The sequence below is a fragment of the Peribacillus sp. NPDC101480 genome (assembly GCF_050277335.1).
Classification (GTDB): Bacteria; Bacillota; Bacilli; order Bacillales; family DSM-1321; genus Peribacillus.
On sequence record NZ_JBNNSB010000001.1, the window covers coordinates 818380 to 933722 of the forward strand.

At 39.6% G+C, this 115343-nt stretch carries 108 protein-coding genes and 1 riboswitch (1 of these 109 running past the window's edge); of the genes, 94 read left to right on the forward strand and 14 right to left on the reverse strand.

Annotation, left to right across the window (positions count from 1 at the left end; translation table 11 throughout):
* Positions 1-331 precede the first annotated feature (331 nt).
* The 14 genes from ACQKMF_RS04105 (at position 332) to ACQKMF_RS04170 (ending at position 16432) form a co-directional block, all read left to right on the forward strand.
* Entirely contained in the window at positions 332-1348 is a 1017-nt protein-coding gene (locus tag ACQKMF_RS04105; RefSeq protein ID WP_427571868.1) for an NERD domain-containing protein, read from the forward strand.
* 343 nt (positions 1349-1691) lie between these two features.
* Entirely contained in the window at positions 1692-2798 is a 1107-nt protein-coding gene (locus ACQKMF_RS04110) for a M20 family metallopeptidase (RefSeq protein WP_427571870.1), read from the forward strand.
* Positions 2799-2909: 111 nt separating this feature from the next.
* Entirely contained in the window at positions 2910-3671 is a 762-nt protein-coding gene (locus ACQKMF_RS04115; RefSeq protein WP_101222756.1) for a tRNA threonylcarbamoyladenosine dehydratase, read from the forward strand.
* A gap of 190 nt (positions 3672-3861) precedes the next feature.
* Complete coding sequence (locus ACQKMF_RS04120) at positions 3862-5052, forward strand: ABC transporter substrate-binding protein (RefSeq protein WP_427571872.1); 1191 nt, start codon at positions 3862-3864, stop codon at positions 5050-5052.
* Positions 5053-5128: 76 nt separating this feature from the next.
* The gene (locus ACQKMF_RS04125; protein WP_101222754.1) at positions 5129-6007 is read left to right on the forward strand and encodes a branched-chain amino acid ABC transporter permease; all 879 of its coding nucleotides are present in this window, start codon (positions 5129-5131) and stop codon (positions 6005-6007) included.
* Between the two features lie 13 nt (positions 6008-6020).
* On the forward strand, positions 6021-6992 hold the full coding sequence (locus tag ACQKMF_RS04130; protein WP_260358219.1) for a branched-chain amino acid ABC transporter permease: 972 nt from the start codon (positions 6021-6023) through the stop codon (positions 6990-6992).
* A complete protein-coding gene (locus ACQKMF_RS04135) occupies positions 6967-7746 on the forward strand; it encodes an ABC transporter ATP-binding protein (protein WP_230176815.1) in 780 nt (259 codons plus the stop codon). The genes ACQKMF_RS04130 and ACQKMF_RS04135 overlap by 26 nt, the downstream gene beginning before the upstream one ends.
* Entirely contained in the window at positions 7746-8453 is a 708-nt protein-coding gene (locus tag ACQKMF_RS04140; protein WP_101222751.1) for an ABC transporter ATP-binding protein, read from the forward strand. Before ACQKMF_RS04135 ends, ACQKMF_RS04140 begins: the two co-directional genes overlap by 1 nt.
* Positions 8454-9177: 724 nt before the next feature.
* A complete protein-coding gene (locus ACQKMF_RS04145; RefSeq protein ID WP_260358216.1) occupies positions 9178-10356 on the forward strand; it encodes an ABC transporter substrate-binding protein in 1179 nt (392 codons plus the stop codon).
* A gap of 163 nt (positions 10357-10519) precedes the next feature.
* A complete protein-coding gene (locus ACQKMF_RS04150) occupies positions 10520-11398 on the forward strand; it encodes a branched-chain amino acid ABC transporter permease (protein ID WP_427571876.1) in 879 nt (292 codons plus the stop codon).
* Positions 11399-11411: 13 nt separating this feature from the next.
* Positions 11412-12377: a branched-chain amino acid ABC transporter permease gene (locus ACQKMF_RS04155; protein WP_101222748.1), complete on the forward strand. Its 966-nt coding sequence runs from the start codon at positions 11412-11414 to the stop codon at positions 12375-12377.
* Positions 12349-13131 (forward strand): ABC transporter ATP-binding protein, encoded by a 783-nt coding sequence (locus tag ACQKMF_RS04160; RefSeq protein WP_101222747.1) that lies wholly within the window; start codon positions 12349-12351, stop codon positions 13129-13131. The genes ACQKMF_RS04155 and ACQKMF_RS04160 overlap by 29 nt, the downstream gene beginning before the upstream one ends.
* Positions 13131-13838, forward strand: a complete 708-nt coding sequence (locus tag ACQKMF_RS04165; protein ID WP_101222746.1) for an ABC transporter ATP-binding protein — start codon at positions 13131-13133, stop codon at positions 13836-13838. The genes ACQKMF_RS04160 and ACQKMF_RS04165 overlap by 1 nt, the downstream gene beginning before the upstream one ends.
* Positions 13839-14548: 710 nt before the next feature.
* Positions 14549-16432, forward strand: coding sequence for a S8 family serine peptidase (locus ACQKMF_RS04170; protein WP_427571879.1), 1884 nt, complete (start codon positions 14549-14551; stop codon positions 16430-16432).
* A gap of 49 nt (positions 16433-16481) precedes the next feature.
* On the opposite strand, the gene ACQKMF_RS04175 is transcribed toward ACQKMF_RS04170, so the two are convergent.
* Both ACQKMF_RS04175 and ACQKMF_RS04180 read right to left on the reverse strand, forming a co-directional pair.
* Positions 16482-16952, reverse strand: coding sequence for a VOC family protein (locus ACQKMF_RS04175; protein WP_427571881.1), 471 nt, complete (start codon positions 16950-16952; stop codon positions 16482-16484).
* A gap of 127 nt (positions 16953-17079) precedes the next feature.
* A complete protein-coding gene (locus tag ACQKMF_RS04180) occupies positions 17080-17271 on the reverse strand; it encodes a hypothetical protein (RefSeq protein WP_048681418.1) in 192 nt (63 codons plus the stop codon).
* An 859-nt stretch (positions 17272-18130) separates the two neighbouring features.
* On the opposite strand from ACQKMF_RS04180, the gene ACQKMF_RS04185 reads away from it, so the two are divergent.
* On the forward strand, positions 18131-18970 hold the full coding sequence (locus ACQKMF_RS04185) for an SGNH/GDSL hydrolase family protein (RefSeq protein WP_427571883.1): 840 nt from the start codon (positions 18131-18133) through the stop codon (positions 18968-18970).
* A 105-nt stretch (positions 18971-19075) separates the two neighbouring features.
* Here ACQKMF_RS04185 and ACQKMF_RS04190 read toward each other — a convergent pair whose 3' ends face one another.
* Positions 19076-19375, reverse strand: coding sequence for a helix-turn-helix domain-containing protein (locus ACQKMF_RS04190; RefSeq protein WP_427571885.1), 300 nt, complete (start codon positions 19373-19375; stop codon positions 19076-19078).
* Between the two features lie 475 nt (positions 19376-19850).
* Between ACQKMF_RS04190 and ACQKMF_RS04195 the strand changes: the two genes are divergently transcribed.
* The 27 genes from ACQKMF_RS04195 to ACQKMF_RS04325 all read left to right on the forward strand — a co-directional run bounded on the left by ACQKMF_RS04195 (position 19851) and on the right by ACQKMF_RS04325 (position 52173).
* Positions 19851-20540 (forward strand): YveK family protein, encoded by a 690-nt coding sequence (locus ACQKMF_RS04195; protein WP_427571887.1) that lies wholly within the window; start codon positions 19851-19853, stop codon positions 20538-20540.
* A gap of 36 nt (positions 20541-20576) precedes the next feature.
* Positions 20577-21257, forward strand: a complete 681-nt coding sequence (locus tag ACQKMF_RS04200) for a CpsD/CapB family tyrosine-protein kinase (RefSeq protein ID WP_427571889.1) — start codon at positions 20577-20579, stop codon at positions 21255-21257.
* 129 nt (positions 21258-21386) lie between these two features.
* The gene (locus ACQKMF_RS04205) at positions 21387-22151 is read left to right on the forward strand and encodes a tyrosine-protein phosphatase (protein WP_427571891.1); all 765 of its coding nucleotides are present in this window, start codon (positions 21387-21389) and stop codon (positions 22149-22151) included.
* A 118-nt stretch (positions 22152-22269) separates the two neighbouring features.
* Positions 22270-23154, forward strand: coding sequence for a UTP--glucose-1-phosphate uridylyltransferase GalU (gene galU / locus ACQKMF_RS04210; protein ID WP_427571893.1), 885 nt, complete (start codon positions 22270-22272; stop codon positions 23152-23154).
* A 27-nt stretch (positions 23155-23181) separates the two neighbouring features.
* Positions 23182-23832, forward strand: a complete 651-nt coding sequence (locus ACQKMF_RS04215; protein ID WP_427571895.1) for a sugar transferase — start codon at positions 23182-23184, stop codon at positions 23830-23832.
* Positions 23833-24379: 547 nt separating this feature from the next.
* Positions 24380-25153: a glycosyltransferase family 2 protein gene (locus ACQKMF_RS04220; RefSeq protein WP_427571897.1), complete on the forward strand. Its 774-nt coding sequence runs from the start codon at positions 24380-24382 to the stop codon at positions 25151-25153.
* Positions 25154-25430: 277 nt separating this feature from the next.
* Positions 25431-26216 (forward strand): glycosyltransferase, encoded by a 786-nt coding sequence (locus ACQKMF_RS04225; protein WP_427571899.1) that lies wholly within the window; start codon positions 25431-25433, stop codon positions 26214-26216.
* 192 nt (positions 26217-26408) lie between these two features.
* A complete protein-coding gene (locus ACQKMF_RS04230; protein WP_427571901.1) occupies positions 26409-27596 on the forward strand; it encodes a glycosyltransferase in 1188 nt (395 codons plus the stop codon).
* A gap of 2 nt (positions 27597-27598) precedes the next feature.
* Entirely contained in the window at positions 27599-28948 is a 1350-nt protein-coding gene (locus tag ACQKMF_RS04235) for a hypothetical protein (protein WP_427571903.1), read from the forward strand.
* A 107-nt stretch (positions 28949-29055) separates the two neighbouring features.
* The gene (locus ACQKMF_RS04240; RefSeq protein WP_427571905.1) at positions 29056-30147 is read left to right on the forward strand and encodes a glycosyltransferase; all 1092 of its coding nucleotides are present in this window, start codon (positions 29056-29058) and stop codon (positions 30145-30147) included.
* A 299-nt stretch (positions 30148-30446) separates the two neighbouring features.
* Entirely contained in the window at positions 30447-31505 is a 1059-nt protein-coding gene (locus tag ACQKMF_RS04245; RefSeq protein WP_427571907.1) for a glycosyltransferase family 2 protein, read from the forward strand.
* 24 nt (positions 31506-31529) lie between these two features.
* A complete protein-coding gene (locus tag ACQKMF_RS04250) occupies positions 31530-33047 on the forward strand; it encodes a lipopolysaccharide biosynthesis protein (protein WP_427571909.1) in 1518 nt (505 codons plus the stop codon).
* Positions 33048-33282: 235 nt separating this feature from the next.
* Entirely contained in the window at positions 33283-34356 is a 1074-nt protein-coding gene (locus ACQKMF_RS04255) for a polysaccharide pyruvyl transferase family protein (RefSeq protein WP_427571911.1), read from the forward strand.
* 1173 nt (positions 34357-35529) lie between these two features.
* Positions 35530-37155 carry a glycosyl hydrolase family 28-related protein gene (locus tag ACQKMF_RS04260; protein ID WP_427571913.1) on the forward strand — a complete coding sequence of 542 codons (1626 nt, stop codon included), beginning with the start codon at positions 35530-35532 and terminating at the stop codon, positions 37153-37155.
* A 763-nt stretch (positions 37156-37918) separates the two neighbouring features.
* Positions 37919-39742, forward strand: a complete 1824-nt coding sequence (locus tag ACQKMF_RS04265) for a hypothetical protein (RefSeq protein WP_427571915.1) — start codon at positions 37919-37921, stop codon at positions 39740-39742.
* Between the two features lie 1059 nt (positions 39743-40801).
* Positions 40802-41995 (forward strand): nucleotidyltransferase domain-containing protein, encoded by a 1194-nt coding sequence (locus ACQKMF_RS04270; RefSeq protein ID WP_427571917.1) that lies wholly within the window; start codon positions 40802-40804, stop codon positions 41993-41995.
* Positions 41996-42659: 664 nt separating this feature from the next.
* A complete protein-coding gene (locus tag ACQKMF_RS04275; RefSeq protein ID WP_427571919.1) occupies positions 42660-44600 on the forward strand; it encodes a lasso peptide isopeptide bond-forming cyclase in 1941 nt (646 codons plus the stop codon).
* Between the two features lie 15 nt (positions 44601-44615).
* Positions 44616-44747, forward strand: a complete 132-nt coding sequence (locus ACQKMF_RS04280; RefSeq protein WP_141489635.1) for a paeninodin family lasso peptide — start codon at positions 44616-44618, stop codon at positions 44745-44747.
* 141 nt (positions 44748-44888) lie between these two features.
* Positions 44889-45830: an HPr kinase/phosphorylase gene (locus ACQKMF_RS04285; RefSeq protein ID WP_427571921.1), complete on the forward strand. Its 942-nt coding sequence runs from the start codon at positions 44889-44891 to the stop codon at positions 45828-45830.
* Entirely contained in the window at positions 45820-46104 is a 285-nt protein-coding gene (locus ACQKMF_RS04290; protein ID WP_427571923.1) for a lasso peptide biosynthesis PqqD family chaperone, read from the forward strand. Before ACQKMF_RS04285 ends, ACQKMF_RS04290 begins: the two co-directional genes overlap by 11 nt.
* 32 nt (positions 46105-46136) lie before the next feature.
* Positions 46137-46619, forward strand: a complete 483-nt coding sequence (locus ACQKMF_RS04295) for a lasso peptide biosynthesis B2 protein (RefSeq protein ID WP_427571925.1) — start codon at positions 46137-46139, stop codon at positions 46617-46619.
* A gap of 205 nt (positions 46620-46824) precedes the next feature.
* On the forward strand, positions 46825-48624 hold the full coding sequence (locus ACQKMF_RS04300; protein ID WP_427571927.1) for an ABC transporter ATP-binding protein: 1800 nt from the start codon (positions 46825-46827) through the stop codon (positions 48622-48624).
* Positions 48625-49058: 434 nt separating this feature from the next.
* Positions 49059-49142: riboswitch (cyclic di-GMP riboswitch) on the forward strand.
* Between the two features lie 18 nt (positions 49143-49160).
* Complete coding sequence (locus tag ACQKMF_RS04305) at positions 49161-49271, forward strand: anti-repressor SinI family protein (protein WP_427571929.1); 111 nt, start codon at positions 49161-49163, stop codon at positions 49269-49271.
* A 297-nt stretch (positions 49272-49568) separates the two neighbouring features.
* On the forward strand, positions 49569-50600 hold the full coding sequence (gene galE / locus ACQKMF_RS04310) for a UDP-glucose 4-epimerase GalE (RefSeq protein ID WP_427571931.1): 1032 nt from the start codon (positions 49569-49571) through the stop codon (positions 50598-50600).
* A gap of 208 nt (positions 50601-50808) precedes the next feature.
* Positions 50809-50940, forward strand: a complete 132-nt coding sequence (locus tag ACQKMF_RS04315) for a VOC family protein (RefSeq protein ID WP_427571933.1) — start codon at positions 50809-50811, stop codon at positions 50938-50940.
* A 690-nt stretch (positions 50941-51630) separates the two neighbouring features.
* A complete protein-coding gene (locus ACQKMF_RS04320; protein ID WP_170974034.1) occupies positions 51631-51768 on the forward strand; it encodes a hypothetical protein in 138 nt (45 codons plus the stop codon).
* 273 nt (positions 51769-52041) lie between these two features.
* Entirely contained in the window at positions 52042-52173 is a 132-nt protein-coding gene (locus ACQKMF_RS04325) for a hypothetical protein (RefSeq protein WP_264895178.1), read from the forward strand.
* Between the two features lie 1133 nt (positions 52174-53306).
* On the opposite strand, the gene ACQKMF_RS04330 is transcribed toward ACQKMF_RS04325, so the two are convergent.
* Positions 53307-54236: a LytR family transcriptional regulator gene (locus ACQKMF_RS04330; protein WP_230177061.1), complete on the reverse strand. Its 930-nt coding sequence runs from the start codon at positions 54234-54236 to the stop codon at positions 53307-53309.
* A gap of 1832 nt (positions 54237-56068) precedes the next feature.
* Between ACQKMF_RS04330 and ACQKMF_RS04335 the strand changes: the two genes are divergently transcribed.
* From ACQKMF_RS04335 to ACQKMF_RS04345, 3 genes are all read left to right on the forward strand, one after another.
* Positions 56069-56629, forward strand: coding sequence for a serine O-acetyltransferase (locus tag ACQKMF_RS04335; RefSeq protein WP_427571936.1), 561 nt, complete (start codon positions 56069-56071; stop codon positions 56627-56629).
* A 1412-nt stretch (positions 56630-58041) separates the two neighbouring features.
* On the forward strand, positions 58042-59022 hold the full coding sequence (locus ACQKMF_RS04340; protein ID WP_427571938.1) for a hypothetical protein: 981 nt from the start codon (positions 58042-58044) through the stop codon (positions 59020-59022).
* Between the two features lie 211 nt (positions 59023-59233).
* Positions 59234-59881, forward strand: coding sequence for a DUF2642 domain-containing protein (locus ACQKMF_RS04345; protein ID WP_101222705.1), 648 nt, complete (start codon positions 59234-59236; stop codon positions 59879-59881).
* A 29-nt stretch (positions 59882-59910) separates the two neighbouring features.
* Here ACQKMF_RS04345 and ACQKMF_RS04350 read toward each other — a convergent pair whose 3' ends face one another.
* Both ACQKMF_RS04350 and ACQKMF_RS04355 read right to left on the reverse strand, forming a co-directional pair.
* Complete coding sequence (locus ACQKMF_RS04350) at positions 59911-61182, reverse strand: replication-associated recombination protein A (RefSeq protein WP_260358142.1); 1272 nt, start codon at positions 61180-61182, stop codon at positions 59911-59913.
* A 795-nt stretch (positions 61183-61977) separates the two neighbouring features.
* The gene (locus ACQKMF_RS04355) at positions 61978-62667 is read right to left on the reverse strand and encodes a nuclease-related domain-containing protein (protein ID WP_427571941.1); all 690 of its coding nucleotides are present in this window, start codon (positions 62665-62667) and stop codon (positions 61978-61980) included.
* Positions 62668-63168: 501 nt separating this feature from the next.
* Between ACQKMF_RS04355 and cymR the strand changes: the two genes are divergently transcribed.
* The 14 genes from cymR (at position 63169) to ACQKMF_RS04425 (ending at position 76716) form a co-directional block, all read left to right on the forward strand.
* A complete protein-coding gene (cymR, locus tag ACQKMF_RS04360) occupies positions 63169-63588 on the forward strand; it encodes a cysteine metabolism transcriptional regulator CymR (protein WP_034308657.1) in 420 nt (139 codons plus the stop codon).
* 60 nt (positions 63589-63648) lie between these two features.
* Positions 63649-64794, forward strand: coding sequence for a cysteine desulfurase family protein (locus tag ACQKMF_RS04365; protein ID WP_427571943.1), 1146 nt, complete (start codon positions 63649-63651; stop codon positions 64792-64794).
* Between the two features lie 29 nt (positions 64795-64823).
* Positions 64824-65939: a tRNA 2-thiouridine(34) synthase MnmA gene (mnmA, locus tag ACQKMF_RS04370; RefSeq protein WP_101222649.1), complete on the forward strand. Its 1116-nt coding sequence runs from the start codon at positions 64824-64826 to the stop codon at positions 65937-65939.
* Between the two features lie 122 nt (positions 65940-66061).
* Positions 66062-66727 (forward strand): tetratricopeptide repeat protein, encoded by a 666-nt coding sequence (locus ACQKMF_RS04375; protein ID WP_214745126.1) that lies wholly within the window; start codon positions 66062-66064, stop codon positions 66725-66727.
* A gap of 36 nt (positions 66728-66763) precedes the next feature.
* The gene (gene recD2, locus ACQKMF_RS04380) at positions 66764-69169 is read left to right on the forward strand and encodes an SF1B family DNA helicase RecD2 (protein ID WP_101222648.1); all 2406 of its coding nucleotides are present in this window, start codon (positions 66764-66766) and stop codon (positions 69167-69169) included.
* 80 nt (positions 69170-69249) lie between these two features.
* On the forward strand, positions 69250-69819 hold the full coding sequence (locus ACQKMF_RS04385) for a LemA family protein (protein WP_397315188.1): 570 nt from the start codon (positions 69250-69252) through the stop codon (positions 69817-69819).
* Positions 69819-70592, forward strand: coding sequence for a TPM domain-containing protein (locus tag ACQKMF_RS04390; protein WP_402938547.1), 774 nt, complete (start codon positions 69819-69821; stop codon positions 70590-70592). Before ACQKMF_RS04385 ends, ACQKMF_RS04390 begins: the two co-directional genes overlap by 1 nt.
* 147 nt (positions 70593-70739) lie before the next feature.
* Positions 70740-71198 (forward strand): PRC-barrel domain-containing protein, encoded by a 459-nt coding sequence (locus ACQKMF_RS04395; RefSeq protein ID WP_427571947.1) that lies wholly within the window; start codon positions 70740-70742, stop codon positions 71196-71198.
* On the forward strand, positions 71188-71403 hold the full coding sequence (locus tag ACQKMF_RS04400; protein ID WP_034311361.1) for a hypothetical protein: 216 nt from the start codon (positions 71188-71190) through the stop codon (positions 71401-71403). The genes ACQKMF_RS04395 and ACQKMF_RS04400 overlap by 11 nt, the downstream gene beginning before the upstream one ends.
* A gap of 226 nt (positions 71404-71629) precedes the next feature.
* On the forward strand, positions 71630-72706 hold the full coding sequence (locus ACQKMF_RS04405) for an AI-2E family transporter (RefSeq protein ID WP_101222644.1): 1077 nt from the start codon (positions 71630-71632) through the stop codon (positions 72704-72706).
* A 310-nt stretch (positions 72707-73016) separates the two neighbouring features.
* Positions 73017-75653, forward strand: a complete 2637-nt coding sequence (alaS, locus tag ACQKMF_RS04410; protein ID WP_427571950.1) for an alanine--tRNA ligase — start codon at positions 73017-73019, stop codon at positions 75651-75653.
* Between the two features lie 66 nt (positions 75654-75719).
* A complete protein-coding gene (locus ACQKMF_RS04415; RefSeq protein ID WP_034311358.1) occupies positions 75720-75989 on the forward strand; it encodes an IreB family regulatory phosphoprotein in 270 nt (89 codons plus the stop codon).
* Complete coding sequence (ruvX, locus tag ACQKMF_RS04420) at positions 75989-76414, forward strand: Holliday junction resolvase RuvX (protein ID WP_034308633.1); 426 nt, start codon at positions 75989-75991, stop codon at positions 76412-76414. The genes ACQKMF_RS04415 and ruvX overlap by 1 nt, the downstream gene beginning before the upstream one ends.
* A gap of 11 nt (positions 76415-76425) precedes the next feature.
* Complete coding sequence (locus ACQKMF_RS04425; RefSeq protein WP_063232962.1) at positions 76426-76716, forward strand: DUF1292 domain-containing protein; 291 nt, start codon at positions 76426-76428, stop codon at positions 76714-76716.
* A gap of 350 nt (positions 76717-77066) precedes the next feature.
* Here ACQKMF_RS04425 and ACQKMF_RS04430 read toward each other — a convergent pair whose 3' ends face one another.
* On the reverse strand, positions 77067-77249 hold the full coding sequence (locus ACQKMF_RS04430) for a hypothetical protein (RefSeq protein ID WP_230177103.1): 183 nt from the start codon (positions 77247-77249) through the stop codon (positions 77067-77069).
* 452 nt (positions 77250-77701) lie between these two features.
* On the opposite strand from ACQKMF_RS04430, the gene mltG reads away from it, so the two are divergent.
* From mltG to ACQKMF_RS04470, 8 genes are all read left to right on the forward strand, one after another.
* On the forward strand, positions 77702-78844 hold the full coding sequence (mltG, locus tag ACQKMF_RS04435) for an endolytic transglycosylase MltG (protein WP_427571952.1): 1143 nt from the start codon (positions 77702-77704) through the stop codon (positions 78842-78844).
* Positions 78845-79104: 260 nt separating this feature from the next.
* Complete coding sequence (locus ACQKMF_RS04440; protein WP_101222641.1) at positions 79105-79770, forward strand: O-methyltransferase; 666 nt, start codon at positions 79105-79107, stop codon at positions 79768-79770.
* A complete protein-coding gene (locus ACQKMF_RS04445) occupies positions 79757-80686 on the forward strand; it encodes a peptidase U32 family protein (protein WP_101222640.1) in 930 nt (309 codons plus the stop codon). The genes ACQKMF_RS04440 and ACQKMF_RS04445 overlap by 14 nt, the downstream gene beginning before the upstream one ends.
* A gap of 32 nt (positions 80687-80718) precedes the next feature.
* The gene (locus ACQKMF_RS04450) at positions 80719-81990 is read left to right on the forward strand and encodes a peptidase U32 family protein (protein WP_427571954.1); all 1272 of its coding nucleotides are present in this window, start codon (positions 80719-80721) and stop codon (positions 81988-81990) included.
* A gap of 1 nt (position 81991) precedes the next feature.
* Positions 81992-82630, forward strand: a complete 639-nt coding sequence (gene udk / locus ACQKMF_RS04455) for a uridine kinase (protein ID WP_034308619.1) — start codon at positions 81992-81994, stop codon at positions 82628-82630.
* A gap of 304 nt (positions 82631-82934) precedes the next feature.
* A complete protein-coding gene (gene greA, locus ACQKMF_RS04460; protein ID WP_101222638.1) occupies positions 82935-83411 on the forward strand; it encodes a transcription elongation factor GreA in 477 nt (158 codons plus the stop codon).
* 119 nt (positions 83412-83530) lie between these two features.
* On the forward strand, positions 83531-85282 hold the full coding sequence (locus ACQKMF_RS04465) for a peptidoglycan D,D-transpeptidase FtsI family protein (RefSeq protein WP_427571957.1): 1752 nt from the start codon (positions 83531-83533) through the stop codon (positions 85280-85282).
* A gap of 87 nt (positions 85283-85369) precedes the next feature.
* On the forward strand, positions 85370-86077 hold the full coding sequence (locus ACQKMF_RS04470) for a YrrS family protein (RefSeq protein ID WP_427571959.1): 708 nt from the start codon (positions 85370-85372) through the stop codon (positions 86075-86077).
* A gap of 63 nt (positions 86078-86140) precedes the next feature.
* Here ACQKMF_RS04470 and ACQKMF_RS04475 read toward each other — a convergent pair whose 3' ends face one another.
* On the reverse strand, positions 86141-86353 hold the full coding sequence (locus ACQKMF_RS04475; RefSeq protein ID WP_048682770.1) for a DUF2536 family protein: 213 nt from the start codon (positions 86351-86353) through the stop codon (positions 86141-86143).
* A 159-nt stretch (positions 86354-86512) separates the two neighbouring features.
* Between ACQKMF_RS04475 and ACQKMF_RS04480 the strand changes: the two genes are divergently transcribed.
* From ACQKMF_RS04480 to sigK, 7 genes are all read left to right on the forward strand, one after another.
* Positions 86513-87151: a class I SAM-dependent DNA methyltransferase gene (locus ACQKMF_RS04480; RefSeq protein WP_427571961.1), complete on the forward strand. Its 639-nt coding sequence runs from the start codon at positions 86513-86515 to the stop codon at positions 87149-87151.
* Between the two features lie 16 nt (positions 87152-87167).
* Positions 87168-87863: a 5'-methylthioadenosine/S-adenosylhomocysteine nucleosidase gene (mtnN, locus tag ACQKMF_RS04485; protein WP_427571963.1), complete on the forward strand. Its 696-nt coding sequence runs from the start codon at positions 87168-87170 to the stop codon at positions 87861-87863.
* 94 nt (positions 87864-87957) lie between these two features.
* Positions 87958-88881 carry a PLP-dependent cysteine synthase family protein gene (locus ACQKMF_RS04490; protein WP_427571965.1) on the forward strand — a complete coding sequence of 308 codons (924 nt, stop codon included), beginning with the start codon at positions 87958-87960 and terminating at the stop codon, positions 88879-88881.
* A 1-nt stretch (position 88882) separates the two neighbouring features.
* Complete coding sequence (locus ACQKMF_RS04495; RefSeq protein WP_402938521.1) at positions 88883-90019, forward strand: bifunctional cystathionine gamma-lyase/homocysteine desulfhydrase; 1137 nt, start codon at positions 88883-88885, stop codon at positions 90017-90019.
* A 113-nt stretch (positions 90020-90132) separates the two neighbouring features.
* Entirely contained in the window at positions 90133-90399 is a 267-nt protein-coding gene (locus ACQKMF_RS04500) for a YrhC family protein (RefSeq protein WP_230177044.1), read from the forward strand.
* A gap of 643 nt (positions 90400-91042) precedes the next feature.
* Positions 91043-91183, forward strand: a complete 141-nt coding sequence (locus tag ACQKMF_RS04505) for a YrzI family small protein (protein WP_072273247.1) — start codon at positions 91043-91045, stop codon at positions 91181-91183.
* Positions 91184-91764: 581 nt separating this feature from the next.
* On the forward strand, positions 91765-92487 hold the full coding sequence (sigK, locus tag ACQKMF_RS04510) for an RNA polymerase sporulation sigma factor SigK (protein ID WP_034308596.1): 723 nt from the start codon (positions 91765-91767) through the stop codon (positions 92485-92487).
* Positions 92488-92681: 194 nt separating this feature from the next.
* Here the strand turns inward: sigK and ACQKMF_RS04515 are convergent, their stop codons facing one another.
* Positions 92682-92984, reverse strand: a complete 303-nt coding sequence (locus ACQKMF_RS04515) for a hypothetical protein (RefSeq protein ID WP_101222631.1) — start codon at positions 92982-92984, stop codon at positions 92682-92684.
* Positions 92985-93146: 162 nt separating this feature from the next.
* Here ACQKMF_RS04515 and ACQKMF_RS04520 point away from each other — a divergent pair, with 162 nt between their 5' ends.
* Complete coding sequence (locus ACQKMF_RS04520) at positions 93147-94937, forward strand: M3 family oligoendopeptidase (RefSeq protein ID WP_427571968.1); 1791 nt, start codon at positions 93147-93149, stop codon at positions 94935-94937.
* Between the two features lie 67 nt (positions 94938-95004).
* On the opposite strand, the gene pssA is transcribed toward ACQKMF_RS04520, so the two are convergent.
* Positions 95005-95544: a CDP-diacylglycerol--serine O-phosphatidyltransferase gene (gene pssA / locus ACQKMF_RS04525; protein ID WP_101222629.1), complete on the reverse strand. Its 540-nt coding sequence runs from the start codon at positions 95542-95544 to the stop codon at positions 95005-95007.
* A gap of 136 nt (positions 95545-95680) precedes the next feature.
* Between pssA and ACQKMF_RS04530 the strand changes: the two genes are divergently transcribed.
* Positions 95681-96466: a phosphatidylserine decarboxylase gene (locus ACQKMF_RS04530; RefSeq protein ID WP_101222628.1), complete on the forward strand. Its 786-nt coding sequence runs from the start codon at positions 95681-95683 to the stop codon at positions 96464-96466.
* Positions 96467-96518: 52 nt separating this feature from the next.
* Here the strand turns inward: ACQKMF_RS04530 and ACQKMF_RS04535 are convergent, their stop codons facing one another.
* Positions 96519-96659, reverse strand: coding sequence for a sporulation histidine kinase inhibitor Sda (locus ACQKMF_RS04535; RefSeq protein WP_034311351.1), 141 nt, complete (start codon positions 96657-96659; stop codon positions 96519-96521).
* Positions 96660-97124: 465 nt separating this feature from the next.
* Here ACQKMF_RS04535 and ACQKMF_RS04540 point away from each other — a divergent pair, with 465 nt between their 5' ends.
* From ACQKMF_RS04540 to ACQKMF_RS04575, 8 genes are read left to right on the forward strand one after another with little or no spacing between them, the layout of a single operon-like run.
* Positions 97125-97646, forward strand: a complete 522-nt coding sequence (locus ACQKMF_RS04540; protein WP_260358122.1) for a YqeG family HAD IIIA-type phosphatase — start codon at positions 97125-97127, stop codon at positions 97644-97646.
* Entirely contained in the window at positions 97643-98752 is a 1110-nt protein-coding gene (gene yqeH / locus ACQKMF_RS04545; RefSeq protein ID WP_397315176.1) for a ribosome biogenesis GTPase YqeH, read from the forward strand. The genes ACQKMF_RS04540 and yqeH overlap by 4 nt, the downstream gene beginning before the upstream one ends.
* 20 nt (positions 98753-98772) lie before the next feature.
* On the forward strand, positions 98773-99615 hold the full coding sequence (aroE, locus tag ACQKMF_RS04550; protein WP_101222625.1) for a shikimate dehydrogenase: 843 nt from the start codon (positions 98773-98775) through the stop codon (positions 99613-99615).
* The gene (yhbY, locus tag ACQKMF_RS04555; protein ID WP_230177040.1) at positions 99609-99899 is read left to right on the forward strand and encodes a ribosome assembly RNA-binding protein YhbY; all 291 of its coding nucleotides are present in this window, start codon (positions 99609-99611) and stop codon (positions 99897-99899) included. Before aroE ends, yhbY begins: the two co-directional genes overlap by 7 nt.
* Positions 99900-99910: 11 nt before the next feature.
* On the forward strand, positions 99911-100480 hold the full coding sequence (locus ACQKMF_RS04560) for a nicotinate-nucleotide adenylyltransferase (protein ID WP_427571975.1): 570 nt from the start codon (positions 99911-99913) through the stop codon (positions 100478-100480).
* Entirely contained in the window at positions 100470-101042 is a 573-nt protein-coding gene (gene yqeK, locus ACQKMF_RS04565) for a bis(5'-nucleosyl)-tetraphosphatase (symmetrical) YqeK (RefSeq protein WP_101222623.1), read from the forward strand. The genes ACQKMF_RS04560 and yqeK overlap by 11 nt, the downstream gene beginning before the upstream one ends.
* Positions 101042-101398 (forward strand): ribosome silencing factor, encoded by a 357-nt coding sequence (gene rsfS / locus ACQKMF_RS04570; RefSeq protein ID WP_101222622.1) that lies wholly within the window; start codon positions 101042-101044, stop codon positions 101396-101398. The genes yqeK and rsfS overlap by 1 nt, the downstream gene beginning before the upstream one ends.
* Complete coding sequence (locus ACQKMF_RS04575; protein ID WP_427571978.1) at positions 101395-102138, forward strand: class I SAM-dependent DNA methyltransferase; 744 nt, start codon at positions 101395-101397, stop codon at positions 102136-102138. Before rsfS ends, ACQKMF_RS04575 begins: the two co-directional genes overlap by 4 nt.
* A 103-nt stretch (positions 102139-102241) precedes the next feature.
* On the opposite strand, the gene comER is transcribed toward ACQKMF_RS04575, so the two are convergent.
* Positions 102242-103072, reverse strand: a complete 831-nt coding sequence (gene comER / locus ACQKMF_RS04580; protein WP_427571980.1) for a late competence protein ComER — start codon at positions 103070-103072, stop codon at positions 102242-102244.
* 111 nt (positions 103073-103183) lie between these two features.
* Between comER and ACQKMF_RS04585 the strand changes: the two genes are divergently transcribed.
* The 3 genes from ACQKMF_RS04585 (at position 103184) to ACQKMF_RS04595 (ending at position 106783) form a co-directional block, all read left to right on the forward strand.
* On the forward strand, positions 103184-103819 hold the full coding sequence (locus ACQKMF_RS04585) for a helix-hairpin-helix domain-containing protein (RefSeq protein ID WP_427571982.1): 636 nt from the start codon (positions 103184-103186) through the stop codon (positions 103817-103819).
* 78 nt (positions 103820-103897) lie between these two features.
* Positions 103898-104458 (forward strand): ComE operon protein 2, encoded by a 561-nt coding sequence (locus tag ACQKMF_RS04590; RefSeq protein WP_101223472.1) that lies wholly within the window; start codon positions 103898-103900, stop codon positions 104456-104458.
* Positions 104459-104476: 18 nt separating this feature from the next.
* Entirely contained in the window at positions 104477-106783 is a 2307-nt protein-coding gene (locus ACQKMF_RS04595) for a DNA internalization-related competence protein ComEC/Rec2 (RefSeq protein WP_427571984.1), read from the forward strand.
* Between the two features lie 76 nt (positions 106784-106859).
* Here the strand turns inward: ACQKMF_RS04595 and ACQKMF_RS04600 are convergent, their stop codons facing one another.
* Positions 106860-106994, reverse strand: coding sequence for a YqzM family protein (locus tag ACQKMF_RS04600; protein WP_081108861.1), 135 nt, complete (start codon positions 106992-106994; stop codon positions 106860-106862).
* Positions 106995-107337: 343 nt separating this feature from the next.
* Between ACQKMF_RS04600 and holA the strand changes: the two genes are divergently transcribed.
* Positions 107338-108351 carry a DNA polymerase III subunit delta gene (holA, locus tag ACQKMF_RS04605; RefSeq protein WP_230177035.1) on the forward strand — a complete coding sequence of 338 codons (1014 nt, stop codon included), beginning with the start codon at positions 107338-107340 and terminating at the stop codon, positions 108349-108351.
* An 88-nt stretch (positions 108352-108439) separates the two neighbouring features.
* On the opposite strand, the gene rpsT is transcribed toward holA, so the two are convergent.
* The gene (gene rpsT, locus ACQKMF_RS04610; protein WP_034308554.1) at positions 108440-108706 is read right to left on the reverse strand and encodes a 30S ribosomal protein S20; all 267 of its coding nucleotides are present in this window, start codon (positions 108704-108706) and stop codon (positions 108440-108442) included.
* 274 nt (positions 108707-108980) lie between these two features.
* Between rpsT and gpr the strand changes: the two genes are divergently transcribed.
* The 6 genes from gpr to hrcA form a co-directional block, all read left to right on the forward strand.
* Positions 108981-110099: a GPR endopeptidase gene (gpr, locus tag ACQKMF_RS04615; RefSeq protein ID WP_230177034.1), complete on the forward strand. Its 1119-nt coding sequence runs from the start codon at positions 108981-108983 to the stop codon at positions 110097-110099.
* Between the two features lie 86 nt (positions 110100-110185).
* Positions 110186-111385: a stage II sporulation protein P gene (gene spoIIP / locus ACQKMF_RS04620; RefSeq protein WP_101222616.1), complete on the forward strand. Its 1200-nt coding sequence runs from the start codon at positions 110186-110188 to the stop codon at positions 111383-111385.
* Between the two features lie 21 nt (positions 111386-111406).
* Positions 111407-111730, forward strand: a complete 324-nt coding sequence (locus ACQKMF_RS04625; RefSeq protein ID WP_053535740.1) for a YqxA family protein — start codon at positions 111407-111409, stop codon at positions 111728-111730.
* 176 nt (positions 111731-111906) lie between these two features.
* A complete protein-coding gene (gene lepA / locus ACQKMF_RS04630; RefSeq protein ID WP_095389815.1) occupies positions 111907-113742 on the forward strand; it encodes a translation elongation factor 4 in 1836 nt (611 codons plus the stop codon).
* An 89-nt stretch (positions 113743-113831) separates the two neighbouring features.
* Positions 113832-114983, forward strand: coding sequence for a radical SAM family heme chaperone HemW (gene hemW / locus ACQKMF_RS04635; RefSeq protein ID WP_101222615.1), 1152 nt, complete (start codon positions 113832-113834; stop codon positions 114981-114983).
* Between the two features lie 124 nt (positions 114984-115107).
* Positions 115108-115343, forward strand: the 5' end (the start) of a protein-coding gene (gene hrcA / locus ACQKMF_RS04640; RefSeq protein WP_402938488.1) for a heat-inducible transcriptional repressor HrcA. 793 nt of this gene lie beyond the right edge of the window; the window shows 236 of its 1029 coding nt (coding positions 1-236); its start codon is at positions 115108-115110; the stop codon falls past the right edge of the window.

The following is a 115343-nucleotide window of genomic DNA, read 5'->3' on the forward strand; positions in this document are numbered from 1 at the left end:
TTCACGAGTAAAACGTATATTTACGAGTAAATGGAGGGAACTCACAAGTAAATGGCGTAAATTCACGAGTAAATAGTGCGAACTCACAAGTAAATGACGTAAACTCACGAGTAAAAGGCGTGAATTCACGAGTAAAACGTATATTTACGAGTAAATGGAGGGAACTCACAAGTAAATGGCGTAAATTCACGAGTAAATAGTGCGAACTCACAAGTAAATGGCGTAAACTCACGCGTAAATGACGATAACGTCCGACTGAGCTATAAATCTCAAGAAATAAACCGAGCAAACTCACGGTAAAACGCCTGATTTCAGTATTTTGGCAGGAATAATGGGCATTAACAAAGAAGCTAAAGGAGAAGGAGTTGATATATGGATGCTAAAACCGTGTGAAAGGCCTATGAAAATGCTCAAACTGGAGGCATTAAGCAGGAGGCTATCAGCAAATCATCCAAAACAGGAAAGAATAAGGAACGATCTCCGGAAAATCCGTACAGGATTTAACGGGGAGTGGAGTATCGGAAAAGAACTGAAGAATCTTCCGAAAGAATATCGAGTATTTCATGATTTGAGGTTAGGCTACGACGGGAGCCGTTATTTTCAAATGGATTTCCTAATAATCACCTGGAATTACGGCATCATCATTGAAGTGAAAAACTTTGCTGGAACGCTCTATTTTGACCGCACCTATCCCCAATTGATTCGGACAAAAGATGGACAGGAACAAGCTTATCTAGATCCGCTGATACAGGTTGAAGTGCAAAAATCCCGATTTAATGATTGGCTTACTTTTCACAAATTCCCCTCGCTGCCGATTGAAACGCTCATTGCCAATGCAAACTCGAATACCATCATCAGGACTACCCCAGGTTTTACCCCCATTCTCAAAAAAATCACGGGAAAAGAAACCCTGATCTCCAAAATTCATACTCTCGATGAAAAGTATTCTTCTAAGCCATTAACCCAAAGACAGAGCAATAGACTTTCGAACACGATTCTGCAAAAAAACACTCCGCATAATCCTGATATACTCGATTTGTATCAGATCGATGAGCAAGATCTGCTAAAAAGCGTTCAATGTCCTGAATGCTCTGCTCTCCATATGCAATATCACTGGGGCAAATGGTCTTGCAGTCACTGTTCTTACGCCTCCAAAGATGCCCACATTAAAACTCTTCGTGATTTTGCTCTCCTCATAAAACCCAATATTACGAATAAACAAGCTCGGCTCTTTTTACAAATAGATTCAATTGATATCATGCAGCGGATGCTGTCTGCACTGGAATTGCCTTATTCGGGTCAATTTAAAAATAGAGCTTATAGACTTGATGGATTAATTCACGAGTAAATGGCGCAAACTCACGAGTAAACGAGCCAAATTCACGAGTAAATGGCGCAAACTCACGAGTAAACGAGCCAAATTCACAAGTAAATGGCGCAAACTCACGAGTAAATGGCGCAAACTCACGAGTAAACGAGCCAAATTCACAAGTAAATGGCCCAATCTCACGAGTAAACACCCCAATCTAACGAATAAAACCCAAATACCCTCGAATATACTTCAAATCTTCCCATTTAAGTAACATTCGGCAATATAGATTCGTAAATTATAGTAAGGTTGAGCAATATTCAGCCAAGGATAGAAAGTAGTGAGGGCTTTGAAAGATTTATTATATGCAAAGAGGAAGGAAATGCTTCAATTAGTGGAGCGGCTAGTGAATATAGATAGTGGTTCTCATACGAAAAAAGGTATTGATGAAATTGGTTCGATTTTAAAAACGAAATTTGAAAGTCTGGATTTTATTGTGGATACCGTTGAGCAACAGAATTATGGCAATCAGCTGGTCATCCAGCATCGGGAGGCGAATCAACCGCATATTTTGATCGTTGCCCATATGGATACGGTGTTTCCGGAGGGGACAGCGCAAAAACGTCCTTTTAAGGTGAAAGGAAATCGGGCATACGGTCCTGGTGTGGCGGATATGAAGTCTAGCTTGGTTGAGTTATTTTATGCGATCCATTGCTTGAAACAGACGGGGCAGACAGGCTATAAGCATATCCAAATCATTCTTAATAGTGATGAGGAGATCGGGTCTCCGTCGTCCGCTTCACTCATCTCGGAAAAGGCGGCAGGTAAGAAGTTTGCGTTAATTCTTGAACCGGCAAGGACGGACGGTTCGCTTGTCACGGCAAGAAGGGGCTGCGGTCAGTTTAAAGTCGATATTATGGGAGTTGCTGCCCATTCGGGGATCGAACCGGAAAAGGGACGAAGTGCAATTGAAGAATTGGCCCATAAGATCATCGCCTTACACCTATTGAATGATCAAAAGAAAGGAATCAGCGTTAATGTCGGCAAAATTGAAGGAGGCTCCGCTGTCAATATGATCGCTTCCCATGCGGCTGCCTTCGTCGATGTGCGGATTTCGGAAAAAAAGCAGGAAGGCACCGTTCTCAAGCAGCTGAAAAAAATCTGTGCAGAAACCTATATTCCCGGAACGAAAACGACATTAAGCGGAAAAATGGACCGGTCTCCCATGGAAAAGAATGAGAAATCGAACTTGCTTTTAGAGACGATCCGTCAGGCTGGGAAGGAAATCGGCATCGAAATCACGGATACGGCCACGGGTGGAGGCTCGGATGCTTCCATCACTTCTGAATTGGGAATCGCTACAGTGGATGGACTCGGGCCCATTGGAGGAAATGCACATAGTGAAGAGGAGTATTTGGAAATTCCGAGCCTGACGGAAAGGACGCTCCTTTTGGCTACCGTCCTTCAAAAATTATCAAAAATGACCTAGTGCACTAATTCCGATTAGACTGCTCATATTTCACTTGTCATAAATGATGTTTATGATATATTGTTTATTGGGAAGCTAAATAAGAACAGAATTTATTGGAGTTGAATATATATGCTGCATCAGTTTTCACGAAATGAATTGGCAATTGGCAAGGAAGGAATCGATATTCTGAAAAACACGACCGTTGCTGTCCTGGGTGTAGGAGGCGTTGGTTCCTTTTCAGCCGAAGCTTTGGCACGTACGGGGGTAGGCCGTATTATTCTTGTGGATAAAGACGATGTCGACATCACGAATGTAAACAGGCAGATCCATGCTCTATTATCAACAGTCGGTCAGCCGAAAGCGGAATTGATGAAAAACCGCATTCAAGACATCAATCCCGACTGCGAAGTGATCGCTCTTAAAATGTTCTATACAGAAGAAACGTTTGAGGAATTCTTCAGTTATGGCCTGGACTATGTCATTGATGCATCCGATACGGTCATTTATAAAATTCATGTGATGAAGGAATGCCTGAAACGGAATATCAAGGTGATTTCAAGCATGGGTGCCGCTAATAAGATGGACCCGACGCGTTTTCAAATTGCCGATATCTCCAAAACGCATACCGATCCGCTTGCCAAGGTCATTCGCACTAGATTGCGTAAAGAGGGCATAACAAAGGGAATCCCGGTTGTCTTTTCCGACGAGAGCCCTATTGTCATTCGTGAGGATGTCCGAAAAGAAGTCGGCAATGATGAGGCAAAAATCCGGAAAGCGCAAATGCCGCCATCTTCGAATGCTTTCGTACCATCCGTAGCGGGCTTGATTGCAGCTAGCTGGGTGATCAATGATATTTTAAAAGACATTGAAGTTCGCCGGGTAAACGATTGATAAGAAAGTTAACTGACTCTATAAAGGGTCAGTTTTTTTGTGTCGAATAGTAGATATTCCCTTTTAATAACTTTTTTATCCATATCATATAGACGGGGTCGAAAGAATGAGATAAACTTGTTTTCAGAATATTATTTTTATTCAGATATTCTATTTGTTTAAAAGAACATACAAAACAAGGGGGTTTCAAATGAAGAAGAAAAAGCTAGCAGGAGTGTTTCTATCACTTTCATTGGTTGCAGGGGCGCTGGCAGGTTGTAGTGGCGGCGACTCGAAAACTAGCAGTTCAGGCGGGGGTTCATCAAACTCGGGTGACACGATCAAAATTGGGGCCAACCTTGAATTGTCCGGAGGCACGGCATCATTCGGCCAATCGGCTGCCGATGGTTTGCAACTGGCCATCGATGAGATTAATAAAGAGGGCATCGACGGTAAAAAACTGGAAATCGTTAAGGTTGATAATAAATCAGATGCTGCAGAAGCTACAAGCGGTTCGATCAAGCTGGTCAGCCAGGACAAGGTTGTGGCTGTAGTCGGATCTGCGACAAGCACTAATACATTGGCACAGGTTCAGGTCGCACAAGATAATCAAGTTCCTCTACTCACACCAACTGCAACAAATCCCGACATCACCAACAAAGCTGGAAAATTAAATGATTATGTGTTCAGGACGTGCTTTATCGATCCATTCCAAGGTACGGTGGCAGCCAATTTCGCAACTGACGAAATAGGGGCAAAGACGGCTGCGATCTATGTGGATAGTGCAAGTGATTATTCCAAGGGATTGGCCGCAGCTTTTAAAGAAGCGTTCACTGCCAAGGGCGGTAAAATCGTGGCGGAAGAAGCTTATGTAACTAAAGATACTGATTTCCGCTCTACATTGACACGTATCAAATCCGCAAAACCGGAGTTCGTTTTCCTTCCTGGTTATTATGAGGAAGTCGGATTGATCTTAAAACAGGCTCGTGAAGACGGCATAGACCTTCCATTCATGGGCGGGGACGGCTGGGATTCCCCGAAGGTCGTTGAAATTGCCGGAGCTGAGGCTTTGAAAAATACCTTTATCACGAATCACTATTCTCCGGAAGATGAAGATGCAAAAATCCAGGATTTCGTTGCAGCCTTCAAAAAGGAATACAATAAAACACCGGATGCCTTTGCCGCACTTGGCTATGACACTGGCTACTACCTGGCTGATGCCATCAAGAGATCTGGTGATGCTTCTCCCGAAAAAATCAGACAAGCGTTGGAAGATGTCAAAGATCTTCAATTAGTTTCTGGAACGTTGAACCTCGATGAAAACCATGATCCGATCAAATCGGCGACCATCTTGGAATATGTAGATGGCAAACAAACATTCAAAACAAAAATCAATCCATAATACCTTACGTGGATAGGGGGCAAGTCCCCCCTATTCTATATTCACTTAAAAAACACCTTAACGGGGAGAGTGCAATATGGAACTGATTCAGCAATTGGTAAATGGCATTTCACTCGGAAGCATTTATGCTTTGATCGCGCTTGGTTATACGATGGTATATGGAATCGTCAAGCTTATAAACTTCGCCCATGGAGACGTATTCATGGTCGGTTCATTTGTAGGTTTTTACGCCATTACCGTAATGGACTTATCCTTCATCCCAGCTTTATTGATTTCGATGGTCTCATGTGCCATCTTTGGCGTTTTAATTGAACGCATTGCTTATAAACCCCTTCGTAATGCAACACGGATCGCGGCCTTGATAACGGCCATCGGTGTTTCCCTTCTGATAGAAAACGGGCTGATTTACATCCGGGGCGCCCAGCCGGAAGCCTATCCAAATAACGTCCTTCCGATGGATAAACTCGATATATTGGGAGTTTCCATCAGCAGTCAATCGATATTGATCTTATCTGTTTCCATCATATTAATGATCATCCTACAATTCGTTGTCCATAAAACCAAAATCGGCAAAGCGATGCGTGCCGTTTCATTCGATTCCGAAGCGGCTAAGCTGATGGGAATCAATGTGAATAATACGATTTCAGCTACATTCGCCATAGGTTCGGCCCTTGCAGGGGCGGCTGGTGTCATTTTTGGAATCTACTATATTAAAATCGAGCCGTTGATGGGTGTCCTTCCTGGCCTTAAAGCATTTGTTGCAGCAGTCTTGGGCGGCATCGGCATCATTCCTGGCGCGATGGTCGGCGGTCTGCTGCTTGGAGTTATCGAGGCTTTGGTCAGTGCTGCCGGTTATTCATTATGGCGCGATGGTGTGGCTTTCGTTGTACTTATCTTGATTTTGATTTTCTTGCCGCAGGGTCTGTTCGGTAAAAATAAAAGAGAAAAAGTATAGGGGAGACATGGCGATGACTACTTTAAAGAATTCAAAGGGTTTTTGGCTCTCGATTGTGCTCGCACTTATTTTTTTCGGAATCATGCAGTACACCATTTCAAGCGGTATGCTCAACCCATTTTATATCAACACACTCATGTTCATCGGCATCAATATCATGCTGGCGACGAGCCTGCATTTAATCATTGGAATAACCGGACAGTTCTCGATCGGGCATGCAGGTTTTTTAGCGGTAGGGGCCTATGCTTCGGCAGTCATGACAATGAAGCTGGAACTTCCATTCATCATAGCTGTATTGGCTGGCGGCGTAATAGCAGCTGTTGCGGGCATGGTGATCGGGGTACCGAGCTTGCGCCTGAAGGGGGATTACCTGGCGATAGCTACGCTTGGATTTGGGGAAATCGTCCGGATCGTCCTTTTGAATATTGATTATGTAGGCGGGGCAAGCGGGATGCAGGTATCCCACCTGACTACTTGGCCATGGGTTTTTGCCTGTGTGATGATCACCGTCTTAGTCATCCGGAATTTCACCAATTCGACTCACGGAAGGGCATGCATATCCGTAAGGGAAGATGAAACGGCCGCTGATGCGATGGGAATCAATACGACCTATTATAAAGTGGCGGCTTTCGTCATCGGAGCCTTTTTTGCCGGAATCGCCGGATCGCTTTATGCCCATAATTTCTATATTATCCAGCCATCGAATTTCGGTTTCCTAAAATCCTTCGATATTCTGATTTTCGTCGTACTTGGCGGTCTTGGAAGTCTTTCAGGTTCGGTTTTGGCCGCAATTTTACTGACGATCGTGACGACATTCCTTCAGGATTATCCGGAAACGAGAATGATCATCTACAGCCTTGTCCTGATCCTGATGATGATTTTCCGCCCGCAGGGTTTAATGGGAACAAGAGAAATCACGGCATTGTTCACAAATAAAAAAACGAAAGGGGGCCCAAAGGATGGAAGCCACAATACCGTTGCTTAAAGTAGATTCGGTGGGTATCCGTTTTGGCGGTTTGAAAGCTGTGTCCGATGTGAATGTGGAATTATTTCCAGGGGAACTTGTAGGCCTGATCGGGCCGAATGGAGCTGGGAAAACGACCTTCTTCAATTTATTGACGGGTGTGTATGTTCCAACAGAAGGAACGATTGCCTTGAACGGGGAAAATCTAAATAAGCAGCCGCCTTATAAAATTACCCGAAAAGGGATCTCGAGGACCTTTCAAAACATTCGCCTTTTCAGTGAGTTATCCGTGATCGATAACGTGAAGGTTGCTTACCACTCGCTTGCCAAGCATGGAATTCCAAGCTCCATATTCCGGCTGACGGGACATTTTTCCGGGGAAAAGGAAATGGATGAAAAGGCGCTGGAATTCCTGAGGATTTTCAATCTTGACCATTTTAAGGATGAAAAAGCGAAGAATCTTCCATACGGACAGCAAAGGCGGCTGGAAATCGCGCGTGCCCTTGCCGCCAATCCGAAACTTCTTTTACTGGACGAACCCGCAGCCGGGATGAACCCGCACGAAACGAAAGAATTAATGAATCTCATTGCTTTTATCCGGAAGGAATTCAACCTTACCGTGTTGCTCATCGAGCATGATATGTCACTTGTCATGGGGGTATGCGAACGGATTTACGTTCTTGATCATGGACAGCTTATCGCTCACGGAAAGCCGGAACAAATCCGCAACGATCCAAAGGTCATCGAGGCATATCTAGGGGAGGAGGTTTCCTGATGCTGAAAATAGAGGACATCAATGTTTATTATGGCAATATCCAAGCGTTAAAAGGGGTTTCCATGGAGATAAACGAGGGAGAGATCGTGACCTTGATCGGGGCGAACGGAGCGGGAAAAAGCACGCTGCTCAAAACGATATCCGGTCTGTTAAAACCAAAGCAAGGAAAAGTTCTGTTCGAAGGCGAGCCGATTGGAGGAAAAGCTGCACAGTCCATCGTGAAAATGGGCATATCCCATGTACCTGAAGGACGACGTGTCTTTGCCAACATGACGGTAGCCGAAAACCTGGAGCTAGGGGCTTATTTGCGGAAAGACAAAGATGGCATCCATAAGGATATGGAAAAGGTATACGAGCTATTTCCTAGGCTGCTGGAGAGAATCAAACAGCAGGCTGGCACGCTTTCAGGCGGTGAACAGCAAATGCTTGCAATGGGCCGGGCCTTAATGGCCAAACCACGGTTATTACTGCTCGATGAACCTTCGATGGGCCTTGCACCGCTTCTGGTGAAGCAAATATTCAACATCATCCAGGAAATCAGTGAGACCGGAACAACGATCCTTTTGGTCGAGCAAAACGCCAACCTTGCATTATCGATTGCAGATCGGGCTTATGTAGTTGAAACGGGCCGAATCGTCCTGTCGGGCAATGCCGAGGAACTCACTTCAAGTGAAGAAATAAAAATGGCCTATTTAGGAGGACATTGAACCTCCGTTTCATAAATTAACTCCTGCGGGAAAAGTGCAACCGATGGAGACACCACAAGCGCAAAGGGCGCCGAGGAGGCTCCCGGACCGCCAGCGGAAAGCGAGTGCCTGCAGTGGATATCAACGGTCGAATTATACAAAAATCAATTATTATCGAGTTTGGCTACAGTCATGAACCGCCGTTTGGCGGTTTTTTTGTTTGATGATCGGGTTATGCAAAATATACAGAAAGAAAAAAAAGCAGAGGATCTTCATGCATGATTTTATACATCCAATATAGTATTATTCAATTTTGATATAGGAATTAAGACTAAAAAAGATCAAGAAAACTGGGTTTAATTCCCTATCAATATACTTCTATTTTGGTAAAAATGTAATTAAAAGGATGAAAAAAATAAGGAAATGAATAAATTTTTTTGAGCAGTAAATAAGGGATTTGTAATATTAATATAATTAAATTATCAGTTTTTTCTGATTATAACACCTGTTTTCGCAATATTTAAAATATATAAAGATAAAAATGATATAGCACTTCCTGTGAAAAATATCCTATTTGGCGCAATCTTCTCACAATTATTATATAGACGGAATGAAAATTATGCGGTAAACTATTTTTCGAAATATTAATTTAATTTCAAAAATTTCATCTAATCAACTTTTTCTGAGGCATCTTGAATAAATATTCATGCATCAGAGCGATGATTACAAAACGGGGGGATTATTTATGAAAAAGAAAAAACTAGCAGGTGCATTCCTTTCTCTAACACTTGCTGCAGGAGTGCTAGCCGGTTGTTCCAGCTCTGGTTCATCAGAAAAATCAGGCGGAGATGGAGATACGATAAAAATCGGTGTCAACCTTGAATTATCAGGCGGTGTTGCTTCATATGGACAATCGATTGCAGAAGGTCTGGAGCTTGCGACTGCAGAAATAAATAAAGAAGGCATTGACGGTAAAAAAATCAAACTTATTAAAGTCGATAATAAATCAGAAGCGTCAGAAGCGACTAGCGGAGCGATCAAGCTGACATCACAAGATCAGGTTGCAGCAATCGTAGGTGCGGCGACAAGCACGAACTCGATTGCACAAGTACAGATTGCCCAAGATAATAAAGTGCCGGTCATCTCACCTTCCGGTACAAGCCCTGAAATCACTTTCAGCAAGGATAAATTGAACGATTACGTTTTCAGGACAAGCTTCATCGATCCATTCCAAGGGACGGTAGCTGCGAACTTTGCCACTAAAGAAATCAAAGCGAAAAGTGCAGCCATCTATATTGACAGCTCAAGTGATTATTCAAAAGGATTAGCTGCAGCCTTTAAAGAACAATTCGAAAAAAATGGCGGAAAAATCGTTGCTGAGGAAGCTTACATCGCGAAGGATACTGATTTCCGTTCCACATTGACTCGTTTGAAATCGGCAAAACCTGATTTCATTTTCCTTCCTGGTTACTATGAGGAAGCTGGTCTTATCGTGAAGCAGGCACGTGAAACTGGACTTGACGTTCCTTTCATGGGCGGCGACGGCTGGGATTCTCCTAAGCTAGTTGAAATTGCTGGTACAAAAGCTCTAAATAATACGTTCATCACGAACCATTATTCTTCAGGTGACCCTGATGAGAAAATTCAGAATTTTGTGTCTGCATTTAAAGCGAAGTACAAAGATAAATCCCCGGATGCATTTAACGCTCTAGGATATGACACAGGATACTTCCTTGCAGACGCGATTAAACGTGCTGGATCAGCGGATTCGGAAAAAATCAAAGAAGCGCTGGAAAAAACGGCTGACCTTGAGCTTGTAACGGGTACATTCACATTGGATGAAAAACATAATCCAATCAAATCTGCTACCATCCTTGAGTTTAAAGAGGGAAAACAAGTATTCAACACGAAAATCAATCCTTAATTTCGGAGAACAACTCCAACCCTTTCGCCGGCCCTTCATAAATAAGAAGGTGCTGGCGAATTCTCATTTTTCAAGCATGCCAGGTCGCTGATCTTCCCCTAAGCGGAATGAAAAGAGTCTGGACCAACCAATCATAAAATTAGATTTTCAAGGAGAGTCGAACATGGAATTGATACAACAGTTAATAAACGGGGTTTCACTAGGAAGTATTTATGCCCTTATCGCTCTCGGATATACGATGGTTTACGGGATTGTTAAATTGATAAACTTCGCACATGGCGATGTATTCATGGTCGGCTCATTCGTTGGGTTTTACTCGATAACGGTCCTGGATCTGTCATTCGTGCCCGCCCTATTAATCTCGATGACGGTCTGTGCGCTGTTTGGTGTATTGATCGAGCGTATCGCGTACAAGCCATTGCGTAACGCAACACGTATTGCTGCGCTTATCACTGCCATCGGTGTTTCCCTTTTGATCGAATACGGATTCATCTACGTCCGCGGTGCACAGCCGGAAGCTTATCCGAATGATGTATTGCCTACAGACAAGTTCAATATTTTTGGAGTTTCCATCAATAGTCAATCGGTTTTGATTTTTGGAGTGGCTGTAGTGCTGATGATCATCCTTCAAATCATCGTTCATAAATCAAAAATAGGAAAAGCGATGCGTGCCGTTTCCTTTGACGCGGATGCAGCCAAACTGATGGGGATAAATGTCAATAACACGATTTCTGCCACCTTTGCAATCGGTTCCGCATTGGCTGGGGCAGCGGGCGTCATTTTCGGTATTTACTATATTAAGATCGAGCCGCTCATGGGTGTGCTTCCGGGATTGAAGGCATTCGTTGCCGCCGTACTTGGAGGGATCGGGATTATACCGGGCGCGATGGTCGGTGGCCTATTGCTAGGTGTCATCGAAGCTTTGGTCAGTGCCGCCGGTTACTCATTATGGCGTGATGCTGTAGCCTTCGTCGTACTGATTCTTATCTTGATTTTCATGCCACAAGGCTTATTCGGTAAAAACAAAAAAGAAAAAGTATAGGGGAGACAAAGCAATGACTACAATTAAGCGAGCAAAAGGTTTTTGGCTCTCGATTTCACTATCATTGATCTTTTTCGCCGCAGTTCAAGTGTTAATCGGCGGCGGATCGCTAAATCCTTTTTATCAAAATACGCTCATGTTCATCGGGATCAATATCATTCTGGCAGCGAGCCTGCATTTGATCATCGGGATAACCGGACAGTTCTCCATCGGACATGCCGGATTCCTGGCAGTCGGTGCCTATGCTTCAGCCGTTATGACGATGAAGCTGGAAATGCCATTTTATGCGGCATTGATAGTCGGCGGTTTGGCATCAGCGCTGGCAGGCTTGATCATCGGAATTCCAAGCTTACGCTTAAAAGGTGACTACCTGGCGATTGCGACCCTTGGTTTTGGTGAAATCGTCCGGATCATGCTTTTGAATATCGATTATGTCGGCGGGGCGAGCGGCATGCAGGTTTCCCATTTGACCACTTGGCCGTGGGTATTCGCTTCCGTTATCGTAACGATCATCGTCATCCGAAACTTTACTAGCTCGACCCACGGCAGGGCCTGCATATCGATCCGCGAGGACGAAACGGCTGCCGATTCGATGGGAATCAACACGACGTATTATAAAGTTGTCGCCTTTGCGATCGGTGCTTTTTTTGCCGGTATTGCGGGAGGACTTTACGCTCATAATTTCTATATCATCCAGCCATCGAACTTCGGATTCTTGAAATCATTTGATATTTTGATCCTAGTCGTGCTTGGCGGACTTGGAAGTCTTTCCGGTGCCGTATTGGCCGCGATATTATTGACGGTTGTCACGACTTTCCTGCAGGATTATCCGGAAACACGAATGATCATCTACAGCCTTGTGCTAATCGTGATGATGCTTTATCGTCCACAAGGCTTAATGGGGACAAAAGAAATAACATCCATGTTCAAACGTAAAGGAGGAAGCAGCCATGAAAAAAATAAAAACACCGCTGCTTAAAGTCGATTCAGTCGGCATCCAGTTCGGGGGTCTTAAAGCCGTTTCCGATGTTAACGTCGAGTTATATCCAGGAGAACTGATTGGCTTGATCGGGCCGAACGGCGCTGGAAAAACGACTTTCTTTAACTTGCTGACAGGAGTTTACGTCCCGACGGAGGGCACAATTTCTTTGGAAGGTGAGAACTTAAGAAAACTGCCTCCATATAAAATCACGCAAAAAGGTATCAGCCGGACATTCCAGAACATTCGTTTATTCAGTGAACTATCCGTGATCGATAATGTAAAAGTTGCCTATCATTCGCTTTCGAAACATAATATCTTAAGTTCGATCTTCCGCATGCCGATCCATTTTAAAGGCGAAAAGGAAATGGATGAAAAGGCGATTGAGTTCCTGAAGATTTTCAACCTTGATCAATATAAGGATGAAAAGGCGAAGAACCTGCCATATGGTAAACAAAGACGTTTGGAAATCGCCCGTGCACTTGCAGCCAACCCGAAACTGCTTTTGCTGGATGAACCGGCTGCGGGGATGAACCCTCAGGAAACGCATGAGCTCATGAACCTGATTGCACTCATCCGTGAGAAATTTGATTTGACCGTATTATTGATAGAACATGATATGCCGCTCGTCATGGGTGTTTGCGAACGCATATATGTACTCGATCACGGACAACTGATCGCTCAAGGAAAGCCAGAGGAAATCCGTAACAATCCAAAAGTCATCGAGGCCTATCTGGGCGAGGAGGTTTCATAATGTTAAAAATCGAGGACATCAACGTCTATTACGGAAACATTCAAGCCTTGAAAGGAATCTCGCTTTCTATTAACGAAGGCGAAATCGTAACCCTGATCGGGGCAAACGGAGCCGGGAAAAGCACGCTGCTGAAAAGCATTTCCGGCCTATTAAAACCAAAACAAGGGAAGATCGTATACGAAGGGCAATCCATCGGCGGAAAGGCAGCACAATCCATCGTGAAAATGGGCATTTCCCATGTCCCTGAAGGCCGGCGGGTATTTGCTAACATGACCGTCGAAGAAAACCTTCAGCTAGGTGCTTATTTACGTAAGGATAAGGCAGGCATCAAGCAGGATATGGAGAAAGTCTATGAATTATTCCCGCGTTTGCTAGAGCGCCTGAAACAGCAATCCGGAACACTTTCCGGCGGGGAACAGCAAATGCTCGCAATGGGCAGGGCACTCATGGCCAAGCCAAGGCTCCTGTTATTGGACGAGCCATCCATGGGACTCGCGCCATTATTGGTGAAGCAAATCTTTAATATCATCGAAGAAATCAACAAAACGGGTACGACGATTCTGCTGGTCGAACAAAATGCCAACTTAGCACTATCCATCGCGGACAGAGCCTATGTTGTCGAAACCGGCCGAATTGTCCTATCAGGCAAATCAGAGGAACTGACCGCAAGCGAAGAAATCAAGAATGCCTATTTAGGCGGACATTAAACCGCTTTATAGCGGTTACAAACTGCAGACGAACTCGAGGAAAAGCGAGTTTACCTGCAGTTTTTTATTGAAAAAAGTACCAGTTGATTTCAGAAATCCGCTCCCTTTCCGCCGACTGCCTGCCAAGCCTCCTCGCTAGCGGCTGCGGTGTCTCGGCTAGCCAGTAATTCGGCAGGAGTGTCGCAAATTTCTTCAATCCAATAAGGATTACAGTAAAAAAACATGAAGAATAATTTAGTCTTGTTTTAAAATCATAGTTTAGGATTAGACCAATCGGAACTTCCTTTATTAGACAAAAGGGCTTCTGTCTGAATTTTTCAAGCGAAGTTGATTGGAACGGAAGGCACGAGACTCCTGCGGGAAAAGCGAGTCCAGGGGAGACCCCACAGGCGCGAAGCGCCGAGGAGGCTCCCGGACCGCCCGCGGAAAGCGAGTGCCTGGAGTGGAAATCAAAGTGCAAATTTTACAGTAAAATTATTACCTACAGTCAACCGCTTTGTTTTAAGATTTAGGTAGACCCCATTTTGTCGACAAGCTGAAGCCGCTTCATAGCGGTTTTTTTGTTGTGCAAATAAGTTAATTTAACTAGATAAAAAGGTTAGTAAATCCAAATCAGACGGTATACAATCTAGTTAGGAATAATAGTAGAATTGGTTCATGATCAAACCGCATCAAAAGCTATTCTTAATCATATTTTTTGGAGTGATTGTATGCACAAATTTATTCAGGGCATATTGCCGGTATTATTATTGTTTATGATTTTGCCAATCTACCAGCCAGATTTTGCTTCTGCAGAAGAAACGCCGCAATCTGATGGCGTCATCGTCAAGTATAAAGAGGAAAACGATGAGCCGATCAACGAGTTGATAGAAAAGGTGGAGGTTCCTAAAGGGGAAACAACCGACAACCTGATCGAGGAACTTGAAGAACAGAAGAATGTGGAATATGCAGAACCAAATTATCTTTTCAAGAAGATGGATAGTCCGAACGATCCAGCCTACATAGACCAGTGGCATCATAAAAGGCTTGGTACGAGTGCTGCGTGGACAAAATCAATGGGCTCGAAGGAATTGATCGTGGCCATCATTGACGACGGCATCGATCGCAACCACGAAGATTTAAAAGGGAGAATCGTCAATGCCTATGATACGATACGCAATCGGAAGCATATCGTCCCAAAAGGGGCGCATGGAACGCATATCGCAGGCATCATTGCCGGTTCTGCGAACAATGGCATAGGCGGAACGGGTGTTGCCCCGAACGTTAAACTAATGCCGATCAATGTCTTTGATGGGGAGTATGCCGATACGGCCGATATCATTGAAGCGATACATTATGCCGTTCAGCAAAAGGCAAACATCATCAATATGAGTTTAGGAGACACCAGTTATTCGGAGGCCTTGAACAAGGCTGTCCAGGAAGCCTATAAAAAAGGCGTTCTGATCGTCGCGGCTGCCGGGAATGAAGGGGATATGGGGAAAAATGTACAGCGTGTGTACCCAGCCGCATTCAGCCATGTCATTTCCGTTGCTGCCACTAACTCAAGTGACAAGCGTCCCAGTTATTCCAACTACCATTCAACAGTCGATATCGCGGCCCCTGGAGATGATATCCTTTCGACCCTGCCTTATGGTAAATACGGCTGGATGAGCGGAACATCGATGGCCACGCCGATGGTGGCGGGTGTAGCGGCACTGATTTGGTCCCATGAGCCCAAACTCAACACAAAGGAGGTCGAATACCGCCTCTATGATTCAGCCGTGGACCTAGGTGCAAAAGGGAAAGACATCTACTATGGAAACGGGCGGGTAAATGCCAAAAAAGCACTGGAAATGAAAACGCTGACCAAACCGGCCGTGACAGCAATATCCGATAAGGACAACAAGATAAATGGGAAAATCCCGACCGATTTCAAAACGGGGACCGTCTCCATTTATACCGGTAATAAACAACTCGCCACAGTGAAAATCAACGGCGAAAAAACTTTTGCGGCGATTATCGCAAAACAAACAGCCGGAACGACCATCTCTACTAGGGTCATCGATAAATCGGGAAATAAAAGTATACCAGTTTCATTTAAAGTGGCAGATAAAACGGCTCCAGCAAGACCATCGGTAAATACGGTAGGTGACAATACCGTAAAAGTAACCGGCAAAGCGGAAGCGAGCTCTTCCGTCACTGTCAAAACTGGCAGTACAGTTCTAGGCAAAGCAAATTCGAACAGCGCAGGGAATTTCACCGTAACGATGTCAAAAAAACAAAAAGCCGGAAAAGTCCTATCTGTTACAGCAACCGATAAAGCAGGAAATGTTAGCTCGATCAAAACCGTGACCGTTGCAGACAAAACAGCACCAAGTAAACCGACGGTCAACACAGTAACGACAAAAACGACAATAGTAACCGGCAAAGCAGAGGCCAACTCCACAGTATCCATCAAAGCATCAAAAAAAGTGATCGGCTCTGCCACAGCAACGACTAAAGGCACATTCTCGGTAAGAATTCCTAAGCAAAAAGCCGGGCAGAACCTTTATACCTTTGCCAAAGACAAGGCGAAAAACGTTAGCGAATCAAGAAAAGTAACGGTTAAAAAGTGATAAAAATACTGGAGCAGCCCCCAATAATAAATTGGGGGCTGGTCTTACATCAATCTTTATTTCCATACATCAATTCCGTGCTTCGGCTGTATAGCTCAATGATATTGCCGAAAGGATCCTCACAATAGATTAAATAATAGGGCTTGTTCTCCCAGGTATTCCATATATCGCTTCGCCTTTTACCGCCAGAAGCAGCAATATCATCAGCCAGCTTTTCGATATCATCCGATACTAAGCAAATATGAAAAAAGCCCTTATAACCGCGACTCTCACCTTTAGGCATTCTCGGCTCCTCAAACTCAAAAAGCTCAATCCCCACTCCATTATCCGCCATCAAATGAGCATTACGCATCTTTTTAATATGTCCACCAAGAAGATCATTCGTCATTTGTTCATTCTCCTCACTCGCATCAAACGAATAGGGACCCGCCAATAATTTGAATCCCAACACCTGCCCATACCACTTAATCGCCGCATCCAAATCAGGTACAGCCAATCCAACATGAGTAATTGCTGTCATATGTATCCCCCCTGATCATTAAAATACCCTTTTAAGGGGAGGGACAAACGGTACCGTTTTTGAACAAAAAAAAGAAGCAATAGCCAATACTGCTTCTTTGATTACATATATCGACTCATGAAATTCATTAAATCTCACCCTCTTCAAGCCTCCTATTATACTCAACTTTACTTATTAACCCTTTTGCATTACAGGTAAGACAATCCGTATAAATATCGTAGGCACCTGTACCTGCGCAAACATGGCATTTAACATGAGTTTCCGGTATATCCTTATGCATGAATGAAAAAACTTTTCCAATATACTGCAGAATAATCATTCCCAAAACTCCTTTTTTTTCTATCATACAACGAAAAAGAGAGAAGAAAACTGGAAATACAATAACATTACTTAAAACAAATAAAACCATAACATAGTTTACATGGGGTTAAAAATTTGATGGGATTCGTGTCTAGTATTAGGATAGTTTTTCATGCTCGCAGAGTTCGTCTCGACCAAAGCAAAATAAAAAGAGCCCTAGGGCTCTAAATTAAACTATTAATGATCAATTTTATCCATCCAATAAAAGAAATCCATAACGGTATGCTCAAAGATGTACCAAACAAAAGTCCTTTAAAGAAATTCCCTTCATTTTCACCTACCATATAGAACACACCTCTCGGCTTGGTTTTCTTGTGATAATTATAAATGAAAGCGCTTTCCTTTCATATGAGACATTAGAAGCAATTACTTTACAATTTAATCCTTAGGAGTAAGAAGACAAGTTGAATCTTAAGGATTTCTCATGAAAACAATATAATCATAAATTAATCTTACCTGATTCTGATATGATGCTGGATTTTATAGCTTTTTTTCGAAGTACGACCAACTTGTGCCATCTCAACACCTGCTTATACCACTTAACCAGTATCCAAATCAGGTAAAGCCATGTGAGTAATTTCTCCCCTAATATTAAAATACCCCTTAAAAGGCGAAGATGGTATTACAAAAATGTCGAGTGTTGTCAGAATAAATTGGAAAAATATTCTTTATTGCTGAAAATTTGATAGTTATAATTAATGAGAGAAAAATAACCAAAAAAAGTGAAATAGAGTCTAGGCAATGTACTCAAATAAGAGTTTACTCTATTTAATAAGACTTCCATGTCAGTCATCAATGTTCAAATATGGGAGGTAAAGATGAGGAAATATGGGTTAATTATTATCGCTGGAATTTGCCTAGCAGTACTGGTTTTTGGCCATCTGCACTGGAAAAACATAAGCCAGACAGCAGGGGTAGAGGCTAGGGAAGCTGCAGCAAAAGTAAAAGAAAAGGAAAAAGAAGAAAGGGAAGCTTTGATACAAAGTTTAAAACCGGAAAATAATAAACAGCAGCCGTTAATAGATTACCTGCATTATAAGTCGCTTACGCAAGAAAGGGTTATTGTTTCCCTATTGGGAAGTAACGGTACCTCAGGAACCGGGGCAAGTAAGACTTCCAATAGTTGGGCTGGACGCTTAGAGAAGAGTTTGCGAGCAAATCGTGATGATTTAGAAACACTAAGTTTCATTAATCATGGACATGAGGGGTATTCAACAGAGGATTTGCTGGAAGGAAAGAAAATTGAAGCGGTCATACAAGATGATCCCGATCTGATTATTTTTGAAAATTCGCTGATAAATAATCATTATCAATCATTAACCTTAGAACAGACGCAAAAAGATTTGGAAAGCATCATGGCAAAGTTACAGAGAGAGCTGCCAAATGCAAAGATTCTAATACTTTCACCAAACCCAGTCGCAAATGGTAAAACGGAGAATAGTTTAGGTTTGAATTATTTAGAATATATTAAAGCTTCCGAGCAGGTCATCAAAACGAATAAATGGACTTATTTAAATAGCAAAGAAGAGATAGAAAAGAAATTAAGTAAAAAGAATATGAGATTGGCTGATATTCTGACGAATGATAATATCCATCCCAACGATCAAGGGCATTACATATGGTTCGAGGTGATGCAGGAATATTTTAAGATAAAGTAGTATATATAACAGGGGGAAAAGTGGCTATATCCACGTTTCCCCCTTTGATTTTATTCATTGCACCTAAAAGAAAGCGGTATCATAGTTTCTCAAGCCTTAAAGACATCACTTTTTACCTTGAATAAAATCGCGCATTTCCTCTTTCGATATTCCTGACCCCATAACATCCTGCATGATTTCCATCCACTCTTCATCCATGCTCTTGTCTGCTTGTTCATTCAACAGAGCATCCACTTTAATACAAAGGATTCTAGCGATCTTTTCCAAAACTAAAATAGTAGGGTTTGTTTGAAGGTTTCTTTCCAGTGAGCTTATATAGGATTTGGCAACGCCGGATTTTGCGGAGAGTTCACTTATTGACATTTTCCTTTCTTCCCTAAGCGACTTAACTCGGTAACCTATCATATAGACCACACCTAACCATTAATATGAAAATAATATACTAATTTAAACTATTACTTTCAGTTTACACATTTTCCTTTCATTTTTAATGATAACTAGGCACTAAAATACTTGGCACAATATTATATTGAAACGGATTTTCCTGTTTTGGTAGGCATTTAGTTAGGTTTACTACAAGAAAATATTGTAAAATAGATAAATCATATAAGGGAAATTGGTATTAGTGTATACTTAGGTTTATTGAAATTTAAGTCACTAATATTCTGGAAAAAGGGTTAAATATATATGATCAAGGCAATATTTAATAATTAGAAATTATTTCCTTTGTATTGCCGTTTTCTTTTTTGTAAAATTACTTTGGCATTTGTAAAGTATTCTTAGTTTGTAAGTTTCATGTAAATTTTCTTGGAAATAGATAAATATAGGTAATATTATGGTATAATGCAATAGGTCATTTTTAACATATCAGGAGGATGAAATGGAAGAAACTATTAGTATTCAAGATATTTTTAAAACATTAAAAAAACGTTGGAAGCTAATCATGCTGCTGACATTAATTGCGGCTTTGATTAGCGGCACGATTTCTTATTTCTTATTAACACCCGTTTACCAATCTTCAACACAGATCCTGGTTAATCAGAAACAGTCGGAGAACCAATTGGACTCAACTCAAATAAAATCTAATATTGACATGATCAATACATACAGTGTGATCATAAAAAGCCCTGCCATTTTGGAGAAAGTCATTGATGAGCTTGAACTAGACCAAAGCGTAGAACAACTTAGTGAAAAAATTACGATTAACAGTCAAGAAAATTCACAGGTCTTCTCATTAACGGTCCAAGATAGTAATCCGTCACAGGCAGTAGAAATAGCAAACACGGTTTCTGAAACTTTCCAAAAGGAAATCAAGGATATCATGAATGTCGACAATGTAAGCTTACTAGCAAAAGCTGAAATTAAGGATAATCCTACACCTGTAAAACCTAATCCGGTATTGAATGTCGCAATTGCGTTGGTGGTCGGGTTGATGGCCGGAGTCGGCTTGGCATTTCTACTGGAGTATATGGACAATACGATTAAGGACGAGGATGATATTGAGAGACTCCTAGAATTACCTATACTTGGATCGATTCAAAAGATTACACAGGTACATAATAAAGGATAATCCGGATAAGAAGATATATGAAAGGAAGCGGGATTTTTGAGAAGTAAAGATAAAAAACAGGTAAATTTAATTGCACAGACAAATCCTAAGTCACCTATCACTGAACAATATCGATTAATTAGAACGAACATTCAATTTTCCTCAGTTGACAAAGAGATCCAAACCATTGTGGTAACTTCAGCAGAGCCTAATGATGGGAAATCGACCACAGCAGCAAACCTCGCAATTGTGCTGGCACAAGAGGACAAAAAAGTTGTACTTGTGGATGCTGACTTGCGGAAGCCATCTGTTCATTATGCTTTTAGTCTTAGTAATATAGAAGGACTTACGAGTGTATTAACGAAGAAAATTAGCATAGAAAAAGCACTAATGAAAACAAATGTGTCTAATCTGGAGATTTTAACAAGTGGGCCAATACCTCCTAACCCTTCGGAATTATTAAATTCCAAAGCGATAGAAACAGCAATTGATGAACTAAAGGGAATATATGATTATATCATTTTTGATACACCGCCCGTTCTGGTAGTGCCGGATTCCCAAATCGTAGCCAATAAATGTGATGGCGTGATTATGGTAGTATCGAGCAGTAAGACAAACAAACAGAGTGCAATAAAAGCAAAGGAACTTTTAGAGAAAGCTAACACATCCTTGCTTGGAGTCGTTTTGAATGGCGTTGAAACCGATAACAGCAATTATTACTACTATCAAATAAAATGAAACAATTTTCGACAAAATAACACCCTGTTTAATGGCAGTTTTATATGCTACTATTAACCAGGGTATTAATTCCTATTTTAGAAGTAGGGGCTTTTTTTCTATTTATTATATAAAGGAAGTGTATGAAATTTGATTGACATACATTGTCACATTCTCCCAGGAGTTGATGATGGGTCTGCGGACATGAAGGAAAGCTTGAATATGGCAAGAAAAGCGGTAGAAGCAGGAATCACCCATTTATTTGCCACACCACATCACTTAAATGAGAAATATGTAAATGTAAAAAGTGACATCATTGACCGTGCAGTGAGGTTAAATGAGAGTTTGCAACAAAACAATATTCCTCTCACCATACATCCCGGACAAGAAGTAAGAATACACCGAGACATATTTTCTTCACTTGAAAAGGAAGAAATCCTAACGTTAGACGATAATGTTACATATTTGCTGCTAGAGCTTCCTTCGGGAAGGGTTCCTGCATACACACAAGAAGTGATATATGAGCTGCTGCTTAAAGGAATAACACCAATTATCGTACATCCGGAAAGAAATAAGGAATTGATAACGAATCATAAACTATTATTTGAATTGGTCCAGGAGGGCGCGCTAACTCAAATTACCTCAGGCAGTATCATCGGGAACTTCGGTAAAAGTATCCAATCATTTTCAAAAAAAATAATTGAACATAATCTGGCTCATTTTATTGCAACAGATGCACATAATATAGGATCTAGAGGGTTTACGTTACAACAAGCCTATGAAAAAATTACGAAAGTATATGGGATAGAACGTACATTTTATTTTAAAGAAAATACTGAATTGCTTCTTCAGGGGTTAAGTCTCATCATTGAAAAACCAGTACCTTTCAAAAAAAAGTTTATGGGTATCTTTTAATAAGGTTGTCGAATAGGAAACGCTTTCACTATTATATAATAAATTACGTTTATATTAAACTTTATATAGGTTTTTTTGAAAAAAAACAAAATATATTTTTCGGAGGGTCTGATATTTAATGAAAAAAGTACGTAAAGCGATTATACCAGCAGCAGGTTTAGGAACGCGTTTTTTACCTGCAACTAAAGCTATGCCTAAAGAAATGTTGCCTATAGTAGATAAACCTACCATTCAATACATTGTGGAGGAAGCGGTTGCTTCAGGAATCGAAGATATAATTATTGTAACTGGAAAAGGAAAACGGGCGATTGAAGATCATTTTGATAATGCATTTGAGTTGGAAAACAATTTAATGGAGAAAAGTAAACTTGAGTTGTTGGAGAAGGTCCAAGCTCCTTCTAAAGTTGAAATTCACTATATCAGACAGAAAGAGCCAAAAGGATTAGGCCATGCTGTTTGGTGTGCGAGAAAGTTCATTGGCAATGAACCATTTGCTGTTCTTTTAGGAGATGATATTGTACAAAGTGAAACTCCATGCCTGCGGCAACTTATTGAACAGTATGATGAAACAAAATCTTCTATTATCGGGGTCAAGCACGTAGCTGATGACGTTACTCATCGGTATGGAATTATTGATCCTATGTCTCAAGACGGTCGTCTTTATCAGGTTAGTAATTTTGTGGAAAAACCAAACACTGGTGAAGCGCCATCAAATCTAGCTATTATGGGACGCTATGTTTTAACACCTGAAATCTTTACGTATTTAGAAACACAGGAAAAGGGATCTGGGGACGAAATACAGCTAACAGATGCAATTCAAAAGCTTAATACTTTACAAAGAGTCTTTGCCTATGAATTTGAAGGGATTCGTTATGATGTAGGTGAGAAACTTGGATTCATTACCACGACTCTAGAATTCGCATTGAAAACTGATGAATTAAAGGAACCACTTCTAAAGTATATCAAAGATTTAGTCCAAAACGAATTGATAATACAAAAATAAGAATAGATAGGGAGGAGGAGCATTTTTATGGGTGCAAAAGAACAGAAGCAGTTTTATACAGATGTGGTACTTAGTAACGAATCTACCACTGATAAACATCGCTTATATTTTACTTTTAAAACACTTAGCGATTTTGTTTTAGCATTAATTGGTCTTTTAATTACGTTACCTATATTAATATTTTTTTGTCTTGCTATAAAGATAGAGTCAAAAGGGCCAGCTTTCTTTTTCCAGGAACGAGTAGGGATAAACGGAAAACTATTTAAAGTAATTAAACTTAGATCTATGTATGTAAATGCTGAAGAAAAGGGTGCACAGTGGGCATTAAAAAATGATCCACGGGTTACAAATGTGGGCTCTTTTATTAGAAAAACAAGAATTGATGAAATCCCGCAACTAATAAATGTTCTAAGGGGAGATATGAGTATAATTGGCCCACGGCCAGAAAGGCAAATCTTTACTGAGGAATTTAGTAAAGAGATTTCTGGTTTTAAACGTCGTTTAGTGATTAAACCAGGTATAACTGGATGGGCACAAGTAAATGGGGGATATGATATTTCTCCAAAAGAAAAATTAAGATTAGATCTATTTTACATACAAAATTTAAATTTTGTTTTAGATATAAAAATTATTTTAAAAACAGTTAAAGTGGTTTTCACAGGAGATGGAGCAAGGTAAGATATAAGGAGTTATAAACATTTTTATAATATAAAATTAATATTCTAATGGTATTCAGCACTTCTTAAACTTAAATTGCGTTTTCTGTGCACCTCTTTTATTGTAGATTCTTCAGTGAAAGTTTTTAATGTGAAATTGGTTATGTTTTTTCTATTCTTGTATTTTGCCTACTAGAAGCTCCCATAAATATGCAATTGTTAGCGCAAAAGGGTTGCTGCGGAACGAAACCTTCTTTAATAAGACGGAGTGTGTTTTCATTCATAGATATTTCTGGAAGTAAACGTTAGAACGATGGAGTAATATATGAAGGAAACATATTTTAGTTTGATATTCAAATGTTGATATTCAAGATCAATTACATTGAAATTTTTGAAATATTAATATATCTTTCTATGGGATTTTTTAAGTTGAAAGATAATTTAAAACAATGGATTTTAATACAGTCTAGTATAAAGGTTTTTTATTTTTAAAGGCAATTATTATTTACTGTTGATATTTAGATTCTTATATAGACTAATAAATATAGATGAAACCTGAGGAATATAAAATGAATAATTTAGTATCAATTATTACGCCAATGTTTAATTCGGAAAAATATATTGTAGAGACAATAACATCAGTTATTAACCAAAGTTATCAAAATTGGGAAATGATAATTATAGATGACTGTTCAACAGATAACAGTAAAAAAATTGTTGAAAGGTACCAGAAGAAAGACCCTAGGATTAAATTAATTGTACAACATGGTAACACAGGTGTAGCTATAGCTAGAAACAGGGGAATTAGAGAGGCTAAGGGAAAATATCTGGCGTTTCTTGATAGTGACGATATTTGGCATAAAATGAAGTTGTCCAAACAAATTGAATTAATGGAAAAGAAAAACTGTGCTTTTTCTTTTACCAGCTACGAAATAATGAATGATAATGGTGAAATGACTGGAAAGGTAATAAAAGTACCGGAAGAGATTAATTACCAAGAGCTCTTGAGAGGTAATATAATAGGTTGTTTAACGGTATTAATAGATTTAGATAAAGTTAGTAATGTTAAAATGCCAAATATTAGACATGAAGACTATGCTACTTGGTTATCAATTTTAAATAAAAATGAGTTATCTGCTCAGGGTATAAATACCCCCTTAGCATACTATCGTAAAGCAAATAATTCATTAAGTTCAAATAAGATTAAAACAATTTCTTGGACTTGGAATATATATAAAAGGCATCTTCAAATGGGCTTTGGTGAAAGTTGTTATAGACTAATTATCTTTGGGATAAATATATTTAAAAAATACTGGAATGCAAGAGTAACTCAGACTAAATAATTCTTGACGTTAAATTATAGTTATAGAGAAGAGAAATTTCGGCAAATATTAAAAAAGTACTCATGTTAAGTATAGATTTCATTTAATACAAAATAAAATATTTCTAAAAAATATAGGTATTTTTCTCAGTACTGAGATATTATTTTATGGGAAAAGGGACTGAGTCAATTTAGCATCTTATTGTTGAATGCAATTAAAACTTACAAACTTAAAAAATATTAAATTATAAAAAATCTTATACTATTTAGTAGTATTTTAATCATGGAAGGAAAATGAAATGGAAATAGATGTTTTATTATCAACGATGCACCAAGAAGATATGTCTATTATTAATAAAATGAATATTAGTGGAAATGCAATAATAATAAATCAATGCAATTATAATAATTTTAAAGAAATCAACGAAAAAAACAGAAATATTAAGATGTATTCATTCAATGAAAGAGGTATTGGTCTAAGTAGAAATACAGCTTTAATGAGATCAACAGCAGATATATGTATTTTAGCAGATGATGATGTAGTATATAGTGATAATTATCAAAGACTTGTGTTAGATGCATTTGAAAATAACCCTAAAGCAGACGTAATTGTTTTTAATGTTCCAAGTCGAAACGAGGATAGAAAGGGTCCTAAAAAAATTGAAAAAAACGCGCGGGTTAATTATTTAAATTGTATGCGATATGGAGCTTTTAACATCGCATTTAAAAGAGAAAGTGTAATAAAAGTAAACATTTCTTTCTCTTTATTATTTGGTGGAGGTGCAAAATATAGTGCTGGTGAAGACACTATATTCCTATTTGAATGTCTAAAAAAAGGATTGAAAATATATCAAAATACTGCTCAGCTAGGTATTGTCAGTCATGAAGAGTCAACTTGGTTTAAGGGTTATAATAAAAAATATTTTTATGATAGAGGAGTTCTATATGCCACACTTACAAAAAAATTATCCTATTTATTAATTTTACAGTATGCTATAAGAAAATATAATTTATATAAAAATGATTTAAAATTGACCACAGCTATTAAGTATATGATTGAGGGCAGAAGAAATTTTTTATTGTAAATAAATCTATAAATTACTTTTTGCTTCCTTTTGGGGTGAGTAACCTTTTTCTTAGACAAGTTATAAGAAAAAATATATCTTTTGAGAGTGATGTTCTGCTAGAGTATCCTTAAGATAAATAATTAATATCCCATTTGTATTTTACAACTCGACTAGTAATCAAAAGTGTCTGTAGATGGAGGTTCGTATTGAGTGCCGAAAAAAAAAGTTTTGATTGTGAATAATAATCTTGCAACAGGTGGAGTGCAGCGTTCTCTAGTAAACCTAATTGATCAAATAAAAGATAAATATGATATAACGTTATTTGTTTTTAACAATAGTGGAGATTATGCGAAATTTTTACCTATAAATATAAAAGTAATTGAGGCATCAGCGTTTTTAAAGTTGATTGGAATGAGTCAATCACAATCAAAAAAGTTGGGTTTTATGTATTACTCTATCAGGGCTGTTTTTGCGGTATATACAAAAATCTTTAGCAATCATGTGCCTATATCCATGCTTGTTTCATCTCAAGATAAATTATTAGGATATGATGTTGCAATTTCATTTTTACACAACGCTGATGAAAAGGTGTTTTATGGTGGATGTAATGAGTTTGTGCTAAGTAGAGTTGATGCAAAACAGAAAATAACATTTGCGCACTGCGACTTTTTAAATTACGGAGGAAACACAGCACGAAACCGAGAAGTGTATAAACATTTTGACAAGGTAGCTACTGTATCAGAAGGTTGTCGACAGAACTTTGTTAAAGCTGTTCCGGAGTTAAAGGATAAAACGTATTGTGTATACAATTGCCATAACTATTCTGAATATATTTATAAGGCCAACATAAATCCAATTGAATTTCCCAAAGATAGCCTTAATATTGTAACAGTTGCTCGGTTAAGTTTGGAGAAGGGAATCTTAAGGGGAATTGATGTCATAAAAAGACTCGTTAAAGAAAATCATAAAATACGCTGGCATATCGTTGGTGATGGTTCACAAAAAAGTGAAATAGAGAAGGAAATTCAAAGTAATAATTTGGCTGAGTACATTATTTTATATGGTAACCAAGAAAATCCATACAGATATGTTAAAAACGCAGACTTGTTTTTATTACCATCTTTTCATGAAGCTGCACCTATGGTGATTGACGAGGCTAAGTGTCTTGGTGTACCTATAATTACTACAAATACCACATCTGCAATGGAAATGGTTAAAGAGGGGTTGGATGGTATTGTTTGTGGAAATAATGAAGAAGAAATATATAAAGCAATAAAAAGAGCTTTTGATGAACCAAGCTTTTTTGAAAAATGCAGAGATTATCTAAGTTCACAAAAATACTCAAACGAAACCGCGATTAAGCAGTTTAACAAGTTGATTTCGAACAAGGAGAAGTGAAAATGACCCAAGTCAAGAGAAAATATGTAATATTGATTTTGACGTTGATAAGCGTATTTATCCTCTCCGTTGGACAGGCTTATAACAATCAAACTCTGTTGTGGGGTACAATGTTATTATTTTTTGCGATAACAGTGTTTTCACATAAAAAATACTTTTTGCCAATTATGCTTTTTTATCTTCCTTGGTCCCCAGTACTAAAAACCAGTCCCGATACTTTTACATTTTTCACACTCGTTGTGCCTTGTATTTTTCTTATAATTATCATGAGTGGGATTAAGATAAAGGATAAATATAGAAAAGAGTATATTTTCCTTCCTATATTTTTTACTGCATACACACTTCTGGTTAAATTACTAAATGGGTTCAATATTGATATGTCATATTTGTTTTTTATCATGATGCTATTCTTTATTCCTATTTATGCCAGGAAATATTGGGAGGAAATTGAATTTGAAACGTGTGTCCTATTTTTAACGTCAGGAGTTATATCCGCTTGCATTGCCGCAAAAATACTAATGAATTTCCCGCATATGCTCGTTTATATAGATGTTTATGAATGGGAAAATGTAGGTTTAACTCGTTTAAGTGGCTTTTATGGTGATGCTAACTTTTATTCCGTACATATCCTTGTAGCTATTGCTTCACTTTTAATTACTCTTAGCAAAACGAGTAAAAAAACATTAATAGTACTCCAAATAGGTGTAATTATTGCATTATTGTACTATGGTATGTTGTCTGTTTCAAAAATGTTTTTAATTTGTGCTGTTAGTATAGCTATACTTTGGTTTTTTACCGTAGTAATTGAAAAGCGCACACTTTTATACAAACTTGGTTTGGTAATGACCATATTTCTTGTTACGGTAATTGCAATTGCAAGTAACTTGTTCACAAAACAGTTAGATCAATATTTAATAAGATTTGGGATGGTTACCGACACCCAGTCATTAACTACTGGAAGAAGCGAATTGTATGAAATGTATTTTAATTATTTGTTATCCAGTACTGACAAATTGTTTTTTGGAGAGGGGCTTTCTTCGGAACTTGTCAATGAATTAGCCTCTCACAATATTATAATACAAATTATCTACCAGGTTGGTGTGTGTGGTTTGATTTTTCTTATTGTTTGGTGGTGGATAGTTTATTCTACCTTACCTAATAAAGTGAAATTAGGCACTACTGAAAAATACTATTTTTTGATAATAATATTTGCTTACTTCCTACCATGGTTATCACTTGATATGCTTTATTTTGATGAGTTTTTCTACATCACACTCTTGTCCATGTTAGCTAAAAAATATTTAGTGAGTCAAAGGAAAGTATCAACTGTGAAAAATAAATTTACCAAATAATGTTTATACCTACAATTATTTAAAGAAATGATAGAGAGATATTATTTCTTTAGTTCTACCGGTATTGTACAAGCTGTAAGACGGATTCAAAGATGAGGTGAAAAAATATGGAATTTAACAATCTTGTTAGTATTATTGTTCCAGTTTATAATTCAGAAATGCATTTAATTGATTGTGTGAATAGTATACTAAACCAATCATATAAAAACATAGAAGTTCTTTTAGTTAATGATGGATCAACAGATAATAGTGGAAGCATTTGTGAAGATTTTGCTAATAAAGACTGTCGTGTAAAATCTATACATCAGAAAAACTCAGGTCCTTCAATTGCCAGAAATACGGGAATTAAAGCCGCAATGGGTGATTATATTCAATTTGTTGATTCTGATGATTATATAGAATCTAATATGACTATGAAGTTAATGGAAGCTATGAATAAAAATGTTCAACTTGTTTTATGTGGATATAAATCGATAAATAATAATAAAATCTATACCGGTGGACATGTACCATCTATTGAAGGTGTTCACGAAATCCATCAATTTATGCAATCATTTGGTGAACTTTATAAAAACAATTTTATTAATTCGCCTTGGAACAAATTATATGTGACTCATATAATAAAACATTTTAATATACGTTTCATAGATAATCTAAATATGGGTGAAGACCTTTTATTTAATCTTGATTACATCAAAAATAGTAATAGAATTTGCATTATTAATGATCAATTATATAACTATCTGAGTAATGATAATTCTCTTACTGAAAGTTTTAAAAAAGATTTTTATGAGAATCAACAAATGTTGTTCCAAAAAGTTAGAGAGTTTTTATTAGAAGAAAAAAATTATACCCAAAACAATAAATATTACATTGAATCATCCTATACAGAAATGATTATTAACTGTTTAGGAAATTTATTTCATAAAAATAGTAATCTAAACTCAAAAAATAGGCGAAATCTTATTTACAATATTGTAAATGATGATTGTTTGAGAAAAAAACTTGTATATTTTAATAATTCCAGCATTCAAACTCGATTTATAGGGTTATTGATTAAAAATAAGTCAGTTATGGGTATTTATTATTATTTTAAAATAAAAAAATTTTTGAAATACTATATTAAACCATTATTTAATTTACTAAAATTAGTTAATAATAAGCAATTTAAGCGAAACTCCTATAATGCTACAATTTAGATGTACAATTTAATGTATAGAATAAATAATAACTGGATTTAGTATGGTTTCATGGACACTTTTTAGTTAAATCTCGATGATTAAAATAAGAGAGGGCGTTTTTCGATATGGGAGGATAATGCATCTATTGAATCCTACTATCCCTCTTAAAGAAGGAACTAGTTCATCACGTGACGCATTTAAATTTCGGAGTTTTCTTTGTTATTAATAGGATATTTATTTATTGGCAATTTAACATTCATCGGGTAGGGAGACAAGAATACAATTAAATTAATATGATTCAGAAAAGGAATTAAAATATGCCTAAAATAAGTGTTATTATACCTCTATATAATGTGGAAAAATACATGGGAAAATGTATTGACTCTGTACTTAATCAAACATTAGTTGAGATAGAAGTGATTTTGGTAAATGATGGATCTCCAGATAAATGTGGAGACATTGCAGAGGAATATAAAAAAAATAATGATAGGATTAAGGTAATACACAAGGAAAATGGTGGTCTTTCATCTGCACGAAATGCAGGATTAGATATAGCTACTGGTGAGTTTATAGCATTTGTTGATTCAGATGATTGGATTGAGCCTAATATGTTCGAAACTATGTATCAAAAAGCAATAGATACAGATGCAGATATTTCTATTTGTAATTATAATAAAATATTTGATGAACATTTAGAAAAGAACTTTTTGAGAATTACCGAAGAAGTTATCGATATTAAAGAAATAGGTTTAATTGAATATTTTTATAGATATTATTTCAATTATATTCATGGGGATGAAGCTTGTAACAAAATCTTCAAGAGATCAATTATAGAAAAAAATTTAATAAGATTTGAAAGAAACTCAGACATATTTTCGGAGGATAAACTTTTTAATCTTTATTTCATTATAAATACTGAAAAAATAACAACTACAAATGAATCATTTTACAATTATTTCCAAAGAGAAGGTTCATTGATGAATGTTCCCAAACCAAAGTTAATCAAACAATATATGAACTTAATGGATAAATTTTTAATTTATTCTCGTAAAAATAATAAAGATAAAGAAATTAGTAGTCTATATCCAGTTATTTTATTGGAGTTATTGAATAGTAGTATATATTATCAATTGAAAACTGGAGTTAATCCTAAGCAATTAAAAAACTTAATTAAAGAAGCTGCTAAGTCAAAAAATTACAAGACACTTATGTTCCAATTATTTATTGGAAAAAAAACCACCCAATTCTGTAAAAGAACAAATAAAAGAATAGATAAACAAATTAAATTAAGAATTTATGGTCTATTACATTACTTAGGTTTATATAGAATAATTTCAATTATTATGTATAATACCTTCAAAAGAATATCCTATTAACATTGAGAAGAAGGTATTCCTTTTATGTCTAAAAAGCAACTTAGTATTAATTTAATAGCTAATTTAATGTCTTTCCTTCTAAGTATGGGTATTAGCTTTATACTTACACCATTTTTAATTAAACATCTAGGGAAAGAAGCTTATGGATTTTATCCGTTGGCTAATAATTTTGTGACATATATTAACTTATTGGTAATTGCATTAAATTCAATGGCTGCAAGGTTTATTATGTTAGAGGTAATGAAAAAAGATATAGTACAAGCTAACATATATTTTAATTCAGTTTTTTACTCGAATATTATAATGGTTACTGTGTTGATAATACCACTTTCTTTAATAATTTTATTTATTGATAGTTTTTTAAATATACCAGCTAACTTGCATACTGATATTCAAATTCTCTTTAGCTTAGTTTTCCTGACATTTTTGATATCTGTTTTAGGATCAGTGTTCAACGTGGCTACATTAGCAACAAACCGAATTGATTTGGGTTCGTACCAACAAATAATTCAAAGCGGAATGAGGGCTATATTATTTATTGTTTTATTTTCAATATTTACACCTTCCATTATCTTTGTTGGTGTCGTCAGTTTAATCGTTATTATTATAGGCTTTGCTATTTCATTTTACTATACAAAAAGACTACTGCCAGAAATACGTCTCTCAATAACATATTACAATAAAAAAGCTGTTATGAAACTCTTGAGTTCAGGGGTTTGGGGCTCTTTTAATCAACTAAGCATTGTTTTATTAACGGGTTTAGATCTTTTATTAACAAATATCTTTTTTGGTGCAACGAAAGCAGGAGAATATTCAGTTGCTCAAACAGTACCATTATTTGTAGTGACTTTAATTGGGACGCTAGTAGGAGTGTTCTTTCCACCCTTAGCAGCGCACTATGCAAAGGACGATAAAAGTGCATTATTAAAAGAAATCGATTTCTCCGGTAAAGTATTAGGAATCTTAATAAGTGTACCGATATCTGCTTTTATCGTTTTTGGAGAAGATTTTTATAAGCTATGGGTGCCAGGCGAAGATGCACGTTACCTTCATTTATTATCGGTAATTATATTTACACCATATTTAATAAATGGGTCAATAAATATATTATACAATGTACAAACTATCCTTAACAAAGTGAGAATACCTTCAATTATTTTGTTGATTACTGGATTAATCAATGTGTTTCTAGTGTTTACCTTAATAAAGTTTACTAATTTAGGTCTTTTAGCAATTCCTATTTCGAGTGTTATATTAAGTATAATTCGTAATTTAACATTTACTCCGATATATACAGCCAAATGCTTAGATATTAAGTGGCATACGTTCTATAATTTATTAATTCGAAACATATTAACAGTTAGTGTATTAGTTTCTTTATTTTATAGTATTAAACATTTTAATCAAATTAATAACTGGACTGATTTAGGGGTAAATTCATTTTTCTGTGCAGTTTTTGGAATAATTATTAGTTGTGTATTAATGTTAAATAAAAAACAATTAAAGCAACTAGTTATGTTGATTATTCAAAAATTTAAATAGGAGAAATAATCTGTGAAGGATATTGTGAAAATATACATGGAAAATAATATTTTTATTTCAATTTATCATTGAAGAATTGAAAATGAAATAGTTCAAATATATGTTACAAAACTCCTTAAGCTGTGCTATCTTACTTCTAAATATTTGGTCTTTAAATATTCATTTTCATGAAATTGCCCAAATTTAAACAAAAGATAATTCAATTGCTACTATATCTATGAAAGGGTGTTAATCGATGATAAAAGTAATTAAAAAAGTTGCTAGCAGCAACAAATATATTTATCAGTTTTTATCAAAAAGTTACCATTTTTATAAATTAAGACAGGTTGTAAAGGAATCTCTAATTGATAGAAACAATAAAAGTATTTTTCTTCTTTTAGAACAAGAACATGGAAATCTGGGAGACATTGCTCTTGGTTATGCTCGGAAAAAATTTTTGCAAGATCATTTTCCTGAATATAATCTAATTGGAATTACGGAAAGAGAGTACAACAATTACACAAAATATATAAAAAAAATTGTGAAGTCTACTGACATTATTACTTTAATTGGTGGGGGAAGTTTGGGGGACCAATATTTAGAACATGAGAATAGTAGAAGGAGTATTATTGAAAATTTTAGAAATAATAAGATTATCTCCTTTCCTCAAAGCATGTATTTTAGTAATACTATTAAAGGAAAACAAGAACAAGAAATTTCTAAGGGTATTTATTCTTCAAATAAAAATCTTACCCTAGTAGCGCGTGATAAGGTGTCATATAAACTTATGAAGAATACGTTTGAAAATAATAAAGTAATTCTAACCCCTGATATAGTTCTATATTTAAACGAAACCATTCCTAAGAGGAATCGTGAAGGCGCATTAGCTTTAATTAGAAGTGACGTTGAAGGTGTATTAAGTAGTGATGAGAAAGAAAAAATTTTTGCTTTGCTAAAAGTTAATTATAAATCCGTAAATAAATCTGACACTTTAATAAATAGGGACGTTCCCCGACAAAAGGTTAGTGAAGAGTTAAGTGATTTATTTGAAATGATAAAAAAAGCTGAGTTAATTATCACTGATAGATTACATGGTATGGTTTTTGCTGCAATAACAAGTACACCATGTATTGTACTTAGTAATTATAATCATAAAATAAAATCTCAATATGAATGGATTATGAATCTTAATTATATAAAATTCTTAGATGATATAAATGATATTGAACATGCAATAGATAATCTTAAAAATGCGGATGGTATAGATTATAATAATGAATATGTTAAGAGTCATTATCAACAGATAATAAATGAGGTAGTTAGTAGCTGATCAATCAGGATACACTTTACTTAAAAGGATAGATGCTTTTAAAAATGCATTTGAAATGGTTTCATCTAAAATTTGTGGAATGTAGAACAGGTGATATTGATGACTCTTCTGACATTTATTGTGATTTCTTGAACAGAGGGGCAAAAGTCATTTTAAATCACGGTTTTTCCGATCATTCTTGGCCCGCACAGATGTAGTTCATTACAGGCTATCTGGTGGAAGGTGGACCAATTCTAATGATTTTGTTTCTTGCCTAATCTGTTAATGAATCCTCATGTGAATACCTATAAGAGACTTTTCTTAAGTGTACCTTTTCGAGTCGTACACTTCAGAAGGTCTTTTTAGTATATGATGCATTTTATGATCTCTAATTCCTTTCTACGATTTATATCCCGACACCTCGGTAGAAAACTAGGTTTCCTACCGTTCTTGAATTACATTTAATTCTTGTTAAGTCCTAAATGAGTAATATATCTTTGCTGTAAAAATTCTCATTTCTAAATCTCCGTTCATAGTGCTTTAGTAATTAGTTCTATTTGTAGTTGCTTCTTCTTTATAATGTTATCATTTTCAGTCTAATTTTAACTAATTCGCTTATTCCTAAATCTAGTCCAATACAATTCAGCTCTTTTTAGAAGCCGATTATAATGTCGGAGACCTCTTTCGGTTTTCTATATTGGCAATTTCTAATGCTGTATCTCTGCAGTTCTTAAACAACTTGTAGAAGACTTGTCTAATCGACTAACCAAGGGTTACTATACTCAAAGATAGTTAGCGCCTATCTGTCATATAATCACCTTAATCCCTTCACACATTCATAGTGTTTATTGGCGAGAGTCATGTTAGTGTCACTTTTAAAATCAATAAAAGAGAATACATTTCCTACTGTTTTTGAGAGGAGATTTAAACATTTCATATTTTTAAAATAGGGTCCATAGTGACTGGGGACGGAACCTTAAATTGAATCAATTCATATACTGGAATAGATTCAATTTACAGAAGAATCGAGGACAAACTTAGACATAGATCTGAACGGCTTGAGCCAAATTTATGCAGTAATATATTTGATACCAGTAATTTGTTATCCTTTTTGCTTATGCGCTTGAAATAACGCATTGGATAATTATATGTAGAGTCTAGTGTTTGCCCTTTTTATTTAAGGGGGATATAAAGGTGACTAATGAGAATGGAGTAAACGTATTAGACTTTGGGGCGATAGGTGATGGTGTCGCAGACGACACTAGGGCTATACAAGAAGCAATTAATTATTGCTCCGTGGCTGGAAGACCAACTAAGGTAATCATACCGAGAGGTAATTACAAAGTAACCTCAGCTCTAAGTTTGACTTCTAGTAGACAAGGGCTAGAACTTGTGGGTGAAGGAAACCGTGCAACGGTAATTAGTCCTTATCATTTGGGTAATGTTATTGAAATATCATCACAAGGGGCTAAAATTCGAGATCTTATGATTTATACAGAAGGGGTTTTTTTGAAAAAGTATACAGGCATTTATGTTTTAAACGCACACTCTGTATCAATTGAAAATGTCCATATAATGTATCCTAAAAATGGTATTATTTTAGAAGGTGATGTTTATTTCCTGAATGCTAGAGACATTCTCATTTTAAATTATATAAATAAGGGAATTTATCTTAAAAAATCTAAGAATGGTGCTACGCCTAATTCAAATGCGTTTGAAATAAAGATGGTAACGGGTGATAATAGCGTTACTACAGGAACGATAGGCGTACACATTGAAGGTGGTATACTTAACGAGTTTCGAGGTGGTCAAATTAGCCATTCTGACATTGCCTTTTATTTAGAAAACGCAAGCAAAAATTACTTTAGGAATATCTGGGTAGAGCACACCAAAAATGCAGTAAAGGCTATATCAGGTATAAACTTCATAGATTGTCATGGCTTAACAGAGAATATTCTTACAGAGGGGGCAATAATAAAAACGTCCTATGGTGAAGTAAGTCCTTATTCATTCCTACCACAAGAATCACCTAATATCACTAAGAGTTTGAAAGGATTGTATTTTTTCAACGAGGGAGAAGGCAACTTAGTTATTGATAAATCTGGAAACCAAAAACACCTAATGTTAACAGGTACCCCAGAGTGGACTGACGATGGTAAATGGGGGAAAGCTGTTAGATTTAATAACCAGATTGGCAACAGAATACTTGCTCCGAAAGATTTGTTAGATTGGAGCCAACCATATACATTTGGTATCCTCGCTAAAATAGAAAATAGGGGGGACAATTTGTATCCTCAATTTGGTCTATTCCTAGATGGGGGAGAGAAGTATGTAGGCTTTATTTTACACAGTTCTTATTTGCAAATAGTAAATCATAACAATTCTTCGGGGGCCAATCTCCACAGCAACCAGACAGTGGGTTACGGAGCTGGAAGTTTTGATAATTTTCAGTGGGTATTCATTTATGTTGATCCCTTAAACAATTTTGTTGAAGTCATTGACCCTACTCAAGATAAACCTGTAGGATTAACTACCACCATTCCAATTCCTATAAAAGATTCACAAAGCATCAGCAAACTATATTTATCAGGTAGATCAATTGCTGTGACCAATATGACGATCGGTGTAATGTCAATGTCTATGTTCTATCAAAGGAAGTTATTAAAAAAAGAAATTCTTGAAATAGTTAACAGTGTAGAAAGACCCCTTATTGAGATGAATGACAAAATAGTAAAATCCACAACTTTAATTTCTCCAAATGGTCTAAGTTATAAAATTTCAGTAGATGAGACAGGACAACTTGTAATCAATAGGGTGTAAGTATGTAAACTTCTAGTTTAATGACTGAAATCGGAAGAGGATCGTAGAGAAAAAATCCAGGAAAATGGAGTGAAAGCAACAGACAATAAATGAAGCACAAACATTAAATTTTTTTAATCAACATATTATATAAACAGTCCTGGTATCATGCTTCCTGATGGAAATAAAAAGATAAAGTGTATACTAAAGTTTTTATGTCGTCATAAGTAAAATGCTATGCTTTTTTTCTTTTAGGTCCTGGCTTAACGAATAGCCTTATAAATGAAAAATGGTCGATTTCACATTTTTCTTATATTTTACCAAACAGGTAAGCGTGATTCCTTGAAAAATACTAAAGATCTTTAACTGGTAATATAGTACAGATAAAACCTCAAAAATATATGAAAAGTATTAATCTTTTTAATGGTAGAGGGTAAAAATCTTAGGACTCAGATCCCCAGATATGAATAGGCTTAACCTAAATATTATTCTGCCTTTGGAAATTAGAATGGCTAAAAAGAGCTTATGATTAACAATGTTTTTATCCTCTAACTAGAAAATATATAACCTTAGAAGTTATCCAAAGCAACTAGTTATTAATAAACTTTGAGTATTGATGTAAATCTTCTATTTATTACGGGAAGCTTCAGAGAAATTCCGTTATTTATCTACTCCCTTCTCACGGAAGACTTATAATCAGGTAAAACTATTATCCGTGACGTCCATTAATTGCAAACGTAGTTCTTAAGCAGTGTTTAAAATAATTTATCAGAGGAGATAAAAAATGAAACGAAGAAACTTCTTACTGAATATTTTTCTTGGTATTTTTGCATTCATTTTTGGTTATACAATAAAAAAAGAGGGTGTAAATCTGTTTTTACAACCAGTCGATTCAACCATGGTTAAAGGTGAAGACGGGAAGTTGATAGCTCATAAAATTAAGGTTTTGACGGAACAGACGGAGGAAGTAGGAAAAAATATACAATCTCATTTTATAAACGTACTATTTCCACCAACACCTTTAAAAGCTTACGATTCAAATAATACCGATAAAGAAAACACAGAAATATTGCAAGATATTATTGACTATGCTTCAGCTAACAACAAAGTTGTCTTTATGCCATCTGGTTATTATATGACTACATCCCCTTTGACAATTCCGTCAAAACAAGGATTTGAGTTGCGTGGAGCCGGAAATAGAAATACAGTTATTCTTCCACAACATCAAGGAAATGTTATTGAGATAGTTAAAGGGCAGTCACATGTTATTAAAGATATAAAAATTGAACATACAGAATCATCAAAGGATAAGTACACTGGCATTTATGTAAAAGATAGCCTTTTAATTACAATTGATAATGTTACAATAATCTTTCCGAAAAATGGAATTACTTTTGAGGGAGGTACTTATGTTTCAGATGTATCCAATTTGTATATATACAAATTCAAAGAAAAAGGTATTTATTTAAAATCAACAGGAACTGGAGACTTTACATCTCCGAATGGTAATAATTTCCTTATTAAGTATATAAGAGGACATGGCGAGAAAGCATCAAATTCTTATGCAATATACATAGAAGATGGCTCTGTAAATAACTTTAGCCACGGGCAATTAAGTGATTGTGACACAGCTATTTATTCTGAAAAAGGAATAAGAAATTATTTTGAGAAGTTTTGGATTGAGAATACTAAAACCCATATAGAGATTCTTGGTGGAACAGCTCATATAAATTCTCATGGTACTTTTAAAAATAAAATAGCAGAAGGAGCTTTTGTGTTTAGCGATAGCGGTCCAGCATCGCCTTATAGTGATTTAACACAAGATCTTTTAAAACAGGATAAAGCATTGAACGCGCTGTGGTTTTTTAATGAAGGTAGTGGATCTACAATATTAGATAAGTCGGGGAATAAGAAACACGCTACATTGCAAGGTACACCTACTTGGGTTAAAGATGGCAGTTGGGGGACGGGTGTTCATTTTAACCATTCAGATGGTAGAAAGATATCTATACCAATTGACACTGTAGATTGGACACAACCTTATACGTTTATTTATAACTATAATATGTTCGATAATGAAGATGAGAATGCTGCTCCTATTGGTTTATATCTAACGAATTCTAAAGAAAACAAGTATTTTTGCGCTGGAGCTAACGTAAGTTCATTAAGCGCGGGATTATATGACGGTGTTGTAGCAGAGTGGCCTAAATCAAGACCATCAGGTCGATACGCTTCTAGAACGATAAAGAACATATGGCAATTTATTTACGTTGATCCAATTGCAAAAAAGGTTGAACTAATAGACCCATACGGAGGAGGAGCTAAGCTACAGTTTACAAACAATTTCCCTATTAAAACACCAACAAAGGCGTTTATAACAGGGCGTGAACACACTACTAATACTATGGAAGGTATTATGTCAATGGCTGGATTTTTCCAAAGAAAATTGTCGATTAATGAAGTGTACGAAATTGTTAATTGTACTGGCAGGCCATTTCAACAATTCGATAAATCTGTTCAATTCAGTACGGTTCTTGTATCACCAAATAAATCAAATTATAAATTAACTGTAAATGATGACGGGACTCTAACTACCACATTAATTTAATAGCAAGTCAGAAGGTATTTCGAAATAATCAGACGGGTAATCATTTATCATTGCTTGTAGAGAAGAGTACCTTTTCAAAAAAATATGTGGAGTGCTGTAAAGCTTGTAAAGCTTGTAAACCTATTCTATAGACCTAGCCGAACGATTAAAGAAAAAATGAACTGACATGGCTATTTTTTGTACAAATTCAGTTTGGTGGCCTTTAGGCGTATATCCTTTGAAACAAATTATTACTGGCTTTATGAAGGAAAGGTATGGCCCTAAGAACCTTTCTATCGTTAGATAGTAAGGGGAAGTACCAAAACATAAGAGACCGACATGGGCACTTCGATCCAAAAACGCCTTAGAAGTAAAAATGCCTGAAATTATGGTCATTGCTAATTAATACGGTTGTATCTTGCCTAGGCAAGTAAAAGCTAGGGATGTTTCCGCGAACTTTATAGAGCGTAAAACGTATTATTACCGAGGGTGTGATTGCGCCAATGCACGCCAATTTCGAGGGGAATTGACATTATAAGGTGATATCTTATATTCAAACGCACAAGAAGCGTTGGAAGAACTGAATCACTTAGAGTGACAAACTGTCATTTAGAATAAAAGTAGGCATTTTATTTGTTTATCATCCCCCACCGATAATCTTCTTTCTTTTAGTATAATTTTTGACGGTAAATTGAGTTCGATAAACATGTTGAAAGAATTATTTGGATTTATTAACGTTAAAAATTATGGAAGTCATAGGAAATTTATTGATATAAAAAATAGACATGCTATGATTAATTATTATATAGATTTGGTTAAATTCAAATTACTTTTTTTAAAAATGAACAGAATTAAAGAGTTCGATAGATTTCAAAACCTAGTTATTGTTTTTCCATAGGATTAGATCACAAGCTAACCCGGTAGCATTAATTTACTATTGGGATAAACATGTCAGCTAGTTGAGTACAACTGATGCTTCAAATCGTGTCTTTTTGTTCACTTCTTGAAAAATCAAGTAAAGTTCAATAGCTGAAATCGTTTCATAATGAGTAAAAAAAGATTAAGAAGAGAGTGAATGAGATGGATAACAATTGCAGTCTTGATTTTTCTATAATACCTAGGGAATTAAGATTATTACTTGAAATTATAAGGACGGGAAAAGGCGATATTAATGGTCAATTCAAAAATGAATTGTTTACAGATATTAATTGGGATAATTTCCTCTATCTAGCAAGACATCATAGAATATACCCAATGCTATATTCTAAGTTAAAAAAATTTGATGGAGAGTTAATCCCTATACAGGTTATTCAAACCTTGTATCACGAATACAAAAAAAATACATACCAAATGCTTCAATTATGTGCAGAAATGGAACAAGTCAGCAAGTTATTTACTGAACATCAGATTCGTCTTTTATTTTTGAAAGGTCCAGTAATTGCTGCAGATATTTATGGGGATATTTCACTAAGAACTTCAAAGGATTTAGATATTCTTATTCCTAAAACCGATTTAAAAAGAGCGGAAGAACTTCTATTGAATCAGGGGTATGAAAGAGTGGAGGTTCAAGCTACATTATATGAGTGGAAATGGAGCAAACATCACGTTTCGTACTTCCATCCTCAAAAAAAAATCGAGCTTGAAATTCATTGGAGACTTCATCCTGCCCCTACAAAGGAACCGAACTTTAATGAATTATGGCAACGAAAAAGGATTAGTAAGCTTACAAGCTATCCTGTCTACTATTTAGGAGATGAAGATTTGTTTTTATTTCTGGTTGCTCACGGTGTTAGACATGGGTGGTTTCGACTACGTTGGTTGTTAGATATTGACCAAATGATAAGAAATGGAATTATTAATGAGAAAAATAACGGATTACTAAAATTTTTTCAACAACATTACTTAGGAAGACATGCACTAATATTATCCTCACAATTATTAAATACCCCAATTAATGAAGAGATGCAGTCATTAACAACAGGAAAACGTACAAGGAAGCAAGCGCAAATGGCAATATTCTACATTATAGAAATGGGTAATTCATTTAGCAACGAACCATTTTCAATAAAATTAAATCTACATAAGTCGTTCGTCTTAAATCTTTACCAATTTTCAATAAGGTCAAATCTCCAAAAGTTTTTTTACATTATTAAACTATTTTATCCCAGTCCAGCTGATACAGAGATACTAAGGTTACCTAAGTCACTTCAGTTTTTATATTTTCCGTTACGGCCCTTTTTATGGGTGTGGAGAAAGACAATGAAACCTATATAAAGATAACATCCCATAAGATAGACAGCAAAAAGAAAAGATCAATGCTGTCTATCTTATGGTTTTTTAAAGAATAAAAAGGTCGATTGGAAGTTTAAGATTTCGGTAGTTAAAGAGCAATTGGATTTAAATTACTAATATTAATAAAAAAAGCAAAAATGGAATAATGGAAGATTTGTAATTATTAAGATTATTGACAAAGGCATAAATAGATGGTAATTTTAGTTTATTATATTCGTTATAAAGAACGTTTTTTTCTTTATAAAATACAGATTATAAGGTCATTAGTATACTGATTTGCATTAAAACGATTTATTTATGAATTACTATTTATATGAGAAAAATCGAATATTATTCAATAATTAAATGAGCAGTGAATAAATTCTAATAAAGGATTAATAGAGAACTCAAGGTTGCGATTTACTAGGTAATTAAGAAAGGATGAAAATAAATGCCTCTATTTCTAATGAAAGAAGTATGGACACCTTTAAAATTAGTTGGGGTGAAATTTTTTAAGTCAGATGATAGAAGTATTTTCATTAAGGTAATGAACCAACGGAGGAGAAAGATCAAGTAACAATAGTAATTATACTGTATTTTCATCTTAAAAATGGAATTTATTGGTGTTAGCAACAACCATACATAACAAAACACGCAGGGGGAAAACATGAGTGCTATAGCCGGTATTTATCATTTTAATGAAGAGCCTATGAATCTTCAACATTGCCATAATTTGATGACGGCTTTACAAAAGTACCCTGCTGATTCTATCCAAATGTGGCATAGAGAAAAGATTTTTCTTGGTTGTCATGCTCAATGGATCACGCCTGAATCTGTTGGTGAGCAGCTCCCGCTTTATGATTTTGAAAGGCGCTGTACGATTACTGCTGATGCCATTATTGATAATCGTGAAGAGTTATTCCAGAGGTTACAAGTTAAGCCATCCGATCAAAAGGGTATGACGGATAGTGAACTGATTCTACTTTCCTACTATAAGTGGGGTGAAGATGCTCCAAAATTCTTAGTAGGGGATTTTGCTTTTGTCATTTGGGACGAAAAGAAACAGAAGTTGTTTGGTGCAAGGGATTTTTCAGGAAGCAGAACGCTTTATTATCACCAAAACTATCATAAAGTTGCATTTTGCACGACTATGGATCCGCTTTTGTCATTACCTTTTATAGAAAAAAAGTTGAATGAGCAGTGGCTTGCTGAGTATTTGGCCGTATCGGGAATGATTGATGCAGTAGATTCTTCATTAACGCCTTATAGAACCATAAGTCAGATACCACCATCTCATAGCTTAACAATAGAGAATAATAGGGTGACTTTAAAACGATATTCCTATTTAACTCAAGGGGATAAGTTAAAACTTAAATCTAATGAAGATTACATAGAAGCATTTCAAGGTGTCTTCCAGGGAGCTGTTACATCTAGATTAAGGACACATCGGAAAGTTGGCGCCCAGTTGAGTGGTGGGTTGGATTCCGGTGCTGTTGTTGGCTTTGCTGTGAATCAATTGCAGCGGGAAAGCACTGCACTACATACATATAGTTATATTCCTCCCGAAGATTTTAAAGATTTTACTCCTAAATACTTATTGGCTGATGAGCGGCCTTACATCAAATCTACGGTAGGACATGTTGGCGGCATTATTGATCATTATTGTGACTTTAAGGGGAAAGACTCCTATTCTGAAATGGATGACTTTCTCGACATCATGGAGATGCCATATAAGTTTTTTGAAAATTCTTTCTGGCTAAAAGGGATGTTTGAAAAAGCGAATGAGGATGACATAGGTGTTTTACTTAATGGAGATAGAGGGAACTTTTCAATTTCCTGGGGATTCCCCTTGGAGTATTACTCCCTTCTATTAAAAAGGCTTAAGTGGGTTCGACTATATCAAGAGTTGGAACAATATAGGAATAACGTTGGCGGATCTAGATTGCGAAAGGTGAAAACCATTGCAAGAATCGGCTTTCCAATCATTGATCGGATCTTTCCGGAAGGTGTGCCATATAAAATTCCTTCCTTGATCAATCCAAGATTTGCAGAAGGAACAGGGGTATATGACAGATTTAAAGAGTATGGCATGGATGAAACGGGCTGGTATTCGAATTCTGATATTTTTAATGAAAGAAAAAAGCATTTTGAAGATATCTTTCAATGGAATGCAGGAAATACGCTTTCCACAAAGCTCTCCTTACGATACAAGTTGTGGAAGCGAGATCCGACGAATGATATCCGTGTTATTCGCTTTTGTTTATCGCTCCCGGAAAGTCAATATGTACAGAATGGGATGGATCGTGCCCTGATTCGAAATGCTACAGTGAATGTCTTACCCGATAAAGTAAGGCTAAATCAACGGTACAGGGGTGTGCAAGGTGCTGATTGGGTTCACCGAATGCTGCCCAAATGGGAAGCATTCACAGAAGAGTTGCAGCAGCTTAAAACAGATAAAAAAGCATTAGAATATCTAGATATTCAAGCAATTAACAAAGCACTAATAAAGATTAAAGAAGGGGCTAGGCCAGAATATGCCCCTGATCCTGATTATAAGTTTTTAATGCGTAGTTTAATCGTATATCGATTTTTAAAAAAATTTGATTAAAAGGAGGTGATTAGTATGAAAAAGGAATGGAAAAAGCCTGAATTAGAAGTTCTTGATGTTAATCAAACAATGCTTGGAACAGATGGTGATTACACAGATGCTGCATTTCCAGCGGGCACTCCTAAAGGTGACATAACTTTTAGTTAAACTTTTTACGCAACAAAGTCTGTTAGGTTCCCCTAAGCCCCTATTTATCCAGTTAATAGGGGTATGACTTCAAGAATAACAAAGTATTAAACATTAGACCTGTCTAATTAAGAGACGTTATTTATGTACGGGGGTATTTATATGATCGGTATCAAAACAAAGACTGTTTATGAAGCGTATGGTTTAACCGTATCAAGTGATATAGCTTTGACAGAATTGCTTCCTATTAATATAGTGGATGATAAAACGGATATTATTATCGAAAAAGCTGATCTCCATGCATTATGGTCTGAGCATTCAGTTCCTGATGATGATTTTGTCATTAAGAAAGACTGGATTATGTTTCATGTTTCCAAGACGGCCATTTTCTCGATTCAAAGCGGAAATAGAATAGAATTTTGTCCAATTGATGCGGCACAAGAAGATGAGATTCGGCTTTATATCCTCGGAACATGCATGGGTGCCATCTTGATGCAAAGAAAAATCCTTCCTATACACGGAAGTGCGGTAGCCATAGATGGAAAGGCATATGCGATTGTTGGCGATTCTGGTGCTGGGAAATCCACTCTTGCTTCAGCTTTTTTGAAAAGGGGCTATAAGCTCATGAGTGATGATGTCATACCAGTAACGCTAAATAATGAAAATATACCAATTGTAACACCTTCATATCCACAACAAAAATTATGGCTGGAAAGCTTAAATCATTTTGAAATGGATTCAAATAACTATCAGCCACTTATTGTTAGAGAAGATAAATTCGCTGTTCCTGTTCAAAATCAGTTTATTACCGAACAACTCCCGCTTGCTGGTGTATTTGAATTGATCAAGAGTGAAAATGCCGAGATAGAAATTAAGCCAATATCATCTCTTCAAAGATTTTATAAATTGTATCATCATACATACCGTAATTTTTTTATACAAAAATCTGGATTGATGGACTGGCATTTTAATACTTCTGCCAAAATGATTAAGAAAATCGAGTTTTTCCAATTACGTAGACCAACGAATCGCTTCACGGCGCCAGACTTATCGGAAATTATTTTAAATGTATTAAAAAGGGAGGAAAGAGTTCATGATTACTAATCAACTTGATACGAAATATAGCCAAAGTCCAGGAAACATAGTAAGTGATATGGATGGGGAAAAAGTCATGCTAAGCGTTTCAAACGGAAAATATTATAATTTAGGTGAACTGGGCGGGGAAATTTGGGAGTTAATGAAGGAACCCATCACGATTCAAGAGTTAGTTGCAACATTACAGTCACAATACAATGTCGATCAAGCTGATTGTCAGGCACATGTCACTGACTTTTTAAGTCAATTGCTAGAACAAGGCTTAGTTAGCATCCATTCCTAGTATCATGAATCTTTAGTCTAGGAGGCTAAACAATGAATATCGTAAAGAAAGCTCAGACTTTTCTTCGATTGAATTTCAAGACAAAGCTGCTGTATATCGAAGCTTTTTTACATTTAGGCTGGGCCCGTTATCTTAAAAGCATTTCCTTTTCAAAAGTTGCCCCAACACTTGGTGAACAGATGAAAGAGTCATCATATGAATTGAATGCAGCGGATAAAGAGATTTTAGCAAATGTTTCACGGGCTATAAATATTATGAGCCGCTACACCATATGGGAAAGCCAGTGTCTTGTAAAGGCAATGGCGGCTATGAAGATGCTGGAAAAACGAGAAATTGATAGCACTCTTTATTTAGGTACAGCCAAAGATGAGAATGGAGGGCTCATTGCACATGCTTGGCTACGCAGTGGACCTTTTTACATAACGGGAGCAGAAGTGATGGATAGGTTCACTATTGTTTCTAAGTTCTCTAAAAAGAACAGGAGTGGAAGTCTGAAAGAACAAGAGTCTGGTTAATCTAATACCATTTAATTTGAACAAAATAAACCCTCCAAGGTTTATCCAGGAGTCCACGCGTCACCACCCCACCCATACTATCTTCAATGTGAATAATAAACTTAGAAAAGTGGATACCTAATACCTTTCCTTTCATTTTCGCGCTTTAGCACTAGTAACATGGAGGAAAACGATCAAATATGGCCTGCAAATGGAGGATATGGTAATGAAGCATCTTTTACTTTATACGAAACAAATACATGATTATTCGGGGAAAATATTATATATCAATCTTATTTGTATGATTTTAATAGGCTTTATAGAAGGCGTAGGAATTTTCTTATTGATCCCATTGATTGGATTGACCGGTATAATGGACATAAAAACGGATGAGGTTCCTTTCTTAAGCTGGATTAATGGATTATTCACAGGAGTTCCGGAAACGCTCAGTCTTTTATTGATACTTGGTGTTTATGTAATATTAATGGTTGGACAAAGTGTATTTAAGCGGAATCAAACAATCTTGGGAGTCAAAATCCAACAAGGTTTTGTTAGAAAGTTAAGGGATGAGGCGTATGGCAGTCTGCTGCAGGTCAATTGGGGATTTTACCTAAAAAAGAGGAAATCCGATATAATCAACATCATGACAAACGAAACCTTCAATGTAAGTGCAGGTATTAATTTATTTTTACAGTTTATATCTTCTCTTATTTTTACTTTGATACAAATCGGAATAGCTTTTTATTTATCTTTTCCAATGACGAGTTTTATCATAGCCTTTGGGATCATTCTTATTTTTTCTTCACGGAAGTTTGTGAAAAAGTCTCAGTCTATTGGAAAGGAAACCTTCCAGCTAACACAAACATATTTAGCAGGTATGACTGATCATCTTAACGGAATGAAGGATATCAAAAGTAATTCACTAGAAGACTCTCATTTGAGTTGGTTTCTATCTTTAAGTGAGAGAATGGAAAAAAACAGAATCAAGTTAACAACCTTAAATACGACGTCCCAGATGATCTTCAAAATTGTATCTTCAGTCTTAATTGCCATTTTTGTGTTTTTTTCGATAAAGATGTTCATGGCCCAGCCAGCCCAACTAATGCTTATAATTGTTATTTTTTCAAGGTTATGGCCAAGATTTACTAGCATTCAATCCAATTTAGAGCAAATAGGGTCTACGCTACCATCTTTTAAAGCATTGTCGGATTTACAAAACGAATGTAGAGAAGCAAGAGAGTTATATGAATCCGATTATAAAAATATCAAGTCTATTGAAATTGAACAAGGGTTGGAATGCCGTAATGTATATTTTAGTTATGATCAAAACGAGAGCAATTATGCCCTAAAAAATATAAGCATACACATTCGCTCTAAACGTATGACTGCTATTGTCGGCAGATCGGGTGCCGGAAAAAGCACCTTAATAGATATATTAATGGGATTGAATCATCCTAATAGGGGTGAAGTCAGAATAGATGATATTCCCCTTGCTAATGACCGCTTATTATCACTGCGTAGGTCCATTAGTTACATCCCGCAAGATCCTTTTCTCTTTAATGCAACCATACGGGAAAATCTGATGATCATTGACCCTGAGGCAAGTGATGAATCCATTTGGGAGTCTTTGGAGTTCGCGGCAGCTGCTGATTTTGTTGGTAAGCTTCCACAAGGGCTGGATACCCTCATCGGTGATCGGGGTGTCCGACTGTCAGGAGGAGAAAGGCAGCGGCTAGTGTTAGCCAGGGCGATTTTACGCAAACCGTCCATCCTGGTATTGGATGAAGCGACGAGTGCTTTAGATACGGAGAACGAAGCGAAGATTCAATCCGCTATTGAAAGATTAAAAGGAAAAATGACCATCATCGTCATAGCTCACCGATTATCGACGATTCGTAATGCTGATCAAGTGTTGGTCATGGATCAGGGAGAAATCATTCAGGTCGGTGAATATAACCAATTAGCGAATGAAAAAAGAGGGATGTTTAGCAATTTATTAGGTATTCAAATGGAATCAAGAGTATAAATAGGAAGTTAACAACAGTCAGGTTACAGATATTTTATGGTTTGGAATGCTGGCTTTTTTCTTAGGGGAAATAAATTAATAAGGAATCACTTAGCCTACTCGATTCGGAAAATTACTTTTGTAGAATAGTAAATGCTAGATTATTATAGCGGTTATATCTCTGCTTTTAATAAAAGTGTTTTAAAGAAAGTGCATTCTACCAGTGTTTTACATTGTAATGTCACTTTATGATGAATTATGTTGAAAAATGACATAAAAAAACGAATAGTATTATGAGCTATTATTACGTTTTTAAGTATAATTAACATTAATATAGTTTTAATTAAGGAGAAATTTTTTTAGGGCATAATGGTTTACATGGAACAAGGGAATCGAACGAGTTTTTTAAATGATTTATTAGTCTTGAAAGAATAATAAAAACTAATGTGAAATATTCTTGAGAAAGGCAAACCTATTGAAAAGTAGGGACGCAAAATTACAGGTCTAAGGCTAATTGCTAAGACGGCTGTGTTACCACAAGTTGGGTGGGATTTATCATGGAAGCTAACCATGAACGAGAAGAATGGTTTTATCTAATTTTGGAGGCTAAAAATCTAGGATTATCTATTGAAGATGTGCGGGAGTTTATTCAGATTGAACAAAACTAGAATAAGAATAATCTCTGTATGAGGAAAAAAAGGTTTTAGCAACTTATTTTAGGCTGTTTTTGACTGAATTCTATGTATTTCTTATGTCTTTTTCGAATAATCTTCTTCCTATTGAAATAATAAAGAATATTATATAATAATATTCTTTATTATTAATGATTTATACTTATATAACGAACAATTTAGGATATAATTAGATGTACTATTAATTACTTTATTACATAATACAGAGACTGAACCTAATGATAGTGTAGAATATTTGTTTTTTAATACTAAAATCGAAGTGAGGAATTTAAAGTGTCAATACTAGTAACTGGAGGGGCGGGCTATATCGGAAGCCACGCAGCTGTCGAACTATTAAATACAGGTTATGATATTGTAATTGTAGACAACCTGTCAAACAGTAATTTTGAATCATTAAATCGGGTTAAGGAATTAACAGGCAAGGACTTCACTTTTTATAAGTGTGATTTATTAGATCGTGAAGAGTTGAATACTATTTTTGAGAATCATAAATTCGAAGCAGTAATGCACTTTGCAGGGCTTAAAGCTGTAGGGGAATCAGTTGAAATCCCATTAATGTATTATCATAATAATATAACAGGCACTATTAATTTGTGTGACCTGATGGCAAAGCATGATGTTAAGAAACTCGTCTTCAGTTCATCAGCTACGGTGTACGGTCACCCGGATAGTGTCCCAATTGATGAATCATTTCCATTGTCTGCAACTAATCCATATGGACGTACAAAATTGATGATTGAAGACATATTACGAGATTTATATATTTCGGATTCCACTTGGAGGATAGCCTTATTACGCTATTTTAACCCAATCGGTGCTCATGAAAGTGGAAGAATTGGAGAAAACCCAAATGGAATACCAAATAACTTAATGCCATATATAACGCAGGTTGCAATTGGGAAAAGAGAAAAACTTTCTGTTTTCGGCAATGACTATGAAACTCACGATGGTACAGGAGTCAGAGATTTCATCCATGTGATAGACTTGGTAAAAGGGCATTTGAAGGCACTCGAGTTCCTTGATAAAAATAAAGGGATAGAAACATTTAATCTTGGTACAGGTACAGGCTATAGTGTTATGGATCTCATTAATGCTTTCAGCGCTGTCAATTCAAAAGAAATACCTTATCAATTTGTAGATAGGCGCCCTGGTGATATCGCAATTTGTTATGCAAATCCTACTAAGGCAGAAAAAGTATTAGGCTGGCGTGCAGAAAAGGATTTAAACGAGATGTGTAAAGACTCGTGGAAATGGCAAACAGATAATCCGAACGGATACGAACAAAAAGTTCTCGTTCAATCATAACGGGTGTTTATTGAAATGGACTGAGAAATCAGTTCATTTTTATTTTAAGAAGGATGCAATGAATTCACCTTTTGTCGAAATGAATGGGCTGAGAATCTGAGGAGATTAGTCAAGAGTACAAATAAACAATAAAAGAGATGATCCTGTTATTCTTATATTACTCTGTTTGAATGAAATTTAAGCTTACTTGTCTCTTTTGGAGAAGAAAATGAAGATAAATAAAATATACCAAGTTGCTATAATCTGTTCAAATAATGAAAAATCGAAAAACTTCTATGTAAACATTTTAGGGTTGCATATTAATAAGGAAACATATCGAGAAGAAAGAAAATCTTATTAATTTGATTTAATGGTTGGCGGACGCTATCAGCTAAAATTGTTTTCATATGCGAATATAAATAGATTTATTTCCTGACTAGAATGTTTCGGAGCTAAAACTTATAAGTAGTAAAGCAAAAGTAAGGATTAACAGTATATAGAACTATTGTAAGCGCTTTCTTATTAAGTTATTATGAATAATATAGTACATAGAAAGAAGCTGCATTATTTTTATTAATAAAGATAAGCTCATTCTTTTTGTGATACTTGATTTTTAAAAATAATGGTTGAATAGTAATTAAATTTAACAACAGAAAAACAATCCAATAAAAGGAGATGCTTTATTATGAATGAATCCAGCAATGTTGTTGTGGGACTATTGTGGGGAACGTTTTTAAGCTTTCCGTTGTGGTTGTCATTTTTCGGTTGGATAAAAATAATATTGAATTTTATAAAGTAAGCGCTTAATAAATTTAGATACTAAATGAGACCTAGGCAGGGTTCAACAGAATGATCATAGGATTTATTTAAAGTACATAATACGTTAGTCGTTACCTTCTACAAATTTAAGAAATATCGCCTATAAAAAAATAGTTAATAATACTTAAATATTTTTCGTTATGTGCCGATACTACACTATAGAGATCAAGCAAAGGGACTTCGCAACAGGCGATGTCAGATAGCTGACATCAGAATAGAAGGAGATTTTTTGATGACAAAAAACAAATTCATTACGTTCGAGGAAGTTTATGAAAAGAAACAAAGAAGCAAGAAAATTTTTATTGGGACTTATATTACCATTACATTAGTTTTGATTTCATTAATGACTTATTTTATGGGACAGGCATAATATGTTGGTATCGAAGGGGCTGAGGAATCGGTCCTTTTTTATTTTTTTATATCAACACTATTTACCTAAAACTTACTAGTATTCATTTAAAAGGAATATTTCAGAAATGTTAAAATTGGGTAAATTTTTGTTTTTTAAACTAGTTTCTGCTTGCCAATTCTCGATTTATATGTGATTATCAAATAAATGAGCTATATTCCTTATTTTTGAAAAAAGGATTAGGACAACAGTATGAAACGGTGGCTCAATTATATATTGGAGTGGAAATTTCGAATGGATTTTTTTGATATTTTAAAAGACACTTTTGCCAAGGGTGAGTCTGGACAAGATGTTACTGTAAATGAACTTGTGGAAGAGATTAAGGAGAAATTAAGCGGGATCATTGAACAACCTGAAAGTATATGATCCGTAAATACTTAGTCCTGGGCTTATTGCGTTGGATGTTGATTGGTGCAGTTTTGTATAATATGGTAATCTTTCGTTTTCAGGAGCTCTTATATGTATCCTTTTTAGTGCAGATGAACTGCATCAAAAACTAACCGGTGGCCGTGTCTCTTTGTGGATGTTATCACGGACACGTTTAGCGGTTTGCTAGGAATCTTCTGTTCCCTTTTCATTTATCGATGGAGAAAGCGACATCGAATCTGAATTTGATACATATAATGAAGGAATGACGGAGCATGTCTACAACATGCTTCTTTTTTTTGCGTTTATGGATGCTACGCTATGAGGGTGAGGACTCTGGTGAATAAGCTTATATCATTTTTCATTGGCCGCTCGGTTGAAAGTGCGTTTCGAAGCTGGGAATTAATAATCGGGCATATTATGTGCAACATCCAACCTTGTACTTTTACAATATGGACGTAGAGACCTTTCAGTATGATTTGTAGGCCGATACTTAAGAATGTGAAGAACTGGATTCTGGATAAGGTTGGAGGGCAGCATAAAACTGCCTATGAAATTCCAGTTACACAGGTCTTCAATTCTCGCATTAGGGTGTTTATCTTGAACAAGATAGCTATGTTTTCACAGAAAAAGGCGAATGCTGTTTGTTATAGAAATATCGGTTTAAATAGTTTCCTCTCCTTTTTCAGGCTCGAGTTCGTTTTATTGAAAAGGGAGAGGCGATGCTCTCATGTATTGCCGAAAAGAGCTACTTCTCATGAAACATATTTCATTCTTGATCGATCACTGATGGCTTTCAGAATAAACATTTTGTCCTGTTTGCTTAGCATAGCCCAGCTGCCTGCTTTGATTTTCATACAAATCCACTCCTTTTGTTTAGGATTATTAATTATAGTTGATGGATGATGGTTGATGGAATTCCGGTTCCAGTGAATGATAGTGTCAAGTGATGAAAGGGGCAAGGGGAAGTTGGAATTTTCAGCTCATATTAGATTATACCGTCTTTTAGTGCCTAATAAACAACAAAAATTCCAACAAATCTCTACAATTGGTGTTCGTTTTTTGTCAGAATATTGGACGGGGAAAATGAAAAAGCTGTCAGGATGCGGGTCCGGACAGCTCTTCATTTTTTCTTATTTGATGGATAATTGTTCTTTTAATTCGGATTGAACCTTTTCCTTTTCTTCATCCGACACAATATAATAGTAGATTCCGTCGATTTTAGTACCGTTGCCATTTATAGATGATTGGGTAATGCTTTTGCTTGCGTCCCTGTAATTCTTTTGGATGTCCATCATGTCATCAAAAGTCAAATTCGTCTGGATATTATTACCGAGTGCAGCGAAGACTTCATCGTATTTCGTCAATGATGAAAGGCTAGCGCCTTCCTTGATGACAGCCTCGATGATGGCACGTTGTCTGGATTGACGGCCGAAATCACCACTCGGATCATCATGTCTCATTCTTGAATAGGCAAGGGCTTCTTTCCCGTTAAGAGTATGCGTACCTTTTGCAAAATGAATGCCATCGGATGTGAAGTCCAGATCGTTTTGTACGGTCACGCCGCCGACTGCGTCAACGATATCCTTAAAGCCTTCCATATTGATTTTCATATAATAGTCGATTGGGATATCAAGGAAGTTTTCAACGGTATCCATGGACATTTTCGCGCCGCCGAAGGCAAATGCATGGTTGATTTTATCCTGTGTTCCATGACCGACGATTTCGGTCCGTGTATCACGCGGAATGCTTAGCATTTTGACCGATTTCTTTTGTGGATTGACTGTCAAGACGATCATTGTATCTGAGCGGCCTTTGTCGCCATCACGTTCATCGACACCGAGCATGAGCATCGAGAATGGCTCCTGATCGGATAGTGCAAGGTCCTTAGTTCGTTTATCGGTGGTACGGTCTATTGGTGTATGCATCGTGTCAACGGTTTTTGTCAGTGAATTCCATACGGAATAGGCAAAGGCTCCCCCAGCTAATATGAATAGCAGGACAATTACCCCGACTACCTTCAGCCATGTCCGTTTCTTTTTCTTCTTTTTTTCATGTCTCATATTTTACTTCCTTCCTCTTTGTAACCACTTCTTTATTATATTTAACTTCATAATAAAAGAATAGTACATTTTGCTACTTTATAATACTTTTGACATATTTGGAACCAAATAAAAGGTTTTTTATGTTCCTTGAAATTTTAATAGTTTTTTTCCAGTTTAAAGTTTTATGAAATGAATGCTAATCTGGCAGGAGCTTTACGAGCAAGATATTCCGACTTGGTGGCAGAAAGTTTTAAAAAGTCGTAATAACTTCTAGGGAAATAGGCATGGGGTTTTTCCAGACTTCAAGGGGAGGCTTATTGATAACCGTGCTTCCATGCTTTGCAATTCATGGTGACAAAGGGTAACGATTTTCAAAAGGACGATATCGGCCGCTGATGATATTCATAGGAATTCATACATAGTATAATCCTAGAGAAGGTAAAAATGTACAGTAGGATAATTTTTTAGGTGCGGATAAGCCTCTACCAAGTACGGAAACGGTTGGTGACACTAAAATTTTTTCCTTGAAAGTTTACGGTACTAGTGACAAGCAGGAAGTTAATATTCAAAGCAGCAGAGTCACTGGGACGTTCTATCGAATCTAACTGACCTAAGTATGGGCCCCAAAACAACAGACTCAGCGAGTTGTAGCAATTTGATTTAACAGGTGTTGTTCAATTCCGTGCTCGACTTACTTCTGTAGCAGGAGGCAATGTTTTCATAAAAAAGATAAGCGGTGTCTTAATATGGCAGATAGGATAGCTTATAGTATATTTAATGAAGCTAACAAAAAAGTCAAGAGCATACCGCGCAGTTTGCGGAAAATGCCAATAAACTAAATAGTATTTACACCAATGTCACCCAACCAATAAAAACCATGATTGATTTGTATAGATAAAGTCGCTGTTGTTTTATAAGTTTCGAAAGGTGTATATAATTTTTTTCTTGTTATCAGAACAATAGTTAATAAGATTTTGTAGTGCAATTGTATCATCTTTTACAACATTTGCTTTACACCCCACTAAAGGTTTAGGTGGGTGTTTTGCGTTAATACTTAATGGACAATCACACGTTTAAAGATATAAAGATTGAATCCACAAATTCTACTTACAGAAATACAACTGGTATTTATATCACTTGATAACATTACTATGTTTAATCCCAAAAATGGAATTACTTTATCTGTAACTACTTATCAATGTAATACATTAAACTTAAATATTTATTCAAGGAAAAAGGGGTTTATGTACAAGAAACAGGAACAGGTAGCTTTACTTCAGCTAACAGTAATCACTTCCACATTAAGTTTGTAAAGGGTCAAGGCAAGGACAAAACAAACTCTTACGGGATTTATATCGAATACGGAAGTGTAAATACTTTTAGTAAGGTCAAGTAAGCGACTGCGATACTTCTATTTATCAAGCTAAAGAGATACGAAACTTCTTTGGGGAATTTTGGATTGATTCATTTGGCAAGAAACCTAAAATTAAGATGGCGAACTCTTTTATCATTAGTAATACTACCCAAGTCCACTTATCGGGTAGACCTCATGTTACCAATACAGCGGAGATAAATATTTCCGTGGCTGCTTTTTTGCAAAGGAATTTGTCACTTAATGAAGTACTAGACATTGCAAATAAACTATGAAAGTCCTTTTAATTCTTTCGATAAAAGGGTTCAGCTTTCTACTGTTATAGTATATCCAATCGGGTCGAATTATAAAATTACTGTTAGTGATGCTGGAGTTTTTACAACTAATTTATGTGAAAAAATTGTAGCTCTCATCATTGCTTGTTGTTAAAATAGAAGAATGATAAAAGTTTTGGGTGTTTGATAGGAGATACAAAAAAATGATTAAAAACAACAAAGATTATCTTTACTTCTTAGAGGCTGACAAATTATCGATGGTTATTAATAAAAGAAAACCTAGTCTAATTGGTGACGAATGTTGGAAATTTACCCGCTTATTAAGAAAAGTAGAATATTTAACTAACTGTAAAAAGGGATTGTTTGGAAAAGTTAGATTAACTTTTCACAGATTAAGGTTACGAAACTTAAGAATGAACTTGAGTTTATCAATTCCTATTAACGTTTTTGATGCGGGAATGGCAATATTCCATTATGGAACAATTATTATTAATGAATCAGCACGGATAGGACGTAATTGTCAAATATATAATGGTACGAATATAGCTCAAGATGTAGTTATCGGGGATAATGTTTATATAGGTCCCGGTGTAAAGATATTGATTGGTGTACAAATTGCTGACGGAGTAAGAATTGGAGCGAATTCAGTGATATCTAAGTCTATTTTAGAACCTAATATTACGGTCGTGGGGGCTCCAGCAAAGAAAATATCAAATAAGGGAAGTGATCACCCTTTTGGAACTGAATTAATCCAACAAAAATAATTTAATAGTTGCATAGTAAGAGCAAACTATTTATTATTGAAAAAGTTCGTCCAATAAAAATCAAATGAAACAAAACAAACTGTGACTTAGAAATATCTTGGAGTTCTTTATTTTTATAAAATAAAAAATTACTCCTATATCGAAATTAATATGAATAGTAGTCCACGTTATGTTTGTGATTTAATTTATACATCACCAAAATATACAAAAAGGGTTGGACGAGATAAAAAGAATATAATTTTCTAAATGGAAAAGAAGCCATGCATTAAGATGTGGCTTATTCACATTCAGGTGTTTTTTATACTGATAAACAATGGATTAAGGATGCGCTTCGAAGGTTTAGGCTTGTAATTACAGTAAAAAGTAATCAATTAAAATATCGGTCAAACATTACAACTTCAAGTTGATATTTTGAATATTCATGAAGTTAATGAATGGATTGAGGTTAATAAGGATACTAAGGAATTATTAAACTAACGGATAAATGATTGAAATTGAACATATAGATATTGGTTCAGTGTAGTGAAAATAAAATAAAAAAAATTCAGGCATCGCAAATTGCGATGCTTATTTTATTGGAGGAAAACAATAATGACAACCACTATTACTTTAAAGGAATAAATGCGAAAATGGTGATCCTACAAGTAAACAACATGATAACGAATCTTTGAAAGAACTAGTCGGTGCAACATTTGGTAATACAGATATTCGTGATGTGGATCTGGAACAAGTCATTTAAAAACTTAAATGCTGAAATTTACTAACAGAGCATTCGAACGAATTGCTAGCTGTATAAAGCAGTGTTGATCCCAATGTTTAAAATGTCAAAAATTCGATGACGTACTTAATTTTTACGATATGATTCTAGAAGAAAATTAAATCGATGGATTAATCAAACGTGTAAAAAAGTCTTTGGCTGGAACTCAGGGGAAAATGAAGTTCTTGGGTCTGGGCAAGAAGGCAACAGTAACATCAGCTCTAGAGACGTAAGGTGAATCTAAACCCTGTGTTCGCTCTTTCTACTCATTTATGAGGGCGTACTAAGTTTTTAAGCTCCGGTTATAGAAAGCCTCGGGTATCTGTTGATTTTCGTGAAAGAACTATGCCAAATTCAAAAAGAAGATGGTGACAAATACATATCTGACTTGTCAGCTGTTTTGGCCATTTCATTCTATATAGAAATATGTGATGTAACTCCGGAAAAAATTCCCGAGTTTTTTTATTAAAAAGTAAGGCCCTTTATTAAAAGTTGAATAGAATGGAAAAAGTGATTTTTCAAAAGGGAATTTCTAGGCGTACGACGATTTCCCACAAAATGGGTGATAAGCAGAGTCCGTATTGGAAAGCAGGCGCATATATATGCAGTACGGATATCATTAAAGTATAAATAACTATTGGAGGCTAAAGGAAAAATGGCAGAGACTGTTGGTTTACCGTACCTTGATGCTTTAACAGGAAAATCGGTGAGGGTGTTTAAAGGCGGGCCTGATTCTAGAGAAGGCAGGCTTATAGGAGTATTAAGCGATTATATCGTTTTACAAACAGGGAAAGATGAACAAACTCAACTTGTGTATTACGCAAGGGATCATTTGAAAATAGTTGTCGCGAATGCGAAAAAGTCACAAGTCGATTTATTGGCCGAGGAAGAAGAAACAGTATTTCCGACCAGTTTTTTAGGAGTGCTGTCAACACTTCAAACTAGCTGCATTCAAGTGAATGGCGGCGGTCCGGGATCTAAAGTTGGCCGGGTTGTAGATGTGAAAGATGAATTTTTAGTTTTATCCACGGAGAAGGATGGGCTTGTTTTATACCCGATTTCCCATATTAAAAGTGTAACAGTGATCGAAGAATCAGACGAACAATTATTGCCTGAATTTGTTTATAACGGAACCGATACACTTAATGGCCTTCTGACTCGCTTAGTCCACAACTGGGTATCCGTTTTCGCTGGTGGACCTGAGAGGGTTGAGGGCATCCTGATGAAAGTGGCTGATACGTACCTTATCGTTGTGCATAAAGAAGAATTATTTTATGTGCCAACTGATCATGTCCAATTCGTTGCCTTAACTGTGAAGGTAGAGGAAGAAGCTGAAGAGGAGACAGATGAAAATTCCGAAGATGGAGGTTCGTCGGACGGAGGTGCATCAAACGCGAATTCAGCAAATGGAAATTCAGCAAACGGAAGTAGAAAGGATGAAAGCAGTTCATTAGAAGAGAGCAGTTCTTCATATGAAAGCTCTTCAAGCTCAAGCTCATATGAAAGCTCTTCAAGCTCAAGCTCAAGCTCAAGCTCAGATGAAAGATCAGGAAGACGCAGAAGTCCTCGTGCAAATGCATTCAAGCAAATTTGGATTGAGAACTTAATCAAAGCTTCAAATCAAAATATCCGGTAAAGAAATACCAAACAGGTACAGCAACCAAAATCGAGTTGTTGTGCCTTCTTATGGAAGGTGGACATGCCGTTATTGCCTAAGATGGATTCATTGGGATTCAATACACCTTTGATTTATTTTTTCATTTGCAAAAGTTTATGTTCAAATGCTTATAAAATGGCCAAGCAACCATTTTGTTTGGTTGATCTTAATATAAAGGGGGAAGCGTCGCTTGTTAGCAAAACATATAGGCCAGTATATGGAACTGGAGCTCTCAGGGAATATACATGAAGCGGGGATTTTAATTGAAGTAAGTTCTGACATCATCGTTTTGTATACTGGAAAAGCCTACCGTTACGTTCCATTCCGGCACATTAAGAATTTTTCTTTTCCTATAATCGATGAGGAGATTGGTTCGGGAGGAGAGCCGGAGATTGACGAGACCTCGTTCCGAAAATTACTGATGAATGCGAAGGGGATGTTTGTTGAAATCCTGCTCACGAAAAAAAACTCGGTTCATGGTTATATCGTGGGCATCATGAATAACTATTTCGTCTTTTATTCGCCAGTATTTAAAACGATGTTCATTTCGATGGATCATTTAAAGTGGCTTTCGGTTTGTAATGATGAAAAGGGTCCATACGGTTTGAATAAAGGGGAACAATTGGCACAGGTTTCTTCTTTAAGCTGGGCCAGGACATTGGAGGAACAGGTGAAAAAGTTAACCAATAAACTGGTGGTGCTCGACTTGGGGATGCATCCGCAGAATATCGGGATGATCAGTGCAGTGAAAGATGGCATCATTGAGATGGTGAATGCTCAAGGGGAGGCGATTTTTGTCAACATGAGGCATGTTAAAAGTTTTCATTTCCCACAATAAAGAAACTCCGGGTCTGAAGCGATCCGGAGTTATTTCTTTTTCTCGATATTTTCATAGACCGAGGCAAGGGCTTGTTCGAATTTCCCGCTCTTTTTCGGTTTGTAGTATTTTTTTCTGCGCAGTTTGTCCGGTAAGTATTGCTGCTTCACCCAGCCATTCTCGTAGTCATGCGGATAAAGGTAGCCGATGCCGCGTCCGAGTTCAGTGGCCCCTTTGTAATGGGCATCCTTAAGATGATCCGGTACATCTCCACTATGGCCGCTGCGAATATCGGAAAGAGCCGCATCAATTGCGGTAATGGCGGTATTCGATTTAGGTGATAGGCATAACTCGATCACGGAGTTGGCAAGTGGAATCCGGGCTTCGGGAAACCCGAGCCGTTCAGCGGCTTCGACTGCAGCGAGGGCCCTGGGACCAGCCTGCGGATTGGCGAGACCAATGTCTTCGTAGGCAATGACCACCATGCGGCGGGCAATGCTGACAAGATCGCCGGCTTCGACCAAGCGCCCCAAATAATGAAGGGCTGCATTCACATCACTGCCGCGAATAGATTTTTGGAAAGCCGACAGAACATCATAATGGGCATCTCCATCCTTGTCATGTGAGAAGCTTTTTTTCTGCATGCATTCCTCGGCAATTTGCAGATCTATATGTATCGTTCCGGACTCATCGGGTTCGGTGGAAATGACGGCGAGCTCAAGAGCGTTAAGCGCACTGCGGACATCTCCGTTCGAAGCCGTCGCGAAATGGGTAAGGGCATCAAGGCTGACATCCGTTATATACGCACCAAGCCCGCGCTCTTCATCATGAAGTGCCCGTTCCAGAGCTTTGGTTATATCATTGGTTTCCAATGATTTGAGCTCGAAAATCTGGCACCGGCTTCGAATGGCCGGATTGATTGCATGATAGGGATTGCTGGTCGTTGCACCGATCAAGGTGATCATCCCGTTTTCAAGATAAGGCAAAAGGAAATCCTGCTTCGCCTTATCGAGCCGGTGAACCTCATCAAGCAGCAGAATCACTTTTCCGGACATCTTAGCCTCGGCAGCCACGATTTCCATATCCTTTTTATTATTGGTCACCGCGTTCAGTGTCCTGAAGGCAAACTTCGTGCTTCCGGCAATCGCACTTGCAATCGAAGTCTTGCCAATTCCCGGCGGACCATACAGTATCATGGAAGAAAGCTGCTTGGCTTTCACCATCCTTGCGATAATTTTCCCTTCACCGACCAGATGCTCCTGCCCGATGATCTCATCTATCGAACGAGGCCGCATCCGGAAAGCAAGCGGTTTAATATTCATTGCGCACCTCTCCTTTTTATATAAGGTATCACAACTGATAGGGGAAATGCGCTGATTATGCTGTAAAAGAGGGTGAATTCCTATTATAGTAGTCCGTTTCGGGATTTAATTTATGCTGTGAGATCGATAATTCGATCTAGCAGTGGACGAATTCGACCTACCAGCGGAAAAATCCGACCTAACGATGGACGAATTCGACCTACCGGCGGAAAAATCCGACCTAGCGGTTGACTAATTCGACCTATCAGCGGAAAAATCCGACCTAGCAGGTGACTAAATCGACCTATCAGCGGAAAAATCCGACCTAGCGGGGGATTAATTCGACCTATCAGAGGAAAAATCCGACCTAGCGGGGGATTAATTCGACCTATCAGAGGAAAAATCCGACCTAGCGGGGGATTAATTCGACCTACCGGCGGAAACTTCGGCCTAGCAGGTGACTAATTCGACCTATCAGAGGAAAAATCCGACCTAGCAGAGGACTAATTCGACCTACCGACGTAAAAATCCGACCTCTCCTTCTATGAGAGAATTTAATAGATAATATCTGCCTCTAGTATGGCCGGAATGATTCAGTTTTAGTGAAAGTAATAGTTTTTTTGCACTGGATGGGGATTGGAGTTGGAGGAAGTTTCGAAATTCCCTGTTGGTAATGGTAGGTTTGACGAGGTATAGATAATCATATAGTGCCGAAATGTGTGCATCGAGGGAAATATCCAAACAGGTACGGCAAATCCACTTTCTTGATTTCCGCTCCATCGAAAATGCATGACACTTATCGCAGAATACTCCGGTTTAGAGGGCGGTAATCGGAATTCTATAATTCTCGAGGGGTTTAGGAAAATAAGGGATGTGACTATCAAGCAATAAATTCGATAATCGTTTCATTGCTCTAGTAGAAAGGACCGCTTCGTTATACTTGTTTTTTAATTCCTCAATTTTAAGTAGAATCCGATCCTTACGTGTCACTATTCTATTAATATCCGTATTCCCGGCCCGAATGATCGTTGAAGAATTGGCACTGACTACGAGAGTTTCAACTGGAAGGTTGTTCGTTCTTTTTGTTTTTAACCAGTCTAACAAGTGCTGACGCTGCCGGCTCACTTGCAATATGGGATCATCAAAAGCTTCGGTTATTCCATCTGGATTTGTACGGATAAGTTGATTGAATGCATTATCGAAAAAGATTTCACCAGCCATGTTTTTGACTTCAAGGATTAATAGGAAAGAGGATGTGAGAATGAGTATGTCCATTTGGAAGGGGAAAGGTGATCCAATAAGTCGGAGGTCATGAAAGAGTAGATATTCTTTTTCAGGAAGGGATTTAAGAGATTGGAAGACTCTGTTTTCACCGTTGTATCCAGCCTTGATTTTTTTAATATCTTCAATAAATGCCGGGTGCTTCGCATGCCCAGGAGGTAAGCGTCTCATCAGAGCTTCGAGCATGTCTATTTTTAAAGGCCTCTTGCAGTTTTTAATGATCATGATAACCACTCCTTATAGATTTAAGTGAAGTATTCTCGGTTAATAAAGAGATTTCCTGTATTTTAGTGAAATTAAATGTGGCATGGATGAACTTTTGTATTAATTCGACCTATCCCTGCAATAATCCGACCGTCCGGGCGAAAGATCCGACCTATCTCTGCAATAATCCGACCGTCCGAGCGAAAAATCCGACCTAGCGTAAATAATCCAGCTTCCAAGCGAAAAATTTGTTCTAGCACCCAATAATCCGACCGTCCGGGCGAAAGATCCGACCTATCTCTGCAATAATCCGACCGTCCGGGCGAAAGATTCGACCTATCCCCGCAATAATCCGACCGTCCGAGCAAAAATTCCGTCCTAACCCAACCTTTTTCTATCTTTTCCTACCTCTCCAATTAGGATAATTTGACAAATGAAGGGCGGGTGAATGCATTTCCGGCGGGAATATGCTATAATTTCAAAAGAATTTAGAAACGGATAAATAATTTGAGGTGTATATGTATGAAGATATCTACTAAAGGCCGTTATGGTTTGACGATTATGATCGAGCTTGCTAAACATTATGGAGAAGGCCCGAAGAGTTTGAAATCGATTGCCCAGACGCATAATTTGTCGGAGCATTATTTGGAGCAGTTGATTGCGCCGCTTCGTAATGCGGGATTGGTGAAGAGTGTGCGCGGTGCGTATGGCGGGTATGTCTTGTCTAAGGATCCTCAGGAGATTACTTCGGGTGATGTGATTCGTGTATTGGAAGGGCCGATTACGCCTGTTGAAGGAATTGAGGATGAGGAGCCGGTGAAGCGCCAGCTTTGGATCCGGATTCGCGATGCTGTGAAGGATGTATTGGATAATACGACGCTTATGGATTTGGCGAGCTACAAGGATACGGGTGAAATCGATTCTTATATGTATTATATTTAAGTGATTAGCAATGCGCCTATTATGTAGGCGCTTGCGTTTTTTAATGGAGGCGACAAAAAAGTGGACAGAATATATTTAGATCATGCTGCGACATCACCGATGCATCCGAATGTGATCGATAGGATGATGACGGTCATGAGTAATGACTTCGGGAATCCGTCGAGCATTCATGCGTTCGGGCGGGAGGCGCGCCATGTTTTGGATGAAGCGCGTTCGAGTATTGCAGCGAGCATCGGTGCGGGGCGGAATGAAATCATTTTCACGAGCGGCGGAACCGAGGCGGATAATACGGCGATCATTGGTGTTGCGAATGCTTATAAAGAACAAGGAAAGCACATCATTACTACGGAGATTGAGCATCATGCGGTATTGCATACATGCCAATACCTTGAGAAGTCTGGCTTTGAGGTCACATATTTACCTGTGAATGAAGCGGGGCTTATTTCAATTGCCGATTTAAAGGCCGCATTACGGGATGACACGATTTTGGTTTCGGTCATGTTCGGCAATAATGAGGTTGGAACAATCCAGCCGATAGCTGAAATTGGACAGCTGCTCAAGGGGCATCAAGCCATTTTCCATACGGATGCGGTTCAGGCATATGGTTTGATCTCTATCGACGTCCGTGAGTTGGGTGTGGATTTACTTAGCGTATCCGCACATAAAATCAACGGTCCAAAAGGAATCGGCTTTCTTTATATACGTGAAGGCTTGAAGCTGAATCCTCATTTATATGGCGGGGAACAAGAACGCAAGCGCCGTGCTGGTACGGAGAGCGTGCCTGCAATTGCCGGTTTTGCAGAAGCTGTTTTAATTGCACAAAGCACGATGGAAAAGAAAAAGGAGCAATACAAGCGTTTTAAAGACGTATTGCTTGCCGTCTTTGATGAGGCGGATGTACAATATGAAATTAACGGATCTATGGAACAGTCGCTGCCGCATTTGCTGAATGTTAGTTTTCCTGGTACGAATGTGGAATCGATGCTCGTTAATATGGACTTGGCAGGTGTTGCTGTATCGAGCGGATCTGCTTGTACTGCTGGGTCAATCGATCCGTCGCATGTGCTTGTGGCGATGTTCGGGAAAGATTCGGAGCGGACGAAGAATTCGATTCGTTACAGCTTCGGTCTGAACAACACGGAAGAGGAAGTAAGGCAGGCGGCTGAAACTACCGTTAAAATCGTTAATAGATTAGTGAGAAGATAACTCTCACTTTAAATAAATGAGGTGACAGAATGAGAAAAGCACCACAGGACACCCGCGTCGTCGTGGGTATGTCAGGAGGCGTGGATTCTTCTGTGTCAGCCCTGCTATTGAAGAATCAAGGCTATGATGTGGTCGGGATTTTCATGAAGAACTGGGATGATACAGATGAAAACGGAGTCTGTACGGCAACGGAAGATTACAATGATGTAATTGCCGTTTGTAATCAAATCGGCATCCCTTATTATGCGGTCAATTTTGAAAAGCAGTATTGGGATAAAGTTTTCACTTATTTCTTGGATGAGTATAAAGCGGGCCGTACCCCGAATCCGGATGTAATGTGCAATAAGGAAATCAAGTTCAAGGCATTTCTTGAACATGCCGTAAGCCTTGGTGCCGATTATGTGGCTACAGGTCATTACGCACAGGTTGAATACCGGGATGGCGAATACAAAATGCTTCGCGGTGTCGATAATAATAAAGATCAAACGTACTTCTTGAACCAGCTTACTCAAGAACAGTTGGAAAAAGTCATGTTTCCGCTTGGACACATTGATAAGAAGGAAGTCCGTGAAATTGCGAAAGAAGCGGGTCTTGCCACGGCAACGAAAAAAGATTCTACAGGCATCTGTTTTATCGGTGAACGCAATTTCAAAGAGTTTTTAAGCAATTACCTCCCAGCTCAGCCCGGTGATATGGTCACGATGGATGGCAAGGTCATGGGCAAGCATGACGGATTGATGTATTACACCATCGGTCAGCGTCACGGTCTAGGGATCGGCGGCAGCGGCGAACCTTGGTTTGTTGCGGGAAAAGACTTGAAGCGCAATGTTTTATATGTGTGTCAAGGCTTTGATAATGATGTACTGTATTCCAATTCCCTTCGTGCAGTGAATGTCAGCTGGGTAGCGGAACATATACCTGCGGGTGAATTTACATGTACGGCAAAGTTCAGGTACCGTCAAGAGGATAGCGGTGTTAAGGTGAAGGTCTTGGATAATGGTGACGTCGAAGTCATCTTTGACGAGCCAGTCCGCGCGATCACACCTGGACAAGCAGTCGTATTCTATGAAGGTGAAGTATGCCTTGGCGGCGGTACGATTGATGAAGTATTTAAAAAAGGTGAAAAACTGACTTACGTAGGGTAAAATAAGCATGTCCCCAGCTGTGTTTGCGGTTGGGGACTTCTTTTGGATTGCGGGTATACCGCCTGAATTGGGCCACTGGCTTATGCTATACTTTTTAATATAAAAATGGAGTGTGAATGGATATGGATAAGAATCAACAAGGAATTGAATTTATGCAGCAAGGGAAATACGAAGAAGCGGCGAAGGTTTTTAATGAGGCGATCGAGGAAAATCCGAATGAGCCTGTTGCCTACATAAACTTTGGGAATGTATTGACTGCCGTTGGTGAAACGGATAAAGCGGTCAAGTTTTACAAAAAGGCGATCGAGCTGGATGAAAATGCGGCAGCGGCTTACTATTCATTAGGAAACTTATATTATGAATCAGATTCTAAACTAGTTGAAGCGAAGGATATGTTCGAAAAGGCAATCCGATTGGGACTGGATAACAGCGATGCTTACTTCATGCTTGGATTGACTTTGATGGCATTGGATCAGCCGAAATTGGCGATGCCTTATTTACAGAGAACGGTGGAGCTGAGCCCTGAGGACGTTGATGCAAGATTCCAATATGCGTTATGTCTTGCTAATGCGGAATTATATGATGAATTGATCAACCAGCTGAATTTAGTTGTGGAACAGGATCCGGGACATGCGGATGCTTATTATAATTTAGGTGTTGCGTTTGCAGGGTATCGTGAGGATGCGCAAGCAGCGATGGCTTATTTTGACAAGGCTTTGGAAGCACAGCCAGACCATATGCTTGCCGCACACGGTAAGAAACTGTTGGAAGAAATGAATGCAGAGTAAATAAAAAGCATATGCATGGAAAGGTGGGGAGAAGCGTTGAGCCAGCAAGACTCGTTGGATTTGTTTTCAGAAGAGAAAATGTTCATGAAGGGAAGTCATTTAGTGACGATCTTTCATAATGAAGAAAATATGTACTCGGTTGTAAGAATTCGTGTGCATGAAACGAATCTGAATTATGAGGAGAAGGAAGCGGTCGTAACTGGTTATTTTCCAAGGATGCATGAGGATGAGATCTATATTTTTTATGGGGCCATGAAGGAACATCCGCGTTTTGGCCTTCAATTTCATGTAGAGCATTTTCGCAAGGATTTGCCTCAATCCAAGGAAGGCATCGTCAGTTATTTATCAGGTGACCTTTTCAAGGGCATTGGGAAGAAAACAGCTGAAAGCATTGTTGAGACACTGGGTGAAAAGGCAATTTCAAAAATTCTGGCTCAGCCCTCGCTGCTTGATGATATCCCGAAGCTATCCGGTGAAAAGGCAAAGGGCCTCTATGATACATTGGTCGAGCATCAAGGTCTGGAGCAGGTGATGATCGCCCTGAATCAATATGGCTTCGGTCCGCAGCTGTCGATGAAGATATATCAAATGTATAAACAGGATACGATAACGATGGTTCAGGGGAATCCATATAAGCTCGTAGAGGATATTGAAGGGATTGGTTTTGGACGGGCGGATGAGCTCGGGCATCAGCTGGGCATTTCCGGCAGCCATCCCGACCGAATCAAGGCTGCATGCTTGTATACGCTTGAATCACAATGCCTGCAGGACGGAAATATCTACATAGAAGCCGAGCAGCTTTTGGAAGCAGTCAAACGGCTGCTGGAGGAAAATAAACGGGATCGTATTGAATTCACGAACATTTCCTCGGAAATAATCGAATTGACGCAAGAGGGGAAAATAGTTGTCGAGGATCAACGAATTTATCCGCCTTCGCTATTCTATTCGGAAAAGGGAATCGTAATGAACATCAAGAGGCTGCTTGCTCAAACCGAGTATGAGGACCAGTTCCCCGAATCTGAGTTCCTGCTTGCACTTGGGGAGCTGGAAGAGCGTCTGGATGTTTCCTATGCCCCGGCCCAAAAAGAAGCGATCCAAACGGCCCTGCAATCACCCATGTTAATCTTGACGGGCGGACCGGGTACCGGTAAAACGACAGTCATTAAAGGAATCGTTGAGCTATATGCAGAGCTGCATGGCGTATCCATGGACATTAACGATTATAAAAAAGAAGGAAGCGATCCATTTCCATTCGTACTTGCGGCTCCTACTGGCCGTGCAGCGAAACGCATGGCCGAATCGACTGGGCTTCCCGCTGTTACGATCCACCGTTTGCTCGGGTGGAACGGGAGTGAAGGCTTTTCCCATGATGAGGATAATCAGCTGGATGGCCGTATTGTAATCATCGATGAGGTTTCCATGGTGGATACGTGGCTGGCCCATCAATTGTTTAAAGCTCTGCCGGAAAATGTCCAAGTGATATTGGTTGGTGATGAAGATCAGCTGCCATCTGTTGGCCCTGGGCAGGTTTTAAAGGATTTGCTTGCATCGAATTGTGTACCGACTGTCAGTCTGGAACATATTTATCGTCAAGCCGATGGCTCATCGATCATTGAATTGGCCCATGAAATCAAAAAGGGAAGGCTTCCGGCTGATGTCACGAAACAGCAAGAAGACCGATCGTTCATTCGCTGCCAAACCGGTCAAATCGCCCAAGTAATCGAGAAAGTCGTTGCCAATGCCAGGACGAAAGGCTTCACGGCCAAGGATATACAGGTGCTGGCTCCGATGTATCGAGGGCCTGCCGGGATTGATGCACTGAATAAAATGCTTCAGGAAGTGTTCAATAGCAATGCGGATGAAAAGCGGCGGGAAATAAAATTCGGAGACGTAATATACAGAACGGGAGATAAGGTGCTTCAACTGGTGAACCAGCCAGAGGAGGGTGTCTTTAATGGCGATATGGGAGAAATCGTGTCCATATTGTTCGCTAAAGAAAATACCGATCATGTCGATAAAGTAATCATATCGTTCGAAGGCATCGAGGTGACATACACGAAGCAGGACTTGAACCAGATCACACATGCATATTGCTGCTCCATCCATAAGTCGCAGGGAAGCGAATTCCCCATTGTCATTTTACCTGTAGTGAAAAGCTATTATCGGATGCTCCGACGTAATTTATTGTATACGGCGATTACGCGCAGTAAAAATTTCTTGATCCTTTGTGGTGAAGAAGATGCATTCCGTTTAGGGATCGAGCGTAATGATGAGATGCGCCGCAAAACGACTTTGCGTGAAAAGCTGCGGGAAATTTTGAGCGAAGAAGAAATGCCGGCGGAAAAGGGAGAAGTACCTCAACAATCGAGTTATCTTGATATTCTCATGCATGCTGACCCGATGATCGGGATGGAGAATGTCACGCCTTATGATTTTATGTAGCGGGTTCTTTTGGATGCATTTTGTTTAAAATTCATAGTTTTGGTGGAATTATAACTAATATGTGAAAGAGTAGGGGGGATTTGATGAAAAAAGGTTGGATAATAGGAATAGTCATTGTCGTTTTACTTGTCATTTATGGGGCATCTTCATACAACGGCCTTGTAAGTGCCAGTGAAGACGTCGACAATAAATGGTCGCAAGTGGATAATCAATTAAAACGAAGAGCGGATTTGATTCCAAATCTTGTCGAAACGGTGAAGGGTTATGCTTCGCATGAAACGGAAGCCATTAAAGCGGTGAGTGATGCACGCTCGAAGCTGGCCGGTGCCAATTCCACTGAAGATGCGATTGATGCCGATCAAGAATTGAGTGGGGCCTTGAGCCGACTTTTGGTGGTTGTCGAAAACTATCCGGATTTAAAGGCCAATGAGAACTTTAAGGGTCTCATGGATAGTTTGGAAGGAACGGAAAATCGGCTGACGGTAGCACGAAAAGACTATAATGATGAAGTTACCAACTATAATAAAATGATTAAACGCTTTCCGAAGAATATGATGGCAGGAGTGTTCGGGTTCGATGCCAAACCATATTTTGAAGTGACCGATCAAGAAAAAGAAACGCCAAAGGTTGATTTCGGGAGCGATAAATAATGAAAAGACTCGCTGTGTTTGCGCTATTCTTCATTCTCACGTTCGGTTTAGCAAACGTAGCCGCAGCACAACCTAACATCCCTGAACCAGTTGGGGATATATATGTTCAGGACTTTGCTGGAGTCCTGGATGATCAGGAAAAATCCGAACTCATCGAACTTGGGAAACGATTGGATGATGCCACAAAAGCACAAATTTCCGTTTTGACGGTTGATTCGATGGAAGGATCCGAAATCGAGGAGTACTCGGTCGAGGCATTAAGATCATTCAAGCTTGGTGATGCCGAGCTGAACAATGGAGTCCTCATTGTGCTGGCCATGGAAGAACAGAAAATCCGCATTGAAGTGGGATACGGTTTGGAAGGGGCCATTACCGATATAAGATCTGGACAGATTTTGGATGATGTGGCTATCCCTGCGCTGAAAGAGGGTAAATATGATGTTGCCCTGACGGAGACCTATAAGGCTGTATATAACGATGTCACGAAAGAATACGACCTAGGTGACGAATTTTATCAAGATCTCTCCGTTCAGCCAGAGTCAGAAACCTTTCAGCCATCAGGTTTACAGATTTTCCTCATTATCATCGTAGTCATCATCGTAGTCATCCTCGATGCCAAGTTCTTTAAAGGATTTTTCCTTCAAACGCTAATCAATATTCTCTTGATAATCATCAGTCGCGGAGGTGGCGGCGGCCGTGGAGGCGGCAGCGGCGGTCCACGGGGCGGCGGCGGAGGAAGTTCCGGTGGCGGAGGTGCCAGCAGAGGATGGTAAAGTAAGTGTATTAGACCGGGAAACCGGTCTTTTTTTATGGCCTGGTTTCTGTTTTACCGGAAGAGGGACCAACAATGGAAAACCTTTCAGCACATCTATTTACAATAGTAAAGAGATAATAAAAATGTTCGGAAAGGCGGGATGACCTTGCGGACGTTTTCTTTATTGAAAGGGATGCCGGTTTTTACAATCAAAGGAGAAAGAATCGGTACGGTCCACGATTTATCAATTTCTGAAATGGGTCAGGTAACAGGCTTGGTCGTTCATCAACATGCATTGTTCAAAAGAGCTTTTCATTTGAAACTCGACGATATTACTTCATTCGGTCCAGATGGGATCGTCATCATGCAACAGGATTCAACCTTAATGAAAGTGCCTGCGGATTCCATTTGCCTTTCGAAGGACGAATTATTGGGACGCATGCTTTTTTCAGAAATGGGCGAAGAGCTTGGTTTACTGCAGGATGTATATTTCAAGGAAAAAATGGGCACGATTATAGCGTATGAAACAACGGATGGGTTTTTCTCGGAGTCGACAGTGATAGAATCAAAACAGCCGCCTGCATTAGGGAAGGATACCATCATTGTTTCAGTTTATGAACAGTGAGGTGTCCATTTTGGAAATTAAATGTCCGAATTGCCGCAGTAAAGATGTTGGGAAGATTGGCGTAAATCAATATTATTGTTGGAATTGCTTTATTGAAATGACTCTATCCGAAGGGCTCATAAATACGCACCAAGTCGAGGAAGATGGAAGTTTAAGCTCATTGGACGATTTGTTTGAGGAAAATGACCGCCGCTTCGGTATGTAAATAACGGAAGAGGTGTTTGCAATGGCTAGACGTTCACGCAATACTCTAATGAATATGGGTTCGGACTTGATGAACTCGAAGATGTTTAAACGGAACATGAAGAAAATACGCAAAAGATTAAAATCATTATTATAGCAGGAATGGGTGTCCTGATAATGAGGGCACTCTTTTTTATGTATGAAAACCTCCCGCCTTTCGAAGAATAAATGAGCGGGAGGTGTTTATTGTGAGTATTCGTCTAAAGTGGTTTTATCGCCTGGGTTTTTTATTGCTCTTATTTTTCGTTATCTATATTTTTATGAAACTTAAGCCCATGTGGGGACCTGTCGTTGCTGTATGTGTGACGGTACTGCTGCCTTTTTTGATTGGTGCGTTCATCAGTTACTTGCTTCACCCAGTAGTGGAATATTTAAATGAGAAGGGGATGCGTCGCTGGCTTTCGATTACGATCATCTATTTATTGTTTTTCGGAGGGATCGGCTTTGCTGTTTATAAAGGTATCCCAGTGATGGTCAGCCAGGTCCGCGAGCTGTCGGAAAGCGTGCCGGAACTGGTTGAACAGTACCGGGGCAGCATCGATAAACTCAATCATCAAACGGCTGCCTGGCCGTTCGGAATTCATGAAAGGTTCGAAGAAGGTGTCACCCTTTTCGAAGATTGGCTGAAGCGTATACCTGAAAAGGCGATGGAGTATGCAATGAAGATGATTGATTTCATCGTCCTGATTGCATTGATTCCATTCATCGCATTTTATATCCTGAAAGATTTCACTGTTTTAAAAAAAATGGCATGGTATATGACGCCGAAAAAATGGCGCAAGCAGGGACGGGCATTCATTCGTGATGTGGATGCATCGCTTGGCGGCTATATCCGCGGACAAATCATCGTCTGTGTCGTGATCGGTTTGATTTCCTCGCTGCTCTTCTGGATAGTCGGAATGCAATATCCGCTTCTATTGGGGGCGATAATCGGGATAACGAATGTCATTCCGTATTTCGGACCGATTATTGGGGCGATTCCTGCACTGGTCATCGCCGCGACAATGTCGGTTAAGATGGTGTTGATCATCGCGGTCATCGTGCTTGTACTTCAATTTCTTGAGGGAAATATCCTTTCGCCGCTTATAGTCGGTAAAAGCCTCCATATGCATCCGCTGTTCATCATGCTCGCATTATTGGCCGGGGGGGAAATAGGAGGTATCATGGGCATGGTCCTTTCAATTCCCATATTGGCAGTATTGAAAGTTTTTGTACTTCATGCCCGCGTTCACTTTAGAAAGAAGCCGCCCCTTATTGACAAATAAAAGTCTTGTGAATATAATCCATTACATAAGATAATTCGTTGAAGGATGAAGTATGCTGAAGTCCATCTAAAAGAGAGTGGTCCCCCAGGCTGAAAGGGGCTGTAAGGTGAAGAGCAGCAGAAAGCTAGTCCTGAGAGCAGCTAATACCTGCCGTCATGCCGCGTTAAGGCTTTTATGAAGGTGATGGGCCTGGGATGAATTCCTGCGTCCATAATCAGGGTGGTACCGCGAGTAAACTCTCGTCCCTGTTTTTGGGATGGGGGTTTTTTGTGTGCTCAAAATTACATAATTTTTAAAGGAGGATATATATATGAAGTATTTAACTGGTGCTCAAATCCGCCAAATGTATTTAGATTTTTTTAGTGAAAAAGGCCATAACATCGAACCAAGTGCGTCATTGGTTCCTCATGAAGATCCATCATTGCTTTGGATCAATTCCGGGGTGGCGACGTTAAAGAAATATTTTGATGGACGGGTGATTCCTGAAAATCCAAGGATTACAAATGCTCAAAAGGCCATCCGTACAAACGATATTGAAAACGTGGGGAAAACGGCACGTCATCATACGTTCTTCGAAATGCTCGGAAACTTCTCCATTGGTGAATACTTCAAAGAAGAAGCCATCACATGGGCATGGGAATTTTTGACCGATGAAAAATGGATTGGGTTCGACAAAGACAAATTGGCTGTTACGATCCATCCTGAAGATGATGAAGCATTCGAACTCTGGAATAAGAAAATCGGTGTTCCTGCTGAAAGGATCATTCGCCTGGAGGAAAACTTCTGGGATATCGGTGAAGGTCCAAGCGGCCCGAACACAGAGATTTTCTATGACCGCGGACCAGCATATGGCGATGATCCGAATGATCCGGAATTATATCCAGGCGGGGAAAATGAACGGCATCTAGAAGTCTGGAATCTTGTGTTTTCCCAATTCAATCATAATCCGGACGGTTCTTACACACCGCTTCCAAAGAAAAATATCGATACAGGCATGGGCCTTGAACGTATGGCTTCCGTCGTTCAAGATGTGGCGACGAACTATGATACAGATTTATTCATGCCGATCATCCGGGCAGTCGAAGAGATTTCCGATGTGAAGTATGGTGTTGATTCAGAAAAAGATGTTGCATTCAAGGTCATTGCCGACCATATTCGTACGGTAGCCTTTGCAGTAGGTGACGGGGCTCTTCCATCCAACGAAGGCCGCGGTTATGTATTGCGCCGTTTACTCCGCAGAGCGGTTCGGTATGCTAAGCAAATCAACATTAATCGACCATTCATGTTCGAGCTTGTGACGGTCGTCGGCGAAATCATGAAAGACTTCTACCCTGAAGTCCTTAAGAATAAAGAGTTCATTGCAAAAGTAATCAAGAATGAAGAGGAACGCTTCCATGAAACTCTAAATGATGGACTCGCTATCCTTTCTGAAGTCATTAAAAAGGAAAAGGAAAAAGGCGGTACAACCATTCCTGGCAGTGACGCATTCCGTTTATATGACACATATGGCTTCCCGATTGAGTTAACGGAAGAATATGCAGAAGAAGAAGGCATGACGGTCGATCATGCTGGATTTGAAAAGGAAATGGATGCACAGCGTGAACGTGCCCGTTCAGCGCGTCAAGATGTGGATTCCATGCAAATCCAAGGCGGGGTATTGGGAGATATTAAAGTTGAAAGTGAATTTGTCGGCTATGATCAAGTCGCTGTCGAAGCCAGAGTTGCTGCCATAGTAAAAAATGGCGAGCTTGTAACGGAGGCACAAGAAGGTGAAGAAGTTCAAGTGATACTGAACAAAACTCCTTTCTATGCGGAAAGCGGCGGACAAATAGCCGATATAGGAACGATGGCCAGTGAATCAGTGAAGGTTGATGTCCATGACGTCCAAAAGGCTCCTAATGGCCAAAATCTGCACCGTGTAACAGTTACTGCCGGCACTTTAACAGCAGATTCCGATATCGTTGCTACGGTAAATCAAGAAAATCGGATCCATATCACGAAAAATCATACAGCGACGCATCTTCTGCATCAGGCGTTGAAAGATGTCCTTGGTACACATGTCAATCAAGCAGGTTCACTCGTACAGGCTGAACGCCTTCGCTTCGACTTCTCTCATTTTGGCCAGATAACGGCGGAAGAGATTGAACAAATCGAAACGATTGTAAATGAAAAGATTTGGCAAAGCTTACAAGTGAATACGGACTATAAAAACATCGAGGAAGCTAAGGCTATGGGCGCAATGGCGTTGTTCGGCGAAAAATACGGCAAGATTGTCCGTGTCGTTCAAATCGGCGATTACAGCCTTGAGCTTTGCGGAGGTGTCCACGTTCCGAATACAGCGGTAATCGGCTTGTTCAAAATCGTATCTGAAACCGGCATCGGTGCAGGTACTCGCCGTATTGAAGCGGTAACGGGTGCAGGGGCATACAAATTGATGACTGATCAAATCGGTGTCTTGAAAGACGCGGCTGCCAAATTGAAAACGAACTTGAAAGATGTACCTTCAAGAATTGAAACGGTACTAGCTGAAGTGAAGGAACTTCATCGTGAGAATGAAAGCCTTACTGCAAAATTAAGTAATATTGAAGCAAGCAGCCTTGTTTCTAACGTAAAAGACGTTAATGGCGTTCAAGTATTGGTGGCGAAGGTTCAAGCTACCGATATGAATAATCTGCGTGCCATGGCGGATGATTTGAAACAAAAGCTCGATTCTGTCATTATCGTATTAGGTTCGGCCCAAGGTGATAAAGTCAATTTGATTGCCGGGGTGACCAAGGATTACATCGACCGCGGCTTCCATGCTGGTAAATTGGTCAAAGAAGTTGCTTCCCGTTGCGGCGGCGGCGGTGGCGGACGTCCAGATATGGCCCAAGCCGGCGGAAAAGACCCTGAAAAATTGGATGCAGCGCTTAATTTTGTTGAAGAATGGGTCTTATCGATTTCATAATCAATGGAAAGTGTTGTACAATGTAGGTAATAGTGGATTCTGGACGCTGAGGAGAGGTGCATGTTTATGAGTTCCTTTGATAAAACGATGAAATTTAATTTTCCCGAAGAACCATTCGAAAGAGATGTACAAGAAGTATTGTCTCAAGTTTATGTTGCACTTCAGGAAAAAGGTTATAACCCGATAAACCAGATTGTCGGTTATCTATTATCTGGTGACCCGGCCTACATCCCGCGCCATATGGATGCTCGAAACATTATTCGTAAGCTTGAACGCGATGAAATCATCGAAGAATTGGTTAAGTCGTATCTTAAGAACCATCGAGAGGAATACTAATGCGCACAATGGGACTTGATTTAGGTTCAAAAACCATCGGCGTTGCCCTGAGTGACGCGATGGGTTGGACTGCACAAGGATTGGAAACGATCAAAATTAACGAAGCTGGAAATGACTTCGGCTTTAAACGCCTCAATGAAATCATAAAAGAACATGATGTTTCTAAAATTGTCCTCGGTTTACCTAAAAACATGAATGGTACCGTTGGACCGCGAGGCGAGATCAGCCAAGATTTCGCTAAACGATTAGAAAACAAATTCAAGCTGCCGGTGTTTCTCTGGGATGAACGGTTGACAACTATGGCGGCTGAACGTGTCCTTCTTGAGGCGGACGTGAGCCGAAGCAAACGCAAGAAAGTCATTGATAAAATGGCGGCTGTCATGATTCTGCAAGGATTCTTGGACAGACAAACAAATTCAATATGAGGTGAATACAAATGGAACACGGCGAAAACAACATTACAGTAGTAGATGAAAACGGAAACGAGCAGCTTTGCGAAATCCTTTTCACATTCGACTCAGATAAATTCAACAAATCTTATGTACTTTACTATCCGATGTCTGCAGAAGATGATGAGGAAGAAATCGAAATCCACGCTTCATCATTCGTACCAAGCGAAGATAATAAAGATGGTGAACTTACACCGATCGAAACAGAAGAAGAGTGGGATCTTGTCGAGGAAATGTTAAATACATTCCTTGACCAAGAAGAAGCGGAAGAAGAATAAGAGAAAAAACCGGCCCTTAAAGGTCGGTTTTTTTTTTGAAAAGAGGAAGATTTGGAACGGAAGGTGGGAGACTCCTGCGGGAAAAGCGTGTCTAAGGAGACCCCGCAGGCGGAAGCCGAGGAGGCTCCCGAGACGCCCTCGGAAAGCGAGTACCTGGAGTGGAAATTTAAGTCCACCACCAAATAACATTTCATGGTTCGGTTGTGACCATTCCGAGCCATTTTTTTAGGCAAAAGGGTTACTATCTGAATCGATTGGAGCGAGTGCCTGAAAACAAATAAACGTTCAACAAACCTGTAATAAACTGTGGACATGAAGGTCGTTTTTTTCATTTATGTACCAGTAACACCTTATCTTTTCTCTGCGAATAAAAGCATAAAAGTGGCGAACGGACCTAAAAATAATGATAGCAAGAACCAATTCAACGCCGTTCTATTTTTACCTTGAGCAAGTCCGGCGTTTATGAGTGCCAATGTCCCCCAACCTACAAAATAAGAATTATCCAACTCCTTCACACCTTTCTTTTTCTTCAAATTTTTATGGCACTCCGATATGAATATTCCTGCCCTTGCCTGAAATGCCTGACACATGCAGGAAACAAATTTTTAAGCTGAGTAAATAATTAAAACAAAGTTTTTTGGAGAGTAAGGTACGAGACTCCTGCGGGAAAAGCGCGTCTAGGGGAGACCCCGCAGGCGTAAGCCGGGGAGGCTCCCGGACCGCCCGCGGAAAGCGGGTGCCTGGAGCGGAAATCAATATACCCTCAAAAAAACTTTAGACAGAGATATCACTATTTTCCTATTAAATTACACCTGTATATTGACAAAACTAGTGCGTTTTTGCCATAAATAGAGTATTGATGAATGTAGTTTTGCAAAAAACATGTAATTATTTGTTGATTTTAGTATAATGTTCGAAGCAAAGATTAATTAGAGAAAGCATCATCTAGAAACCATTCTGTAGTTGGTGTGAGTTTGCAGGGGGAATGAACGTGGATGAAAAAGATAAAAATTTATCTAAAAAGGAACATATCCGAATGAAATTGTTAGAACAGCAAGGAGAAGCCAAGCTGGTTCGTAAAATCATCATGATTACGATAGCTTCGCTTATTTTACTAATTGGGATAGTTGGTCTTGTGGGCTTTTTATATATCAACTCAGCCATGAAACCAGTCGATCCGGATGATGACACCATCAAGAAAGTGAAAATCCCAATCGGTTCTTCCGTTAACGGAATTTCAACACTGCTTGAAGAGCAGGGGATAATCAAGGACGCACGCGTATTCAAATATTATATTAAATTCCGCAATGAATCCGGTTTTCAGGCAGGAGAGTATAAATTATCACCTTCCATGCCAATTGAAGATATCGTCACAAGCATCAAAACCGGAAAACTCATGAAGGAAGCTGCAATGAAGATAACGATTCCTGAAGGAAAGCAGCTTGTTCAAATTGCCGATATCATCGCAGTGAAGACGGGGGAAGATCCGAAAAAGGTCTTTAAGAAATTGAATGATAAGAAATTCGTTAATTCCATGCAAGAGAAATTTCCGCAGCTCTTGACCTCGGAAATTGAAAATGAAAAGGTTTTATATCCGCTTGAAGGATACCTTTTCCCAGCTACTTATGACTTTTATGAGGAAAAGCCGACACTGGAATCGATCGTCATCGAGATGCTGAAGAAAACCGAAGAGACGTTGCAGGCATACGAGACCCAGATGGACAAAAACGATTATTCCGTACATGAGATGCTGACCTTCGCTTCGCTTGTTGAAGAAGAGGCGACGGCACAGGTCGATCGCGGGAAAATAGCTTCCGTCTTTTACAATCGTATCGAGGAAGATATGCCGCTTCAAACGGATCCGACCGTTTTGTATGCAAAAGGTTCACATAAGAGCAGGGTGTATTATAAAGACCTTGAGGTGAAATCGCCTTATAATACGTATAAGAATAAGGGGCTGCCTCCAGGGCCGATTGCAAATGCCGGAACGACATCGATCGATGCGGTACTGAAGCCTGAGAAAACGGATTACCTATACTTTTTGGCAACACCTGAAGGGGAAGTCCTTTACTCGAAGACCTTGGATGACCACAATGTCAAAAAGGCAGAGCATATTTCCAATAAATAAATAAAAAAATGCAATGAGACTGAGGGGGGAGAGATATTACTTTCCCCTTGTTTTTATGATAGAATAGTACAAGTGAATTTTAGATCCGATTCCTATCGGTGACGTAACTCGGCGAATGCCGGGTTTTATTTTGAAAGATAAGGAAATGTAGATCGTCAAGCATACTTGTTTCAGCTGCTCCTTGTGAGGAAATTGACCTATCAATTTCTTCATGATACTGACCAAGCGCTTTTGTTTTCCTTATAATTGGAGGAAACGTTTTGAACGGAAAAATAGAACAATATCTTCATTCCTTAATTCCGGAGCGTACGGGTTTGCTTAAGGAGTTGGAAGATTTTGCGATGGAAAATAATGTGCCGATCATGGAGCCCGAAGGCATTGAGGTGCTGCTTCAGATTTTAAGGCTTCATCAGCCTAAGGCGATATTGGAGGTTGGTTCGGCGATTGGCTATTCGGCAATAAGGATGGCTGAGACCCTTCCGGAAGCTCGAATCGTCACACTTGAACGGAATGAAGCCCGTATTGAGCAGGCAAGAGCTAACTTCAAGAAGGCGGGACTGTCGGAAAGGATCACCCTCATTGAAGGGGATGCCCTTGAAGCTGGACCGAAAGTCATGGAACATGGTCCGTTTGATATCATCTTCGTTGATGCAGCTAAAGGGCAGTACAAGCGATTCTTTGAGCTGTTTGAACCATTCCTGGCTGGTGCTGGCATAATCATTACTGATAATGTTTTATTCAAAGGCCTGGTTGCCGAAAACATTGAAGAAATGGAAATGACGAGAAGAAAGCGAGCTCTCATCAAAAAAATCAGAGACTTTAACATCTGGTTACAAGACCATCCCAATTTCGATACCGTAATTTTGCCGATTGGTGATGGTGTGGCCATAAGTAAACATAGAGGTGACAAAAATGAAAAAGCCTGAATTACTCGTGACTCCGACAAGTGTCGATCATATAACAGAACTCATCGATGCAGGCGCTGACGCCTTCGTCATTGGCGAACAACGCTATGCACTAAGGCTGGCAGGAGAGTTCAAACGTGAAGATGTCGAGAAGGCGATTGAGCTTGCACATGCCGCGGGCAAGAAAGTGTATGTATCCATGAACGCCATATTTCATAATGAAAAAGTGGACGAGCTTGAAGGGTATGTCACTTTCCTTAAAGAAGCTGGTGCCGACAGGATCATATTCGGTGATCCCGCAGTCTTGATGGCTGTTCGTGCAGTGGCACCTGATATGCCCCTGCACTGGAATACAGAGATGACGGTAACGAACTGGTACACATGTAATTACTGGGGGAAACGCGGTGCTGTCCGTGCCGTGGCTGCCCGTGAGATAAGTCTGGACGAGATAGTGGAAATGAAGGAAAATGCCGAAGTGGAGATTGAAGTGCAAGTGCACGGCATGACATGCATGTTCCAATCGAAGCGTACGCTTCTAGGTAATTACTTTGAATACCAAGGCAAGGCAATGGAAGTGGAAAATCGGAAGGAAAATAGAAGTATGTTCTTGCATGATAAGGAACGTGAAAACAAATATCCGATTTATGAAGATGAAAATGGCACACATATCATGAGTCCGAATGATATGTGCATGATTGATGAACTTCAGGAATTGATTGAAGCGGAAATCGATTCATTGAAAATCGAAGGGGTATTGCAAACACCGGAGTATATCATTGAAATGACAAAGCTATATCGGGAAGCGATTGACGTATGTGCTGAAGACCCTGACCGCTATGATGATATGAAATCTGAGCTCTTTGAAAAGGTCAAAGCGGTTCAGCCGGATAACCGCGAGTTGGATACCGGGTTCTTCTTTAAAGAATCGGTTTATTAAAGAAAAGGGTAAGAGAAAGAGGAGGAATAGCCTTGAATGCTATTGCTGATAAAATTTCCAAGATCGTTGATGGAAAGAGAGTCATTGTAAAAAAACCGGAATTGCTGGCTCCGGCCGGCAACCTTGAAAAATTAAAAATTGCCGTCCATTACGGCGCGGATGCCGTGTTCATTGGCGGTCAGGAATATGGTCTTCGTTCCAATGCCGGCAACTTCACGTTTGAGGAAATGAAGGAAGGCGTCGAATTCGCTAAAAAGTATGGCGCTAAAGTATATGTAACGACAAATATCTTCGCCCATAATGAAAATATCGATGGCCTGGATGAATACCTGGAAGGACTTCAGGAGGCTGGGGTTCATGGTATCATCGTAGCCGATCCATTAATCATCGAAACCTGTAAACGGGTCGCTCCGAACCTCGAGATCCATTTAAGCACACAGCAATCGCTATCGAACTGGAAGGCTGTTCAGTATTGGAAAGAGGAAGGCTTGGAGCGGGTTGTTTTGGCACGTGAGACGAGTGCTGATGAAATCCGTGAAATGAAGGAGAAGGTCGATATCGAAATCGAGGCTTTCGTTCATGGAGCCATGTGCATTGCCTATTCTGGACGATGCACCCTTTCGAACCATATGACGGCGCGTGATTCGAACCGCGGCGGCTGCTGTCAGTCTTGCCGTTGGGATTATGATTTATATGAGTTGGATCAAGATGGGGAAAAGGCTTTATTCGATAAAGAAGATGCCCCATTCGCAATGAGTCCAAAAGACTTGAAGCTGATTGAATCACTGCCAGGCATGATTGAAATTGGCATAGACAGCTTAAAAGTCGAAGGAAGAATGAAGTCCATTCATTATATAGCAACAGTTGTCAGCGTCTATCGTAAAGTGATTGATGCGTATTGTGCCGATCCGGACAATTTCAAGATTGAACAAGAATGGCTGGAAGAGCTTGATAAGTGTGCGAATCGTGAGACGGCATCATCGTTCATGGAAGGTGAAATTCCTGGGTATAAACAGCAAATGTTCGGGAATCATACCGTAAAGACTCGCTTCGACTTCGCAGGGTTGGTGCTTGATTACGACGAGGAAACTAAAATCGTTACCATGCAGCAACGTAACTTCTTCAAGCCTGGAGATGAAGTGGAGTTTTTTGGACCGGAAATCGAAAACTTCACTCAAAAAATCGGTACGATCTGGGATGAGTCAGGTAAGGAGCTGGAGGCAGCCCGCCATCCGCTTCAAATTGTCCGCATTCAAGTAGATAATAGAGTTTATGTGAACAATATGATGCGGAAGGAGAATTGACATGACAAGAAAGAAACCAGTGGTCATCGGAGTTACCGGAGGGTCTGGATCAGGTAAAACAAGTGTTACCCGTTCCATTTTTGAATTCTTTCAAGGACATTCCATCCTGATGATCGAACAAGATTATTACTATAAAGATCAAAGTCATCTGCCTTTTGAAGAGCGCTTGAAAACGAACTATGATCATCCGCTTGCCTTTGATAATGATTTGCTAATCGATCACATTAACGCATTGCTGCGCTATGAAACGATAGAGAAACCGGTTTATGATTATTCGATCCATACGCGTTCGGAAGAAGTCATCACAGTTGAGCCCCAGGATGTCATCATCCTTGAAGGGATTCTTGTGCTGGAGGACGAGCGCCTCCGGGACCTGATGGATATGAAGCTATATGTTGATACGGATGCAGACTTGCGGATCCTTCGTAGGATGACCCGTGATATTAAAGAACGCGGCCGTTCCATAGATTCCGTCATCGAACAATACATCAGTGTCGTTCGGCCGATGCATAATCAATTCATAGAACCGACGAAGCGTTATGCCGACATCATCATTCCTGAAGGCGGTCAAAACCATGTGGCAATTGACCTCATGGTGACAAAAATTCAAACAATCCTTGAACAAAAGTCTTTTTTGTAATAACATAGCATAAATAATGATAGGTGCCATTTTCCTCCGTTTATTTAAATAATCCCAACTATTTATTGGGAAAGACTGGACAAATGTTGGAAAACGCAATACTCTATTCTTGATACAGAACGAACCGGCTGCACACCGCAGTCGGTTTATATACTAAGGAACGGATGTTTCTTAGTATCGAAGCGCGTACTTTTTAAGTCGCGCAATTATATATTCTGACTCGATTTCAGGGTTAAGCACTATATAGTACATAAACTTGTCACAGCGAATGCTTGCTGTAAAGAATTTGAAGGAGTGAAGGGTTTTGGCAATTGAAAAAGAATATCCAATGACTATTGAAGGTAAGTTAAAGCTTGAACAGGAACTTGAACAGTTAAAAACGGTTAAACGTAAAGAAGTGGTGGAAAGAATCAAAATCGCCCGCAGTTTTGGAGACCTTTCCGAGAACTCAGAGTACGATTCCGCAAAAGAAGAGCAGGCTTTCGTTGAAGGACGTATTACAACTATCGAAAACATGATCCGTAATGCAAAAATCATTGAAGGCAATGATTCGAATACTGATACAGTTTCACTTGGAAAGTCGGTAACATTCGTTGAACTTCCAAATGGTGACGAAGAAACATATTCCATCGTAGGAAGCGTTGAAGCGGATCCATTCGAAGGGAAAATCTCCAATGATTCCCCGATCGCGAAAAGCCTGATAGGGAAAAGGGTCGGCGACAAGGTATCTATCATGACACCTGGCGGCGAAATGAGCGTCAAGATTGTTTCCATCGACTAATTAAATGCAAAAGGGATGTCCATTGGGCATCCTCTTTTTTATGGAAAAATGCCCCGTAAATTTGTTCAAAATTGTTTAAAAATTCGCACCTCGTCAACAATGGTTACGAGGTGTATTTTATGAAAAAGAAACGAATGAGGTTGCTGGCTCTTTTTTTGACCGCTTTCATGCTGATGCTCATAGGCAGGCTTGCCTATATCCAACTTGTATCGACAGAATCTTTTTCAAAGCATAATGTGAACCTGTTAGAGGCAAGCGTGAATCAGCGTTCACAGATATTAAAGATTGATGATGGACGCGGAAAGTTTTATGACAGAAATGGAGAACCGCTTGCACATGAAGAAATCCCGACGCTCGTCCTATTTCCATTTTTAAAAAAAATGACATGGCCTATAGATGAAGTGGCCTCGATAATAGGCAAATCGGAAGCGGAGTTAAAACGTGCGATAGAACAAGCGGAAGAACCATTCGTATTTGGCGGGGATGAACCGATAGAGTTGTCATCCAGCCAATCGAAGGCAATCAATGAACTGAAGATTCCCGGGGTCTTTGCCGTGAACGAGAAATTATATCATGATCAAACTCCTGCAGCGCAATTGATCGGCACGACGAATATATCAGATGCGGAAAAGAAAAAACGTTATCCGGACATGAATTTATCTCCTGAAACTAAAATAGGCAATACGGGGCTGCAAAGGACCTTCGATGAGTTCTTGCTTTCCGCTGGGGAATCTAAGCTCGTTTTTCACGTGGACGCCAGCGGAGGACCAATGTTCGGTGTCGATGTTAAATATGTGGAACCTGCAAATCCGCTTTACCCGGTGAAGGTCGTGACGACGATCGATAAAGAAATTCAGGAAAAAGCGGAGAAGCTCGTCGATGACCGCGGGATAAAAAAAGGCGGTCTTGTACTGATCGATATTGAAAAAAGTGAAATCGTCGCAATGGTATCACGTCCGGCGCTTAATAAAAAAGATCCGAATGGCGAAGGCGCCGTCAATATGATGCTGACTCAAAAAACACCGGGCTCCGTCTTTAAAACGGTCACGGCAGCAGCTGCCATCGATTATGAAGCCGCTAGTCACACCCGGACATTTAATTGTAATTTGACGATAGACGGGAAAACGGATAAACAGAGGGAACTGGGCATGCTTAATTTTGAAAATAGCTTTGCCCAAAGCTGCAACAGGACGTTTGCCGAATTGTCACAGGAAATATCCGAGAAGGATCCGGACTTTTTGGATAAATATTCCAAAATGTTAGGGCTGGTTGGTGAAACGGGCTGGCAAGGGGACGTGTATCACACCGAAGTCACTCAGTTACATCATGAACAAGCCGGTAAGGTCTGGCATGATGATGATTTAAAAAAAGATCCGAAAATGATTGCCAAAACGGCAATTGGCCAGCAGGATGTCCAAACGACACCGCTTGCGATAGCGAATATGATGGCTACGATTGCACGCGGCGGCAAGAAAGAACAGGTCAAAGCCGTTTCAAAGGTCGAATTTAACAACAGTACGACCGTCGTGGATTTTCCCAATCAAAGTATTGGCGGCGAGACACTGTCTCCATATACGGCGATGAAGATGCAGCATCTTCTTAGGAAGGTCGTGACGGAAGAGAAGGGGACGGGCGCTGCCTTGAGAGATTTGCCTGTTGAGGTCGCCGGCAAGTCTGGAACAGCTCAGACCAATATCGAAAAAGGGGAGCTCAATAAATGGTTTGCGGGCTACTTTCCATATAAAGATCCCAAATATGCTCTTGTTACCGTAAGTTTTGAAACAAAGGAAAACAGTTCCAGCATGACGCCTCTTTTTTCAGATATTGTAAAAGTCCTGTACTCCAAGGACCAGGACAATAGCGAGAATTGACGAAAAGTGTAGGAAACCCTTCCCTTCTATCTCTAGCTAAATCATGTTAAAATGAGGCAGTAAGAAAAGGTAAGGGAGGAATGGACCTTGGGCTCACGTTTTAATCAGAGAGATCAAAAAAGAAAAGTAAATAAAATATATAATATTGCTATCACCATCGTTTCCATTTTAATCGTCATTGTCGCAGTCACGATTTTCTTAAGTGACGATGGCACCGAAACAAAAAAAGCCACGACTGAACCAAAGCAAATCGCCGATACAGATTCAGGGAAGGTAGCGGACAAGCCTGCTGGCAAAAAGGAAGAAACGGATTCAGAGAAGGAAGACGCAGTAGGAGATAGTGAAGCAACAACAGAGGAAGATGCAGAAGAAGATAGTAAAGCAACAGAGGAAGATTCAGAAGAGAAGGCAGAAGATGGTGCAGATCCAGAAAAAGCAGGGGATGCAGACCTTGTGGAAGTGGAAGGCAGCGGTGATGGCAATGTTGCGGCAACTTATAAGAGTGAAGGCTGGAAACCAGTAGGAACTGAGCAATCCGGGGAGCACACTACACGCTTCGATAAGGGCTCGGTCGATTGGAATGAAATGAGTAAAGCCATAGCAAGCGGAGCCGGAATCGATGAAGGCAGCATGAAGCTATGGTGGCTGCAAAACGGCGGTTCGTCAAACACCGCAATCGGAACCGTTTCTGAAGGAGATAATCCTAAAACCTTCCGTGTTTATATTGAATGGGTGGACGGATCAGGTTGGAAACCTGTAAAAGTCGAAGAACTGAAGACAAACGATAAAAGGTAAGGTTCAAATCATAAACATAAAACCCCCGAAAAGAATTCCGCTTTCGGGGGTTTTTCATCGTGATCATTTTTTTGCTTTAAAGTGTACGACAGCACTATAAAAACGTCTGCCTTCCTCACTTACATACATTTGGTGTGATACGGATTCCACCTGAAGCATGATCGCTTTATTGATTTCAATTTGTGATTGGATTTTTTCTTCAAGATTCTTGATGCTTTCTGCTTCGAAAAATTCTATTTTATCTTCGAATAAGTTTAAGTCAAGTTGAAAACTCATGACTGTTCCCCTCCAACATTTAGATACTGTTAGTTTAACACCATTTTCTCCGAATCTGAACCGAATGATGGATTTGCCTAAAAAACAAGAACTGTTTCTGTGTTTATTTCATATTATGCTTATAGGTTTTATTATCTTATCATAAAAAGGTGATTAAAAATGGGCAGAGAATTTATCGATTTATTTGAAGAATGGTCGAAATCGTATGATGATACGGTTAGTGGACACGATATTGAGTATCAAGAGGTTTTTAAACATTATGATAGGATATTGGATAGCGTCACGGATCGGGCTCATGGTCATGTACTGGAGTTCGGCGTAGGTACCGGGAATTTGACGGAAAGGCTTGTGAGGAAAGGCCTAAAGGTATCGGGAATTGAACCCTCACCTGCGATGAGGGAAATAGCGGTAAGCAAGCTGCGTGGAAAAACAGAAATTGCAGATGGGGATTTTATCGATTTTCCGAAGCCGGAACAGGTCGATTCGATCGTGAGCACGTATGCGTTTCATCATTTAACCGATGAAGAAAAAGAAAAAGCGATAGCCAACTATGGAAAGTTACTGAATACTGGTGGTAAAATAGTGTTTGCGGATACGATGTATCAATCAAGGGAAGCTCATGAACGGGCGATTCAAGATGCAAGGCAGGCAGGCTTTCATAATTTGGCGAACGATTTGCAAACGGAATATTATACTACGATTCCTTTTTTGGAAAAAGCACTTGAAGCAAATGGATACAAGGTGAACTTCGAGCGCTGCAATCAATTTGTCTGGATTATGGAGGCGGAAAAATTATAGGAAGAGGTTTTTACTAATGAAGGTGGCCATAATCGGAGCAATGGAAGAAGAAGTTACGATTTTACGTGATAAATTGGAAGGTTTGGAGCGGGTGACCATTGCCGGTTCCGAGTTCAATACAGGAACACTGAATGGTGTCGAGGTCATTTTGCTTAAATCGGGAATCGGTAAAGTGAATGCGGCAATGTCAACAACGATCCTGTTAGAAAAATTCAAACCGGATGCAGTCATCAATACTGGCTCTGCCGGCGGATATCATCCAGCACTTAATGTAGGGGATGTGGTCATATCCACGGAAGTTCGCCACCATGATGTAGATGTGACGATTTTTGGATATGAGTACGGTCAAGTCCCTCAGCTTCCGGCAGCTTTCATCCCGGATAAAAAGCTTCTCGCAATCGCAGAAGAAGCAGCAAAAGAAATCGAGGATATTCAAGTGGCGAAAGGGTTGATCGTTACGGGGGATTCTTTCATGAATGATCCTGTCAGGGTTGAATTCGTCAGAGGGAAATTCTCTGATCTATACGCGGTGGAAATGGAAGCGGCAGCCATTGCACAGGTAGCCTTCCAATTCAAAACACCGTTTGTCATCATTCGTTCCCTTTCGGATATCGCAGGTAAGGAGTCCAATATTTCCTTTGATAAATTCCTGGAAACTGCGGCTCTTCATTCAGCGGCACTGATTTTGAAAATGGTCGAAAAAATGAAATGAATGGTAAGTGATCAGCGGAAGCCTTTCCGCTGATCATTCTTTATTGCATAATCCTTATTAAATTGGTAGGATAACTATGAAAGGATGTCCGAATATGAAAGTCTTTAAAAACATTCATGAGTTGATAGGGGAAACACCGATGATGGAAATCACCCATTTCCCGCTTCCGGATGAAGTCCGTATCTTTGCCAAACTGGAATACTTTAATCCGGGAGGCAGTGTGAAGGATCGGCTTGGTCAGGAATTGTTAGCTCAAGCGTTACAGACAGGGAAGGTGAAAAAGGGCGGGACGATCATCGAACCGACTGCCGGAAATACTGGAATCGGATTGGCGTTGGCTGCGATAAACAGTGGCGTGGACGTGATTTTTTGCGTTCCGGAGAAATTCAGTGCAGAGAAACAGGAATTGATGCGTGCTCTTGGAGCGAATGTGATCCAGACCCCGACAGAGGAAGGAATGACAGGTGCGATTGCCAAGGCTAAGGCGCTGCTGGCTGAAATTCCGGGATCTTATTGTCCACAGCAGTTCGCCAACCCATCCAATCCTGATGCATATTATAAAACGCTGGGACCTGAAATATGGGAACAGATGGAAGCCGATGTAGATGTGTTGGTTGCCGGCGCCGGGACGGGCGGGACATTCATGGGAACATCGCGATATATAAAAGAAAAGAACGCTGCTGTCAAAACGGTCATCGTCGAACCAGAAGGATCGATTTTAAACGGCGGCAAAGCAGGACCCCATAAAACAGAGGGCATCGGGATGGAATTTTTGCCAACCTATATGGATGCAACGTATTTTGACCAAATCCATACGATAAGCGATCATGACGCTTTCCATATGGTAAAGGAATTGGCGCTTAAAGAAGGCCTCCTTGTCGGCAGTTCTTCGGGCGCGGCATTTGCAGCGGCCATGAAAGAAGCAGCCAAGGCTCCACGTGGGTCAAATATCGTCGTCATATTTCCGGATTCCAGTGAACGATACTTAAGCAAAAAAATTTATCAGGGAGGTATGTAAAATGAGAAAAAAAACACAATTGATCCATGGCGGCATTGCTGGTGATGAAAAAACAGGAGCGGTTTCGGTGCCGATTTATCAAGTGAGCACCTATAAACAGGATGGACCTGGAAATCACCGGGGCTATGAATATTCCCGCACAGGAAACCCAACCCGCCATGCCCTAGAAGAGTTGATCAAGGATCTCGAAGAAGGAAAAAGAGGCTTTGCCTTCGGATCAGGAATGGCAGCGATGACCGCGGTTATGATGCTGTTCAATCAAGGTGATCATGTATTGATGACCGATGACGTTTATGGAGGGTCTTTCCGGGTCATCACTAAAGTGCTTAACCGCTTCGGGGTGGAGGCTACGTTCATCAATACGAGTGACATACACTCGATCGAAAAAGAGATAAAGGACAATACGAAGGCGCTGTTCATTGAAACCCCGACGAATCCATTATTGAAAATAACCGATTTGGGGGAAGTATCTAAAATAGCTAAAGAAAACGGCATCCTGACCATTGTGGATAATACCTTCAGTACGCCGTACTGGCAAAATCCACTTGCACTTGGAGCCGATGTCGTGCTTCATAGCGCCACGAAGTACCTGGGGGGACACAGCGATGTTGTAGCGGGTCTTGTGGTGGTGAATGATGAAAAACTTGGCAATGACCTTCATTTCATCCAAAACTCTACAGGAGGCGTGCTAGGGCCCCAGGATTCATGGCTGCTGATGCGAGGCATTAAAACGCTGGGTATCCGGATGGAAGAGCATGAAAAAAACACATCCGAAATCGTCCGTTTCCTATCCGGGCATAAAGACGTTTCGAAAATCTATTACCCTGGTCTTGAAAGCCACCCGAATCATGATATTGCCAAAAAACAATCGCGTGGATTCGGCGGTATGGTTTCATTTGATGTCGGCAGTGCCGAAAAAGCCGCATCCGTTTTGAATAAAGTGAGATTCTTTACACTTGCGGAAAGTCTGGGAGCAGTGGAGAGCTTAATTTCCATTCCAGCCCTGATGACACATGCCTCCATTCCGGCTGAGCGCCGTGCTGAGCTTGGAATAACCGATGGGTTGATTCGCATTTCAGTTGGCCTGGAAGATGTTGAAGACCTGTTGGAAGACTTGGAACAGGCGCTACAAGGATAATCTGAGAGGGAACACTTCCAAGCTTACTGCCATTATTTACACCCTGGAATTTGGAATAAATATGGTAGAATGAGATATCGATATCTTATTAGCTTGAAAGAAGGTGGAATGGCATGAGAAACCGCAAAATACAAACGGCGGCAATGCTGCGTTCGAAAATGGTCGATTTTAAACAATTTGCGATCACTTTGTTATGTGTGGGTTCGTTCTTCTATTTAGGAACCATCCTTCCCTCTGGCGACAAAGCGATCATTGACACATATGTCTATATGGGAGCGACAATAACGTTCCTGGGCATATCCATAGTATTTTTCTCATTATCCAAAAAATATAAAAAGATCTTGGCCGAAATGGATGACCAGGACTCTTTAAAACAATAAAAGCAAACTAAAACAATAAAAGCAAACCTTAGTTTAGACAAAAGGGTTTTATCTAAATTTCAAAACAAAGTTGATTGGAGCGGTTGTGCGAGACTCCTGCGGGAAAAGCGCTCCGAGGAGGCTCCCGGACCGCCCGCGGAAATCGACGTTACAAACCCTCATAAAAAAACCTGATCCTTTAAAGGATCAGGTTTTTTTTCTAGTGTTGTTGCCAATAGGGCGGATTTATCATACTTCGTGCCATTTAGGTAATAATAGCCCCTGAAAATGGGTGAAAAGATCGAAATTTTCAAATAAATAGGCAAAAGCCGTTTACAAATATCGAATTTGTGGATATACTTACCAAGTAATAAAAAAAATTCCAAAGGAGGTCGAAGAAAATGACATTGTATCTACATGGAGTCGTCGCAATCGCAATAAGCCGGTCCGTTTCAAATGACAATCAAATAACATTCGACCTGTGCCAAGCGGAATATTTCTAAAGCAATTTGGCTTTATTAATCATTCAGACATAGCGGCTGCAGGGAGAAGTGTTTTATCCTGCGGCCTTTTGATATTTTCAAAAAGAACCCGCAGGAGGACGTAACTTTCTGCGGCCTTTTTATGCCTTTTTGTAGGCCGCCCCTTTAAAGGAGGTGATATTATGACACTGAATATGCTTTTTTTCACAATCACGATTAAAATGAAAAAAATGACTGCCGAGGAATGTTTGCAGCAGGAGAGAATCCACAAGATTCGGGAAGAACATCTAGATAAAGCGATGAAGCATCGTCCTTTTTTCTAAAAAATATACGAGGTTGGTATTCCGTTCATAAAAAATTAAGAAAGGTGGAGGTTAATATGTTGAACTTGTTATACGTAAAAGGAGAGAAGCGTTGCTATTGGCAGGAGAAGGATACCGGCTAACGGATTTGCCGGTGCATCGCCATGGTTTATATATGTACAGGGAAACTCGGCACTCGGGCCGAGTTTTTTTCTTTGCCTGAATCAGCAGCACGGACCTGATCCTCCATAACCAAATCCACATCCCGGCAACCACCAAAACCCGAAAATGAGCAACAAAATCAAGAGGACAATAAACAGGCCATAACCAAAGCCGTAACCGGACCCTGCATAGCAAGGCGCAGGGGCCGGATAACCATAACAGCATCCGTATGGTCCATAGTTATATCCCATCGTAAAACCCCCTTTCCCTAAAAAATTCCCTATCATTATATGAACAATTGCCTTCGTTCGCTTGGGAATTCCTCCAGGCTGGTTTGAACATTTAACACTTTCCTGATTTCTTTTAGTGGGACAGACACGAACAAGCCCACTGCTGCATAGGTATGAATAGGGAAACCAAAGAAACGGGGGATGAAACCAATGCCCGGAATACTTACAGTTGTCGGTTATATTATCAAAGAATTTTACTTATTCGTTTCCTATGTGAAAAACAACGCTTTTCCCCAGCCTCTGTCATCTCAGGATGAAAAGAAATATCTGAAGCTTATGAGTGAGGGTGATGGTGATGCCCGTAACATCCTGATCGAGCATAATCTCAGGCTTGTTGCCCATATCGTCAAGAAATTCGAGAACACGGGCGAAGATACAGAGGATTTGATTTCGATTGGGACAATTGGTTTGATAAAGGCCATTGAGAGTTATTCGGATGGGAAGGGTACGAAGCTGGCCACATATGCGGCGCGATGCATTGAGAATGAAATCCTGATGCATTTACGAGCGACAAAGAAAACGAAGAAAGATATTTCCCTGCATGATCCGATCGGTCAGGATAAAGAAGGAAATGAAATCAGTTTAATCGATGTACTGAAATCGGAATCGGAAGATGTCATCGATACGATTCAGCTCAATATGGAAATTGAAAAAGTGAAAAAGTATATTGATATTTTGGATGAACGCGAAAAGGAAGTCATTGTAGGCAGGTTCGGACTGGATTTGAAAAAGGAAAAAACCCAGAGGGAAATCGCTAAGGAGCTTGGCATTTCCCGCAGTTATGTATCAAGGATCGAAAAACGTGCCTTGATGAAGATGTTCCACGAATTTTACAGAGCAGAAAAAGAGAAGGAAAAGAAAGCTAAAGGCTAGGAATGATAAAGTCAAAGAGAGTGCGGGGAAAATTTCCCCGCACTCTTCTTTTTAATATTTATTTCGGATCAAATCCGTAAATGCATGATAAACCTCGATTCCTTGAAAAAGGAACAGACGTGAAGCGGTTAAAGAAAAGACCCCTATCATAATTAGTCGGAACCACATATGAATCACTCCTCCATTTTATTTTTTTATAAAATGTCAGAGCGTAGGGCTACGTAATTCGCCTGAAAAAAAACCGGGCTGAGATACCGCAGGCGTAAATTTGAGTGAAAATAAAGAAAACTCAAAATGGAAAATTCGAAAATTAGAACAATGATAAGTGACTGCCAGGAATTGAAGGAAGGCACGAAAGGCTGTTTCTTGTCGGCCTTATCCCAATGGTGAACATCGGTATGTTCTTCAATGGTCAGCTGCTGTGCATGATGATGGAACTGTATGGGCAGCGTCCAAAGGAGCAGGATGATGGCAGACATGTGAATAAAGAATTTCATATGAATCAACCACCCCTTTCCTAAGAATATATTCATCATAACATGCTTTTAATCTGGGATATAGAAAAATGTTCTGACAAATATCTGAAAATTCCTTTTAATTAGAAAAATTTTGAATTAACCCCTATAATGGGATTAGTGATAAAAAGGGGGCAATGCAGGATGGGATATTCTTTGACGTGGGATTTGGATATTTTTTTTAAAGGAGGAAGCTCTTCTAAGGAGTTCCTGATTTTTTTAGATGAAATTAACGAAGAGGTAAAAGAATTAGACCGACTTGTAAGCAATATCAATCCAAAAGGCAATGATGAAATCAGTTTAATCGAGGCATTTGATCTTTATAAAAATACAAATATGAAATCCACGCAGGCCAGTGCCTTCATTGGATGCCTGGAAGCTCAAAATGCGCAGGATAAAAAGGCTGGTCAGCTGCGGATCAAACAAATGAAGATAGTCGCTTCACTAAAAATGGTGTTAAGCAGGCTGGATGAAAAGTTGATACAGCTTGATGATGCGGTTTTTAAAAAAATCCTTGAAAAAGAACCATTGAATGAATTGAAATTCGTATTGAATGAACGCCGGGAAAAGGCCAAGGAAAAGCTTTCCGTAAAGGAAGAATCATTAATCACCCAATTGGCCATGGACGGTTTCGAAGGTTGGAGCCAAATGTATGATACGATCGTCGGTTCAATGACCATCCCATATAAGGGTGAAAAGCTTTCTGTAGGCCAAGCGGCGAATAAATTTTCTGATCCTGATGAAGGGGCCAGGAAAGAATTATTTACCGCGTGGGAACAGGCTTGGGAGGAAAAGAGTGACCTTTTTGCCCGGACGCTGAACCACTTGGCTGGATTCCGTCTCAGTGTGAATGAAAAAAGGGGCTGGGATGATATTTTGAAAGAGCCTCTTGAAATAGGGAGGATGAAAAAAGAAACGCTCGAAAGCATGTGGAATGTCATTGCCGATCATAAGGAGCCGCTTGTGAGGTTTTTAAAAAGGAAAGCGGAGTTATTGGATCTGGATAAATTAAGTTGGGCGGATTTGGATGCACCGCTTGCTGTTAAGGCACAGTCCAAAGTAATGGATTATCAAGAAGGTGCAGACTTCATCATACAGCAATTCTCGAAGTTCGGTTCTCAATTAGCAAGCTTCATCCAGAAAGCTTTTGAAGACAGCTGGATTGAAGCAGAGGACAGACCAGGTAAGAGACCAGGAGGTTTTTGCACCGGCTTTCCATTAAATAAGCAGTCAAGGATTTTCATGACGTATTCGGGCACCCCATCCAATGTATCGACATTGGCTCATGAATTGGGACATGCATTCCATTCTTATGCAATGAGGGATATCCATCCATTGAATCGGTCATATGCCATGAATGTGGCTGAAACAGCCTCTACCTTTGCTGAAATGGTCGTAGCGGATGCGGCTGTGAAGGAAGCGGCCAGTGAGGAAGAAAAGCTTGTGCTTTTAGAAGATAAAATTCAGCGTTCCGTGGCATTACTCATGAATATCCATGCCCGCTACTTATTCGAGACAAGGTTTTATGACGAGAGGAAACAAGGGTATGTCAGTGCCGAACGATTGAATGAACTGATGGTAGATGCACAAAAAGAAGCTTATGGCGATGCTTTAAGTGATTATAATCCAACGTTCTGGGCTTCAAAGCTCCATTTCTATATTACAGGTGTACCATTTTATAATTTTCCGTACACATTCGGTTACTTATTCTCATTAGGCATATACGCGAATGCCCTGAAAGAACCTGCAGGATTCGAAGAAAAATATATCGCTCTATTAAAGGATACAGGTTCCATGAAGGTCGAGGATCTGGCGGAGAAACATTTAGGCGTCGATTTGGAGACCCGGGATTTTTGGGAAGAAGCGGTCAATGCCTGTATGGAGGATGTTGAAGAATTCATCCGTTTGACCGACCCATTAGTCCGAAAAGCATAAGATGGGTTTTAGGCTGAATATGAACGAAAAAAGGCGGATGTCCGGTTTAGGACATCCGCTTTCTTATTTAAACTTTCTTCAGTTTAAATGGACTGACCATAAGTAATGATAATATAATCATGAGGGATAAGAAAAAGACCGGATGGAAATACGGGACGGCGAGATAACTTAAAGTGGCGATGCAGCCCGCAACCGTAATTGGCACTCCTGTAAAATATCCATTGCTTTCACTTATATTGAAGCGGGCGAGACGAAATGCGCCACAGCCAATATAGAAAACGGTGAAGAGTGTGCCGGGTGCTCCGAATTCTATCAATATTCCTTGGTATAATAATAGAGCTGGTGCGACGCCAAAAGATATGATGTCACACATGGAATCAAGCTGCTTACCCAATTCCGATTCAATGTTGAACTTCCGTGCAACCATACCGTCAAAGCGATCTGCAAGGGCAGCCAGGAAGATTAAAAGCAGGCTTAAATTCAATTGGCCGTGCATCACGGCAATTATTGCAAATCCACCAAGGGATAAATTCATTAAAGTAAGTATATTTGCTGTTTGTGCTTTCACTTTTTTAATGGTTTGATCGAGGGCGTGTAATAAAAACATCTTTTCACTCCTTTCAAATGAAACAAATTAAAACAAAATATATTAAACATAAGTATTTATTATATAATAATATTTTACTTAACACAATTTATGCAAGGGAATTTTAGAATAATTTTACAATTTGGAGTGGTTTTATTTGTTTCAGTCTTTATATCGCATTCTTATTGAACTGACGAATGGTCAGTATTCATCAGGGTTATTAAAGCATTTTAGCCAATCTCGTTGGAGCAGGCCCTTAATTTTACTTTATGTAAAAACATTTAACCTTAATCAACAAGAATTTGGTAAGGAGTTAAAAGCTTATACCAATCTGCACGAACTATTTACAAGGCAGTTAAAGGCGGACGCCAGGCCAATTACGGCAGTTCCTTCCGCGGTGGCTTGTCCTGTTGACGGTGTTCTTGAGGATTCAGGGGAGATACGGGCTGATAAAAAGATCGTCGTTAAGGGAAAGATATATTCAATGGAGGAAATGCTCGGGGATGAACTTCGGTTGGAAAAGTACTTAGGCGGCAAATATCTCGTGTTATACTTAAGCCCGAGTCATTACCATAGGATCCATTCGCCAATCAAGGGTTCTGTAGTCAAACGCTGGACCCTTGGAAGGAAATCGTACCCCGTTAATAAATGGGGGATGAAATATGGAAAAGAGCCTTTATCAAAAAATTATCGGACAGTAACTGAATTGCAAAATGAAGCGGGAAGTTTGGCGATGGTGAAAGTCGGGGCCATGTTCATAAATTCGATCGTCATTACTGATGAATCTCAGGAATTGGAAAAAGGGCAGGAATTTTCTTATTTCAGCTTTGGTTCAACAGTGGTGCTTCTCTTTGAAAAAGGAAATTTTGAACTTGAAGGAAACATATCCATTCCCGCAGATGTCCGTGTAGGTGAAACGATCGGTTTCATGAGGGCCGTCTAACTTCAATTGAAAATAAGAGGCTGACAATTGATGTCAGCCTATGTATTCCATATTAAAATATTGATCGGATTTTATGCGTTAGGGATCTTCGATGAATTTCCGTTTCTATGAGGCGGATGAAATCGGTACTCAACTTTAAATTCTGTGCTTTAAAATAGGATTCAAGCAACAGGTCATCAGATAGTTTTTGCATCAGAACGCCATATACGGCTGCTCACCTCCAGTTGGGATTGCGAGGAATAATTTGGTATTTACTTGCATATATTGATAAGTCTTCCTTGATGTACCCCTACTGTATCAGAAATAAACGTGGAGAACAATCGTTCTGTTATCCACAGTTGAAAGTGGATAACCTGTGGTTAAGTTGTTTACAAGGTGAACGAAATGGTGCACATCAGTATGGAAAATGTTAGTAAAGTTATCCACAGGTTGAACAAATGAAATTTTTGTCGAAATCTTTTATGAATAATTAGTTCTTTGGTTATGGTCTGCCAGCAAATTTCCCATTATTTAATAAAAAATGCCTTTCCATATCTGAAAACATCCATTATGATGTTTCTTTACCGTCAGCCCTTCTTTCCTAATTTTTTTTGAAAGTGAGCTAAAAATTCGATATGATGGAAACGGTAAATTTTAATGAAAATATAGAGGTGTCAATATGCTTAAATTATTTTTGCCGAGTGAACATGTTAAAAGCATTTTTAATATAGATCCTCAAGAATTGAAAAAAAGAGGGATCAAGGGAGTCATTACCGATTTGGATAATACGCTCGTTGAATGGGACAGGCCAACTGCCACCCCCGATTTAATCAAATGGTTCGACAATTTGCGGGATCATGGGATTTTAGTGACGATCGTGTCCAATAATAATGAAAATCGAGTTCGAGCTTTTTCCGATCCGCTTCACATTCCGTTTATCTTCCAGGCCAGAAAACCGATGGTAAGAGCTTTCAATAAAGCCCGTAAGTCAATGGGATTGAAATTGGAAGAAACGGTGGTAATCGGCGATCAGCTATTGACGGATGTATTGGGAGGGAACAGAGGCGGGTTTCATACGATCTTAGTGCTCCCTGTAGCACAAACCGACGAATTCAGAACAAGGATCAATCGTTATTTTGAAAGAAAGATCATGGCGTTTTTTAAACGAAAAGGAATGCTAGAATGGGAGGATCACAATTGAACAATCATCAAGAATTAGTGTGCATCGGCTGCGGTGTGAAGGTCCAGACTGAAGATCCGAAAGAGTTGGGCTATGCCCCTAAATCAGCTCTGGAAAAAGAAACGATCGTCTGTCAGCGCTGCTTTAAATTGAAACATTATAACGAAGTTCAGGATGTATCCTTAACAGACGATGACTTCTTGAAAATCTTGAATAAAGTAGGCGAAACCGACTCTTTAATCGTCAAAATCGTCGATATTTTTGATTTCAATGGAAGCTGGCTGCCTGGCCTTCATCGATTTGTAGGAAGAAATGATGTTCTTTTGATCGGAAATAAGGTCGATTTATTGCCTAAATCCGTAAAAACGAACAAGTTGATCAATTGGATGAAGCAATCGTCCAAGGAATTGGGTCTTAACCCGGTTGATGTCCTGCTTGTCAGTGCGGAAAAGGGAAAGCACATACTGGAAGCTGCTGATGCGATTGAGCGGTACCGCAAAGGTAAAGATGTCTATGTTGTGGGCTGTACGAATGTAGGTAAATCCACTTTCATCAACCGCCTTATAAAAGAATTGAGCGGTGAAGACGATATCATCACGACTTCCCACTTCCCTGGGACTACCTTGGATATGATCGAAATTCCTTTGGATGATGAACAGGCATTGATCGATACACCAGGAATCATTAATCATCATCAAATGGCTCACTATGTGGACAAACGGGACTTCAAGGTGATCATGCCGAAAAAGGAAATCAAGCCGAGAGTTTACCAACTGAATGAAGGACAGACGCTATTTTTCGGAGGGTTGGCCCGACTGGACTATGTCTCAGGCGGAAGGCGTTCACTGACTTGCTACCTTTCGAATGAATTGAATATTCACCGTACGAAATTGGAAAATGCCGATGAATTGTATAAAAACCATGCCGGGGAATTATTGACGCCCCCACGGCCTGAACAAATCGAGGAGTTTCCGAAGCTGATTCCACATGAATTCTCCTTGAAAGATGGTAAAATGGATATTGTGTTTTCTGGTCTTGGCTGGGTGACGGTCAATGAGCCAGGAGCGAAAATCGTTGCACATGTTCCAAAGGGCGTCAATGTGATCGTTCGCAAATCATTAATCTAAATATAGGGGTCGTCTAGTCTATGAAAAAGATATATGGGGTAATGGGAGATCCAATTGCACATTCGATGTCACCGGACATTCATAATGATGCATTTGAAAAAGAAAATATAGAAGCGGTTTATCATCATTTTCATGTGACACCTGAGCGTTTGAACGATGCCGTAAAAGGCATGAAGGCCCTTGGTATAGAAGGGTTTAACATCACGATTCCTCATAAGACTTCAATCATCCCTTTCCTTGATGAAGTGGATGAACTGGCCCTTGCAATCGGGGCTGTAAATACGGTTGTTAACAAAAATGGTCGGTTTATAGGGTATAATACAGACGGAAATGGATTTTTCAAATCTTTATGCGATGAAATATCAGGTGACATCAAGGCTAAAAAAACGTTAGTGATCGGAGCGGGCGGTGCTGCGCGTGCGATTTATTTTACCCTCGTGAAAGAAGGGGTAAAGCAAGTTGATATTGCAAACCGGACAAAGGAAAGGGCGGCCCAGCTTGTTTCTGATTGCCCATATGATAAAGTATCGAAGGCACTCTCGATTATCGAAGCGGAAGAAAGCTTATCACAATATGATTTAATCATCCAAACGACTTCTTCTGGAATGAGTCCTGAATTGGATCATTCACCGTTAAAGGTCGACCAGCTTAAAACCGGTGCCATTGTCAGTGATATCATTTATAACCCTCTGCAAACCAAGCTGCTGCGTGAAGCGGGGGAAAAAGGAGCGGAAACACAAAATGGGCTAGGGATGTTCATCAACCAGGCCGCGCTCGCTTTTGAGATATGGACAGGCATTATGCCGGATACAGCAAGAATGACAGATATTGTCTTGAACAAACTAGGAGGTAACACATGTTAACAGGTAAACAGAAAAGATTTTTACGATCAAAGGCCCACCACCTCAATCCAATTTTTCAAGTTGGTAAAGGCGGCGTCAATGATAATCTCATCAAGCAAATTGGTGAGGCGCTTGAAGTACGTGAATTAATCAAGGTCAGCATCCTGCAAAACTGTGAAGAGGACCGTGATGATGTGGGTCGTTCTTTATCAAAGGGTGCACGGGCGGAATTGGTTCAGATTATCGGCAACACAATTGTGCTGTATAAAGAATCAAAAGAAAACAAACAACTTAAATTACCTTAAGGAACCTATCTATGAAAAAAATTGGAATTCTTGGCGGTACATTCAATCCTCCGCATATCGGGCATTTGATTATAGCGAATGAAGTGCTTGATGCCCTTGAGCTAGATGAAATCAGGTTCATGCCAAATCACGTTCCTCCACATAAGGAAAAATCGGAGGAAGTAACCGATATGGACAGGCTGGCTATGTTGGAAAACGCGATAGCCGGAAACTCATCTTTTTATATTGAGGGTATTGAAATAGAAAGAAAAGGCACATCTTATACGTATGACACGATAAAATTGCTGAAAGAGCTTGAGCCAACCAATGAGTTCTATTTCATAATTGGCGCAGATATGATTGAGTACTTACCGAATTGGCACCGTATCGACGAGCTGGTGCATATGGTCAATTTCGTCGGGGTGAAGCGCCCTGGATATGATGAAAAGACCGTATACCCAATCACGATGGTGAAAGTCCCCCAGATGTTCATTTCGTCTTCCATGATAAGAAGGAAGTTAAGAACGGGGAAAACCGTGAAATATTTAATAGCAGATCCAGTGGTGAAGTATATTAAAGGGAATGGTTTATATGAATCGTGAGGAAGCATTGGCACTGGTCAAAGAACAAATCACTGAGCGCAGGTACATTCATACCTTGGGTGTGGTCGAGTCAGCGGTTGAACTTGCTGAACGGTATGGTGCCGACGTCAAAAAAGCGGAACTGGCAGCCATTTTCCATGATTATGCAAAATTCCGTCCAAAAGAGGAAATGGAGCAAATTATAATCGCTGAAAAAATGGACCCGGCGTTACTTGAATACAATATGGAGCTATGGCACGCTCCTGTCGGGGCTTATCTGGTGAAAAAGGAAGCTGGCATTCAGGACGCTGAAATCTTGGATGCGATTGCCTATCACACGTCTGGCAGGGTTGGCATGAGCCTTTTGGATAAAGTCGTATACCTTGCCGACTATATTGAGCCGGGACGTTCTTTTCCCGGTGTCGACGAAGTCAGGCAGACAGCAAAGCAAAATTTGGATCATGCTGTCATCCAGGCGTTAAGGAATACAGTTGTTTTTTTAATGAAAAGAAATCAGGCAATTTACCCTGACACATTTAAGACATATAATGACTTGATCATGAATTTGAAGGAGAAGATGTAATGACTGAACGTGAACTTCTTGTAATTGCAGCAAAAGCGGCGGATGATAAAAGAGCGGAGGATATCGTGGCATTGAACATGCAAGGTATTTCCCTTGTAGCGGATTACTTTTTGATCTGCCACGGTAATTCTGAAAAACAAGTACAAGCAATAGCTCGTGAAATGAAGAGCAAAGCTGATGAATCAGGAATCAATGTAAAACGTCTTGAAGGTTTTGACGAGGCGAAATGGGTGCTTGTGGATCTTGGCGATGTAGTGGCCCATATTTTCCATAAAGATGAAAGAAACTACTATAATCTTGAACGTTTATGGGGAGATGCACCTTTTGAAGATCTAGAGAGTGAACTGACTACATGACTTATGAACGCTTTGCCTATGTATACGATGAATTGATGAAGGACGCACCTTATGAAAAATGGCTGATGATCCTTACGGCGAAGCTGGAACAGTATGGAATTGGTGGAAGGAAAGTCCTGGATTTAGCGTGTGGAACCGGGGAAATGACCGTTGAATTGGCGCAACACGGATTCAAAGTCACCGGCGTGGATTTATCTGATGAAATGCTTCTTGTTGCCAATGAAAAGGCGGTTAAGCTTGGATTATCTATTCCGCTTTTCCAGCAGAATATGGCAGAACTCGAGGGACTTGGCCAATTTGATTGTGTCACGATTTTTTGTGATTCGCTGAACTACCTTCGCGATGAGGAGGATATAGTCAAGACGTTCAGCCGGGTTCATGAGCATTTGAAGGATGGCGGATTATTCTTGTTTGATATCCATTCCATTTATAAAATGGAAGAAATCTTTCGCGATAATACCTTTGCTGTCAACGGTGAAGAAGTATCCTATATATGGGACTGCTTCCCGGGTGAAGAACCATACAGTGTTGAGCATGATTTAAGTTTTTTCGTAAGGGACGATGAAAGCGGACTGTATGACCGTTTTGATGAGTTGCATTATCAACGGACCTATCCGGTTGAACAATATAAAAAGTGGTTGGAGCAAGCAGGTTTTACGGTTTCTGAAATTCTGGCGGATCTTGAAGAAGCACCGCTTGTAACGGAAACCGAAAGAATCTTGTTTGTAGCCAGTAAATAATAAAGAGGTCAAGAATCCCCGTTCGTACATCATCCTGTACGAGCGGAGGTCTGACCTCTTCTTTTTTTATTTTAAGAAGGAATTGAGATATAAATTACGAATATTAATAAGGATGGCCGAACTGCTTTTCAACTTCGTGAAGGTCCTCTGCAAACTTTTCGTGTGTCGCTTGAAAAAGATGATGGAACATTTCCCCTGTTTCAGCTTCTAAAACCTTGATCCCCTCACCCGTTATTCCACCCTTTACACAAACCTTTTCCTGCAAGGTTGGCAATGTATAAACCCCTTTACCAAGCAATTCCCCTAAGCCAACCAGCATATTCTCAGTCAAAGTCGTAGCCGTTTCTTTATCTATCTTCGTCGTTTGGCAGGCCGCATCAATAAAAGCTTGTGCTAAATAGCTGAAGAAGGCAGGTCCGCAGCTGACGATATCGGAAGCTACCCGGGTGATATCATTTTCAATGATGACCGGTGCCGATATGGCTGAGGCCAAATCATATAAAGCTGATACTTTCTCCTTGCTGCAGCTCTTGCTGAAACTCAGTAACGATACCCCTGAACCGACACGGTTCGTTATGCTCGGTATAAAACGGGCACAGGGGGCATTCACTGCCGATTCAAGCTGGGAGACTGAAAGCGGGCTTGTGATGGAAATGACCAGCTGATCCCTTTTTATATGATTTTTGATGCCTTGTAATAGGCTGTTAATTTGTAATGGTTTTACACAGAGAAAGATAAAGTCGGCTTGTTGGGCGATTTCGGCTGCGGTTTCCGCAACCTTGATGCCAGGGTGTTTATCTTTCAGCACCAATGCCTTGGAAAGCGTGCGATTTGTAATGACTAGATCTGCCGGATTCAATATTTTTGCCTCCAGCCATGCCTCGATTAAAATGGTACCCATATTTCCGGTTCCGATAACACCGATTTTCTTCAATTCCGATCAACTCCTCTCACTTAAAGCGATTGATTCTCCTAAAAACACTATGTATTTTTAATCTGTCCTATGACAATGTATCGTGCGAAATCCAATAAGGAGGCAAAGAAAATGGATGAAATTTTAAAAAGGAAAATGACCAAGATTACCGTTGCGGTGGCATTTGTTGCAGCGGGCATTTACTTTTTTTTGCAACAAGGGGCGGATTCGGCGGATACGGAAGATATATTTTCCATTTCTGAAAAGGAAGCTGAAATCGAACAAAGTGAAAATGAAACGGCTGACGAACCTGTAATCATTAAAGTGGACGTTAAAGGAGCGGTCAAGTCCCCAGGCATTTTTACTGCACAGGCAGGTGAACGGGTGATTGATTTAATTTCGGCTGCAGGCAGCTTTACGGACAAGGCCGATAAAAATAAAGTGAATTTTGCCCAAATCGTCGAAGACCAAATGGTCATTTATGTTCCGGAAATAGGTGAAGAAGTCACGGGGGACTTGGAGAATATACAAGTCGGGTCGTCTGGTGATGCCGCCACTAAGGGGGCGTCAGGAGGACTGGTGAACTTGAATACAGCTACACAGGAAGATTTGGAAACCTTGACGGGTATTGGACCATCCAAAGCGAATGCGATCCTGGAATACAGGGAAACGGTAGGGAAATTCAATGAGGTCGATGAATTGAAGAAGGTAACGGGAATCGGCGATAAAACGTTTGAAAGGTTACGGGATTCCATTTCGGTGAAATGAATGATTGAATATGCTACACAAATGGACAGGAAGAGGGTAAAATTGAAGAAAATCATTCTAGTGGTAAGGGGATACAACATGAACAGAATTAGTTGGGATCAATATTTCATGGCGCAAAGCCATTTATTAGCCTTAAGAAGCACATGTACACGCCTCACTGTAGGGGCGACCATCGTAAGGGACAACAGAATCATTGCGGGGGGATATAATGGGTCCATTGCGGGAGGGACGCATTGTATTGATGACGGCTGCTATGTAATTGATAATCATTGTGTCAGAACGATACATGCAGAAATGAATGCACTTTTACAATGTGCGAAATTTGGGGTGCCTACTGATGGGGCGGAAATATATGTGACGCATTTTCCGTGTCTTCAGTGCTGTAAATCACTCATCCAAGCTGGCATCAAGGCTGTTTATTATGCGGAAGATTACAAAAATCATCCATATGCCCTGGAATTATTTAAACAGGCTGGTGTCAAGACCGAGAAGGTTGAAGCAAAAGGGGCCATCGATGTTAATGGAAAACAAAAAAAGGACTTTGTATTCTCATTGTTAGCTCAACTTGAACGAACAGGCATGGGAAAAGAAGCTGTATCGGAGCTGGAAAAGCAGGCCAATCAGATATTTGAAAATTAAATAGGACGGGGGGCAGGCATGGCTCGACACCTTATCTTATTAGCCGTTTCGGCCACATTTGGTGTTACGGCCCATTCTTTTTTTAATGTAAGGCTGCTGATCATCATCCTTATCTTTCTCTGTTTACTTTACTTTTTGGTGGGATTAAGTGTGAAGGCCCTTAGTTTTCATTTGGTTATCATGGGGATGTTTTTAGGGGCCGCCTCCTTCACCGATCACCGCAACAAAACTGCCTATCATGGAACGGAAAGCCAATTTATCATTACATTTACGGATCAACCGAATATAGATGGAAATTCTTTAAAAGGATTCGTTTCCAGTGAGAAAGGCGAACGGTTAGTGCTTCGTTATAAAATCACCACTGAACTGGAACAGGAAAAGCTGGGTCGGTTTCTGCGGATCGGTTTATCATGTCCGGCCGAAGGGACATTGCAAATTCCCGACAAAAACAGAAATGAAAACAGTTTCGATTATCAGCGTTATCTTTTGCGTCAAGGCACCCATTGGATTTTCAAAGCGGATTCCATTTCATTTCAGGAATGTAAAGTCGTTGGAAATCCGATTCTTGTTTCGATACGTAATTTGCGCCTAAAGGGGATTACGTATATTAGAGAACACTTTCCAGAAGAATCTAGCGGTTTTGTCACTGCCCTCATATTCGGCGACCAGACATATATAGATGAAGGCGACCTTACTAATTATCAGCGGCTAGGTCTGGTTCATTTACTGGCTATTTCCGGTCTTCATGTCAGTTTTTTAACGGGGCTGTTATTTTACTTCGGCATCAGGGTGGGGATTACACGGGAAAGAATGATGATGGCAATCTTAATCTTCCTTCCGGTTTACATGTTACTTTCAGGTGCCAGTCCATCAGTGGTGAGATCCTGTTTGATGGCTATGCTTTTCTTTCTACTTCTGCTATTCAAGAAGCGGATCTCGGCGGGTGCCGCAATCGGATCGGCTTATATGGCACTTTTGTTTTTTCGGCCTAATATGCTCTATGATATAGGTTTTCAGCTTTCATTCGCGGTCACTTTCTCCATTATCATGTCTTCAAGCATTTTCTTGCAATACCCGAAGAAAACAACGCAGCTATTCATCGTCAGTTCCATCTGCCAATTGGCAGCCCTTCCGATTTTGCTTTTTCACTTTTATGAAGCATCCATTCTTGGTGTGTTTCTGAACGTATTGTATGTTCCGCTTTATTCCATCATATTGCTGCCATTTTCACTGATTTCCCTCTTCATTCATCTATTACTGCCTTCCTTGGGGCAACCCCTCATCTCATTATTGAATTATACCTTCATACTCTGCAATAAAGCTGCGGATGGTGCATCGGATTTGCCGCTTGCCTCCATTCCGTTTGGAAAACCACCTTTCATCATGATGTTATTACTTGTTATTTCACTTTTAGGATTATACCTGACTTGGGAAGTATCCTTTGAAAAAAGTAAAATATGGTGCGTAATAATAATCGTCCTTTTACTTTTGCAATATAACTTACAAAGGTTCTCGCCTTTTGGTGAAGTGCAGATCATCGACGTTGGGCAAGGTGACTCCATTTTAATTATACTGCCTTTCAATCGCGGTAACTATTTGATTGATACTGGAGGGCAAATTACATTTCCAATCGACATGTGGGCAAAAAAGCGAAAGAAGTTCAACACCGCGGATGATATCATAATTCCATTATTGAAAAGTAAGGGAATCCACCAATTGGACAAGCTGATTTTAACTCATCCGGACGCAGATCATATGGGAAGTGCAAAAGAATTAATAGAAAATTTTAAAGTTGGGGAGATCATCATTGGAGGCTGGAGCGAAGAGCAATACAGGGATATGGATTTTGTGACTGTGGCAATAGATAAACAAATGAAAATGACTGTCCTGAAAAGGGGGGACCATTGGGTGGCGGGAGGAGCGCCGTTTGCTGTGCTAAGTCCATATGAGAAAGAAGAAAATAAGAATGATTCATCCATAGTTCTATTCACGGAGCTTGGGGGATTGTCGTGGTTATTGACCGGTGATATGGGAGAAGAAGGGGAAAGTGAACTTTTGAGAACATTTCCGCAGTTGCAGGCGGATATCTTGAAGGTCGGTCACCATGGCAGTAAAACTTCTTCTTCCACGCCCTTCCTTGAACAGCTGCAGCCGAAAGCGGCGCTTATTTCAGTTGGAAAAGATAATGGCTACGGTCACCCTCATCGAGACGTAATTGGGAATCTGGAGAGAAATGGCATAAAGGTGTTCAGGACCGACGAGGATGGTTCTATTATTTACAAGTATTACAAAAGCAGTGGAACCTTTCGGAAGACTCTCCCATAGTATGTAGAAAATCAAAAAGAAAGAGACTGCAGCAGCAGCCTCCATCAGGAAAAATAAGAGCATGTAGTAAATGAAATCAGGATCCGACAGCTTTAATGACGACAGCTATGGTGAACATGGCAGCGAAAAATACAAAAGAACCGATGAATCCCATAGCGGAATCAGCGACGTCATCTGTCTTTGATTGAACATTCTTTTCGAATTCGTTCATTGTTTACCCCTCCTATTTCTGCTAATAGTATAAAACATTACCAAAAAAAAATCTACAGGCTTCATTCCTTCATTTCCTTTACTGACAAGAGTTGTCACAAATAGTTTGGGATTTTGAGGTCAAAATAACAGTACAAACAAAGCAAGCGAAAAAGAAAAGCTCAATTTTTGTTCTACATGAATACTCTACCCGCTTTCAAGGGAGATTACCCGGGCCTTTCTTGAAAGTGTTCATATAGATCCGGAATTAGCCCTTTTATAGGGCTAGTTCCCTTTATAGCTTGTCAAATGGTCCATCCACCTATACCATTAGAGAAGAATACATAGTAAAGAGGCGGATTCTATTGGTATTAGATGTTTGGAAAAGTATAAAAAAAGGGCAATTCGCGCCGGTATACTTGTTATATGGGTCGGAAGCCTATCTAATTAATGAAACGAAGCAGCTATTGATTGAGAATGTCCTTCACGAGGATGAGATGGATTTTAACTTTTCTCAATTTGATTTAGAAGAGACGCCTGTTGAAACTGCACTTGAAGATGTTGAAACCCTCCCGTTTATTGGGGAAAGGCGCCTTGTTTTCATGCAAAACCCATTTTTTTTGACAGCTGAAAAAACGAAATCAAGAGTTGAACATAATGTGAAAAGACTGGAAGCGTATTTAGCTGACCCGGTTCCTTATTCTATTGTCGTATTGACCGCACCTTATGAGAAACTGGATGAACGGAAAAAAATCACCAAGGAACTGAAGCGTAAGGCGGTTCTTGTTGAAGCGAAGAAGCTTGGTGATCATGAGTTAAAAGGATGGGTGAAGGAGAGGGTCGAAGCTTCTTCAGTCCAAATAGATGAGCAGGCTACAGAGCTTTTACTTGAACTTGCAGGAACGAATCTGATGATGCTTACGAATGAATTGGATAAAATGGTGCTTTATGCAGAAGCTGATAAACACATTACGGTCGAGGTAGTGGAAAAGCTGGTTGCTAAATCCCTTGAACAGAATATCTTTACGCTTGTCGATCATGTGTTACAGCGAAAGATGGAGAGTGCGATGACGATACTGCACGATCTACTCAGGCAGAATGAAGAGCCGATCAAAATCTTGAGCGTCATGGCGGGACAGGTAAGGCTCATGTATCAAGTGAAGGAGCTTTCCCGCCAGGGCTATAGCCAGCAAAAAATTGCAGGTCAATTGAAGGTGCACCCTTACAGGGTAAAGCTGGCACTTGAAAAGACGGGGAGATTCCAGGAACGCGAGCTGTTGAGTATCATTAACGACTTAGCGGAAGCGGATTATAAAATGAAGACCGGCCAGGCCGATAAGGCAATCACACTTGAGCTGCTGCTTTTAAAAATTAGATGATAAAAAGGTGGCAGATATCCTGTCACCTTTTTTATGCAAAAAACGGCACAAAAAAAACGATCCGGTTGGATCGTTTAATTTTTTGTCATTATGCGTTAAGAGCGTTAAGTCTTTTCGCTAAACGAGATTTTTTACGGGCTGCCGCATTTTTATGGATTAATCCTTTAGATGCAGCTTTGTCTAATTTCACAGCAGCTGTTAAAAGAGCTTCTTTAGCAGCTTCAACGTTTTCACCAGCTAATGCAACTTCAGCGTTTTTCACTGTAGTACGCATAGTTGATCTAACAGTAATGTTATGAACGCGTTTTTTGTCGTTGATTTTTACACGTTTAATAGCAGATTTAATGTTTGGCATTCCGTTCACCTCCTACAAAGAAATCGAGATTATATGAACTCGACTTTTCAAATCCATATCAAATAGCACAAGTGATATTCTATCAGACTGCCCATAAATATGCAATACTTCAGATTGAGAATCGAAAAGGAATTATAATTTCGGGAATAAATTCATCTCGTCATCACTCATTGTACCAAAAAAATGAATAATAAAAAAGCAAAAACGACAGAATGTTTAAGAGAGACTATTGAAAATACTAGATTAGATTCAATTCAAACATCAGGAGGCCGTTATGGAAAATAATTTGGACCTTAGTGAATACGGAATTCGTACAGATTTGGCGATTGAAGCAAAGGAAATTGCCCTTGAACATAAAGGTGTTGTAGAGGAAGTGGATGTATCCCGTATCGAAGGGGTCATTATTAAAGAAAAAGATGTGGATGATCTAAAGGTATCCTTAGTCGAGGTCACGGCTGAGGGTGAAAAAGAAATCGGGAAGAAGCAGGGCAGCTATTTGACCATCGAAGTGCAGGGGATCCGCCAGCAGGATACGGATACGCAGCAACGGGTGGAAAAGGTGTTCGCCAACGAACTGGCTTCCTTTTTGAAACGGAATAAAATTACCAAAGAAAGCAGTTGTTTGGTTGTCGGTCTTGGTAATTGGAATGTTACTCCCGATGCTCTTGGGCCTGCAGTCGTTGAGAACCTTGTGGTCACAAGACATTTGTTCGAATTGCAGCCGGAGTCCGTCAAGGAAGGCTATCGGCCGGTAAGTGCGATTTCCCCCGGGGTGATGGGCATTACGGGAATCGAGACGAGTGACATCATAAAAGGAGTCATCGAAAAAAGTAATCCTGATTTCCTGATCGTCGTAGACGCATTGGCTGCCCGTTCGATCGATCGAGTGAATTCGACGATTCAAATAACGGATACAGGCATCCATCCTGGGTCTGGTGTTGGGAATAAACGAAAAGAATTGAGCCAGGCTACATTGGGTGTTCCTGTTATAGCGATTGGTATACCTACCGTCGTGGATGCCGTATCAATTGCCAGCGATACGATAGATTATATTTTGAAGCACTTTGGCAAGGAACTGAATGAAGGGGACAGACCATCACGTTCGCTGGCGCCCGCTGGATTCAGTTTTGGAAAGCGCACAAAGCTGACAGAAGAGGATATGCCAGGTGAAAAGGAGCGCCAAACCTTCTTGGGAATGATAGGTGTCCTCCCTGATGAAGAGAAACGGAAATTGATTTATGAGGTACTGTCACCGCTTGGTCAAAATTTAATGGTTACACCGAAAGAAGTCGATGTTTTCATTGAGGATATGGCCAATTTAATAGCCAATGGGTTAAATGCAGCCTTGCATCATTCAATAAATCAAGATAATACCGGCTACTACACCCGTTAAATCATTTTTAGTGCCCAAAAATGGTGTTCTACCCTTTCTAGCAAAGTCATAGGTATTAATAGACAAGCTATAGAGAGGGTGGAAGGATGAAAAGAAGAAATTCCCCAGGAATCATAACAGCCGTTCACGGATCAACAATAATAAAAACTTTTCTAGGTATTCTCGCCTTGCTTCTTTTTGTTTTTTCAGTCAGTGGGGTCATGACTTCCCTAAGACCGGAGTATCGGATATCTTCTAATTCCGTACATACTGTAGCCAACCAATTCTCGGGGAAAATGCTGTTCTCGATGCTGGCCAATGAAAACCATTATCTTTTTAATGCCCTGCCGGAAGGTAAGCAGGAATCGATGATCACGAATCAATTGATAAAAGTTTCGACCAACATTTCGCTGGAGGACCCGCGGAGCTTACTTGGCAGGGAACTTCCTGGCTTTTCGATTTTTGATAATGAGATCCTCGTTGCCGGGGAAGGAACGAATTATACGAATATGCCATACGAATCCTCGCCGCCAGTGGACGTCCTGAATGAAGAAAGGGATGCATCCCTGCAAAACCTGGATGAGATTGAAGAACCGGAAAAAGGAGTGGCCGATCAGCCGAAACAAACGACAAATGGACGGAAAGTGGTCGAGATATACCATAGCCATAACCGGGAGTCATATCTTCCATATTTAAAAGGAGTGACTAACCCGGATCTAGCCTATCATTCGAAAATCAATATTACGAAACTCGGGGAGCGGATGGTTGAAGATATGGCTGATAAGGGGATAGGCTCCTCGCTCGATAAAACGGATATCATGGGAAATCTGAATAATAAAGGATTGAATTATGCCAGATCCTATCAAGAATCACGAAAATCCGTCCAGACGGCATTGGCCAATAACAAGGATTTAGAATATATCATTGATATCCATCGTGATTCTAAACGAAAAAAACATACGACCATTAACATTAACGGTAAAGATTATGCCAAGATTGCCTTCGTGGTTGGGGGCAATAATCCGAACTTCGAAAAAAATGCAGCGCTTGCCAATAAGCTTCATAAAGCTTTGGAGAAAAAATACCCTGGCATTTCACGAGGGGTTATGAAACAAGGCGGAGCGGGACATAATGGAGTATACAATCAGGATTTGTCAGGCAATGCCATGCTCTTGGAAATTGGCGGTGTTGATAATACTTTCGAGGAAATGTACTTGACCGTTGATGCCTTTACCGAGGTTTTCAGTGAATTTTACTGGGATGCCAAAGCAGTGGATAACCCGACCGGGGATTCGGAAGCGCAGTAATTTGAAAGGAGTTCTCTTATCATGGTTCGATTTTGGTTGAAATGTACAGGGATTGTGCTCGTATTATTTTTAGGTGTTCTAATCGGGATGCAGCAAGCGAACGACGGGATGAAAAAAATGAAGGGGTATGAAGATCCCTCTTTGAATAGTGCATTCATTATTAACCAATCGGACCAAGGGGAGATGGAAGCGGATATCCTTGGCGAAAAAGTAACCAGTCATGATTTGGAGACGAAAAAAGAAAAGCTTGAAGAAATGAAGGCCTTCAACTTTTTCTCATCGATCGGCAAAACGCTTGGAGAGACCATATCAGGGGCCTTTCAAGCACTTATTGATATGATTTAGGTATGAAGTAAGTTGAGTATGCCCTGCCAAAAGGCTGCATCCGAATCCGGAATGCAGCCTTTTTTTATCCGATGCCCTGCAATGAGGCTTCTTTTGTAACTATTCTGTTGAATCTTGCATTTTCTATTGATATAATAAAAAATAGTGTATTGTGTCGACAAGTGGGAGTGAACGTCATGAATAGAGAAGAAAAATTAAAAAGACAATCAAAAATTCGTAACTTTTCCATCATCGCTCATATTGATCATGGTAAATCTACATTGGCGGATCGTATCATTGAAAAAACGAACGCCATGACTCAGCGTGAAATGAAGAGTCAGCTGTTGGATTCCATGGATTTAGAGCGTGAGCGTGGAATTACGATTAAATTGAATGCGATTCAATTGAAATATAACGCGAAAGATGGAGAAGAATATATCTTCCATCTTATTGATACACCGGGACATGTCGATTTTACGTATGAAGTGTCACGAAGCCTTGCAGCTTGTGAAGGAGCTGTCCTTGTTGTCGATGCGGCACAGGGTATTGAGGCCCAAACGCTTGCAAACGTTTATTTAGCATTGGACAACAACCTGGAAATCATTCCGGTCATCAATAAAATCGATTTGCCGAGTGCAGATCCGGAACGTGTGCGTGGAGAAATCGAGGAAGTGATCGGGTTGGATGCTTCCGATGCAGTCTTGGCTTCTGCTAAGGCGGGAATCGGAATCGAGGAGATTCTGGAACAGGTCGTTGAATTGGTTCCAGCTCCACAAGGTGATCCGGATGCTCCTTTCAAGGCGCTTATTTTCGATTCACTATTTGATGCGTACCGAGGTGTAGTTGCCTATATCCGTGTTGTTGAGGGTTCCATTAAAGTGGGCGATAAAATCAAAATGATGTCCACTGGCAAGGAATTCGATGTTACCGAATTGGGTGTCTTCAACCCTAAAACCCAGCTGTTGGATGAACTGAACGTAGGTGATGTAGGTTTCCTTACGGCAGCCATTAAAAACGTTGGTGATACGACTGTTGGTGACACGATTACAAGTGCCGTGAACAGTGCGACAGAACCATTGCCGGGTTACCGGAAGATGAACCCGATGGTATATTGCGGACTATACCCAATTGACGCATCGAAATTCAATGATTTAAGGGATGCATTGGAGAAATTGGAATTGAACGATTCAGCGTTGCAGTTCGAGGCGGAATCATCGCAAGCATTGGGCTTCGGTTTCCGTTGCGGATTCCTTGGACTCCTTCATATGGAAATTATCCAGGAACGGATTGAACGTGAATTCAAAATCGACCTGATCACCACTGCACCGAGTGTTATTTATGATGTGGTCCAAACGGACGGAACGGTCCTGAAAGTGGATAACCCGTCTAATATGCCTGATGCCCAAAAGATCGAACGGGTCGAGGAGCCATATGTCAAAGCGACGATGATGGCGCCGACGGAGTTTGTCGGGGCGATCATGGAAATTTGTCAAAATAAACGCGGAAACTTCATTGATATGGAATATATCGATGAGACCCGTGTAAGCATTCACTACGAAATACCATTATCGGAAATCGTGTATGATTTCTTCGATCAATTGAAATCCAATACAAGAGGCTATGCTTCATTCGATTATGAGCTGATCGGCTATAAACCGTCCAAGCTTGTGAAAATGGATATCTTGCTGAATGCTGAAACTGTCGATGCTTTAAGTTTCATCGTTCATAAGGACTTTGCTTATGAGCGCGGTAAAGTCATCGTTGAAAAATTGAAGAAATTGATTCCAAGACAACAATTTGAAGTGCCGATCCAAGCAGCAATCGGGCAAAAAATCATCGCCCGTTCCTCAATTAGTGCAATGCGCAAAAACGTATTGGCTAAATGTTACGGCGGCGATATTTCCCGTAAACGTAAGTTGCTCGAAAAACAGAAAGAAGGTAAAAAGCGGATGAAACAGGTAGGTTCCGTTGAAGTGCCGCAAGAAGCTTTCATGGCTGTTTTGAAAATGGATGATACGACACCAAAGAAATAAATAAAATAAACGATAGATAGTAAAAAGAGGGTAGAGGAAATCTAGCCTCTTTTTCTATCGACTCATTCGATTAAAAGGTTGTGAACACAATGATTAAAAGCGCCTACCTCCATATACCATTTTGTGAACATATTTGTCACTATTGTGATTTCAATAAAGTATTTTTGCAGGGACAGCCGGTCGAAGAATATTTACAGATGATGAAAAGGGAAATGGTGATGCAGCTTTCCAAATACCCGACTGCCGGTTTGGATACGGTTTTCGTCGGTGGAGGGACACCGACCTCTCTTGATGAAAAGCAGCTTGCATTCTTATGTGAAGCGATCAATGAAACCCTGCCCTTTGATCCCAAAAAGGCTGAATATACATTCGAAGCCAATCCAGGGGACCTTTCGAGGGAAAAACTGAAGATACTTTATGACTCAGGGGTCAATAGACTTAGCTTTGGAGTGCAAAGCTTCAATGATGAATTGTTAAAACGAATCGGCCGGACTCACCGGGCTCTAGAAGTATATGAAACGATTCATTTGGCTCAAGAGGTTGGCTTTACGAATATCAGCATCGACTTGATATATGGATTGCCGGGCCAAACGATGGAAGATTTCAAGGATACGCTGGATAAAGCGATTGCCCTTCAATTGCCGCACTATTCCAGCTACTCATTGATCGTTGAGCCGAAGACTGTTTTTTATAACCAGATGCGAAGGGGTAAATTGAACCTGCCGCCTCAGGAGCTCGAGGCTTCGATGTATGAGAAACTGATGGAAGAGATGGAGAAGCATGGTCTGCATCAATATGAAATCAGTAATTTTGCCCGAACTGGGTTTGAAAGCAGGCACAACCTGACATATTGGGATAATGTGGAGTATTATGGGATTGGTGCCGGTGCACATGGCTATACTGGAGGTAAAAGGGTTGCCAATCATGGACCTGTGAAGAAATATATCACGCCATTGCTGGCAAACGAGCTGCCTGTATTGGAAGAGCACCCAGTACCGCTTCATGAACGGATGGAAGAGGAGATGTTTTTGGGGCTCCGGAAAACGGAAGGAGTTTCATTGGAAATCTTCAAGAATAAATTTTTTGTTGAAATGACGGAGATTTTCAGGAAACCGCTCGAAGAAGGATCGGCAAAGGGTCTGCTTAAGGTGGAAGGCGGGTTCGTGCGCTTGACTGAGCAGGGCAAACTGCTTGGAAATGAAGTGTTCCAATCATTTTTGGGCGTTATTGATTCCGACTGAAGGAAACTCAAGTTATTTTAACGGTGAATTAGCGGTTTTCATTGTTGACATCATAAGCTTCATTTGATAATTTATTAGTATATTAGCACTCGATGAGACAGAGTGCTAACAGAGGTGATCATACATGCTAACTGATCGTCAATTATTGATTCTACAAGTGATAATCGAGGATTTCATCCATTCTGCCCAGCCAGTCGGGTCACGAAGCTTGTCGAAGAAAGATGAAATTACGTTCAGCTCTGCCACAATTCGCAACGAAATGTCCGATCTTGAAGAAATGGGATTTTTAGAAAAAACCCATACCTCTTCCGGTAGGGTCCCTTCTGAAAAAGGGTATAGATATTATGTGGATCATTTACT

Bases quoted from the DNA above. Each gene is read 5' to 3' on its own strand.
- ACQKMF_RS04295 (WP_427571925.1), top strand. From the start codon at position 46,137: ATGAATATCGTAAAGAAAGCTCAGACTTTTCTTCGATTGAATTTCAAG.
- ACQKMF_RS04595 (WP_427571984.1), top strand. From the start codon at position 104,477: ATGGCTCGACACCTTATCTTATTAGCCGTTTCGGCCACATTTGGTGTT.
- ACQKMF_RS04320 (WP_170974034.1), top strand. From the start codon at position 51,631: ATGACAAAAAACAAATTCATTACGTTCGAGGAAGTTTATGAAAAGAAA.
- ACQKMF_RS04110 (WP_427571870.1), top strand. From the start codon at position 1,692: ATGCTTCAATTAGTGGAGCGGCTAGTGAATATAGATAGTGGTTCTCAT.
- udk (WP_034308619.1), top strand. From the start codon at position 81,992: ATGACAAGAAAGAAACCAGTGGTCATCGGAGTTACCGGAGGGTCTGGA.
- hemW (WP_101222615.1), top strand. From the start codon at position 113,832: ATGATTAAAAGCGCCTACCTCCATATACCATTTTGTGAACATATTTGT.
- ACQKMF_RS04300 (WP_427571927.1), top strand. From the start codon at position 46,825: ATGAAGCATCTTTTACTTTATACGAAACAAATACATGATTATTCGGGG.
- ACQKMF_RS04350 (WP_260358142.1), bottom strand. From the start codon at position 61,182: ATGAATATTAAACCGCTTGCTTTCCGGATGCGGCCTCGTTCGATAGAT.
- lepA (WP_095389815.1), top strand. From the start codon at position 111,907: ATGAATAGAGAAGAAAAATTAAAAAGACAATCAAAAATTCGTAACTTT.
- ACQKMF_RS04115 (WP_101222756.1), top strand. From the start codon at position 2,910: ATGCTGCATCAGTTTTCACGAAATGAATTGGCAATTGGCAAGGAAGGA.
- ACQKMF_RS04445 (WP_101222640.1), top strand. From the start codon at position 79,757: ATGAAAAAGCCTGAATTACTCGTGACTCCGACAAGTGTCGATCATATA.
- ACQKMF_RS04540 (WP_260358122.1), top strand. From the start codon at position 97,125: ATGCTTAAATTATTTTTGCCGAGTGAACATGTTAAAAGCATTTTTAAT.
- ACQKMF_RS04315 (WP_427571933.1), top strand. From the start codon at position 50,809: ATGAAGATAAATAAAATATACCAAGTTGCTATAATCTGTTCAAATAAT.
- ACQKMF_RS04215 (WP_427571895.1), top strand. From the start codon at position 23,182: ATGGGTGCAAAAGAACAGAAGCAGTTTTATACAGATGTGGTACTTAGT.
- rpsT (WP_034308554.1), bottom strand. From the start codon at position 108,706: ATGCCAAACATTAAATCTGCTATTAAACGTGTAAAAATCAACGACAAA.
- ACQKMF_RS04150 (WP_427571876.1), top strand. From the start codon at position 10,520: ATGGAATTGATACAACAGTTAATAAACGGGGTTTCACTAGGAAGTATT.
- ACQKMF_RS04155 (WP_101222748.1), top strand. From the start codon at position 11,412: ATGACTACAATTAAGCGAGCAAAAGGTTTTTGGCTCTCGATTTCACTA.
- ACQKMF_RS04145 (WP_260358216.1), top strand. From the start codon at position 9,178: ATGAAAAAGAAAAAACTAGCAGGTGCATTCCTTTCTCTAACACTTGCT.
- ACQKMF_RS04495 (WP_402938521.1), top strand. From the start codon at position 88,883: ATGAGAAAAAAAACACAATTGATCCATGGCGGCATTGCTGGTGATGAA.
- gpr (WP_230177034.1), top strand. From the start codon at position 108,981: ATGGAAAATAATTTGGACCTTAGTGAATACGGAATTCGTACAGATTTG.
- ACQKMF_RS04185 (WP_427571883.1), top strand. From the start codon at position 18,131: ATGAGGAAATATGGGTTAATTATTATCGCTGGAATTTGCCTAGCAGTA.
- ACQKMF_RS04305 (WP_427571929.1), top strand. From the start codon at position 49,161: ATGGAAGCTAACCATGAACGAGAAGAATGGTTTTATCTAATTTTGGAG.
- ACQKMF_RS04125 (WP_101222754.1), top strand. From the start codon at position 5,129: ATGGAACTGATTCAGCAATTGGTAAATGGCATTTCACTCGGAAGCATT.
- ACQKMF_RS04195 (WP_427571887.1), top strand. From the start codon at position 19,851: ATGGAAGAAACTATTAGTATTCAAGATATTTTTAAAACATTAAAAAAA.
- galU (WP_427571893.1), top strand. From the start codon at position 22,270: ATGAAAAAAGTACGTAAAGCGATTATACCAGCAGCAGGTTTAGGAACG.
- ACQKMF_RS04160 (WP_101222747.1), top strand. From the start codon at position 12,349: ATGAAAAAAATAAAAACACCGCTGCTTAAAGTCGATTCAGTCGGCATC.
- ACQKMF_RS04585 (WP_427571982.1), top strand. From the start codon at position 103,184: ATGGATGAAATTTTAAAAAGGAAAATGACCAAGATTACCGTTGCGGTG.
- mnmA (WP_101222649.1), top strand. From the start codon at position 64,824: ATGAGAAAAGCACCACAGGACACCCGCGTCGTCGTGGGTATGTCAGGA.
- ACQKMF_RS04425 (WP_063232962.1), top strand. From the start codon at position 76,426: ATGGAACACGGCGAAAACAACATTACAGTAGTAGATGAAAACGGAAAC.
- ACQKMF_RS04250 (WP_427571909.1), top strand. From the start codon at position 31,530: ATGTCTAAAAAGCAACTTAGTATTAATTTAATAGCTAATTTAATGTCT.
- ACQKMF_RS04375 (WP_214745126.1), top strand. From the start codon at position 66,062: ATGGATAAGAATCAACAAGGAATTGAATTTATGCAGCAAGGGAAATAC.
- ACQKMF_RS04465 (WP_427571957.1), top strand. From the start codon at position 83,531: ATGAAAAAGAAACGAATGAGGTTGCTGGCTCTTTTTTTGACCGCTTTC.
- ACQKMF_RS04600 (WP_081108861.1), bottom strand. From the start codon at position 106,994: ATGAACGAATTCGAAAAGAATGTTCAATCAAAGACAGATGACGTCGCT.
- ACQKMF_RS04625 (WP_053535740.1), top strand. From the start codon at position 111,407: ATGGTTCGATTTTGGTTGAAATGTACAGGGATTGTGCTCGTATTATTT.
- ACQKMF_RS04220 (WP_427571897.1), top strand. From the start codon at position 24,380: ATGAATAATTTAGTATCAATTATTACGCCAATGTTTAATTCGGAAAAA.
- ACQKMF_RS04590 (WP_101223472.1), top strand. From the start codon at position 103,898: ATGAACAGAATTAGTTGGGATCAATATTTCATGGCGCAAAGCCATTTA.
- ACQKMF_RS04140 (WP_101222751.1), top strand. From the start codon at position 7,746: ATGCTGAAAATAGAGGACATCAATGTTTATTATGGCAATATCCAAGCG.
- ACQKMF_RS04520 (WP_427571968.1), top strand. From the start codon at position 93,147: ATGGGATATTCTTTGACGTGGGATTTGGATATTTTTTTTAAAGGAGGA.
- ACQKMF_RS04340 (WP_427571938.1), top strand. From the start codon at position 58,042: ATGGCAGAGACTGTTGGTTTACCGTACCTTGATGCTTTAACAGGAAAA.
- spoIIP (WP_101222616.1), top strand. From the start codon at position 110,186: ATGAAAAGAAGAAATTCCCCAGGAATCATAACAGCCGTTCACGGATCA.
- ACQKMF_RS04105 (WP_427571868.1), top strand. From the start codon at position 332: ATGGGCATTAACAAAGAAGCTAAAGGAGAAGGAGTTGATATATGGATG.
- ACQKMF_RS04275 (WP_427571919.1), top strand. From the start codon at position 42,660: ATGAGTGCTATAGCCGGTATTTATCATTTTAATGAAGAGCCTATGAAT.
- cymR (WP_034308657.1), top strand. From the start codon at position 63,169: ATGAAGATATCTACTAAAGGCCGTTATGGTTTGACGATTATGATCGAG.
- ACQKMF_RS04400 (WP_034311361.1), top strand. From the start codon at position 71,188: ATGAACAGTGAGGTGTCCATTTTGGAAATTAAATGTCCGAATTGCCGC.
- ACQKMF_RS04355 (WP_427571941.1), bottom strand. From the start codon at position 62,667: ATGATCATTAAAAACTGCAAGAGGCCTTTAAAAATAGACATGCTCGAA.
- ACQKMF_RS04490 (WP_427571965.1), top strand. From the start codon at position 87,958: ATGAAAGTCTTTAAAAACATTCATGAGTTGATAGGGGAAACACCGATG.
- mtnN (WP_427571963.1), top strand. From the start codon at position 87,168: ATGAAGGTGGCCATAATCGGAGCAATGGAAGAAGAAGTTACGATTTTA.
- ACQKMF_RS04280 (WP_141489635.1), top strand. From the start codon at position 44,616: ATGAAAAAGGAATGGAAAAAGCCTGAATTAGAAGTTCTTGATGTTAAT.
- pssA (WP_101222629.1), bottom strand. From the start codon at position 95,544: ATGTTTTTATTACACGCCCTCGATCAAACCATTAAAAAAGTGAAAGCA.
- ACQKMF_RS04575 (WP_427571978.1), top strand. From the start codon at position 101,395: ATGACTTATGAACGCTTTGCCTATGTATACGATGAATTGATGAAGGAC.
- ACQKMF_RS04135 (WP_230176815.1), top strand. From the start codon at position 6,967: ATGGAAGCCACAATACCGTTGCTTAAAGTAGATTCGGTGGGTATCCGT.
- ACQKMF_RS04255 (WP_427571911.1), top strand. From the start codon at position 33,283: ATGATAAAAGTAATTAAAAAAGTTGCTAGCAGCAACAAATATATTTAT.
- ACQKMF_RS04180 (WP_048681418.1), bottom strand. From the start codon at position 17,271: ATGATTATTCTGCAGTATATTGGAAAAGTTTTTTCATTCATGCATAAG.
- ACQKMF_RS04245 (WP_427571907.1), top strand. From the start codon at position 30,447: ATGCCTAAAATAAGTGTTATTATACCTCTATATAATGTGGAAAAATAC.
- ACQKMF_RS04285 (WP_427571921.1), top strand. From the start codon at position 44,889: ATGATCGGTATCAAAACAAAGACTGTTTATGAAGCGTATGGTTTAACC.
- alaS (WP_427571950.1), top strand. From the start codon at position 73,017: ATGAAGTATTTAACTGGTGCTCAAATCCGCCAAATGTATTTAGATTTT.
- ACQKMF_RS04475 (WP_048682770.1), bottom strand. From the start codon at position 86,353: ATGAGTTTTCAACTTGACTTAAACTTATTCGAAGATAAAATAGAATTT.
- ACQKMF_RS04335 (WP_427571936.1), top strand. From the start codon at position 56,069: ATGATTAAAAACAACAAAGATTATCTTTACTTCTTAGAGGCTGACAAA.
- aroE (WP_101222625.1), top strand. From the start codon at position 98,773: ATGAAAAAGATATATGGGGTAATGGGAGATCCAATTGCACATTCGATG.
- ACQKMF_RS04270 (WP_427571917.1), top strand. From the start codon at position 40,802: ATGGATAACAATTGCAGTCTTGATTTTTCTATAATACCTAGGGAATTA.
- ACQKMF_RS04165 (WP_101222746.1), top strand. From the start codon at position 13,131: ATGTTAAAAATCGAGGACATCAACGTCTATTACGGAAACATTCAAGCC.
- ACQKMF_RS04535 (WP_034311351.1), bottom strand. From the start codon at position 96,659: ATGCAAAAACTATCTGATGACCTGTTGCTTGAATCCTATTTTAAAGCA.
- ACQKMF_RS04225 (WP_427571899.1), top strand. From the start codon at position 25,431: ATGGAAATAGATGTTTTATTATCAACGATGCACCAAGAAGATATGTCT.
- ACQKMF_RS04515 (WP_101222631.1), bottom strand. From the start codon at position 92,984: ATGAAATTCTTTATTCACATGTCTGCCATCATCCTGCTCCTTTGGACG.
- ACQKMF_RS04265 (WP_427571915.1), top strand. From the start codon at position 37,919: ATGAAACGAAGAAACTTCTTACTGAATATTTTTCTTGGTATTTTTGCA.
- ACQKMF_RS04325 (WP_264895178.1), top strand. From the start codon at position 52,042: ATGGATTTTTTTGATATTTTAAAAGACACTTTTGCCAAGGGTGAGTCT.
- ACQKMF_RS04120 (WP_427571872.1), top strand. From the start codon at position 3,862: ATGAAGAAGAAAAAGCTAGCAGGAGTGTTTCTATCACTTTCATTGGTT.
- ACQKMF_RS04560 (WP_427571975.1), top strand. From the start codon at position 99,911: ATGAAAAAAATTGGAATTCTTGGCGGTACATTCAATCCTCCGCATATC.
- ACQKMF_RS04130 (WP_260358219.1), top strand. From the start codon at position 6,021: ATGACTACTTTAAAGAATTCAAAGGGTTTTTGGCTCTCGATTGTGCTC.
- ACQKMF_RS04190 (WP_427571885.1), bottom strand. From the start codon at position 19,375: ATGATAGGTTACCGAGTTAAGTCGCTTAGGGAAGAAAGGAAAATGTCA.
- ACQKMF_RS04175 (WP_427571881.1), bottom strand. From the start codon at position 16,952: ATGACAGCAATTACTCATGTTGGATTGGCTGTACCTGATTTGGATGCG.
- ACQKMF_RS04290 (WP_427571923.1), top strand. From the start codon at position 45,820: ATGATTACTAATCAACTTGATACGAAATATAGCCAAAGTCCAGGAAAC.
- ACQKMF_RS04170 (WP_427571879.1), top strand. From the start codon at position 14,549: ATGCACAAATTTATTCAGGGCATATTGCCGGTATTATTATTGTTTATG.
- ACQKMF_RS04240 (WP_427571905.1), top strand. From the start codon at position 29,056: ATGGAATTTAACAATCTTGTTAGTATTATTGTTCCAGTTTATAATTCA.
- mltG (WP_427571952.1), top strand. From the start codon at position 77,702: ATGAACGTGGATGAAAAAGATAAAAATTTATCTAAAAAGGAACATATC.
- ACQKMF_RS04235 (WP_427571903.1), top strand. From the start codon at position 27,599: ATGACCCAAGTCAAGAGAAAATATGTAATATTGATTTTGACGTTGATA.
- ACQKMF_RS04480 (WP_427571961.1), top strand. From the start codon at position 86,513: ATGGGCAGAGAATTTATCGATTTATTTGAAGAATGGTCGAAATCGTAT.
- ACQKMF_RS04505 (WP_072273247.1), top strand. From the start codon at position 91,043: ATGACACTGAATATGCTTTTTTTCACAATCACGATTAAAATGAAAAAA.
- ruvX (WP_034308633.1), top strand. From the start codon at position 75,989: ATGCGCACAATGGGACTTGATTTAGGTTCAAAAACCATCGGCGTTGCC.
- ACQKMF_RS04500 (WP_230177044.1), top strand. From the start codon at position 90,133: ATGAGAAACCGCAAAATACAAACGGCGGCAATGCTGCGTTCGAAAATG.
- rsfS (WP_101222622.1), top strand. From the start codon at position 101,042: ATGACTGAACGTGAACTTCTTGTAATTGCAGCAAAAGCGGCGGATGAT.
- yhbY (WP_230177040.1), top strand. From the start codon at position 99,609: ATGTTAACAGGTAAACAGAAAAGATTTTTACGATCAAAGGCCCACCAC.
- yqeK (WP_101222623.1), top strand. From the start codon at position 100,470: ATGAATCGTGAGGAAGCATTGGCACTGGTCAAAGAACAAATCACTGAG.
- ACQKMF_RS04390 (WP_402938547.1), top strand. From the start codon at position 69,819: ATGAAAAGACTCGCTGTGTTTGCGCTATTCTTCATTCTCACGTTCGGT.
- ACQKMF_RS04330 (WP_230177061.1), bottom strand. From the start codon at position 54,236: ATGAGACATGAAAAAAAGAAGAAAAAGAAACGGACATGGCTGAAGGTA.
- sigK (WP_034308596.1), top strand. From the start codon at position 91,765: ATGCCCGGAATACTTACAGTTGTCGGTTATATTATCAAAGAATTTTAC.
- ACQKMF_RS04415 (WP_034311358.1), top strand. From the start codon at position 75,720: ATGAGTTCCTTTGATAAAACGATGAAATTTAATTTTCCCGAAGAACCA.